Below are 115,343 nucleotides of genomic sequence, written 5' to 3' on the forward strand. Positions count from 1 at the left end.
ATTCCGTAGAACTCATCCATCCTTTGAACAGGAATCAATCAATATTAGTGCAATGGCCGCAGCTATGAATATACCAAGCTATAGAGTCAATGAATTACAAGATATCAATCAAGATGTTATAAACAACTTAATGAATGTAAATGGGCCAGCAATTCTAGAGGTTGCCTTAGTCGATAATAATACTCCTCCTATGGGAGATAGAGTTAAATTTTTATCGTCTTTTGGAAAATAAGGTTGTTTTATTCACTAATAAAAAAATCATATAGGGATTTCCTATATGATTTTTTTATAAAGATTGATATGAATTGTGAATTACCTTAAGAATTGCTCCGATGACTTGCCCTTTAAATTCGTCTGGAATTGCTTCTCCAGATGGATTTGAGTAATAGTAACATCCCGCACTTTCATCGCAAGAGAATCCAAAGTTTGTTAATGATTGCTTTAGGTCCTTCGGCAATTCTTCTAATCCAGTTTGTTCAGTGAAATAGTCAGTAGGAAAAACCTTTACATCGACATCACCTAATCCAGTATGAACAACAAATAAGTCTTGTTCATCCCTAATAACCCATTGATCTTTAGAAAATAAAGAAATTCTTGCCCCTTCTAAAGAGGAGATTGCATCTAAGTTAATACCAAAAATTTGATTGATAAGTTGGCGGATTTCTTTTCCTGTGGCCTTTCTTCCGTGATGGGTGAGGGTAGAATCTATGGCCATTATAGCAATGTTCTCAGTCGAAGAACCAGCTCCTGCCATTATCCATTCTTTTGATAGGACAGGTTTAGTTGTTAAATCAAATTTGAAAATGGACATGACAATGTTACAAATCTCGGTACTAGTTATTTTTCCTTGGTGAGAATCAAGATGTTTGTCCATTAATTCTACTTTTTTCACTCGGTCTGCACCTTTTTCTAACATTTACCAAAAACTCCAATCATAAAAGTAAAGTATGTTTTTTATCAATAACATAGAAAGAGCTGAAAAAATTCTTGCCCTTCCGTTAAAAATATAGACTGGATATTCTCCACTTAACTGAAAGCCCTTAAAACGCTGTTATTCTATTATACTAATTAATACCTGTATGTTGTTATAAAAAAATAAGATATATTTTATAGAAAAAAGGGAATTAAAAAGCATTCGAATCTCTGTCTAGATTTAATCCTAACAAGCATGAATCCACCTAAGACTACAAAACCTCCCTTTAAAATGTTAAAGTAGTAACTTGACGACATTCATTTACACATGCTAAAGGCATTATTATATTTAACATTTCAGGAGGAAAAACAATGGCAATGAGCAACAACGATATATTAAAAAGAGTAAGATATGCTTTAGATATAAGAGATATAGATATGGTAGAAATCTTTAAACTTGGCGGTATGGAAGTAACGAAAGAAGACGTAGTTGATATGCTTACAAAAATAAAGAGAGCGCCTCAGCACGAACCTGAAAACCCTGATGTGGAAGAAGATGAGTACGTAAAAACATGCGATATGATGATGTTAGAAGCATTTTTCAATGGATTTATTACTTTAAAAAGAGGGAAGCAAGATCCGAAACCAGGGCAACCGGCACCTGTACAAAGCAAAGAGAGTGCTAACAACCTTCTTCTAAAGAAAATGAAAATCGCACTATCTTTAACGAGTGAAGATGTACTTGATATACTAGATAGCGTAGGCGTTACAGTGACTAAGGGAGAACTAGGCGCTCTATTAAGAAAAAAAGGCCATAAAAATTACAAAGAGTGCGGCGATAGATACGCAAGGAATTTCATTAAGGGATTAGCTGTAAAGTATAGAGGATAATGAGTTCGTCAAAGCGGTAAATGATATAATAGGTAGAGTAGGACATTCGTATCCTACTCTTTTTTATATGTAAAATAATACGTTAGGTGATGAAATGGTACATACATATTTAGGTGAGACGATTCATTTTCATAGAGGACAGACAATTTTAAAGTTTCTCATGATTCTTTGTATCTTTTTACGACTAAAAATTAGGTCCAATCGTTCTCTTGCTTCTCGGCCAGTGGATGATTGTAGGTAGTTATAATATCCAGAATGGGAAACCTCTAAAAGATCACAAAAATACTTAGTCATTTACTTAAATTGATTGTGTTCAATAGTCATATAAATCAACTGATATACTTTATTCGGTTTTAGATTTTCGCTTGCGTTTAGCAGCCTCTTTTCTGTCTCTTCTAGTTTTTTAATAGTCCCACCTGCCCTTCAAGTAACTTGATTTTTGCCCTCTTGCCTTTTTATTACTTCGAATGGTGTAAGCTTTCGTTTTAATGGTCTACCAGACTGAGTTCTACACGAATCAGTTAATCCGATTAAACCATTCTTTTCATAAGTTTTTTTCCATCTGTAGGCGGATTGTTCAATTCGCTTCATTCCTATCACGTTCATACCGAAGCCATTCTCTATAAAAATTTGTCGAGGAAGTTTACCAGCTAAATACTCATCAATAAATCTATTTTTAAAGGATTCAGTATAGGTAATAGCTCGCTCGTTGTATATTTGAATTGTTTTGAAGTCTTTTTATCTCTTTAGTTGACAATATTATTTTACTCATGATGTCTCCTAATCTCCATACCTTGAAATTCAAGTGTTCTAACTATCGGTACCAGTTTAAATTGGAAGAACTCTTTTTTTTTATTAAAGAAATGGTTGTTAATCTTATGAGGAAGAGAATGTATTAGAAGATCGTATCGTTTTTTGTAGCATAAGAGTCTCTGTATAAGTAAGTTTTTGTATAGAAATTTTCTGGCGAACTTAATTTTAGGATGAGAAGTTAAGTTCTCATAGAAATGAACCTTGTAGATAGGACTTGAAATTTATGTAAGTGAATACTTTGAAATTCTGAGAGTGTAAAGAAATTTGATTAAAATAGGTATTTGATAGAACTGACAGTTAAATATATAGTTTAAAACCTATTGTAGTTACAATTTTTATAATTTATTTCTCAATTCAAAACAAAAAAAACAAAAAAAACTGGAAATATAAATTAATTTTAACAATATGAATAATTAGAAAAATGAATTAACATGTAATTAATGGATATTCATATTTTGGACAGAGGAGCTTAATTATGAACACAATGATAATTAATAAGGAGAAAAAATGGTACGAGGAGGGGATGAATAGAATAGATCCTGATTTATATAAAAGGTACATGATTTATTTATATGATTTAGAAAAGTATTCAATTGAGAATCACCCATTTCTAGATGAACTTTCAAAATCATTAAGTTTCACTCCTTTTTCTCCAGAAAAGGCTTTATTTGTTAAAGGAAAACTGGAATTAGGTGAAAATGTTAGGAGGCTAGAGATTGATATTACAGATGTTTGTAATTTTAAATGTCCAGGATGCACCTTTCAATTTAGTCAAATGGATAAACAACTTCCGTTTGAAAAGTTAGATAGCTTTATACAGGAATTAAAGGAAGCAGGGTATACATCTATTACATTAGCGGGTGGAGGAGAACCGAGTATTTATAACTATAACGGGAAGCGGCTCCCTGATGTTACAGAAAGGTTTTTAGAAAATGGAATTGATACGTTTGTTATTACAAATGCCTTTGCTTTAGGAAGTCAAGATGATGTTAGAAGGCTCTTGCTTTCAACAAAAGGGATAAGAATTTCTTATTATAATTTTGTTGCACCGGGAGAACCTGAAAACAAAAATGATATTGTATCTGATAATGTCCGTTTATTATTAAGAACGAAAGAGTTAATGAATATAGATACAGAAATCATCGTTGGGAATTTAGTATCTTGGAATAGCAAAAGGGATTATGAATTTACAATCGAGCTAGCTAAAAGATATAGAACTATTATCACACCTCGACCGATGATTTCAATTAATCGAGATGCTAAAAAAGCTGTGAAAGGTGAAAATCTCAATAAGGTATTAAATAGAGTATTAGAGAATTACATGGGGATAAAGGAACAGATTGATAGTTTGTACAGCCCAGTAGCTGCCAGAGAATTTTTAGAAAGAATTTTGGCTTTTCATTTACCACTACCAAAGCGATGCATTGTTACAGAGTTAGGGCTAGTTGGAAAAATGAGAGCTAATGGTGATTTATACAGATGTGGTCAACTTTCGGCGAGATCCGGCGAGATTGAAAAAAAATATCCTAATGTAGATAAAACAACTTTTTACAATTCGATAGATGATAGTACTGATTATTTGAAAAGTCATATAGATGGTAAAAAGGGATTGGTGTCTTATAATATGTGCCCTGTTTGTAGGGAAACGATTAATAATATTAGATTTAGCAAGTTTCATGAAATCCCTAGTGAATTAAGAAATCCAATTTTACAAGAAGTTAATCAAGCTTTTAGTCATAATAAAAATTTAGCTGGTTTCTGGTAGGAGGAAAAAATGATTAAAGATAGTGCTTTAATAAAGGAAACAAAAGAATGGTTAAATACGGCAGCTTTCCAAATGGAAAACACTGAAAATTCAGATTTAATAACTTTTGTATTTCAAGATGATATGTATGCTGAATTAAATTTAAAGCTATCCAAGTTTATTTATCATTGTCCGGATTTAGGGGGCAAAGTGAATTATGGAATTCATCCAAACTTTAAGAGGGTAGCAAATTATACTGATCAAATTAACATTTACACTTTTTCTAAAACTGAGTGGGAAAGTGGAGAGTTTTTTCTTGAAAATCGGGCTGTAGAAAATGTTTTGTTTTCTAATTTTGAAATAGAAATTACTATCCCATCGAAAGTAACAATAGAAGAAAAATACTTTATTTATAATCAGTATCGTGGATTCTTACATCGATTACCATTTTGTTTTGCCAGTGAAATGTATGATCAGGAATTTAGAGGTATATTAAATTCCTTTGAACTAACTAATGCAGATATATCTGTATTAGATAGATATGAAAATATTTTTTTAAACGCAGATAAAGATTTTGACATAGTCTTTAAAAATAATAGTCATTACAAAAAAGTAGACTGGGTTTAATGAGGGGGAAGAAAAGTATTGGATCGCAAAATATTGGATAGCTTTGTTGCGGCATTTAGAGAGAAAGTTATTTATAGGTTACAAAATGAAATTGACTTAGCATTTATTACAGGAAGTTATGTTAGAAAAAAACAGTTTGATGATGAACCTAACATTAACATTTATCTTGTGTCAAAAGAGGATAATTTTTATAGAGCAAATTATTTGTATGGAAAATTACTTTCTGAATTAATCGCTGCGTGGTCAAATGAAACTTTAGAAGTGTTTGTAGATTTACATCCGTATGCTTTCGGGAAAAGAAATACTACACATATGGTAAAAAATAGAATTAGTATCACAACTAATATGTTCAATGGAAAAGACAAGAAAAATCGTTTGAACCTAACACAAAATATCGGTAATGGTTGGAATACTAGTTTTAAACTCTTATATGGTAATGAGGAAATTTTAAGAGAGCTGAAGAATGAAGTTACCAAGAGTGAATCATGGTGGCTTGAGCGAAAATATGCATTACATTTATATAAAAGCCAAGTTCAAGCCCTGCCATTCATCTATCCTGTTAAAGAGAGCCCATTAATCTTGTTTAGAGAATCACTTCACTATGCAGAGGAAGGTATTCGTGATGGTGTAAGTATTCAATTAGATTCTGAAAGCTTGGCTACAGGGGGGGATTTGCAAATTATTCATGATTGGAGAAACAAATTGGTTCCATTTTATCGAGAGAATTATAATGAGAAAATTTCTAGTATAGTAAGTAAATTCTCGGAACTTAAGTATTCAAAATTTGAAGAGCAGTGCGATTTAGAAAAAGCTGAAGAGTGCTATAAGTGGACTGTGGAATTATTACAAGAACTAATAAAAGTCTGTGAATCTAAATATAAAAATAGAAAGAAGGTTTACTCAGTTGAATAAGAGATATAATGTAGCAATAATAGGCATGGGTATTTTTGGTAAAAACCACCTTGAAGTATTAAAAAAACTAGAAGCAGTAAATATTGTTGGTGTTTACGATAATAACCCAGCACGAAAAGCTCAAATTTCTATTCTTTATCCTGATATTCACTTTTTTGATCATTTTGAAGAAATTTTGAATCATGCGGATATAAATGTTGTTCACGTTACAACAGACGAAAGAACTCATTTTGAAATTGGTAGGGCTGTTTTAGAAGCAAATAAACATTTGTTTATGGAAAAGCCAATTACAGCTAATTATGAAGAAGCAGTGGCACTATGGGGGTTATCACAGGCACGTTCAAAAAAAATAGGGACAGGTCATTTGTTACGACATGAAAAGAAGCATAAAAAATTAAAAGAGAAAATCTTAAATGGTGATATAGGAAAAGTAAAAGCTATCACATTAAAGCGTAATTTTAGCCATGAAATGTTAGATCATTATGGAAGAATTAATGCGTATATTACAGCAATGGTACATGATATTGATTTAGTTCAATTTTTCACAGGAAGTTCCATAGAAAAAGTTGCGGGGATACAAAGTGATCCTACAAAACAATCATATTCGTTTAACACTGCTTATTTAGAGACTCAAAGTGGGGTGTCAGCTCATATAGAAAATATTTGGTTGCTACCAGATTCTTATCCATACGGTATGGATTATGAGGTAACTATTTACGGTCAAAAAGGAGTTCTTCGAACAAAAATTAACCATGATATAGAGATATATAATGAAAAGACTACTTATGAAGAATTGTTCTTAGATGAAGCTCTAAAAGAGGAATTAGAATTTTTTATCGATACTATTACCAATAATAAAGAAGTGACAGAACCAACTATTGAAGAGGCTATTCATAATATTGAAGTTGCTGAGGAATTAATAAAAGTGGCTAATAGAGGAGTAATTCCAATAAGCAGTAATACAACAAAGGATGAGCCCATTTATGGTTAAAGTTAAATTAATGAATGAATTATCAATTCAAGAATTTTTAGATGAAAATGCTTATGAGTATGAAACAGACATATCTAAATTAGAGATTTATAATTATGATGCTTATGTAACGAAAGGTGATGCAAGGTTTATCATTTTTCCTAGCAGTCAGGAACAGTTTTCAAATCTTGTCCAACGTTTAAATAGACATCAAATTCCGTATCTTATTAGAGCTTCAGGGACGAATTATTGCGGATCTGTACAAGCAAGAGAAGAGGATATTATTATCTCTACAATTAAAATACCTTTACATGTAACTAGTGAAACAGAAAGATTATTTACGGTACCTGCAAGTATCCGTTTAAAAGAAATTAATGAACGGATTAGCGGGAATCAAAAATTTTATCCTCCAGATCCCTCTTCTCATAATATCTGTACTATGGGTGGAACGATAGCCATGAATGCTGGTGGTGCAAAATGTTACATGTATGGTGTTACTTCAAATTATATTAGAACATTAAAAATGCTCACGCCTAAATTTGGGGAGGTATTATTAGGGTCAAAATACTTATACGCATTGTCAAATCAGGCCCTAAAGCACATGGTAATCGGTTCTGAAGGAACGTTAGGAGCGTTTACCGAGTCAGTGATAGAAACTCAAAACCAACTTGAGTACCATAAAGATTTAGTTTTGAATTTTTTGGATTATCAGCAAGCAATTGAATTTGTGTTTTATATTATTGAGAATAAACTATTAACTAATTCTATTGATATGTCTACAAATCCATATATCCCAAATAAGTCAAAAGGTGTAGGGGCAAAATTAATTATTGGAATTGAGCATGATGATGAAGAAACAGTTAATCAAAAAATTACCTACTTAAAAGAGGCTGTTAGTAAGTTTAATGGAAGGGTAACTGCTGAGGGAAACTTACATGAATTAAGAATAAAAGTTGTTCAAAATAATGTGAAACACATATTAGAAAATACAAATAAAAAGAAGTATTTTTTATTTGATACAGTAGTACCAAGAAGTAGGTTAAAAGAAATTATTGACTATTTCTTTAGTTTATCACTCAGTTTTGATTTTCCTCTATTAAATACGTATCATGCAGGAGATGGAAATATACATCCCACAGTTTTTTATGATCCTGAGTCTGAAGAAGAAATGGAAAAATTAGAGTTGTTTCTATTTCTTATTATAAAAAAGGCGAAAGAATTGGGAGGAGCTATAAGTGGAGAACATGGTATAGGAATTGAGAAAAAACATTTGCAATATATTTTGTCAGCGAAATATCAAAATAAAATGTATGAAATGATAAAAGATTATTTTGATCCTAATCATCTTATGAATAAAGGGAAAATGTTTAGTAACTTTAATGATAGTCAAAAGTATGTACATCGAATTTCACAGTTAAAAAATACATATCACATAACAGAATGTACTAGTTTAGATTATGTTAAATACGAACCAGTTAAAGAGGATGGTTTGAAGGATGTAAGTGTGAAAGAGCCATTTGAAGAAGTTAATGAAAGGCTCAATAAATCAGAATTAACTATTCCATATTACCCCGTTATAAACTTAAAATACTCTTTGGAAGAGTTAGTTAGATTAAATATCCCGAGTTTTATGGATAACTTTTATAATTTGGACTCCTTAATTAGAGCAGTTGAGTTTGAAGATTCTAAAACTATAGGTGCGAAGACATTAAAAAATGTAGAAGGATATAATCTTGTACCTTTATGTGCATTATTTGATGGGATAAAAGAATATACAATTAAAAATGTATTTTTGGAAGAGTTATATACAAGATTTTATTTTTATAAGATAGATGTAAATTTAGAAGAGCCATTTGAAATTCTAGAGAATGAAAAGGTGAAAAAATATTTAATTGATTATTATGTATGTTCTAACGGTACATTAATATTAATGTTTTCAAAAGCTATTGAACACGAGCAATTCCTCTTATTTGATGTTTTTAAGGGTGAGAATTTAGGTGAGTATAATACATTTACTATTATTTCATTAAAAGAATCCCTGCCATTTTCAATTATTAAATTTAAAAATTGGTTATATATGAATAACGAAAGATGTTTAATTGTATTTGATAAAGAAATAGATGAAATAGAGTTAAATAGTTTGAAACCTTTATCACTTTCTATAAGGAGAATAGAAGATAGAAAAAGCCATTATATCTTTTTGGACGAAAAATTAAGGCAACAAATAAATATACAATCACAAGTTGAAGAGGGGCTTAAAAATGAATTATTTAAACTGTGTTAGGTGCGGTCTATGTTTAAGTAATTGTCCACAGTATATTAATAATAGGAACGAACGTGTGACACCAAGATCGATTATGATTCATCTATCAAATGGAGATAAAGAAGAAGTCAATAATATAGCTCTTACTTGTAAAGACTTTTGTGAAAGTGATTGTGAAGGTTTAGTGATGTGTCCGATGGGAATTGAATTGAAAAAATTTGTTGGTTAGTGAGGAGAGAATAAATGGTAATAGATATTCTAAAGGATATAGTGAAAATTAATACAGCTAATCCCGGTGGGAATACAAAAGACTTAATAAATTATATTATAAAAAAAATAAATAAGTATGATTTTGAATATGAAATATTTAAGACCAGTGAGTCAAAAGTCAATTTAATTATAAAAGTAAGAGGTAAAGTTAATAAAACAGTTGTGTTGAATGGTCATCTTGATACAAAGCCTTATGGAAATATGAATGAATGGAAGTACGATCCATATGCTGCTACTGAAGAGAACAAGCGTATCTATGGTTTAGGTGCATGTGATATGAAGGCAGGAGTAGCTTCTATGATTACTCTTTTATGTACAATAGGGGAAGAAAAATTAATTCCAAGGTGGAATTTAGAATTTCATTTTGTAGATGATGAGGAAAATAATAGTACATATGGAATGAAGAGTTTGTTAAATTCGAATATTTTACAGAGAGATTTGTATGATTTAGCAGTTGTGTGTGAACCTACTGAAAATAGTCTAGTATTAGAATCTTTGGGGAATTCTTGGAAGATAATTAAAGTAAAGGGGAAGAAAGCCCATGCTGGCCATTATGAAGAAGGGGTAAACGCTAACGAAGTATTGGCAAATGTATTAATAAAGGCTCAGAAGAAAATCAGCAAAATGAAAGGAGAAAATCCATCTTTTCCAATGTTCCCTAATATTAATATAGGAATTTTCAAAGGTGGAGATCATCCAGGATCTGTAACGGATTATTCTGAAGCTGTTATAGACATTAGGGTAAGTAAAGAGTTTGAAAAAAAGATGATATTGGAAGAAATAGAAAATGTTCTTGAAGAGTATGATGTGCATTATCAAATCAATGATTACCTTCCAGAGATGTATTCATGGGATTATAAAAATTTATCAACTGAATTTTCAAGTGAGTGTTTAAACATATTAATGGATAAATTTAAAGATACTTTTAAGCAAGTTATAGCAAAAAATAAATTTTATGGTGGCTCCGATGCTGGCTATTATGCCGAAAAATTAGGGGTTCCTACTATTATTTTTGGTCCAGGTAGTTTACAACAGGCTCATCAACCAAATGAATGGGTCAATATTAAAGGTGTTATGGATCATTTTAAGATTTTACAGAAATGGATGATTGATATTGATTGATATTGTTGGGAAGGGAAACATGGCTGCGCATTATCGGGAAATTATATCCGGATATTCGAAATTTAAAAAGTCACCTAATAAGAATATGATTATTGCCATACCATTTTTTTTACACGAGACCTATTTAAGTAGCGCCGAAACCAACAGATTATTAATAGAAAAACCGGCTGTAACTACTAGGAAGGGAATCGAAATTCTAAAAAACAAATGTGTATATGTGGGACATATATTAAGATTTTTTGAGACAACTGAATTTGTAAGGGATTTATTGAATGAAACTCAGGCGGTTGTATATGAAATTGATATTAAACGCTATACCAATAAGAAGAAAAAAGATTGGTGGTATAAATGTAATAATTTTTTGTTTTGGTATGAAGTTATTCATAGTATAGATTTAATAGATTATGTATTCCCTATAAAAAATTTTGAGTGGCGAGAGAAAAGGTTAAATATTAATAATGGGTTATTAATAGGAGTGAAAAGTGGTTTTGTAGTAAATGGTGTAAAGGGTAGATTAAATCATTTTATGGAAAGTAGTTATGAAGAAAACAAATTTACACTAAAGACTTCGATAGGGAATATCGAGATTATTAATTATGAAAGAGTGTACGTTAATGGGAAACTAGAAGTGAATTTAAATTTTGAAGAAGAATTTAATAAAGCTTTAAGAGAACAGGTAAAATCTTTTGTATTTAAAACTCCTAAATTAGAGAGAATAAGTTGGGAAAATCTCGAACATATCTATGAAATAATGCTTGAATTTCAATAAGAGATTTTAAATAAAGGAATTCCTCTTAAGGATAAAGTGAATTCTATATAATAAAAAGGATATAGGTGAAGGGTATGAAAATGAAATTTAGATATATAGTATTTGTTTGCATGAGTATAGCATTAGTAGCGGGAACTAGCTTCTCGATGGAATTAAAAGAAAAAAATATAGTAGAAGAACATCCGCCATACAATAGTCCAAGTAAATTATTAGTAGAAGAACATCCGCCATACAATAGTCCAAGTAAATTATCGAGAGAAAAATATCAATTGTATAATAATCAAAATAATGTATTGATATAAAAAAATATTTTAAGTTCATGGATATAATAAAGAATAAAACACAAAAAAAGTACTTGTTTTTTACAAAACAAGTACTTTTTTTTGTGAGTTTAAATCTGATTATTTAAGTATTCAGTAAAATGTTTTTCAAAAAAATGGAATTGTGGTAAAATTTCTTGAGGGGGGGGTTCCATGCAAGAGAAAACATTGGAGAATTTAGGATCATTTATTCGTTTTAAAAGAATAAAAAAAGATTTTACTCAAGAGGGGTTAGCTCATGGAATATGTTCAGTTACATATTTAAGTAAAATAGAAAATGAAAAAATAATACCTAATCAAGAAATAATAAAGTTATTACTAAAAAGATTAGGTATTGAAATAAATGATAGTTTGAAAATACATGATATGATAAATCGTGTAAATTCGCTAATAGATGAAGGGATTCAATTATTAGAAGAAAAGAAATTTAAAGAGGTTGAGGCAATATTTAAAGAAATTCAGAAAGATAAAGAGATGATTTTAAATACTCCTAATATTATTTATGACTATTACATTTTTAAATTAAGATACCTTGTTGTAATTGATGATCTTGATCAAGCAAAAGTAGTTATTGAACAATTAAATGGTATAAAAGATTTATTAAAGCCTGAGTTGTACTGTTCATTTCTTCACTATGCGGGTATGTATAAATGTAAAAAAGATAAGTATAAAGAAGGATTGCAATTACTACAAGAAGCAGAAATTGTTATGAATCAAATTGGTAAACCTATACCTAGTCTTTTGTACCATATGGCTTTAACTTTTAGTCATTTACAGAATAGCGTTTTAGCAATATATTATACAAATGAAAGCTTAAAAGTTTATTCTAATCAAATGAATTATCAGCGGATAATAGATTGCAAGATGATAATCGGTATTAATTATATAAGAGTAAAGAGATGGGAAGAAGCAGAAAAGGAATTTAATAATATAATGAAAGTAGCATCTGCTATAAATAATAAAGTAGTTATGGCGACAGTGTATCATAATTTAGGTTATTTATATTCCAAAAAAGGAAATCATGATGCAGCGATGCGCAATTTTCAATTAAGCTTAGATTTAAAGGGGACAAAAGATTCCTCGTATTTTACTACAATCTTGTATTTGGTAACATATCTTTATGCCATAAAAAGATTAGAAGAGTGCCAAGCTATATTAGAAAAGGTTTTAAAAGAAAAAAATCTTAAATCCTATGCAATGCTTGAAGTTCAATTGAGAAGTATATGGTTTGAAGTTGTTTTCGAAATAGGGAAAAAAGAAATAAGTGATGTGATTTCTTTTTTTGAAGATGTAGCACTACCATATTTCTTGGGGATAAACAATCAAAAGCATTTAGGCACTTGCTATTATAAATTAGGTAAGTATTATTCTAAAAATCGAAAGTACAAACTTGCTAGTGAATATTTTGAAAAAAGTTGTATATTAAAAGAATCATAATAATTAATGCTACTAAATTTAGATTTAGTAGCATTAATTATTATGATTAACGTGATTCGATGTATTCTTGATTATTTAAGTATTTTCTTAATGCTCTAGGTATATAGATGGATCCATCTTCTTGTTGATGAACTTCAAGTAAGGGGATTAATATTCTTGGTGTCGCGATAGCTGTATTATTTAAAGTATGACAGTATTTTATTTCGCCATTATTATCTTTATATCTAATTTTAGATCTTCGAGATTGAAAGTCCAATAAATTGGATGCAGATTGTGTTTCGCCATAACTGTTTCTGCTAGGCATCCAAGTTTCAATATCATATTTTTTAAAAACACCCTGTCCAATATCCCCTGTACAAACAGAAACAACACGATAAGGAAGCTCGAGCAGCTGTAGAATTTATTCCGCATTTTGAGTGATTTCTTCTAAAATAAGGTTAGACTTTTCAACATTATTTTCACATAGAATAACTTGTTCAACTTTACTAAATTGATGAACTCTATATAATCCTTTTACATCCCTTCCAGCGGCACCTACTTCACTTCTAAAGCAATTTGATATTCCAGCTAATTTGATAGGTTTTTCTATATTAACGAATTCATTTGAATAATAGGAGACGATAGGTACCTCAGAAGTTCCTATTAAATATTTATTACTGTTTGCTAGTTTATAGGTTTGGTCTTGTCCAATTGGAAAAAATCCAGTATTAATAAACATTTCTTCATTAACCATTGCAGGAACTTCTAAAAGAGTGAAGCCTTTTTGAATTAAATGATCAATGGCTAGTTGCTGAACTGCTCTATGTAGAGAAGCTCCCATATTTTTTAAGTAATAATTCCTTGTACCAGCTACTTTCACGCCTCTTTTTATATCAATGATGTCTAATGAATGTCCAAGTTCAATGTGATCTTTGATACTGAAAGTAAACGTAGGTTTTCTTCCGCATTCTTTGACAACAACATTATCTTTGTCAGAAAGACCGATAGGTGTATCGCTTGAAATAATATTAGGTACTAAAAGCATTAGTGTATTGTATTCATTTAATATAGACTCTAAATTTTGTTGATTAGCTTTTAATGACTTATTAATTTCATCTATCTGTAATTTTATACTTTTTATTAGGTGCTGATTATCGCCTTTTAACACAAAATCTTTCATATCATTAGATAATTTCTTTTTTGTGAATCTAGCTAATTCGATATCATGAATTAGCTTTCTCCTTTCAAAATCTAGTTGAATAATTCTCTCGATTGAAATATTAATCCCCTTTTGGTTAGCAATTAAACTTAGATCTTGTTGGTGATTTCTAATAAAATTAATGTCTAACATAATTAAAAACCTCACTTTTTTTACATTGAATTGATCGAATCATTTATGATTTAGGCATTTAAAATTAATAAGTAATATTTAATCAAAACTATAGATGAAAGGTTGTATGGTGTAAAGGATTCTTAATGTATATTTTATACTCAAAAATTGCGAAAAAATTGCGATTTAAGTGCCGATTTTATCAATACCCTCTTCTATTATTAATTTGTATTATAGAACTATACATAATTATTAAGGAGGAAATGTTTTGCCAAATAATAAAAATAAAGAGGTTGAAAATACATTAATAGAACAAGACGGAGATACATTTAGTGTATTATCAACGTTTAAGGAGAAATTATTAACTTTTAAAGGAAAGAATATTATCCTTTACTTTTATCCAAGAAACTTTACGAGTGGTTGCACTAAGTTAGCTTGTAATTTTCGAGATTATAGTTCGGAATTTGTAGATTTAGATACAATTATTATTGGTATTAGCCCTGATTCAGCATTATCACATCAAGAGTTTATTCAATCTTATAAGCTACCTTATATTTTAATAGAAGATGAAAGTATGAAGATCGCAGATATGTATGGGGCGGTTGTTGAAGCAGATGATCGCAAGAAGATTATAAGAAAAACGATTTTTATCAATCGTGATGGAGAAATAGTACAAGAGTGGATTTATGATGATGTCGATGGACATGTTGAAGAAATTCTTCACTTAATAAAAAATTATAAATAGTATGGACTTTTTAAGAGTTGTAAGGTGAAACAATGGAGGGATTAAAATGAATAGGGAGTATTTAATAAAGAAATTAGAAGAACATGCGAATGTAAATCCTATGAAAATAGCAGTAAAATGTAAAGATAAGGAGTTAACATATCAGCAGTTTAATCAAATGACTAATTATGTTGCAAAGAATTTACTTAGAAAAACCGGTGGAGAAAATGTAATTATTCCATTGCGGACAAGGAATAATTTGAATACTTTAATTAGTATATTTGGAATTCTTAAAGCTGGGGCAGCTTGGTTACCTATGGCGAAGGAGATTACGCATGCTAAGTGTCAGGCTATTTTAAGTGAAATTGAGACATCCTTTTTTATTACAGATTTTGAAACTGAAAATTTTGGGAAGAAAATTATTCAAGCTAGTACTTTAATGTCTCAAAATAATTCTAACCTAGAATATGAAAGAGCCCAAGATAATTATAGGGATCAAAATATTTCATATGTACTATATACTTCTGGTACAACGGGCAAACCAAAAGGGTGTTTATTGGAAGACAAAAGTTTAATTCAAAAACTTATAACCCTTGATAATACGTTTCCTTTTAAAGAAAATGATAATTATTTATTTTCGACAAATTACTCTTTTGATGTATCTATCACAGAAATATTTGGTTGGGTATTTGGGGGAGGGGCGATTACTTTATACGATTCTACTATTCCTTCAACTGAATTACCTAAATATATTTTTGAAAAAGAAGTAACCCATGTAGCTTTTTCACCTTCATTTATCAAATTATTCTTTAAAAATCAAGAACATTATTTCCGTAATATCAAATATATGTTTATTGCAGGGGAAAAATTCCCATCTGATTTAGCTCAGAAGTTTAATGAGGCGGCTTTAGATATGCAAGTATACAATTTATATGGGCCGACTGAAACGTCTATATATGCAACTTATTTTAATATTAATCAATTATCAGATGAGGATTTAAATGTTCCAATCGGTTATGCTTTAGATGGCGTGGACATTAAAATTTATAAAAATAATCAATTATTATCCGATGGGGGGATTGGTGAAATCTTAATTGGCGGAGAAGGCTTAGCAAGAGAATATTATAAAAGAAGTGAATTAACTGAAGAGAAATTCTTTTTAATTGATAATAATAGGTACTATAAAAGTGGCGATTTAGGGTATATTCAGGATGGGAAAATTTTTTATTTGGGGCGTGAAGATTCACAAATAAAAATTAATGGAATTAGGGTAGAAGCTGAAGAGATTGAAAGTACATTAAAAAAAATAATGCCTATCGAAGATGCTATTGTTCGCTTAGAAGAATATGAAGGGAAAAAATTCTTAACAGCATATATTAAAACAGATTATTACCTGGATTTTATGGCTTATGAACCTAAACTAAAAGAACAAATTGAGTCATATTTTATCCCTAAAATGTATGTAAGTATAAAGGAATATCCTTTAAATAAAAATAATAAAGTGGACTTTGACAAATTACGTTTTGAATTTATTAATAAATTAGAGCACACTAATATAGACAGTTTTGAGTTTAGTGATGCAGTACAAAATAGCTTAGCAAATATATGGAAAACAATTTTGAAGAGTGAGATTAATGTTAAAGATAATTTCTTTTCCATTGGTGGAGATTCTTTAGATTCAGTAGCGCTTATGATGGAAATTGAGGAAAAATTTGATGTTATTTTATCAAATGAAGAAATTATTAAGAATTCTACATTTTCAAAGATGGCCGGGGTAATTTCGGATAAAATAAATAAGGTTAATATAGAGGCATTTAAAAGATATTGGGGAAAAGTGGAGTTAGGTTTCGAATTTGATATAAAAGAAGAAAATGAAGAAAATCTTTTAATCGTAAATCAAGAAAAAGAGAAATTAGTTTTACAAAAGTATTGTGAAAATCTTGATATAAGTGTGCAACCTGATCGAATTCTTTGCCTAGGGGGTATAAAACAGGAATATAAGTATAAGGAAAACGTAGTTATTCCGGTTTCAGCGCAAGGGACACCAAATGTCTCTACTTTTCCATTATTCAGTAGACAAGAATTTTATTTAAGACGAAATTTTAATTCTATTTTACTTAAGGAATTAGTGGTAATGAGTAAAGACGTTTCAAGAGTACTTGAGACGATTAAACATCTAGTTAATACGCAACTATTGTTAAGGGTAGTAATTGCGGAAAATAAACAATTTGTTGAGAAGAAAACAAATCCAAATATATTTAACGCAATCAATTATTATGATTTGTCAAATTTACCGTATGAGGAATCTATAGAGAGATTAACAGAGATTAAAAAGGATACACTTGAATCTTTGAGTAACCTGGATATCTATAATCACTTTTTATATGAAATTATACTTGTGAGAGAAAATAGTAAAAAACTTAAGGTTATTTTCTTTATGAATCACCATATCGCAGATGCATTTGCGTTAAATGTATTGCAAAGAGAATTTTTTGATTTTTATGATAATGAATCTTTAAATGTAGCAAGTCAGTTGTTTGATTATCGTGATTTTACAGAGGATGTATTAGCTTTATGTAATGAAAAAACTATTTTAGATGTACAAAATAGTGAGTATTATAGAGAACTTAAAAACAATTTTGATGAATTAAAACAAAATTTAGTTATAAATTCTGAGGCGCCTATTTATGAAATTGTGGTAAATAATCAATATAAGGATAGAAATCAAAGAGCGGATTTAGTATTTAATAAAATTGCGAGTATTGTTGAAGAAAACTATGGTAGTACAAAACAATGCTATCAAATTTTAAAAAATTTAAACACATATAATGGTAAAAACTATGAAAATCAATTAGGGGATTATCATGTAAGTATTTTTGTACCATTTGATTCTCAAAATGAAGAAAACCTATTTTCTAAGAGTGAATTATTATTGAAAGATATATATATTGATAAGAAGTGGCATTTAGATTACTTATGTTCTTCAGAAAAATACAAAGATAATGAACAAATGCGGATCTTTCCAGAAATAAATTTAAGTATTAATTATCTAGGGGAGTTTACCTTAGAAGACTTAAATGATTGGAGAAATAAACTAGCAGCATCAAGGGAAATGACAGCTAAATTAAATACAAAAATAAGAATTACGTGTTTTAATTACAAGAATCAGTCATACATTTATATTTTAAACAATGCGGCATTGAATACTAATTATGATACGTGTATTTTCAATGCTAAAAAAGTTATTCTAAATTAAATTGTAAGATAATTCTTTCTTCTTCCTATCGATTTTCCTATCCTTTTAATTTAGGATAGGAAAATCTTATATGAAATAAAAATTTAAAAATAGAATATGCAATTTTAAAGTTAAGGAAGGATATGTATGCAGGAGAAATTATGGTTACATAAAAATTTTTTACTTTTGACATTTGGAAATGTGACATCAAAATTGGGAAGTAAAATTTATGAAGTTATGTTAGCGTGGTGGCTGGTTGAAAAAACAGGCAGTGCTAAATTATTTGGGATGGTAACAGCTGCTGGTTTAATTTCAGTTGTTGTATGCAATATATTTAGTGGTGTTATAGCAGATAGATTTAATAAAAAACATATATTAATTATATCCGATTTAATTAGTGCGATTGTTTGTATCATTGTAGGGCTGTTCGTAATGAATGATGTTTTGCATGTACCGATACTAGTGTTAGCAGCAATTTTGTTAGGGATAACTAATAGCTTATTTACGCCAACATTGAAAGCGATTTTACCCTCTTTAATTGAAAAAGAAATGATAGTTAGTGCTAATTCTATAACTACTGTAATTAGTCAAGTTGTAACGGTGTCAGCTCCCTTGATAGCTGGTATGATGATTAAAGGTTTTTCATTTGGGCTAGGAGTTGCATTTCTTGTTAACGGTATAACTTATTTTGTTTCTGCAATAAGTGAATTGTGTATTAAATATTGTCATAAAGTTGAAAAAACATCGAAAAACATAAAATTTCTTACAGACATAAAAGAGGGTTATTCTTATGTGAAAAATCAAAAGTGGTTATTACATTTAATCTATGTATCTGCTGTAGTGAATCTTTTTATTGCAGCTTATAATACAATTTTGCCCATGTATTTTTTGCATAGTTATTCAGACGATGGCTCACTTTATAGTTATGCACTCGGCGCAGAGGCTGTATTTGCAATTATTGCGGGAATTGTAATATCTAAGAAGAAAAATGATAATCCTACTCCAGCTTCGTTGAAAAAAGAGCTGATCTTTTGTGGAGTACCGATTATTCTACTTCAACTTATTCAAGTAAGTTATATTTCAATCCTACTCGTAGGGTTCTTTGGTTATTATCTTACTAAATTTAATATTTATTTCTTTTCTATTGTTCAAAGAGAAGTCTCTAAGGATAAATTAGGTAGAGTTTTTTCGATTATATTTATGGTTGCTTTATCTATAATGCCATTGGGAAATCTGATTTTTGGATTATTTAGTAATCAAATCATAAGTTTTGTGTTTATTATTACAGGAGCCGGGATAATTATTTCTACATTGTTAATTAAGGTGAATGATTTAGAGGATATTAGTATAGAAAATGATAAGGGCATTGTAATCAACGATTGTAAAATACCCAATAACAACGGTTTTAAATTCCCCAAAAATAACAGATAATCGTTTCGAAACAAACATCAAAGATGGAGTGAAGAAACGGTGCTGAAGATTGGGGAGTTTTTTATGATTAGAGAGTTATTTCAGAAAGGGTGGACGAAAACAGCCATTGCAGAAGCAACAGGCTTCGATCGTAAAACGATCAGCAAATATCTAAAAAGCAATCAGTTGCCGGAACGTAAGGCAAGCGAGCAGCAGAAAGAGAGTAAGCTCGAACCCTATAAGTCCTACATCCTTCAACGAGTCAAAGAAGGAACAACCAACTGTGTCGTACTGTTAGAGGAAATTCAAACGATGGGTTACGAGGGGAAGATGACAATTTTAAGAGACTTTGTTCGTCCTCTTCGTCAACAGCCAAAGAAACAGGCAACCTTACGGTTTGAAACACCACCAGGGAAACAAGCCCAAATGGATTGGGCGTACGTGGGAAAATACTTAGTGAATGGCAATCTGCAAGACATTTATGCATTTGTGATGATATTAGGTTATTCCCGAATGAAGTACGTAGAGTTTACAACCAACATGAATCTCGAAACCCTCATGAAGTGTCATATGAATGCTTTTTCTTACTTTAATGGGGTACCAGAACAAATTCTCTATGATAATATGAAAACCGTTGTAATCAAGCATAGTCCTGTAGAGATTCGTTTCAATCGCAAGTTTGAGGATTTCTTAGCCTACTATGGGATTGTGCCAAAAGCCTGTCGTCCTAAACGTCCGCAAACAAAGGGGAAAGTAGAAAGAACCATTAAGTATTTGAAAGATAACTTCTTTCAGCGAAAACACGAACCAACTTTACATGCATTAAATGAAGCCGTACGTACATGGTTGGATCAGATAGCTAACAAGAAAACCAATCAGACTACTAATGAGTCACCATTTCAACGATTTGAGCAGGAACAGAAGTTCCTGCAGATATGGGGAGTGAAGCCTCTGTTTCCCACTTCACATTGGGAAACCAGAGAAGTCAGTCGGGACTGTGTGGTGTCGTACCGCGGAAAAAGGTATTCAGTTCCTTACCGTTACGCTGGACAAATGGTTAAGATTAAAGAAACACTCGATCATCATTTAGAGATTTACGATGAACGTGAATGTATCGCAAAACATCCGGTTCTTACAGGAAAAGCAACTACTCATATCCGAATGGAACACTATGATGGGCTACATACAAAAGAAAAAGGGCAGAAAGCGAAGAACGTTGAAGATTTGGCGACCGACGGTCTTCACTCTCATACCCCATCTCCAAATGTGGAAAAACGCCCTCTCGCTGCTTACGCAGCACTGGAAGAAGGTGAGTCTGTATGATGAACGAACTCTTATTGGAGCGTTTAAAGAAGCTCGGCTGGCATCATACAGCCAACCAACTTGATAGTTTACTAGAAGACGCTTCTAAGGATAATGTATCATATTCTGAGTTTCTTCACACTATCGTTTTGCATGAAACGGAGCAACAAGATTCTGATCAACTAGAAAAGCGAATGAAACGGGCAAAGCTGCCTTACACCAAAACGATTCATGATTTTGACTTTACATTTCAACCAAGTCTGAGCGAGAAAAGGGTCAAGGAAACCTTAACATGTCGCTTTATTGCCAATGGGGAAAATCGCATATTACTGGGTCCTCCGGGTGTAGGAAAAACTCATTTAGCCGTCTCCTTTGCGATTGAAGCGATTACCCAAGGATATACAGCCCTATTTTTGTCGGCCGACGACTTAGTGGCTCAGTGCCGCAAGGCCAATGATAAAGGGACACTCCAGCGACTCGTAAATCGTTGGAGTCGTCCAGACGTGTTAATTGTAGATGAAGTAGGTTATTTTCCTTTTGATGAACTAACCGCCAATGTTTTCTTCCAGGTTGTTTCAAAGCGATACGAACAAGGAGCAATGATTTTAACATCTAATAAATCGTACCTTGAATGGGGAAAAGTTTTTGGTGACGATGTATTGGCAACGGCTATCTTGGATCGCCTCTTACATCATGCGATTACATTTAACATCAAGGGTGACTCCTACCGTTTGCGAGAAAAGAAAAAAGCAGGAATTTATCCTGCCCAAACAACGATTTAGCCGTTCATAATGGGGAATTTCATTTCGTTGAAATTGGGGAAATTTGAATCGTTGTTGACAGGCATCTTAGTTGTAAAAGAGTAGATTGTTATATTAATTAAAAAAAGATGCTATGAAAGTTCTTATAAGAACTTTCATAGCATCTTTTATCTTATTTTAAATTAGTAATTAGAGTATGATAAATGGTATGTCAACACGAAACTAGACAATTTTTTTAAGGTGTTCCTGCCTGTACTGAACAGGACTCAAATAGTCTAGTGTTCCATGGATTCTAACATTGTTAAACCAGTTTACGTAGTCGTTCAATTCTAAGGTCAATTCTTCTAAACTTGCGAAATGACGACCGCGGACGAACTCTGTTTTAAAGATTTTGTAGGTTGCTTCCGCTACCGCATTATCGTATGGACAGCCTTTTGCACTTAATGAACGCTTGATTTGGAAGGTCTCTAACGTTTCATGAATCAGCTTGTTTTTGAACTCATTTCCTCGGTCTGTATGAAATAAGGTAATCCGATTCAAGTTTGCTTTCACCGTTGCGAAAGCTTGCGAAACAAGCGCGGCATCTTTCTTTTGGCCTGCGCTATGTCCTATGATTTCTCGATTAAAGAGATCAACTAATAAACATACGTAATTCCACTTTTTGTTCACACGGACGTATGTTAAATCACTTACGACTACAGCCAGTTCTTCTTTCTGGTTAAACTGACGATCAAGTTCGTTTGAAATTTTTTCTTCATTACAGCTAACTCTCTGTGGCTTAAATTGTGCAATCGTATAGTTAGATACTAAACCTTGGTTTTGCATGATTCGTCCAATACGACGACGTGAAATCACATATCCTAATTTCTTCAATTCCACTTTTATTTTTCGTGTTCCATAGTTCTGACGGCTCTCTCGGAAGATTTCTTTCACGAGTGGTGACAATTCATCGCCTGTATGTTGTGCTTGTTTTGCCTCATAGTAATACGTTGCTCTTGATAATTGTAGGACATTGCACATTGCTGATATCGAGTATTTATGTATGTTATTCTTCACTACTTTTACTTTCGTCCTAGTATCAGCGCCGCTTGCTTTAAAATGTCATTTTCCATAAGAAGCTGTTTGTTTTGTTTTGTTTTCTCAAAGCTTCCAATTCTAGTTGTTCAGCGGTCTTATTATCTTTCTCTTTAAACGAGCCAGACGTATGATTTTGATTGATCCACCGATCCAATGATGATGGTGTTAATCTGTATTCTTTAATGATGTCTTTCCCTGGTTTACCATTTTGATACAGTTGAACCATTTGGTGTTTAAATTCTGTTGTAAATGTTCTTCTTTCTCTTTTATTTTTCGTCATAGTAGATTCTCCTCAAATATATTAGTTGTAGTCTACTTGACCTTAATTTTTTTGTCTAGTTTAGTGTAGCCTATCCAAAATAACTAGATAAATTTTAAGGCTTGTTATTATTGAGTTCACTCTATTTATAGAAAACATTAAAGATTTGAAGAGATACGCTGGTTAAGTTTATATATTTTGCTTTGATTTTTTTATGTTTAATAATATTTATCAGCTTGTTTTCGTCAGCTTTCTCTATATGCCTCTATAAGTAATAGCTGTTGGTCGTGAATATTACTCACGGGTACAGTGTTAATACTTGTCCCACTATTTTTAGTGTTAGCAACTCCTGCACAAAACATGCTGTATATTCTTACTATAATTCTCCTTCAGCACTTTTATCTTTTGAACAAATTTCAGGTGTACTAAATATGAACTGAATTTACATGCACATTGAAAGAGACGAAAATGAATCGGAAAAATTGGATTCGTCTCTTGAAATTAAGTCTTCTTGTGTTTTTGGTATAGTCTTAAAAAATATTAATTAGAGAAGACTATACAATAAGCCCAATGATACTAAACATGTTAATTTAGAAACTAAAGTATGTCAGAGAATGCACTTCGACTGCCGTATAAATATTCAACATTTCAGGAGGCAAAACAATGGCAATGAGCAACAACGATATATTAAAAAGAGTAAGATATGCTTTAGATATAAGAGATATAGATATGGTAGAAATCTTTAAACTTGGCGGTATGGAAGTAACGAAAGAAGACGTAGTTGATATGCTTACAAAAATAAAGAGAGCGCCTCAGCACGAACCTGAAAACCCTGATGTGGAAGAAGATGAGTACGTAAAAACATGCGATATGATGATGTTAGAAGCATTTTTCAATGGATTTATTACTTTAAAAAGAGGGAAGCAAGATCCGAAACCAGGGCAACCGGCACCTGTACAAAGCAAAGAGAGTGCTAACAACCTTCTTCTAAAGAAAATGAAAATCGCACTATCTTTAACGAGTGAGGATGTACTTGATATATTAGATAGTGTAGGCGTTACAGTGACTAAGGGAGAACTAGGCGCTCTATTAAGAAAAAAAGGTCATAAAAATTACAAAGAGTGCGGCGATAGATACGCAAGGAACTTCATTAAGGGATTAGCTGTAAAGTATAGAGGATAATGATTCCGTTAAAGCGGTAAATGATATAATAGGTAGAGTAGGACGTTCGTATCCTACTCTTTTTATATGTAAAATAATACGTTAGGTGATGAAATGGTACATACTTATTTAGGTGAGACAATTAATTTTCATATAACTTATAAGAAGAAAAAATCAGTGCGTCTTTTTGTAGATTCTTACGGAAATGTAGAAGTACAAGCTCCAAAAGGGACACCTGTTGAATATTTAGTCCAGTTGCTAGAGGAGAAGTGGGATTGGATTCAGACAACACGTAAGGAAATGGCGGAGCGAGCGCGTGGACCACAGGAAAAGGATTATGATCAAGGAGAAGGCTTTTTGTATTTAGGAAGTACGTATCCGATACAAATTTCTCAAGATGCAAATATTACGCAAGACAATGCAGTGTTTGAAGGAGATAAGCTACATATTTATGTGAAAGATCTTAAAGATGAGAAAATACAGCAAGCGTTAAAACGATTTTATTATAAGCAGTGTAAAACCTTAGTAGAGAAGAGCATTAAATTGCATCAAAGTAATTTCAAAACAAAACCACGTTCTATTCGTATTACAGATAGTAGTCGTACTTGGGGTACTTGCGATTCGAATTTACAACTAACATTCAACTGGAAGCTAGCAATGGCACCACAGCGAGTAATTGACTATGTAGTTGTTCATGAAATGTGTCATATGGTTCATTTAAATCACGATCGCTCTTTTTGGCGTCTTGTCGGGAAGATCATGCCCGATTATAAGGAAATGGAGAATTGGTTAGCATTATCTAGTTGGAAGATGACGGTTTAGTGGTGGGCTTTATATAGGTTGCAATTATTGTCAATACTTGACGGTAAGCCGATATATTTCAAAAATCGTTGATATATTTGGAGTTGCAATCGATATGTTCAATAAAGAAAAAGGAGATCAGCAGACATCTCCTTTTTCTTACCTAGCAATTATCGTCCAAATTTCACAACAAAATCTTCGTCTATTTTCTCCAATCCATACCCACGATACCCCTCTGAAAGCAACGTCTGTTGTCCACCAGCATCGCTCATCAGAACGTTCTCAATCTCCGTCCAATCTCTCTCCTTGTCCCCACGCAATTCCTTCACAAAAACATACCGCATACTTCCGCCATACTTCTCCTTCAGTGCAGCAATCTCCATCCCTTGCGCGAACTTATCCTTTAAACTCGGAATGTTAAAAGGGGCAACGGTGCAGCAAACATAGTCGTATTTGCTATCGTCTTTTTGTAATTCGTTCATAATAACTGTCGCTAATATTTTTTGCATCCCATTTCCTCGGCAGTTTGGATGAACATTTGAGATTTCTTGATAGATGACGCGGTGTAGTTTGCTTTCTGCTATACCAATATCAAGTCCTAAATGTTCATCGTCGATAGGAGGGACGAGTAGGGCACGAAATGCGATAAGTTTGTTGTCGATAAAAGCACCGATCATCATGCCATTTCCTTCTAGAATGTATTGAAATTCTTCTAGCGAGAGTGGTTGTAAACGGCTTTTATCTTCTAGTGCTTCAACTACAACGTTCTGTAGTAATAAAATTTGTTCGATGTGCTCTTTGGATAGTAATGTAACATGAAATGGATCGTTATTTTGTTTTAATAATCCTTTGTATAGAACTGTCATGCGTTAGTCCTCCTTTAGCGTACAACGTCTTGAAATACGGTTAGTTCTTGTAGTGTATCTTCGTTTATTTCAATGCCGAGTCCTGGCTTTTCGTTTAAGCGAATAAATGGTACGTCATAGTGTAAGTTTCCGATGTCTTTCGTGAACTTTAATGGACCTGTAAGTTCAACGCTCGTAATGATTTTTTTCGAGAAAGCGACATGGAATCCTGCGGAAGAGGCAACGGATGATTCGACCATGGATCCAACTTGGCATTCAATGCCGGCCATTTCTGCTTGGTGAGCGAGTTTTATAGCGGGATATATGCCGCCGCATTTCATTAGTTTTATATTTACTTTATCAGCCGCGTCTAATTTAATGATTTGGCGCATTTCACGAGAACCTTTTAATCCTTCATCAATCATAAGCGGAAGGTCTGTTTTCGAACGAATGTGAGCCATTGCGTCAATATCGTCCGCGATAACAGGCTGTTCAATCCAGTCGATGTTTACATGACCTAATGAACGAAGTGCTGTTAATGTGTTGGCGCTATTTTTCCACCCTTGGTTTACATCAACGCGAATCGCAATATCATTTCCTACACGTTCACGTACCGCTTCAATTCTTTTTACATCTTCTTTTACATTTGTACCGACTTTCATTTTGAAAGATTGGTAACCTTTCTGAATCATAGAGGCAGCTTCTTCAGCCATTTCTTCTGGATCTGCGATACTTAAGACGTGAGTGACAGGAAATTCTTCATGGTAGCGTCCGCCAATTAATTGATATATAGGTTGATTTAGTTTTTTGCCCATTATATCAAAACAAGCAATATCTATTGCAGCTTTTGCAGTAGGAACACCGTAAATTGTATTGTCCATCATATCGTGTATTTTCTCGATATTCATTGGATTTTGCCCGATAAGAGCAGGAGCAAGTGTATGTTTTAAAGTATGGAAAGTACTTTCCCACGATTCGCCTGTAACGTGATCATCAGCAACGCCTTCACCGTAACCGATAATGCCTTCATCTGTTTCCATTTTGACGATAATAGAAGGCATATGAGAATAAGAACCGTAACTAATAACAAACGGATCGCGAAGCGGTAAACGAATTGCGTAAAGGTGAATAGCTGTAATTTTCATTGAATAAAGACCCCTTCCTGTTTACAATGGTTTTGTACATTTGATATAGTTGACGTTAAATAGTCGTTAATTAATGATAAGGAGTTAGAGAAATGATGATAAAAATTGCGGTTGTCGGTTCAAAAGAGTTTATGGAGACAATTTTACCTATTGCTCATAAACTAGAAGAAATAGAGATTGATCCATATATTTACCTTCATCCGGCGGAATCTTCTGAACTATTAAAGCGTTTAAAGCCTTGTGATGTCATCTTTTTCTCAGGTGCTTTACCTTATTATATGGCAAAAGAAATAAGAGAACAATTACGAATTCCAAGTACGTACTTACAGCAAGACGAGACAACTGTCGCATCTTCAATTCTTTCTATCATGTATCATCAAAGTATTCAACCACATAACATTTCTATCGATTTAGTAGACCGCTCGTTTATTACAAATGTGTTCCATGATATCGGTATAAAAGAAAGTCCACAAGTGTTTGATTATGAGAATATGCTGTGGAGTAAAGATGAAATAAATAGAGTTATCGATTTTCATGTAGCTAAATATCAATCTGGAGAGGCTCATTTAGCTTTAACTAGTATTCATGCTGTTTACGACGAGCTTCAAAAACTAGGTGTTCCTTCAGAGCGAATGATTGATCCAACACAGTCCATTATACATGGGTTAAAAGATGCAAAAATAAAAGCTGAGTTAGCAAAAAGCTATTCAGCTACTGTTGGTGCTTGTATTATTTCTTCTTTAGAATTACGAGATGGTTTGCTTGAGCAATTAGATGTTATTTCAAAAGAACTACGTGGTTCATTTAAAACAATTGATGAAATGACGTTCATTTTATATACGACTCGTGGTGATATTGAATCCATTATAAAAACAAATACGATGAATAATTTATTTGCGAGTATAGAAGGAACGATAGCTATTGGATTTGGTTACGGAAAAACTGTGAAAGAAGCGGAGCAAAATGCTAAAATCGCCCAAGGTTTCGCGAAGAATAATCCAATAGACCACTGTTTTTATATACTAACAAGTGATAAAGAACTATTTGGTCCGTTCCCGAAAGAACAGAGAGTACAAAGTTTGAAAAATGATAATCCGGAACTAATGAAAATAGCGAAGGAAACGAAACTTAGCCCAGCAAATTTATCAAAAATTATTCAATTTAGTCAATCGCATCCGTCATTAAAGTTTACAGCAGCAGATCTTTCTGAATACTTACAAGTGACTCGACGATCAACTGAAAGGTTATTAAAGAAACTAGTTGATTATGGATATGTTCATATTTGCGGCGAGGAAATGCCTTATCAACAAGGGCGTCCTCGCGCAATATATGAACTGAATTTACCGTTATCTTTAAGCTTCTAATTGAGCTTTTTGTTTCTTTAGTAGTTCCGCTTTTTCAATGTCAGATAGTTTCGTAATTGTGAGACCAGTTATACCGTAAATAATCGAGATAATAGGTACGATGAAATTCAATATAGCATAAGGAGCATATTCGAAAGCACCTACGCCGAGTGTTGCGAGTATAAATACACCGCATGTATTCCAAGGTACAAAAACAGAAGTTAATGTTCCTCCATCTTCTAATGCTCTGGATAAATTTTTAGAATGTAGTCCTTTTTCTGTGTATGCATTCGCGTACATTCTTGAAGGAACAACAATCGAAATATATTGTTCAGAGCAAGTAAGATTTGTTGCAAAGCAAGATGCGATAGTTGAAGCGATAAGTCCTTTTGCTGATGTCGCTAATTTTAAAATTTGATTTACAATGGAGCGAAGAATACCTGTATGTTCTAATACTCCTCCGAAAGTCATAGCGACAATTGTCATAGAGACGGTATTCATCATAGAGCTTAAACCACCACGATTAAATAGCTCGTCTACTAGCTTGTTGCCAGTGTCTATGACAAATCCACTTTGGAGTGCAGCGACAGCTGATGAGACAGAACCACCTTGAATAAAGACTTGTGATAAAAATCCTAAAATAATACCTACGAGAATAGCTGGTATAGCAGGAACTTTTTTAGCGACCAATACCATAACAACTACAGGTATGATTAATAGGAAAGGTGAGATAACAAAGTTTTGTTGCAATACTTGTAATGTTTGCTCGATGCTTTTTGCATCGATATTGTTAGCACCGAAGCTTCTTCCTAAGAACGCGTAAACGATAAGAGTAATAATTAAACCTGGAATTGTAGTAAATAACATATGACGAATATGTGTGAATAAATCTGTATTTGTTAATCCTGCGGCTAAGTTTGTTGTGTCTGAAAGCGGTGACATTTTATCGCCGAAATAAGAACCGGAAATGATAGCACCGGCAACCATTGGAGCTGGGATTCCCATACTTAGGCCAATACCCATTCCTGCAACACCAATTGTTCCCATTGTAGACCAAGAGCTACCAATAGCTAATGCAACAATAGAACAAATAATTGTAATTGAAACTAAAAATAGTGATGGTGTTAATAGATTTAAACCGTAATAAATCATTGTTGCGACGATTCCACCACCAATCCAAGCACCGATCGTTAAACCTACTAGAATAATGATAACGATAGCGGGTAATGCGAGGCGAATTCCTTTATACATTGCTTCTTCAATGTCGTTCCATTTGTAACCGTAACGCCAAGCGACGATGGAAGCAACGGTTGTACCGATAATAAGTGGGACGTGAGGGCTTTGTTTTAATACAACAATTGTAACCATCATAACTGCAACTGTAATGATAATAGGGATCATGGCTACACCAAAAGGTATTTCTTTTTTCATAAATGTCCTCCTTGTTATGTATGTATGTTTGTTTGTATTTTTAGAATTGTCGTAAAATAGACGTTTATTAGGTTATGATAACTAAAAATATATGTAAGCGTCAACATAAAAGACAGAAAATAAGTAATATTCTAGTTGTTTGTTTAGTTTGTAATATAGATGTAGAGTAAGCTTTTTTAGTGTTTAAAAATAAATAATTGACTTTTTTCTTAAAATTCAATATGTTCATAAAAACATCTGTTTTTCATAAGTATAATTAACCTGAATGGTTTGGAATTTGGGAAGGAGAATGTAGCTTTGAAAACATTAGAACTACAAGAGCGTTTAACTGAAATTTTTCAGCATTTACATGAAAACCCTGAAGTGAGTTGGAAAGAGTATGAAACGACAGCGTATATTACTAACTTTTTAAAAGAAGAAGGAATTTCATATAAAATATTTGATGATTGCCCAGGGGTGATTGCTGAAATTGGAAGCGGAAATCCAGTTATTGCGATTCGTGCTGATATGGATGCACTTTGGCAAGAAGTGAATGGAGAGTTTAAGGCGAATCATTCGTGTGGTCATGATGCGCATATGACGATTGTAATGGGACTTGTGTTACAATTAAAGAATATGAGGTGGAAAAGTGGCACAGTTAGATTTATTTTTCAGCCGGCAGAAGAAAAAGGGAATGGAGCTTTAAAAATGGTAGAGAAAGGTGCTGTGGATGATGCGGATTTCCTATTCGGTGTTCATTTGCGCCCAATTGAAGAACTATCTTTGAAACAAGCTGCCCCATCAATTCGTCACGGAGCAGCAGGATTTTTAGAGGGTACGATTCACGGAGAAGATGCACATGGAGCACGCCCGCATCAAGGGATAAATGCGATTGATGTTATTTCCATGATTAATATCGGTTTGAAAAACATATGGCTACCACCGCAAAGTTCCTATTCAGTAAAGATGACGAGGTGCCAAGCTGGTGGTGATAATTTAAATATTATTCCGGGTAACGGGCATTTTAGTTTAGATGTCAGAGCGGAGAGTAATACATTATTAGAAGAATTGAAGAAAAAAATAGAGCATGTCATAGAATCAGCTGCATCGATGGGATCGAAAACTTCATATGAGTGGATTGATCTCGCGCCAGGAGCTGAAGTTTCAGAAGAAGCTGAGCGATTTATGCGTAAAGGCATTCTTGAAGTGTATGGGGAAGATAAATGTACGGGACCACTTTATACGACAGGAAGCGATGATTTCCATTATTACACAGTGAAGAGACCACATTTAAAAGCTGTCATGCTTGGATTAGGAGCAGACCTACAACCTGGATTACACCATCCATATATGAAGTTCGATCATAGTTGCATTATGGATGGGGTAGAAATATTAAAACAAACTGTATTGAAAGTGTTAGAAGACAGGGGCTAGGGAGCTTCTGTTTTTTTTTTTTTTTTGTAGAAATTTGTCGTTAAGTCGATATCCTTTGTCGAAACGTCGATATATTGAAAAAATCGTTGATATATTTGAAATTACGATAGATATATTGAGAAAATCGTCGATATAATTTCACGTACCTATTAATTTGATAAAAAATGAGCATCCAGTACATGGTGTATAATAATAAGTACCATTTTTTAATAGGAGAAAACGAATGAACGAACAATATTACGATGCAGTTTTACATATAAAAACAGTCGGTGAGCAAAAAGGGTTTAACAAGTCTATGCATTATCATCGCTATGAACCGACGCCGTATAGCGGATTAGATGAGTTATTGAATCAATATGAAATACGAAGTAGCGACCGAATTGTAGACTTTGGATGCGGAAAAGGGCGATTAAACTTTTATATGCATCATAAATGTGGTGCTTCAGCAGTTGGAATTGAAATGAATGAAGAGTTTTATAAAGAAGCGATGGATAATCGAGATCGTTATGCACGAAAGGTAAGAAACAGCAAAGATAAAATTAGGTTTGAATGCTGTTTAGCGCAGGAATATGAAATTGATTCACGTGATAACCGGTTTTATTTCTTCAACCCATTTTCTGTACAAGTATTTATGAACGTAGTAAATAACATTTTACTTTCTGTAGAAGAAACGGGGAGAGAAGTGGATATTATTTTGTATTATCCTTCTGAGGACTATATTTTCTTCTTAGAAAATCAGACTGCGTTTGAGCTGAAGAAAGAAGTTAGATTGCCAGGTGCTTATGAGAAGAATGGGAATGAGAGATTTTTAATTTATACATTAAGATTATAAAAAAGCAGGTGCCAAGGCACCCGCTTTTTTTACTCACGTTTATATAATTAGTTACGGATTAAGTAATCAAATGCACCTAAAGCTGCGTTTGCACCTGAACCCATAGAGATGATGATTTGTTTGTACGGATTATTTGTACAGTCACCTGCAGCAAACACTCCTGGTACGTTTGTAGCGCCGTGCTTGTCTGTTACGATTTCACCGCGAACGCGCTCAACTGTTTCGCCTAACCAGTCTGTGTTTGGAACAAGACCGATTTGTACGAATACACCTTGTAATTCAACGTGATGAACTTCTTCAGTTTCACGATCGATGTAAGAAATACCGTTTACTTTATCAGTACCAGTAATTTCTTTCGTTTGAACGTTTTTCAGAACAGTTACGTTTGGTAAGCTGTTAAGACGCTCTTGTAATACAGCATCAGCTTTTAATTCCGGCATGAATTCAAGAACAGTTACGTGCTTAACAATACCTGCTAAGTCGATAGCTGCTTCAATACCAGAGTTACCGCCGCCGATAACTGCTACGTCTTTTCCAGTGAATAATGGACCGTCACAGTGTGGGCAGTATGCTACACCTTTATTTTTGAACTCAGCTTCACCTGGTACGCCAACATTACGCCAGCGAGCACCTGTTGAAACGATTACGCTCTTACTTTTCAGAATAGCGCCGTTTTCAAGTTCCACTTCAATAAGTTCTTTTTTCTCTAAACGTTTTGCACGTTGTAGATTCATTACATCGATGTCGTATTCTTTTACGTGCTCTTCAAGGCTTGCTACTAGCTTAGGACCCTCAGTGCGTTTTACGCTGATGAAGTTCTCAATGCCCATAGTATCCATTACTTGACCACCGAAGCGCTCAGCAACGATACCAGTGCGGATGCCTTTACGTGCTGCATAAATTGCTGCACTTGCGCCAGCAGGGCCGCCACCAACAACAAGAACATCGTATGGATCTTTATCAGAAAGCTCTGATGCATCTGGACCGTTACCCATTTTAGCTAAAATTTCTTCAAGTGTCATACGACCGCTTCCGAAAGATTCGCCGTTTAGGTAAACAGTTGGTACTGCCATGATGTCTTTGCTTTCTACTTCCTCTTTGAATGCAGCGCCATCAATCATAGTATGTGTAATACCAGAATTAAGAACGCTCATTACGTTAAGAGCTTGTACAACATCAGGACAGTTATGACAACTTAGGCTGATATAAGATTCAAAATGATATTCGCCTTGAATGTTTTTAATTTGATCGATTAATTTTTGTTCAACTTTTGGAGCGCGTCCACTTACTTGTAGTAAAGCTAACACTAATGAAGTAAATTCGTGTCCTAATGGAATACCAGCGAATACGACACCAGTGTCTTCACCAGGGCGGTTTACGCTAAAGCTTGGTGTTCTCTCTAGTTCAACTTTTTCTACTGTAATCTTAGATGACATAGTAGCTAATTCGTCTACTAAAGCTAACATATCTTTAGATACGTCGTCGTCTCCTGCGCTTACTTTAAGTAAAATATCGTTCTCCATTAACTGAAGGTATTGGGATAGTTGTGTTTTTATATCTGCATCTAGTATCATTTTGATCGAACTCCTTAGATTTTGCCTACAAGGTCAAGGCTTGGTTTAAGTGTTGCAGAACCCTCTTGCCATTTAGCTGGGCAAACTTCACCTGGGTTGTTACGTACGTATTGAGCTGCTTTAATTTTGTTAACAAGAATGCTTGCGTCACGGCCGATACCGTCAGCATTGATTTCCATAGATTGGATAACGCCGTCTGGATCGATGATGAATGTACCACGAGCAGCAAGACCTTCTTCTTCCATTAAAACGTTGAAGTTGCTAGTGATTGTACGAGTTGGGTCACCAATCATGATGTACTCGATTTTGCCGATAGTTTCTGAGCTATCATGCCATGCTTTGTGAGTGAAGTGAGTGTCTGTAGATACAGAGTATACTTCAACGCCTAACTCTTTAAGAGTTGCATATTGGTTTTGTAAGTCTTCAAGTTCAGTTGGGCAAACGAATGTGAAGTCAGCTGGGTAGAAACAAACTACACTCCATTTTCCTTTTAAACTTTCGTCAGTAACTTGGATAAATTCTCCATTATGGTAAGCATTAGCTTTAAACGGTTTTACTTCTGTGCCGATTAATAACATATTAAAATTCCTCCTAAATGTTGGTTTTGAGCATCAAAAAATAGTGTGCTCATAAAATATATTTTTTAATTAACTATAATAATTCTAATTCGATATTAATTATCATATAGAAGTGGTTATTTTGTCAAGCGAATAAACGAACTTTATATCAATTTAATTAATATTTATTCTCAATTAAGGATAACAGGGAATGGAAAGGTAATTTTAAGTTTATAAATTTTCAATGAGTGCTTGAAAGAGTAGTGTGTATGTTAGAGATATGATGTAAGTATCAATTCTTAGGAAGGAAATATTTCTTAGAAGTTGTCTTTTTGAAAAGGAACTGCGTATTTCTATTTTACAAAGAATTGTGTGATAAATAAAATAAAATGAACTAGAATCTTTTTGAACAATTTTTGTCCTCTCAAATATATAATTAGGAAGCATATTGCAATGATATAGAAACATTGACTCAAGATATTAACAAGATATAATAAAACCTAGATATACATTTCAAAAAGAAGAACATATATTATAGGATGAAAGATTTAATCCTATTATTTTTTATAGCTTTTAGAAAACGCTTACAATTAGTGTGGAGGGGAAACCATGTCTAAGTTCACGAAGTATTTTTTAATGGAAGCTAGCGATGTGATTGTATATGTGAAAGAGAAATTATGTAAGTTTGAACATGCAAAGGGGTTACAGTGTAAAGAAATAGGCGATGGTAATTTAAATTATGTATTCCGTGTTTGGGATGAACAGAAGAACATTTCTGTCATTGTAAAGCAAGCTGGGGATACAGCACGTATTTCAGATGAGTTTAAGTTGTCGACGAATCGTATTCGTATAGAATCGGATGTTTTGCAGTTAGAGGAAGAGTTAGCACCTGGACTTGTTCCGAAGGTGTATTTGTTTGATAGTGTGATGAATTGTTGCATAATGGAAGACTTATCGGATCACACAATATTACGTACAGCACTTATACATCATGAAATATTTCCGAGGCTTGCGGATGATTTAACGACCTTTTTGGTAAATACGCTCTTATTAACATCGGACGTTGTAATGAATCATAAAGAGAAGAAGGAACTTGTGAAGAATTATATAAATCCTGAGTTATGTGAGATTACAGAAGAACTCGTATACGCTGAGCCATTTACAAATCATAATAAGCGTAATGAGTTATTTCTGTTAAATGAAGGGTGGATTAGAGAACATATTTATAGTGATAAAGAGCTTCGTATAGAAGTAGCAAAACTTAAGTTTTCTTTTATGACGAATGCACAGGCGCTTATTCACGGTGATTTGCATACTGGTTCTGTTTTTGTAAAAAATGATTCCACAAAGGTAATTGATCCTGAGTTTGCTTTTTATGGACCAATGGGCTATGACATTGGGAATGTAATGGCGAATTTAATGTTTGCTTGGGTAAATGCAGATGCGACAATGTCAACTGGAGCCGAGAAAGATACGTATATGGATTGGTTACAATCGACAATGGTAGAGGTAATTGATCTATTTAAGAAGAAGTTTTTAAATGCTTGGAATATTCATGTGACAGAAATCATGGCGAAGGAGGAAGGCTTTAACGAAGTATATTTACAATCTGTATTAGAGGATACAGCTGCAGTGACAGGTCTTGAGTTAATTCGTCGTATTGTTGGGCTTGCGAAAGTAAAAGATATTACTTGTATTGAGAATGAGGAAGCACGTGCTAGAGCAGAACGCATTTGTCTTCAAGTAGCAAAGAAATTTATTTTACGAGCGAATCAATATAAAACAGGTACAAGCTTTGTAGAAACGTTAAAAGAACAGTCAATGCACTACGCGAAGTAAGGGGAGAAGATGATGGAAGAGCAATTAATACCAATCCAGTGGAAAGATGATGCTTTAGTTTTATTAGATCAAACATTATTACCGAATGAGGTTGTTTATGAATCTTTCAAGACAGCTGAAGGTGTGTGGGATGCCATTCAAGTAATGAAAGTAAGAGGTGCGCCAGCGATTGGTGTTTCAGCAGCTTACGGTGTGTATTTAGGAGCCAAGGAAGTTACTCAAAATACGGTGGAAGAATTGATAGAGGAAGTAAAAAAGGTATGTGCATACTTAGCAACATCAAGACCGACAGCAGTAAACTTATTTTGGGCACTTGAAAGAATGGAGGCAGTCGCGACAGAGAACGCACACTTATCAATCGCCCAGTTGAAAGATAGATTATTAGAAGAGGCAAAAGAGATTCATAGAGAAGATGAAGAAATTAACCGTCACATTGGAGAACATGCACTAACATTATTCCATGATGGAATGGGAGTATTAACACATTGTAATGCAGGTGCGTTAGCGACGACTAAGTATGGTACTGCGACAGCTCCAATGTACTTAGCGAAAGAAAAAGGATGGGACTTGAAAATCTATTCAGATGAGACACGTCCTAGATTACAAGGTTCAACGTTAACAGCATTAGAATTGCAGCGAGCGGGAATTGACGTCACTGTCATTACAGATAATATGGCAGCTATGGTTATGTCACAAGGGAAGATTGATGCGGTAATCGTTGGATGCGACCGTGTGGCAGCAAATGGTGATATAGCAAATAAAATTGGAACATTAGGCGTATCTATTTTAGCGAAATACTACAACATTCCGTTTTATGTAGCGGCACCAACGCCGACAATTGACTTAAAAACACGGACAGGAAAAGAAATTCCGATTGAGGAAAGAGATGCTTCTGAAGTAATTAATCGCTTCGGACAATATTCTGCTCCGAAAGAAAGTAAAGTATATAATCCAGCATTTGATGTCACGCCACATGAAAATGTAACAGCGATTATTACGGAAAAAGGCATTGTAAAAGCACCGTTTACGGAAAACTTAAAAAAGCTATTTCAATAAGTGGATAGATTTAAAAAGTCAGTCATCATAAGCTTCATACTTAGGGGGATGTATATGTTATTACAAAAAGAGAGAGAAGAAATTGTAGCGTATGGAAAGAAAATGATTTCTAGCGGTTTAACAAAGGGGACAGGCGGTAATATTAGTATTTTCAATCGGGAGCAAGGTCTTGTTGCCATTAGCCCAAGTGGTTTAGATTATTATGAAACGAAGCCTGAAGATGTAGTTATATTAAACTTAGATGGCGATGTAGTAGAGGGAGAGAGAAAACCATCAAGCGAACTTGATATGCATCTTATTTATTATAGAAAGCGTGAAGATATAAATGCGCTTGTGCATACACATTCTCCTTATGCAAAGACGATTGCATCATTAGGATGGGAACTGCCCGCAGTATCGTATTTAATTGCTTTCGCAGGCCCAAATGTTCGTTGTGCACCGTATGAAACATTTGGTACGAAGCAATTAGCAGAGGCGGCTTTCGAAGGGATGATTGATCGTCGTGCCGTTTTACTTGCGAACCACGGTTTAATTGCAGGTGCAAATCATATAAAAATGGCATTTACCGTTGCAGAAGAAATTGAGTTTTGTGCGCAAATTTATTATCAAACGAAAAGCATTGGGGAACCGAAGCTATTGCCAGAAGACGAGATGGAGAATTTGGCGAAGAAGTTTGAAGGGTATGGACAGCAGTAGTTAGCTATGGAGTGTTTTGTCTATTGCGATAGATTCGGAAAAGGATCTATTGCAGTAGATTTTTTTATAAATATTAAATCCTTTTAAGGGAATAATTTAATTTAATGATATAATGAGGTAAATATTGTAACTTTTATTAAGGATAGATAAGCATAAAATATAAGTAGTTTAGAAAAGTATATACATATTTTGGGGAGAATAACTGATAAAGTGAAGAGAATGAAGGGATGGATAAGGTTTGGGGAATAGTGAAATGTTAATGAATCAATTATTTCAGGGAATACAGTCTACTAATGATAGTTTGGAAGAAAAGATTATTTTACCGAATTTGACTGGCGGATATGATTTGAAAAGCAGAAGCGGAGAAGTGGTCGCGGAGTATCAGCCGTCTCCTGTTGAAGGTGGTGGCGTTATAATGGATGGTCATGGAGAAACAATTGCTCGTGTTCAAGAGAATGCGTATGATGGAACGACCTTTGATTTTGGAGGTGGACATACCGTTTCTTCTAGCCAAAATATGTATGGTGGGGAAACTTTTCATGATAATGTTGAAGGGATAATAGGGTACTCACAGCCTAATAGTTCGGGTGGCTTAACAATGAATACAGCTACAGGAGAAAAATTATATGATATGAACTCGAATCCACTAGGGGAAGGGATGACAATTGATACAAGTCCAGAATTCATATCCCCGAATATAGATATAGATGTGATTGATACTACTCATTTGGACGCTTTAGATGTAGTGAATAGTGTTGTGGATATAACGGATGCGGGTTCTATTTTGTCTACGTCTGTAGATGGATTAGATATTTTAGATTTGTTGGGGAATCTGTTTTGAGTTATATAAAAGAAAAAGAGCAAGCTGATAATCCAGTAGAGCTGTATTTAGAAACCAAAAAACAATTATATGAGCAACTTACTCATAATGTAGCAGAAGAAATTGAATCTTTTGTCGAGAGAGTAGGAGAGGCACTTTTCCAAAAAATTCATGAAAGTATTGAAAAACGGAATAAAATGCTAGAAGAAGAAGTCTTTAAGCCCTTACAAAATCCAGATAATAAAGAAATGTATTCACAATATATTACCCGTTTTTTTCAATTAACTCAGGTGGGCGAAATTAGAGATGAGCTGAAGAGGATACTGAGTTTTCCATATTTAGGGAAAGTGTATTATGAATTTCTTGAAGAAATATCAAAAAATCAACATGGACATTTATTTAAAAAATTATATTTTACAGGTAATGTTTTTGAGGGGTTAAAGAAAAGAATGAACCTTTCAATGGATACCACGATTAAAAACTTTCAAAATTACTATGAGGCATATGGTCAATATACAGAATTATTAAGAGATATACAAAGTAGGCTTCCAGGGAAAAAATTTGTGCAGCTTGTATCACAAATAATGGCATCGTTAATTATGGGGTTTGGAGGCTCCTTCTTAGTTAAAGGACTTGCAAAATTATTAGACCCAGATGCTTTAAAAATAGTAAACGCGCAAGAGAATGTACGACAAATGTGGGATAAATATAATGAACAGTTGAAGGTGGATCTGGAACAATTAAAAACCCATTATAAGTATGTTCAATTGAGTTTATATGGTGGCGCATTTGTAACTGTTAATAAGCAGCTGAAAAAGAGTGGCATAGAATTTCAAAAGTTATATTTGCAAGATAACGTTTATAAATTGCAATTAATTAAAGGTGAGCAAGGACAGGTAGTAACATGGGCAATAGAAACGATTTCTCATATACAATCTTTATTACAGAAAAAAGAAATTGACAAAGCAGTCCAAGTATCTAACCAGTTTTATCAACACGTTAGCAAGTATCCAATTATGGAACGAACAATTATAAAGAATGGGAAAAGTATTAAATATTATGCGAACTTATTAAAATTTGCAGCGCTTATGTGCAAATCGTTAGAACTATACGAAAAAGAAAAGGATACTTTTATCACCTTTACTGCAGAGTTATTTAAACAATTACCGATGGTAGTTCATGATCATGATCTTAGGAATTTAGGTTTGATGACAAAGATTGAGTTTACAATGAAATTTTTGCATCATGGTTTGAAAGAGAATCAAAAATTAAATCTGATTTTGGACTATGAAATGCGTATGGTTAAACGAAAAGATGAGCATGATTTATATCCTGGTGAAGAATTAAAAGAGTTTAGCTCTTCTCAATACCTTGCTATTTTACTTGCTCGATTTATGAAATCGAAGCGTCAGAAAGTAAATTCTTTTTACCGAATATCACAAAATGAAGAGGTACCATTCGCTGTTATGATTAGTTTGAAAAGATTGTATAAAAAGACACAGGGATGGGATTCTTTCTATAAATATTTACTCGCTTGTACAACTAATGAAAGACTTTCAAAGACCTTCAATAAGGTGAAAGGTGTACTACAGGTTATAAAAAAAGATAAAAGAATCTATATTCCACTTGGCATGGGTATATTGATGCTATTTGGTATAAGTGGAATGTACTTGATGAAAGAGGACAGTAACAGTGCTTGGCATGGAGAGAAAATAGTATGGCGTAGTAATGGAGAGAAGAGTTCTTCTCAAGAAAATACTACTCTTGCAAAAGAATCGGATGCAGATAAGTCAATTCCATCAATATCGGTGAATGATAGCGCTGGTTCTTCTTATAATTTTAAAGTTAAAACAAAGCAAGAACTAAAACAGGTTCTAGAAACAGCTTTAATTGACGGGAATTTGGGACCATTTGGATTGAATGTGATTGGACAAGAACAATCTGCAGTGAAACAAGAATTTGGTACACCTGATGCTTTACAGGAAGCAAAGTGTACAGCTTGTGATGCAGCTAATACTGTTACTTATGGTGATTATAACCTGGATATGTTTCCTTCAAAAGTTAAAAAAATTTGGTTACATATGAATATTCCTGTAAATGAGTTAAAGAGTTGGTTAGGTGAGCCGTATGGAATAGAAGAAGGGATAGATAGTGATGCCCTTGTATACCGCAAGGAGGGCTACGCTATCTATTTCAGTGTCGCTGATGATTTTGTAAAACGCGTTGATATGTATAAAAGTGAATAAAATGCTGGAGATAAAAATACCCTCAAGATTTCATTCTTGAGGGTGTTTTTTACGCCTTCTTAAGCAACAAATACATAAAGTAAGGAGCACCAATTAAAGCGACAACAATACCTGCTGGGATACCGTTAGGTTCAACGATATTTCGTCCAATTGTGTCTGCTAATAGTAATAGCCATCCGCCGATTAAAAGGGCGATAGGCATGAAGATTTGATGCCTTGGACCTACTAAAGATTTCGCGATATGAGGAGCCATCAGTCCGATAAAGCTAATTCCTCCTGTTACGGAAACTGCAGCAGCTGCAAGCGCAACGGCTGCCACTAATAAGTATCTGCGTTCTTTTTCAATTTCAATTCCAACGCCAATTGCGACCGGTTCGTTTAATGCTAGAATGTTTAATCGGTTTGCTTTATAGAAAACGAACGGAATGAATACGATTAACCATGGAAGCATTGCTAAAACGAAGATCCAGTCATCTCCCCAAATGTTACCGGCAATCCATTTGGCGATAAAGTCCACTTTCATACGATCTGCGGATGAAATAAAGACGATCATCATTCCAGATAGTGCAAATGCAAAACCGATACCGGTTAATGTTAATCGCACCGGCTGAAGTCCAGTTGATTTACTATATGAAAACAAGTAGATTAGAACAGCTGTTAGAAATGCTCCAATAAATCCAACGACAGGTAGTAAGTAAAGAAATGAGCCTACATCTATTGGAAAGTATAAAAAGAAAATAGCAACAGCAACACCGGCCCCAGAGTTGATTCCGAGAATACCAGGTTCAGCTAAATCATTTCGGGTAATTCCTTGCAGAATAGCTCCTGATAAAGCGAGAGCCATACCAGCTAATAATGTAATGATAATTCTAGGTAGCCTTAAAGAGTATAAAACAAATTCCTCTTTAAAAGTTCCTTGTCCCATTAGTGTTGGGAGTAGTCGCTCATAAGATAAAGATGCTGAACCGAGCCCCATTCCAATTACAATAGTTGTAATGGTTAGTATAAGTAAAGCGAGTATAATAAGACGTTGTTTTCTTAGAATAGATGGGATCATGAGAACATTTTTCCTCCTTTACGTACAATGAATAGGAAGAATGGTAATCCTACAATTGCGACAATAGCAGCAACTGGTGTTTCGTACGGAGCGTTAATGGTACGTCCAATTGTATCTGCAAGTAGCATAAAGGAAGCACCAGCAATTGCTGACATCGGTATAACAAATCGGTAATCTGGCCCGACAATTGGGCGTACCATGTGAGGTACCATTAAACCGATAAATGCCATATTTCCGACAAGTGCTACAGACGCACCTGCAAGTAAGATGATAATGATAAATAGAATGGTTTTAATAACAATAATTTTTTGACCTAGTCCAATAGCCACTTCTTCACTGAAACTAAGAACTGTCAATTTTTTTGCTAGTAAGATAGCGATAAAGATACTAATTGAAATGACTGGAATAATAACTTTCAATTGGCTCCAAGTAGTTCCAATTACACCTCCAGCAGTCCAAAGTGATACATCTTGTGAAATTTTGAAGTAAATGCCGACTCCTTCTGAAATTGCGAGTAGAAATGCTGAAACGGCAGCACCAGCTAATACAATTCGAAGAGGGGAGAGCCCTCCTTTTTTCACCATACCAATTCCAAATACCATAATTGCACCAACTGCAGCACCGATAAAGCAAGCTAATGTTAAGTAAAGATAGCTGATGGAAGGGTTGAAAGCAAGGGTTAGTGCAAGCGCAGCATTTGCTCCACCAGATAGCCCGAGTAATCCAGGATCTGCAAGTGGATTTCGTGTTAATCCTTGCATAATTGCTCCAGAAACAGCAAGTCCAGCTCCTACAAAAATAGCGGCAACTTCACGGGGCAAACGTATTTCGCGAATAATAGATATTTTATCCCCTTTAGCGGAGGAAGTGAGTGCTGACCATACGTCTTTTATTGAAGTATCTGCAGCACCTAATACCATTGCTACCATAAAAATAAGAAAGAATGCAATTATGCTTAAAATTAATTTGTATGTAAAAGCTATAGAACGTGTATTGTCATGTTCTTTTGTCATTCGTTTCACATCTTTTCTTTTCATAGAATAAAGGAAGAGGAATTCTTAATTTAAGAATTCCTCATGTTTGTATTATTTACCAAGAAAGCTTTTCTTGAAGAAGTCTAGTTGGAAGTCTAATGTAAGTGGATCGTTGAAATAGAATTCCATCATGTTTGCTTCGTATACACGATTATTTTTTACTGCTGGGATGTTTTTATATGATTCTGTCTCTTGGAATGAGTTATCAGTATCTTTGTTTTTACTTACGATTAAGTAATCACCAGCAAACTCAGGTAATACCTCAGTAGATAATGCGTAGTAACCTTCTTTTAATGCTTTTTCTTTTACTTTTTCAGGCATTTTTAATTTCATTTCTTGGTACAGAATTTCTGTTCCGCGGCCCCAGTTCTCGCCGTATACATAAAGCTGTTTGTTGAAGTTTTCTACAACAGAAACTGTAGCATCTTCACCGATTTTTGCTTTAATTTCTTTACCAGCTTCTTGTGCACGTTTCTTGAAGTCATCAACCCAAGTTTTTGCTTCTTTTTCTTTGTTTAATAACTTACCGATTTCTAAATGTTGTGTTAAGTAATCAACTTTTCCGTAAGTGTATGTTACAGTAGGAGCGATTTTCTTTAACTTATCGACATTTTTAATATTTGATAAACCGATGATTAAATCTGGATTTAGTTCAGCGATTTTTTCAACATTTTCATCTGATACTTCAGCAACGTCTTTAAGTTTGCTATCAAAACGTGGGTTTTGTTTAGACCATGAATCTACCCCAACAAGATTTACACCTAATGACATTACGTTACCAGCGAATGATGATAAAACAACAACGCGTTTTGGATTTGCAGGAACTTCTACTTTACCATTTTCAGATTGGTATGTAATGGTTTCTGATTTACTACCTTTTGCATCGTTCTTTTTGTCTGTAGAGCCATTGCTACAAGCGCTCATAACAAGAACGAAAAGAACTGTTAGCGAAATAAATAACTTTTTCATCGTCTGTCTCCTTTAAATAGATGATATGTGTATACGATAATTTGTTTAACTGCAATCTTTTTGAAAGAGTAGTGGTAATACAAAATATTTATTAAAAATTTTGAATGTGAGATGTCACAATATAGTATTAACCATACTAATAAAAGAAGATGTAACCTCAAATTTTCTAATTATTAACAAATTGATAATGATTATCACTATTGATTCATTAAATAATATAATTTTATCTAGTTGTATTGTCAATAGTAATTTTAATTGTAAATTTTGCGGAAACAGGTTATATTTTATTGAGAATGATAATCAATTATTAGTAGCTGAGGAGTGAGCACGAATGAATCGAGAAGAATTGTTTGATGTAACTGTGATAGGCGGAGGACCTGCAGGGCTTTATTCAGCTTTTTATAGTGGACTCAGAGAAATGAAAACGAAAATAATAGAATTTCAACCACAGCTAGGTGGAAAAATACATGTTTATCCAGAGAAGATGATTTGGGATGTAGGTGGACTATTACCAGTTACAGGTGATAAATTAATTGAGCAACTTGTACAACAAGGGTTAACATTTCAGCCGGAAGTTGTATTAAATACAAAAGTAGAATCGATTATTCGTAATAAAGATGGCACTTTTACGTTAAAAGCAAACGATGGAAAAGAACACTTTTCAAAAACAGTTATTGTGGCAACTGGAAGTGGTATATTGAAACCACAAAAGTTATCAATTGAAGGTGCTGAGCGATTTGAAGTATCGAATTTAAATTATACAGTGAAGTCTTTAAAGCGTTTCAAAGATAAAACGATCATTATTTCCGGCGGAGGAAATTCTGCCGTTGATTGGGCAAATGAATTAGAACCAATCGCGAAAAAAGTATATGTAACATATAGAAAAGAAGAATTATCTGGTCATGAAGCACAAGTGAAGCAACTGCTGAACAGCTCAGCTGAGTGTTTCTTTCATACATCGATTACAAAATTAATTGCTGGTGATAGTCATGAAGCGATTGAATATGTAGAATTAACGAATCATGAGACAGGTGAAGTTTCTCATTTACCTATTGATGAAGTTATTATTAATCATGGATATGAACGTGACATTACATTATTAGAAAATAGTGAGTTAGACGTTGCGATTATAGATAATTTTTATATTGCAGGGAATGCAAATAGTGAGTCTTCAGTAGACGGATTATATGCTGCTGGGGATATTTTAAAGCATGAAGGAAAATTACACTTAATTGCGGGAGCATTCCAAGATGCTGGAAATGCTGTGAATAAAGCGAAACAATTTATTCAGCCAGATGCAAGTGAGTATGGAATGGTTTCTTCGCATAATGAGGTATTTAAGAAGAGAAATCGAGAATTGATTAAGCAGATGATGAAATAGTAAAGGAACAAGTATCCCCCCATTTACTTCTCTATTCGAATGATGAGAGAGGTAAATGGGGGTTTTCCTGTTTACTATATTTTCAATCATTATAATGACACCGGTTTCATCAGTTCATGTGACATGAACATTTTATTTGTGAATCTTCCTAGAAAATAATGAATCTATGTTTTGCTGACGCAGAACTGTATTACATTATGCTGTTCCTTTAGCTCGTTCGTTAGGAAATGGCATGTTTAATATAGAAGCAATGTACTGTTTTCCATGCATTCGAGCTAATGATTCTAATATTTGGCGAACACGTTTTGTAAGATGACCTTGTTTTTTTATTTCCTCACAATATGCGTCATAGAAAACGTATTTAGCCCAAAGGAAATCATCTTGTTGGAATAAGAAATGATTTTTGTACCATTCTCCAATTGTATGGTAACAATTGTTTTCCTGTATTGCTACGCTTTGAGAAAGAATACGATCAGATAAAGATGCAGTTAAATGAGAAATTGTGTTTTCTGTTTCAATTTGTAATGTTTTTTCTAACATTGTAATGATGTGACGAGTAGCCATATGTTAACTCTCCTTTGTGTAAATGGGTAATACCATTCTATATTTAAAAAATTCTTACTATATACTATTATACAATATATGGAATGCATCTACCTGCTTTTTAGGTTGCATTTACAAAATCTTTTTTATTTGTTTACAAAAATAAAGTAAGATACAGTATATAGGAAAAAATAATAAAGGAATGAACGAGTTGTATATAACAGTAGAAGAAGCTGCGGAGTATTTAAATTTACCAAAGTCGTATATTGAAGAGTTAATTCAGCAAAAGAAAATTCGTGCACTATTTGATGGAGAGCAATATTTATTAAATAAAGAACAATTCAATACACATTTAGAACAAATGGAGAAATATAAGCAATTAGTGGAAGAAATATTGAACGAACCAATTCCAGAAGATATGGATGTTAAAGACGAAGATTAAACTATGGGAAATCCCTTATGAAGATATGCAGAAATGTATCTTCATAAGGGATTTTTTTGTTTAAAGATATTAAAAGCATAAGGAGTTCTTAGCCTTTCCTCAAATTTTGATAGGTAGTAGTCTACCATGTTAAAAGCATATTTTTTTCTAGCTAGGACAAACATAGAGAACGTAACCTGTACAGATACATATACTATCAGTGCAAAAGCTTATAAATTAATGGAAGGGGTTTTCTCGTGAGTTTATTTCATTGTGATTTTTTGAAAGACTTAATTGGATCTTTTGTGAGAGTAAACAGGGGTGGTCCAGAATCTCAAAAAGGAACAATAATATCAGTATGTCCGGACTACTTCGTATTGCAGAATGAAAAAGGTGAGCTTTATTACTATCAACTTAAACATCTAAAGAGTATCACAAAAAATGCGAAAGAATGTGGATCAAGTGATTGCGAGTGGGAAGATTGCGCCTGTGCAGAAGACTTTGAAGAACTGCTTGAAAGTTTCAAATATTGCTGGGTGAAAATTAATCGCGGTGGTCCAGAGAAAGTGGAAGGCATTTTACAAGATGTTTCTTGTGACTTCGTAACATTAATCGTAAAAGAAGAAATTATCTTAATTGCAATAAAGCATATTAAAAGTGTTAACTATAATGCTTTAGCTTGTGGAGAGAGCGATGAGAGCGACGATAGTAAGGAAAGTAGCAATAATTCAGGTCGTGCTCGTGCACAAAGACAATCAAGTAGAGGAAGATAATAAGAAAGGGGGATACGAAATTGGAGAATGTATTATGTTGTGACCAAATTAAATGTTTAGTTGGTGAGACTGTCAAAGTAAACCTTCGCGGACCAGAAAGTCGAGTTGGTGAGCTTGTATCGTTAGGCAAAGATTATCTAACGTTACAATTACCACATGGTGAATTAGTATATTATCACTTGAAGCATGTGAAGAGTCTAGTTAAGAAAGTAAAAGAAAGTAAATGTGGTGATTGCTATAGTTCATGTTTCTGCTCTGATGAGGATACTTTTCTAGATATATTAAAAGACTTGAAGTATAAGTGGGTAAAAATTAATCGTGGTGGTCCAGAATGTGTGGAAGGTTTGTTAAGTGAGGTACACCATGGCTGCATTACACTAGTAAACTGCGATGAAGTGATTTATGTAGTTAAGTCTCATATTAAGAGTGTGAGTCAAGTAGTTAAATGTAAAAAGAATGAAGATGAATAATGTTTAATAAATAAGAGGGGCATTATGAGGGAAAGAGAAGAACAATTTCTTATTTCAATAGTATGAAAAGGAATTACTTACTATTAAAACAGAACTTTGCCCTGATTATTTTTTTAGAAATGAAAGACAGGAAAGAAGAAATTCATAGGAAGGAGGATATAGATGAATGAGTTAAACAAAAGTATTGGAGAAAATATATATGTTAAATTAATTGGTGAAAAAAGGTTTAAAGGTGTATTAATAGACGTAGGAAATGATATCGTTGTTCTTTACAATGGACAAGACTACGTATATATATCTTTATACCATGTACAATATTATAAATTTTTACGACCACATGATGAAGAAATCTTAAAACCAGATGTGGATTCTGTAATTAAGAGAGAGTCACCTTCAATTTCTTTGAGGAAAGTATTAAGTACTTCTAAAGGGATTTTTACAGAAATTTATGTAGCTGGAAATGCTCCAATACATGGATATGTTACAAGTGTAATGAACGATTATATCGTTTTTTATAGCCCGGTTTATAAAACAGTGTATATATCTTTAAAGCATTTGAAATGGTTAATTCCGTATAAAGAAAATCAAGTGCCTTATGCCCTCAATAAAAATGAACTCCCCGTGAATCCATTAAATATTACGTTAGCTCGAACTTTTGAAGAACAGCTTATTAAAATGGCTGGCAAAATCATGGTGTTCGATTTAGGTGAGGAATCTAATAAAATCGGAAAGATGGCAAAAATTGATGAAGGTCATATTGAAATATTAAAGGCGCGTGATGCGAAAATGTATGTAAATATTCAACATGTAAAATCTGTCCATTGTCCGTAAGTTAATTGAAAGGGCTGGCTTTTTCTTTTATATGTAGAAGAAAAGGTCGAGCCTATTTGTTTAGGTCGATTTGAATATGAGGGAAAAAATGAATTGAATATAAATATGTTAGTATGACTGTTGAAGAGGAAATTTTGTGCGAAATTATAAAAAATATGTACGAGCTATCTTTTGATGTATTCAATTTATTTTTTTGAGGGAGAACTGCTTAACTAATATATTAAAGGGGTTTTGTTGGTGGAGCAGTTTCCAAATTCGTTATCGATTACATTACTTGGCAGTGCTGGTGGAGCAGCAAAAGCAGTTTTAGCGATTTTAAATCAAGCGATAGTAAATGAAAAAGACCCGATTTATGAAGTGATAAAGAATGTTACATTTTATTTGGTTGATATAAAACAAAAAGATAGGACGTATTATGACGAGTTGTTTCCAAATTTGAAAGATCAATTGTTTTTATCCGAAATAGACCTCCAAGATGTAGTGACATTTAAAAAGCATTTAAAAGAAAGTAGTACGAGCGTTGTTATTGATGTTTCGGGGGCAGATACGATCAGAGTATTAAGCTGTTGTAATGAACTTGGAATTTGTTATATTAATTCAGCTTTGGAAAACGAGGCAGTAGATCAGGATGATAGTTTAATCGGCTTTCAGCTTACGGAAAGATATACGAGATTTGAGAAGGAAAAAGATAAATTTACAAATACAAAAGCAATTATAGGCTCAGGTATGAATCCAGGTGTCGTTCAATGGATGGTTGTTGAACTTATGAAGGAACGCCCGAATGAAAAGCCAAGAGCATGCTATATAGTAGAACATGATACGTCATTTTTGAATGATACAGCACTTATAAAGCCTCATACACTGTATGCTTCATGGGCAGTAGAGCGATTTCTAGATGAAGCGATATGGAGTTATCCGATGTATATGAGTCATCATCGTCCTCTTTACTTTTATGAAGATGTATATGCTTCAGAGTATAAAGTAAAGTTGGGAGAGAAAGAGTTTTATGGTTGTTTGATGCCGCATGAGGAAGTTTTAATTTTAGGGAAAAACTTTAACATGGAAGTAGGGTTTCTTTATCGAATTAACGAGTATACAACAAATATAATTAGACAGAATTTAGATAAGGTAGAAGATCTATGGAATTGGAATCGTAAAGTATTTAATCCAGCTGAAGAAGAGATTGCGGGCGAGGATCTAGTCGGTGTATTACTCGTTTATGAAAATAGCGAGACCTATATGTATAACGTGATGAATAGCAGTCAAGTTTTTCATAAATATAAAACGAATGCGACATACTTCCAAGTAGGATGTGGCATTTATGCTGGCTTGTGTAGTTTACTGTTCGATAACTTTAAACAAGGTGCCTATTATGTAGAGGAATTATTACTAAATACAGAAAGTAAGTACGGAGAATATTTGAATTTATATATGAATGATTTTGTAGTTGGTGGAAATGACTTTACGGATGGATTGCTACATGATCGAGTAAGGTGGATATAAATTGTGATGAAAAGGAAGGGGAAATCTCCTTCCTTTTCGCGTTATAAACGTACATATTGTCCTGAAAGTAATTTCCTTATCATTTAATGAGATAATATGTAGAGTTTTTGTATTGATCATGAGGAGTAGCAAGGAAGTATTGCGATTCAAAGTAGCGGAGAGCTAGGAATGAAAGTGGAGATTTTTTTACCGATAGCATAATGCGCTAGAAGAAAATATTTTTCAGAAAAGTGTTCTTGTTGCGTAAATATAAACATTTTATAAAATGTTTCGAGAAGGGTTTTTTTTATAAAATACTTCGTTTATAATGGAGGAAAATATCGACATGAGATTTGTTATTCATGTAACGGTTCGGTAGTGTTAGAAAAAGAAGGGGTGCACGCGCATCCTTTTTTCTATGCAGATATTATGAAAGAGGTGGTATGATGGAATTAACATTAAATTCGACTGTATGCTTGCACACGATTCAATTTCGAAAAGAGCAAAAGAATTATATTGTAAAAGATACAATTACAGGAGAAAAATATGAAATGCCGCCACTTTGGATTGATGCATTGGCAATGATGCGTGACGGTTTTTTATTAGGGGAAATTGAGGAGAAATTAAAAGAAGAGTATCCGGAAGAAGAAATAAATATGCTAGCATTTACGAGGCAACTGTTAGAGCTAGAGCTTGTCGGAATGGTCGATGGGGAAGAAATAGCTTGTACAAAGAAGAAAGAGAAAGATTATTTAGCTTGGTTACGTCCTCGCGTTGAGCAATTCTTTCTTAGTTTAAATAAAAGAAATAGAAGCAAAGGTCAATGATGATCTTTGCTTTTTTGTATAGTTTGCTTAAAAAATTACAGCGAATGCTCTTGCGAAAGCACCATCGCTATTTTTAATTTTTAAAGGAGCTGCTGAGAAAAAGAAACGTTTCGCATTAATGGAATCTAAGTTTGTTAAGTTTTCGATTAAATAAATATTATTCCCAAGTAGTATGTGATGAATCGGTGATGTTTCTGTCGTTACCTCGTCAGGAGAAATGAAATCTAAACCGACAGATTTTACTTTTAATTGAACTAATTCTTCAGCTAATTCTTCGGAAAGATAAAAGGCTTCTTGTTCATACGCTTCTGTATTCCATTTATTAGATAGGTTGGAATGGAAAATGACAATATCACCTTCTTTTATGTCAGCATTGTGTAATACTTCTTTAGGTAGTTTTCGTTCTTGTACATGAGTTACATCAATAAGAACAGCTTCACCTACAAATTGATCTAGGGGCAATTGATCAATAGTCGTTGCGCCTGAAATGAAATGAGCAGGAGCATCACAATGTGTACCAACATGAACGACAGAATGAAAATCTGTAACTTGATATCCTGTCTCTTCAACACTTGTAATGGCTTCTAAATTGATTTTTGGTGTTCCAGGAAATTGAGACATATTGTTTTCAAATGTTTGGGATAGGTCAATTACTTTCACTTTAAATACCTCCAAGTATATATTTTGAAATATAAAAAACTCACCTTTCATAATCAAGAAAGATGAGTTTTGCACACAATAGTTACGTTTTATCTTTCAAAATGCAATGCATTTTGCAGGAATTAGCACCTATTCAGTTTGTATAAACTGAGGTTGCTGGGCTTCAAAGGGCCGGTCCCTCTGCCTCTCTTGATAAAGGTATATTCAATTTAAAGTTCGGAATTTTCGTGATAATAAAATTGTAATTCATTTCCTTTTTCTGTGCAACACAAAATAGGTATTCACCCAAATAAAGTTGCTCGCATATTGTAGCTTATGTAAATAGAATGCTGCGAAGGAGTGAGTGCAGTGACAGGGAATGTATTGAATTATTATGCTGGTGGAAATACAGCTAGAGGATTTCATAATTTATATGAAGAGAATTTAAAAGGACTAAACAGATTATTTATTTTAAAGGGTGGACCTGGAACGGGAAAATCTTCTTTAATTAAGGTAATAGGTCGTGAATGGGTTGAAAAGGGATATGATATTGAATTTTTACATTGTTCTTCTGATAATAAATCGGTTGATGGTGTCATTATCCCGAAGTTAAAAGTAGGAATTGTTGATGGAACATCACCGCATGTTATTGAGCCAAAAATGCCAGGAGTTGTCGAGGAGTATATTAATTTAGGAATTGCTTGGGATTCAGATAAGTTAAGAAAGCAGAAAGTGGAAATTGAACGATTTGTTTCAGAAGCAAGCAAAGCTTTTCAAGCTGCTTACGCTCGTTTTAACGAGGCATTAGTTATACATGATGAGTGGGAGAAAATATATATTAGTAATATTGATTTTAATAAAGCGAACGAACTAACCGAGCAGCTCATTCAGAAATTATTTACAGATAAAGTTGGGAAACAATCGCTTGTGAAACATCGGTTTTTAGGAGCAGCTACACCGAAAGGAGCAGTTGATTTTGTTCCTAATTTAACAGAAGGATTACCACATCGTTATTTTATAAAAGGACGCCCAGGTTCTGGGAAATCAACAATGCTCAAAAAATTAGCTAAGGCAGCAGAAGAAAAAGGATTTGAAGTTGAAGTATATCATTGCGGGTTTGATCCAAATAGTCTTGATATGGTGATCGTAAGAGAATTAGGGTTTGCGATTTTCGATAGCACCGCACCACATGAATATTTTCCAAGCCGCGAAGGTGATGAAATTATAGATATGTATGCCCTTATTGTAACACCAGGGACGGATGAGAAGTATGCGGAGGAAATTCGTGACGTCTCTATTCAATATAAAGCAAAAATGAATGAGGCGATGTCTTTTTTAGCGAAAGCGAAATCAGTTCGTGATAAATTAGAACGAATTTATATTGCTGCTATGGACTTTTCAAAAGTAGATGCATACAAAGAGGAGATTCAAAAAGAGTTTGAACGAATTGCGGTTAGTGTAACTGAAAAGAACAAGTAAAAAATAACGAATTTTGACAGGCTGTCGGAAATTTTCTGACAGCTATTTTAGTATGTAGTAAACTTAGTAATATATTTGTCGAATTTCCAAGGAAATAATCAAAAAATGGAGAGGGTATGAAATGAGAGAGAAAATTAAGTTGGAGTTAGAACGAATTGAGAAAGAAAATGATGTAAAAATTTTATTCGCTGTGGAGTCAGGGAGTCGTGCATGGGGATTTCCATCAAAAGATAGTGATTATGATGTTAGATTCGTTTATATGCACCCGGTAGAATGGTATTTATCCATTCATGATAAACGAGATGTAATTGAGTATCCGATTAGTGATGATTTAGATATAAGCGGATGGGATATTAAAAAAGCGTTACAACTATTTGCAAAGTCAAACCCAGCTTTACTCGAATGAATTCGATCACCCATTTTTTATTCGAAAAACTCTAATTTTCCAGAAAAGCTTCAGCAAATGAGTGAAAAGAATTTTGATCCAAAAGCAACGATATACCATTACCTACATATGGCTTCAAAAAATTATCGTGAATTTTTGCAAGGTGAGAATGTAAAATTGAAAAAGTACTTTTATGTATTGCGTCCTATTTTGGCTTGTAAGTGGCTAGAGGAGAAAATAACTTTGCCTCCTGTAGAATTCGATCGATTAATTACAGAATTATCAATAGAGCGTAGCGTATTAGATGAAATTGAACGGTTGTTAATAAAGAAAAAGGCAGGTACTGAATTAGATGTTGGATTGAAAATTGAGGTGTTGAATCAATTTTTAGAAGAACAAATTCATTACTATCAGCAATACGTAAAAGGAATTGAAAAGGGATTAGGGATCGATATTGAGAGTTTAAATACATTGTTTCGAGATATGTTGTTTGCGGTATACGAAAAAGAGCACAAGTAAGTTTGTGCTCTTTTTATTTTGTAGGAATAAAGAAAACAGATATAGCTGCAAGAAGACCTGCAAATGAGAATAAGTAAAAATTCCATGCTAAGTCATATTGCATTGTCATAATAATACCGACAAGAATAGGACCAGTAATTGCGCCAACTCGGCCAAGTCCAAGTCCCCAGCCTAAGGAAGTAGCTCGGATATGTGATGGGAAGTATTGTGTTACATATGCATTTAATATTTGAGTAATGCCAACTGATCCAATTCCAGCAAGACCAATTAAAAGATAGATGATTGTAACAGATGGTTTAATTGTTAATAGTCCAATACATATAGCTGCCATAAGATAGGAGATGCTAATAACAATTTTAGCTCCTATACGATCGGCGATTGCTCCAGCAAATAATGCACCGATAGCGGCAGTAATATTTAGCATAAGTAGGAATGATAAACTAGATCCAAGAGGGTATCCTGCCTGTCGCATCATCTGAGGTAACCAAGTATTTAAACCGTATATTAAAAACATACCCATTATATAAGTGATCCAAAAGAGCAGCGTTGCTTTTCTGTATTCTTTTGAGAATAAAGTAAGAAATCCATTTCTCTTTCGCATATTAGATGAGGGTTGATGCGTTTCATCTTTCACATAGAATTCAATTTGAAAACGATTAAGGATTTGGTCAACTTCTTTTTGGCGATTACGTGATAATAAAAATTGAATGGATTCAGGTAAATAACGAATAATGAAAGGAATAAGGAGTAGTGGAATCATTCCGATGCCAAACATAGTTCTCCATCCGAAACCTTCTAACATAAACATCGACAAAATAGCGCCTAACACGATCCCTAAAGGATAGCCAGTAAACATAAGAGCATAAATAAAAGATTGTCGCTTTTTTGGTGAATATTCAACAGTAAGTGCTGAAGCTGTTGGAATAACACCACCTAATCCGATTCCTCCGATAAACCGAGATAAACCAAATAATTCGGGAGAAGGAGCAAGTGCAGCTAGGCCCATTGTGATAGAAAAAAGTGCTAAGCAGCATATAAGCGTCCATTTCCGTCCAATTAGATCTGTAATGGTTCCAACTAGAATAGCGCCAATAAACATACCAAATAAAGCATAGCTAGCAATTGTACCAGCATGTGCCGGCGAAAGTGCCCAGCTTTTGTCTTCTAGGAGCTTTGGCAGAACGGCACCGTAAATACCTAAATCATATCCATCAGCTAGAATAGCTAGCCAACAAATAAAAACAACAAGTTTTGTAATAGAGCTCGAAAAGATAGTTTCTGTAGACTCTAGATGAGGTGGAGCTGAAGGTTGCATAGTAATCACCCCTTTTAATTTGTAGATGAGTATATTATTTTATTTGGTGTTAATATTTTCCTTCTTGTATCGGGATTTATATGAAAAGGTTTTATAACAAATAAAGAAGTTCAACAGGATTCCTGTTGAACTTCTTTATTTGTTTACTCATTATCAACTCGTTTTAACGGTTGATCTGCCGGACCTTCAATAACATCTCCCTCAATTGAAAAGCGTGAACCGTGGCAAGGACAGTCCCAAGTACAATCACCATTATTCCATTCAACTTCGCAGCCGAGATGTGTACAAGTTGTATCGACAATATGTAATTTTCCATCTTTGTCCTTATAAGCACCTGCTCGTTTCCCGTTAACATGTACGACAGATCCTTCACCAACTTCGAGATCTTCTGGTTTACGTAATGCAGTTTCAATCTTTCCTTCAATTAAATGTTTCGCAACATCAAGATTTTGGGAGAAGAACGTTTTTATATCTGGATTTGCATGGAAGCCTGATGGTGCATACAGTTCTTTATATGGACTGTCTACTTTTAGAATGGAATCCTTCAGTAAATGAGCGGCAGCAGTTCCAGTTGTCATTCCCCATTTACGATATCCAGTTGCAACAAATATATTTGGATTGCTCTCGTTAATATGTCCAATATAAGGGAGCTTATCTAGCGTAATTAAATCTTGTGCTGACCATCTATAAGGAACTTCATCTATTCCAAACGTTGCTTCCGCAAAAGAATAAAGTACTTCGTAATGAAGCATCGTGTTTATTCCTTGTCCTGTTTTATGACTTTCTCCGCCAATTAAAATTAATTTTTCCCCATTGCTTGTAGTGTAGCGTAAGGAGCGTTTTGGGTCATCAATACTTAAATACATGCCACCTGAATAATCTGTTTTTGTTTTAATAGCAAGAGCATAAGAGCGTTCTGCGTACATTCGCGTAAAGAAAAAGCTATTGGCATCATAAAAAGGAAAGTGTGAACAAGAGACAACATATTCACAAGTAATGCGATGTCCGCCCTTTGTAATGACTTGTGGAGAATCTCCTTTTTCTACATCCATAGCAGTCGTTTGTTCGTAAACTTTTCCGCCCATCTCCACAAACTTTTCTAAAAATGTTTTCAAATAAAGAAGGGGATGAAACTGGGCTTGATTTTTCATGACAAGTGCAGATTGTACTGGAATTGGAATCGGTAGAGATTGAACATAGTCACAAGGTATATTTAATTTTTGATAGGCTTCATATTCTTTCGATAAACTTCTTAATCCCTTATCGGTAGTTGTATATAAATATGAATCTTCATTTGAGAAATTACAGTCGATTTTATATGTTTGCACAGTTTCATTAATAAATTGTAGAGCATGATTATTTGATTCATAGTAAAGCCCGGCTTTTTCCATACCGAAATGATTGATTAATTCATCATAAATAAGATCATGTTGCGCTGTTATCTTTGCTGTTGTATGCCCAGTCGTCCCGTTTAAAATAAGACCAGAATCAAGTAATACAACATCGATGCCTTCTTTTGCAAGTAAATAGGCAGTAGTAATACCTGTAATACCAGCACCGATAACAGCAACTTTTGTCTTTATATTTTCAGATAAAGGGGGAAAAGTCGGGATTTGAGTAGATTCAATCCAATAAGATGATGGGAATTGTGGAAATGTATCGCTTGTCATTAAGGAAACCTCCTGATTTAGAACAATTTTCCTTTTAATATTTCCATATGATATGAAATTCATGTGTGCTGTTTGAGAGGGAGGCTATTTTTATTTAAAAGAAAGATGAAATTATCTTAATATAATTATCAGATGTTGTCGGTATGAAGAGGTAGAAGTTGTGTAAAACTAGATTTAGATGAGTGTATTTGTTGTTTACATAGAGAGTTCTTGAATAAGATAGAGTCTATAGCATGGCAAAGTACGTATATGCATAATGGATGAAACCTTATAAAATCTATGTTTTTTCTTTAGTGAAATAAAGTATAATTATAAAAATATAACCAACTTTTATTACTAGGTCATAAAAGTTATTGACAATGTGGAAATTCTATTGATATGATTTATCATGTGGAAAGGTTGATAGAGAGTAAAAAGAGAAATGTTTTTCATTGATAATAAAAGCGAAAAGTAAGTGACGATAGAGTGAGTATATTTTCCTTATAATAGAGGCTTTTTTAATCACCTAGTAAAATCAATCTGGAAGCAAGAATTGATATATGTAAGTTGCGCAAGGCGCGGCATAAGAAAGGGGCAAAAGGATGAAGGAGCTTCATACGTTTGGGTGGTATGCAGCACGTGTATCACCACATTTGCCGAAAAAGGCATTTAAACCAGTTCCTACTCGTCTGTTTGGTGGACTGGCTTATTTGCTTGTGGCATTGGCGGGGTTAATATCGATTGGTGTATTTGAATTGAATGTGTGGGCTAATCTAGGAATTGCGATCGTTCTTGGATTATGTTTTGCTTCACTTGGGTTTTTAGGGCATGAGATTTTACATGGAACTGTTGTAAGAAAGGCATGGCTTCGTGATTTCTTAGGAGCGATTGCATTTATGCCATTATCAACAGGTCCTAAACTTTGGCGAAAGTGGCATAATGCAACGCATCACGTTCATACACAACATGAAGAGAATGATCCAGATGCATGGCCTACACTTGAGAAGCTTAAAAAGAGTAAGTTTTTGAGCTGGGTATATCGCATGCCTCTTCATGTACGTTCATTCTTTAGTTTTCTGTCACTAACAATTCAATTTACATTGCATTCGACTCGAATGTTCTTTCATTTTATAAAAGAGTTTAAGTCATCCAATCAAAAATCTGTATGGCTTCAACTTCTTTTGCCTTGGACTGTTTGGATTAGTTTATTGTTTATTATGGGACCTGGAAAATGGTTATTTGCATATGTGATTCCATTGTTAATTGCTAACTTTATTGTAATGGCATATATCGCAACAAATCACCGCTTAAATCCAATTGTTCCAGTAAATGATCCGTTAGCAAACTGTTTATCAGTAACAGTGCCGCGTTGGATAGACGTTTTACATTTCAATTTCTCATATCATACAGAACATCATTTGTTCCCTGCTATGAGCTCTAAATACTACCCGTTAGTAAAAGAGAAAATTAAAGAAATGTGGCCGGAACGTTATCATGAGATGCCGATGACAAAAGCTTTGGCAGCGCTATGGAATACACCACGTGTGTATTATCAAGGAAGGGAATTAGTGGATCCGCATAGAGAGCATTTCTATGGTTCTTTAGGAAATGGGCTAGATCCTCATAATATTTCATATCGTGAGGAACATATAGAGGAAGAAGAGAGTATTAAAAAAGTAAATCAGTAAATATATATACAAAATAACAAAAAGCAAGCTACTAAAAGGTAGCTTGCTTTTTGTTATTTTGTAGCTTGATATACTTTTTGCATGTAGTAGTAACTCTTCTTGAGTCGTGATGTGTATTCGACAACATCACCCCATTTTGAATAGTTATACATAGCATATTCGCCATCTTATGCAGTTGTAATGTTTTCAGCTCCAATTTGAACTGTAAATCCAATTGCGTTAATAATTTGTTTCGTAGTTAAACCATCTATTTCTTCGTTTGCATAAATATCACCAATAAATTCTTTTATGTTTGGTGCTTTTGCATTTAATACCATCCAAGGAATTCGAAGCTCAATGGTTTCTTTTGCAGGAGTAGAAAAATCTGCAAGTGAGTTGTAATCAGCACTAGCCGGATTGCTATTTCCCATAGTTAATGCTCCGACATTAAATTTTTCAAATGGCAATTGCTCCTGAGTAAGTGGTAATGTAATTGGCAAACTTAATGCTGTATAAATAGGGGAGAATTGCCCGCTATTTTTTTCAGGTTTTGTATAAGGAACTAGATTTCGTTGGAAACCAAATTCATAAGAGAATACATCATAGTAAGAATCAACAAGTACTTGATTAGATTGTCCGCCGTGCAGATCAATTTTAAAATCAGCGCCTTCTTTCATAGAAAGGCCGTTAAATTCTTTATTTCCTTGTTCAGGTAATATGTTTACTCCAATTGTAATAGGTTCCTCTTCAAGAGGTCTAGCTTTTGGACGATGAATGGATAAGTATAAATAGGACTCATCGTGTGTTACGAAAGTCGTGTAACCATTCTTATCTCCAATTTTTGTTTTTGTTTTCCAATCACTCGTATCACCATCGACATTAATAGTATGGGATTCAAATGATAGCAAACCGAAATGTTGTTCAGGAACTTGTACGTTGTTCCAATGTGGTCGTTCTTCCGTATTATCATATTTAGTTGTATTCCAAGAGAATTTAAACCATTCATCTTGCCAAATGAATACAATACCGCCGGCCAATTTCGCCTGAATAATATCTTCGAAGAGCTCTGCATTACGTTTCCCTTGTTCATCTTCATTCATATGCCCTTGGTCTTTTCCATGTATATTTTTATGAGAAATACCTCGGGATCCTGGGATACCAAATTCTGAAATAACAACAGGCATTTCATGTGAATCATGCAAGTCTTTTAAATAAGCAGCGTAACTATTGGATTGCCCGCGATGGTCTTTGAAATTTGTTTTATCTGGATCGAAATTCAAGAAGTCAGGGTAATAAGGATACACGTGATAAGAGGCAAACGCCCCGCTTGGGTAATTCTTATTAGCAAAGATATGATTTGGATTTATAGATACAGCATCTTCACCGATGAACGGTTCGGCAGGGTGATCTAGTAAATCTGTTGTAACCCAGTTGGAAAAAGCGATAGGCTGAGCGGTCTCATATTTGCTAATAGAATATTGAGCGATATGATTCATTCCTTCAGCTAGCCAAATTTCAAACGGACTGGCGTTCTTCGCTTCGAAATATTTCCCCTTAAATGAAGTTTTATCAGCATGTTTTTTATTTGTTTCGATGACCATGTCAGGATCCCACTCAATCCCCAGAATCCAACCAGCTAAATATTGTGACACATCATAATTATATTCGCCGTAAGCATGTCCTTTTTCAGCAGCGATTGTTGTATTACCATGAATTACATCGGCTGTTCTTTCAATATTTTTAAAGAGTTCATTTTTTGATTTGTAAGCATCTTTTGTTTCTAACAGTTGTTCTTCTTCAACCCATACACCATGGAAGAAATATAAAGGTTGTTTTGCTTGTTGGTTAAATTCAAATAAAGCCTCGTAAAAAGCAGGAGGGTGAATGGTATAAATACGAATCGTATTTGCACCCATTTCGCTAATTTGTTTCAACCATTTTTTATATTCTGCTTTTGTAATTGCAGCATCACCTGGAAATGCCCCTGGTTTTGCCATACCTAGGTTCACACCTTTAATTGTCCAATCTTCCCATTTGCCTCCTGTATAATGCTGAAGGGTTTGCTTATTTCGCTCTGCTTTAAAACCATATGAAATATTATCTGCAGTGCTTTTTAGGAGCGTTGGTTGCAATCGGTGTTTTGTTGCATCTATCCCGAAAATAACTGCTAAAATAATTAGGATGAAGGCAATTCTTCGTAGCCACCAAAAACGTTCTGAAGATTGGTTTTCAAGAGATTTACGTTTCATTTTCCCCCAACCTTTAATTCGGAAAAGACTTTGAAATAGTCCTAAAAATCGGTACCAAACAGTCAGCGGACGATACCAAAATGATTCAGTTAACGACCAGAGAAGTAAGAGTGTGAAATCTTTAATACTATTTTGCTTTTTCATACTCCATTCTTCTAATAAAACAACTCCTACGGATAGGAATGATCCGTATAGTACGGTAGCAGCTAACAGTAAAAATACATATTCTGTGAAAATTTCATCGAATAGTAAATGATATAGTAGTAGTAAATAGCCAAGTATTTCAATAATAGGACCGAGCCATTCTAGTAATAAATAAAACGGCATTGCAATCATACCGAAAGCTTTATATTTTGGACGGAATAAAATATCCTTATGGCGCCATAAGGTTTCACCTAAACCACGGTGCCAACGACTCCGTTGTTTGCGGAAGGTTGTTAAATCATCGGGAGCCTGTGTCCAACAAATTGCGTTTGGATTATAAATGATTTTCTTCTCTTCTCCATCTTGTAAAGCTTTTTTATGGAGGTGAACGACAAGTTCCATATCTTCTCCGACAGTTTTTCGTTGATACCCTCCAACACGAATAACTTCTCCTTTATCGAAAATACCGAATGCACCAGAAATGATAGGAAGAATATTATACTTGCTCCATGCTAAGCGCCCAAATAAGAATCCACGCAAATACTCAATAATTTGCATGAGAGCAAGAGGTTGTTTTGGAAGACGATTTTCGATCATTTGACCATTTTGTATGTAAGAACCATTCACAATACGAACACTTCCGCCAGTTACCATAACTTTCTCTGGAGATTCATAAATTGGTTTCATAGCTTTCATAAGTGCATCACGTTCTAAGAGAGAATCAGCATCTAATGAACAAACATACGGATAGTTTGAAATGTTGATACCTGCATTTAAAGCATCCGCTTTGCCGCCGTTTTCTTTATCGACAACAATAATTTGTTTATTAACAGATGAGCGATATGTTTTTCGAATGGTCTCTGTTTCTAATTGTAATCTAACCACGTTCTGGATTTCATATAGTTGGAAATGATCTTTTAATTGTTCTAACGTATCATCACTTGATCCATCGTTTACAACGATTACCTCAAACTCAGGATATTCTAACGTTAAGAGTGATTGGACACTTGATACGATAGTGACTCCTTCGTTATACGCAGGAACAATAATAGAAACAGGTCGAGTAATACTAGACTGCAAATAATGAAGTAATTCTCTATTTTCATCACGTTCCCGTTTTTTTCTCAAGGTGAATGCAGAAATAAGAAATATAGCGGTATAGAATAAGATAGCAACGCCCATGTAGAGTAAGAAGAGCCATTGTGAAATTTTTAAAAATATATCAAGATAATGCATGTGTTGTCACATCCTTTCGTGCTAGAGCCTCTAATGCACTTTCACGTGCGAAACGATCAGGGTGATGTAAGGCAATTTCAATATATTTTTCTTGCCAGTTTGAATAATATTGAATTGCATATTGGACTTCACGACGTACCCACCAAGATTGATGCCCTGCTTGTTCTAGTAAATAAGGGAAATACATTTCATCTTTAAAGGGGCTTATTACACGAATAAGCATGAGGTGAATTTGCCAACTGTCCTTTTTAAATAAATGTTTAACATGCTCTTTTGTTTCTGCTTTCGGCATTAACTTTGAAATAGCATGTAACGAGCGAATAATAATTTCTTCATCTTCATTCGTTAAGTTTTGAATGAGGAAAAGATAGCAGCTATTCTCTTCCCGTGTACCGATTGCATTTAAAATTTCGTATTGAAATTGTTTAGGTAATGTATGGAAAAACTCAACCCAAACAGAAAAATTTTCAGTTTGAGAAATACTTAAAGCGATCATAGTGATGGGAATAGAGTCATGGACTCTTGTAGCAAGTAAAATTGCTTGCCTTGTGTTTAATGTACTTAATGTAGTAAATGCTTGATGCTGGATAGATCCAGATGTTTGAGTGCAGATAGCTTTTACCTCATTTTCAAACTCTTTTATTTTGAAGAAAGAAATAATATCTAATATATTTTGTTTTTCTATATGAGTGCCGTGAACTAATTTTTCTTTATAATGGGGAAACAAATAGACTTGTAATAAATGATGAATGCGTTGTTTTTCATCAATCCCGGATACGAGCTGTGTAGCTTTAATGCAGAGAGATTCTAGTGCGTGAATATCTGCTGTATGTTCAATTTTGAAATCATGGCATTTATTATGCATGATAAATTCATATAGAAATTTTCTATTTTCTTCTTTCCATTTATGATTTTTTCTTTTGAAATTTCTACTACGTAATTTTAGTGAAATTAAATATATATAAGCTATAAGAATAGCAACTATTAAAAAGATAACTATGGATTGTACAATTGAAACTATAATCAATAGCCTTCATTCCTTCCTTCTAATAAGTGCGCCAAACGAACCTTAAATTCTAAAGGTGAAAACGGCTTTTCAATAAAATCATCAGCACCGGCTTTAAATGCTTCCTCCAGGTGGTGGGCTGTTGATTTAGTAGAGGTCATAAAAATTCGGAAATGTCGACTAGGCAACAATCTCTTTAATCGATTAATAAGTTCTAAACCATCCATTTGTGGCATCATCCAATCCACAATTAGTATGAAGAATGGAAACTGTTCATAGATTTTTTCTGTGAAAAAGTGCTTTCCGCTAGTGAAATGATATACGTTTAGTAAAGTTGTATATTCAGTTTTTATAAATTTTGTTAATAAGTCGTCAGCGGTTACTACTAATAGTGGAGGGGTTTGGCGAGATACTGACATATATTTTTGTAATCTCTTCTGGATTGTTTCAAAAGGTAATTTTGTATGTAACACCTCTTGTACTACGTGATGCATAATTTGTTCATCATCTACGTTCTCATAAAAATAAATGATAGGCTGTTGTATGAAATGAAGAGGAATAGTCTCTTTATATACAACAACACAATCAGCATTATTTATGTTTTCGACAAATTGAATGGAGGTATTATGAAGTACCTCAGGGATAGTGCCAATTATGTAAACTTTAAGTAGCTGCTCATCCTGTTTAAAAGAAAGCATCATTTCTGTGATATGCTCGACTACATCGTAAACAGAACTAGAGTCTTTTAGAGTTGTAGATAATTGTTGTAAATCTTTTTGTAATTGATAGAATCCTAATGTTTCAGCCAGGCTGGTTAGGTTATTTATGTAGCTTGTAAGTTGCTGAAGGTTATAAATTTGATATCTTTGTTTCAGCCAATCTTTATAAATTAAATCTAGCATAGCGACCTCCTTATACTATTTAAGATGTCTATACGTGTACACCCATCTTTACTATATTATGGATAATTTTATGCTGTGTAAAGAGGTAGACTGTGGAAATATGATAAATTTCTTATACATGGAAAAATATTATTGAAGTAAAAAGTATGGAGCAGAAACAAAAAAAGGTTAAGGAAATAGACCTCAACCTGCTAGTTTGCTCAAAGAGAAATTTCTTTTGTTTTCTTTTTGACAGTTTGTATAGAGCTAGTTTCTTTTCGTTGTAGTCGTTTTTCTAAAAGGTTAACAAGGTACGTGAATAGGAGAACAAGAACAAGATAATATAAACCAACAATTATGTATGTATCTAATTGTTGGAAGTTACCTGCAGCAATGGATAAACCTGATCCCCATAATTCGGACAATCCTACATATGCAACGAGGGAAGAGTCCTTTAATCCAATAATAAACTGATTTCCTAAAGGAGGAATAGATTGACGGAATGCTTGCGGTAATACAATACGGCGCATCGCTAAAGGATACGGCATACCTAGAGAGCGAGCAGCTTCCATTTGCCCACGATCGACAGATTGGATAGAGCCTCGGAAAATTTCAGTAATATATGCACCGTTATGGATTGCTAAAGCAATGGCTCCTGCCCAAAAAGGAGTAAAAACAACAACGGATGTAATCCCGAAATAGAGAATGGCGATTTGAACAATTAAAGGTGTACCACGAATAATGGCGATGTATACGTGAGCAATACTATTTAAAACTTTATTGTTAGAGATTCGAAAGAAAGCAAATAGTAATCCAATTAGTGAACCGAGTAATAGGGATGTTAGTGTTAATTGTAATGTGACAATAGTAGCTTTTAAGAGTGTGGGATAGGTAGAGATAAAAATTTCAAACATGCGTTTCACCTCATATTGTATAGATTTTAGTAGAGAATGAAATGCCCCACACAAAGTGGGGCATGATTTATGGAAACTTTGAAGGGCTAAATTACTTCGTTTTTTCCTCTTCACCAAGAATATTACGCCCAAACCATTTTTTACTGATTTTTTCATACGTACCATCTTTAATAATTTCATCTAAAGCTTTATTTACTTTCTCGACCATTTCTTTATCATCTTTACGAATAGCAATTCCCATTTCATCAAGGTTTAGTGGTTTTCCAGCTTCTTTTATATTTGATTTACCTTCTTTGATCATGCGTAAACCAACCATTTGATCTGTAATTACTGCGTCGATACGTCCAGGCTCTAAGTCCATAAGTGCAGTAATATCGCTATCGTATTCTGTAATTTGATCTGTATGTTTTGCAACAAGGTCTTTAAAGGTACTAGCTTTTACAACACCAATTTTCTTACCCTTTAAATCTTCTGGAGAAGAGATAGATGTATTCTTTTTAGCTACAAAAATTTGGGCACCAGAACGATAATAAGGATTTGAGAAATTAACAGCTTTTAAGCGTTCTTCTGTAATTGCCATACTGCCCAGTATTACATCATACTTTTTCGCTTTGAGACCTTGGATTAGCGTTTCCCATGGATTTGTAATAGGGGTTGGTTTCATATTCATTTTTTTCGCAAGTGCTTCACCTAGTTCTACATCAAAACCGACAAGTTTTCCGTCATTTTCTTTATAGTTAAAAGGCTTATATAAGCCACTCATCGCATAACGAAATTCTTTTTCACCATTTGAAGAAGTAGTAGCACTTTCCTTACTACAGGCTCCTAGTATAAAGGATGTGCATAATGTAATACTCGCAACAATGGTTAATAGTTTTCTTTTCATAAAACCCCTCCTATATATTGATCATACGGATGGTTTTAAGTATGTTATTGAAATATTTTATTTAGATGATTAGTTGTGCACCGTATGAATGTATTTCTTTTCGTTTGAAACAGAAGTTATATTATAAAACGTTACGTAAAAATTGTTTCGCTCGTTCATGTGATGGAGCTGAAAAGAATTGTGCTGGCGGAGCATCTTCTACAATTTTTCCATCATCCATAAAAATGACGCGATCAGCTACATCTCTTGCGAAATTCATTTCATGAGTAACAATAACCATGGTCATTCCTTCTTCAGCAAGTTCTTTCATAACTTGCAATACTTCTCCAACAAGTTCAGGGTCTAAAGCTGAGGTAGGTTCATCAAATAGCATAATTTTAGGATTCATAGCAAGAGCTCGTGCAATAGCAATACGCTGTTTTTGACCACCTGATAGGAGATGGGGCGTTACATCTGCTTTATCTTGTAGGCCGACTTTTTGCAGAAGCTGATTTCCGATTTCTTTTGCATTTGCTGCTTCTAATTTTTTTACATGAATAGGTGCTTCTATGATGTTTTCTAGTGAGGTCATATGAGGAAAGAGGTTAAAGTGCTGAAAAACCATACCGACATTTTCGCGGACTTTGTTTAAATTTGAATGCTTTGGATCAATTCGTTCACCTTGTAAGTGAATTTCACCTTCATCGTACATTTCTAAAAAGTTAAGACAGCGAAGTAATGTACTTTTACCGGAACCACTGGCACCAATTAAAACGACAACTTCTTTTTCTTGTACTTCTAAATCAATTCCTTTTAAAACGTCAAGTGAGCCAAATGATTTTACTAGATTTCGAACCTGAATCATACAAAACCCCCAGTCAAAAATATATTTTACAAATGTTGCCCCTTATTTCTGTTATTAGTCACAAATTGTCAGAATCCTTTATTTTTTTCGTGGATTTGATATTAAAGAAAATAATAATTTTTTGAAATCTCTATATCCTTCTATAATGAAAATATGGATAATAATATATAGGTAGTACTTATATTACTTATACAAAGGGGGAAAGAAGAGATGGAAAAAGAAAGGAAGACATTTTCCTTTGGCTTACGTACACAACTTATGCTATTCACTACAGTTTTAGCTTTAATTACATATTCAACAAGTATATTTTTTATTTATGTGATATATGATTATTTTCAAAGTTATGTAAGTCAAACTGCATATAATATTATCGTTATGTTATTAGGAGTAGTATGGTCTGGAATTTTAGCATATGGAGCAGCCATATTTTTAATTAAACCGCTTCGAAAGTTAGAGGAGGCGGCGAGAAAAGCGGCTGAAGGAGACATTCGTGAAGATGTTCCGTTACCGAAGACTGATGATGAAATTAAATCTTTAAGTGTTGCATTTAATATGATGCTTGGGAACTTAAGGGGCATGGTAAAAAATATTGATACAACATTTTCGTATACAAACAATCAAGTACAGCAAATTAGAAAACAAACAGGCGAAGCAACGAAACAAGCACAAGGTGTTTCTGAAACTCTTGCAGAGATTTCTTCTGGCGCTGAGCAATCAGCGGCATCAATTCAAGCGATTGTTTCCGCTGTTGATACAACAACTTCTATTGCAAGTGAAGTAGAAGAGAAAGCTAAACAGTCTGATGAGTTGTCTTCAGAAATGGTTCAAGCTTTAGGGCATAGTACTCGTGTCTTTACGTCTTTAATTAAAGGTATTCAAACATTGGCGAAAGAAAATGAAGATTCAATGCAAAATGTACAGAAGTTAGAGGAAAGAATGAAACAAGTAGAACATATTGTATCTGTTGTGAGTGAGATTGCTAGCCAAACGAATTTATTAGCACTTAATGCTTCTATTGAGGCTGCTCGTGCTGGAGAGCATGGACGGGGCTTTGCCGTTGTAGCTGAAGAAGTACGTAAACTTGCAGATGAAAGTGACCACTCTGCAAGAAATATATCGCAGTTATTACGAAATATGCAAGAGGAAGTACAACAAGTTGCAATGAAAATGACAGAACAAGTGAAAATAGCTAAAGAAGAGGCGAAACGTGGGGAGGCTACGGAATTAATTTTAAAAGAAATGTCATCAAGTGTTATGGAAGTAGCGGATGCAACGAAGCAAATTAGTGGTTATATGAATGAACAAGTGAACCACATTCATCAAACAGGAGCACAAACAAAGGCCGTAGCAGCAATTGCTGAAGAAACGTCAGCTGGTTCACAAGAAGTAGCACGTGTGACGTTGCAACAATCTAAAAATATGATAGCAATCGATCAATTATTAAAGGATCTAGAGAAACAAGCAACAGAATTGAAACAGACAATTGAAAGATTTTCAATGTGAAAAGGAAGAACAGCATTTTTGTTCTTCCTTTTTTATATATGAATAAGGTTTGTAATAAGCGTGGACAAGGAGATGAGAAGAATGAGATTTGCCTTTGTGAGAAATAAATAAAGCATAAGAATAAAGAAACTACATAGAGTTCAATGAAAACAGTTGCAAACTATTCATATTTTGTTATGATAGTGTTACGAAAACGTTTGCATAAAATTCCGATGGGATGCAAAAGGAGAGAATGACTATGAATAAGACATGGTGGAAAGAAGCGGTTGCTTATCAAATTTATCCACGTAGCTTTATGGATTCAAATGGCGATGGTATTGGAGATTTACAAGGTATTATTGCGAAACTGGATTATTTAAAAGATTTAGGAATAGATGTAATTTGGATTTGTCCAATGTATAAGTCACCTAATGATGATAATGGTTATGACATTAGTGATTATCAAGATATTATGGATGAGTTTGGGACGATGGAAGACTTTGATGCTTTACTAGATGAAGTTCATAAACGTGATATGAAGCTTATTATTGATTTAGTTATTAATCATACAAGTGATGAACATCCATGGTTTATTGAGTCTCGTTCATCTAAAGACAATCCGAAGCGTGATTGGTATATTTGGCATGATGGTAAAGATGGTGCAGAACCAAACAACTGGGAAAGTATTTTTAATGGTTCGGCATGGGAGTATGATGAAGTAACAGGACAATATTATTTACACTTATTCTCGCGTAAACAACCAGATTTAAACTGGGAGAATAAAGAAGTTCGAGAAGTGCTATACGATACAGTTAATTGGTGGCTTGATAAAGGAATTGATGGTTTCCGAGTAGATGCAATCAGCCATATTAAAAAAGAAGACGGCTTTAAAGATATGCCAAATCCAAGAGGACTAAAGTATGTTCCATCTTTTGATAAACATATGAATGTGGATGGTATTCAACCTTTATTAGAAGAATTAAAAGAAAATACGTTTTCTAAGTACGATATTATGACTGTTGGTGAAGCGAATGGCGTTAAGATTGAAGATGCTGAGCTTTGGGTTGGAGAAGAGCAAGGTAAGTTCAATATGGTATTCCAATTCGAACATTTAAGTTTATGGGATGCAGAAAAGAAGAAAGATCTTGATGTTGTAGGGCTGAAAAAGGTATTAACGAAATGGCAAAAAGGGTTAGAAAATAAAGGATGGAATGCTTTATATATTGAGAATCACGATAAGCCGCGTATCGTTTCAACTTGGGGAGATGATAAACAATATTGGCGTGAAAGTGCAACGGCTCTAGGCGCAATGTACTTCTTTATGCACGGTACACCGTTTATTTATCAGGGACAAGAAATTGGGATGACAAATGTCCAATTACCAAATGTTGAAGATTACGATGATGTTGCAACTAAAAATTTATATCGTGAGAAAATTGCAGAGGGCGTATCCCATCAAGATATGATGGAAATTATATGGGCTTCTTGCCGCGATAATTCACGTACACCTATGCAGTGGAACGATGAGATGAATGCTGGCTTCACAACAGGTGCACCTTGGTTTAGTATGAATCAAAACTACAAAGAGATTAATGTTGAAAAGCAGAAAAATGAAGAAAACTCTATTTTCAATTTCTATAAGAAAATGATTGCCTTGAAAAAAGAGCACGATGTACTGAATTACGGTACGTACGATTTACTTTTAGAAGATGATCCGCAAATTTATGCATATACTCGTACATTAAACGATGAAAAAATAGTCGTAATTAGTAATATCTCAAAAGAGGAAGCTGTGTATAATGAGGATTTATTTGCACTAGAACGCAAACGTTTGCTTTTAAATAACTATGAAGTTGCGGAACATGAACAAGTAACTTCAATCACGTTAAAGCCTTATGAAACAAGGGTTTATCGTATTTCATAATAAAAAAGGATGCTCTTAGAGCATCTTTTTTTATGAAAAATAATAAATTTCTATTGCAAAGTGAAAACGCTTTTATTAAAATAGATTTATGAAAACGGTTGCGTAAAGATAAAAATGAAGTAACATAAGGAATCGTTTTCACAATAGAAACGGAAATTATAATTTAAATCATTATGTTGTTATAAATAAAGGGGAGGAAGAACAGATGAAAATTACGTCTTTTGATTTTTGGCAAAAGTTCGGGAAAGCGTTATTAGTTGTTGTAGCTGTAATGCCAGCAGCTGGTTTAATGATTTCTATCGGTAAGTTAATTGGAATGTCTGCTGGGGATATTAACGCAGTTCATACAATCGCTCGCGTAATGGAAGACATCGGTTGGGCAATTATTACTAATCTACACATCTTATTCGCAGTAGCAATTGGGGGATCTTGGGCGAAAGATCGCGCAGGTGGCGCATTTGCAGCGCTATTAGCATTCGTCTTAACAAACAGAATTACAGGAGCTATATTTGGCGTAAACGCTGAAATGTTAGCGGATTCAAAAGCGAAAGTTTCTTCAGTATTAGCAGGGAACTTAATTGTAAAAGATTACTTTACTTCTGTACTTGGTGCACCAGCATTAAACATGGGGGTTTTCGTAGGGATTATCACAGGTTTCTTAGGAGCTACTTTATATAACAAATATTATAACTATAACAAACTACCACAAGCATTAGCATTCTTTAACGGAAAACGATTCGTACCATTCGTTGTAATTGTTTGGTCTACAGTAACTGCAATTGTATTATCACTTTTATGGCCATTCATCCAAAGTGGATTAAATGAATTTGGTCGCTGGATTGCAGCTTCAAAAGATAGTGCACCAATTGTTGCACCATTTGTATATGGAACGTTAGAGCGTTTACTATTACCATTCGGTTTACACCATATGTTAACAATTCCGATGAACTATACTGAGCTAGGTGGAACATATACGATGTTAACTGGCTCAAAAATTGGACAAGTTGTAGCAGGACAAGATCCTTTATGGCTTGCATGGATTACAGATTTAAATAACTTATTAGCAAATGGAGATACAAAAGCATATAACGATCTATTAAATAATGTTGTACCAGCTCGTTTCAAAGCTGGACAAGTTATCGGTTCAACAGCAGCATTAATGGGTATTGCTTTCGCGATGTTCCGTAATGTTGATAAAGAAAAACGTGCAAAATATAAACCAATGTTCTTATCAGCAGCATTAGCAGTATTCTTAACAGGTGTAACAGAACCAATTGAATTCATGTTCATGTTTATTGCTCCAGTATTATATGTTGTATATGCAATTACAACAGGACTTGCATTCGCATTAGCAGATTTAATTAACTTACGTGTTCACGCATTCGGATTCATTGAGTTAATTACTCGTACACCGATGATGGTTAATGCAGGATTAACTAGAGATTTAATCAATTTCGTTATCGTTTCATTAGTATTCTTCGGTCTGAACTTTACATTATTCAATTTCTTAATTAAAAAGTTCAACTTACCAACACCAGGACGTGCAGGTAACTATATTGATAATGAAGATGAGGCATCAGAAGGAACAGGAAATGTACAAGATGGTTCATTAGCAACAAAGGTTATTGATTTATTAGGTGGAAAAGAAAATATTGCTGACGTAGATGCTTGTATGACACGTTTACGTGTAACAGTAAAAGATTTAGATGTTGTTGCACCAGAAGCGCAGTGGAAACAAAATGGTGCTTTAGGACTTATCGTAAAAGATAAAGGTGTACAAGCGGTATATGGCCCGAAAGCTGACGTATTAAAGTCAGACATTCAAGATATGTTAGGTGCGTAATAATATGAAATTGCTAACTTTAAACTGTCACTCTTGGCAAGAAGAAAATCAAATAGAAAAGATAAAATATCTTGCTAAAGTCATTCAAGAAGAAGAGTACGATGTTATCGCATTGCAAGAAGTAAGTCAGTCGATAGGAGCTAAAAATGTATGCGGTAACAAGAAAGAAGATAATTTTGGACTTTTACTATTAGAAGAGTTAAAAGCGTTACATGTAAAAGATTACAATATTACTTGGGATTTCTCTCATATTGGTTATGATGTGTATGAAGAAGGATTAGCGATTATAACGAAGCATAATGTTGTAAAAGAAGATACGTTCTTTATTTCAGAAAATAAGGATACAGCGTATTGGAAAACACGCAAAATTGTAAGTGCAACAATTGCTTATAATGGTAAGAACATCACGTTTTACTCTTGCCACCTCGGTTGGTGGAATGATGAAGAAGAATCATTTAAAGATCAAGTGAATCGTTTGATGGAGCGTGTAGATAGCAATGAACTTTCCTTCTTAATGGGTGATTTTAATAATAACGCTCGTTTGCAAGGGGAGGGTTATGAATATATGATGCAAAAAGGTTTGTACGACACATATGGACTAGCAATAGAGAAGGATGAAGGAACAACTGTCCAAGGTGAAATTGCTGGTTGGGATGAAAATAAACATAATTTACGAATCGATCTAATATTGTGTAACCGAAGTGAAAAAGTTTGTTCTTCAAAAGTTATTTTTAATGGTACAAACCGAAATATAATTTCAGATCATTTCGGTGTAGAAGTGCAAGTAGATATATAATAGAAGAAATCCTCACAGATAATAAAAAGCTGTGAGGATTTTTTTAGGAATACAAGTATTTCCAAGAGAAAATACTTGTATTTTTTATGACATTTCCTATATATTTGTTATTATTGAATGTAAAACCGATTTGGTCATTTTGTATTCATACTTTGACTTACTTCGTTATATAATGTAGTAAGTTAAAGTTAATGGGAAAAAATAGTTCGTTTTTGGTTAATCCACGATGTAGAAAGTGATATAATTGCAAAATGTATGTATCATTTTCTAAAGAAGGAAAAATATATAATTAGGTGATAACTTCTATGAAACAAATTTGGCGTATTTATAAGACTGATTTACGGAATGTAGCTAAACATTGGGCTGCAATTGTTATTGTTGTAGGGTTAATGATTTTACCATCGTTATATGCATGGTTTAACATTAAAGCTTCTTGGGATCCATATGGAAATACAAAAGAAGTTCCCATTGCAGTTTCTAACCAAGATGCAGGCTCTAATTTAAGAGGGAAAGATATCAATATCGGGGACGAGATTGTAGATTCTCTTAAGAAAAACAAAAATCTTGGTTGGAAATTTGTAGATGAAAAACAAGCAATTTATGGAGTGGAACGCGGGGATTACTATGCAAGCATTACAATTCCAAAAGACTTCTCTGAAAAAATTGCAACTGTTCTGGATGAAAATCCACAGAAACCAGAACTTGATTACTATGTAAATGAAAAGGTAAATGCGATTGCACCGAAGATTACAGCAAAAGGTGCATCAGGTATTACAGAAGAAATTAGTAAAAACTTTGTTAAAACAGCGAACGGTGAGATTTTTAAAATCTTCAATGACCTTGGAATCGATTTAGAAACAAACTTACCAAGTATTGAGAAAGTAAAAGATCTTGTATTTAAGTTAGAAGCGCAGTTCCCAGAAATGAATACACTTATGGATAAGGCGTTAGATGATGCGACTCGAGCAGAGGATGTCGTGAAAGTAGCGCAGAAAGAATTGCCGGTTGTAGAGAGTGTTATTAATGATGGTCAGGATACACTTAAGAGCTTAGATGCATTCTTTGCGAGAAATGATGAAACATTGAATCGTGCCCCGGGAACTATTAAGAATAATTTAATTGCAATGCAAACAGGTTTGAATGGTGCGGCGGCAATTACGGATTTCTTAAAAAATCCATCTGTTGATTTCAATCTGGCACTTCCAGATCCATCTAAACTTCCAGAGTTACCAAATGTAACTATCCCGCAAATACCAGCGCTTCCAGAATTACCGCAAGTGAATGGTGAGGGATATAAAAACATTGCTAAAAATATTAATCAAACTGTAAATAATGTTTTTAGCTCAATACGTGTTGGAACAACTTATGCACAAGGTGTTATAAACGGGTTGCAAAATGGTAATTTCGACCCGGAAAAAGCGAAACAAGATCTTAATAAGGTTTCTGAGAATCTTCAAGATCGTGCGGATAGTGTTTCATATGTAATTGATGTCTTTACTAAATTTAAAGAGTCGGCATCAACTGATTTTGGAAAAGAATTCTTCCAAAAGAGAATAGAAAGATTAACAAGCCTTAAATCAGCTATCGAAAATGCAAATGGGGGCGTTAAAGATATTGCCAATATTATTGGTACAGGGCAAGAAGTGAAACAAGACGTAAGAGATGCTGCTAATAAAAAGTTAGACGCAATAAATAACTTGGTAAATCAAGCAGAAACAGATTATAATGCAACGTTCGTAGCGGATTTTGAAAAAGCAGTAAGCACAGCTGAACAATTAAAAAACAAGGCTGAAGGTGTAAAAGAAGATGCTCAGCAACTGAGAGGAAATTTAAATCAAGATATAAACAAAGCTAATGAGATTTTAAACAATGGTAGAGAAGCTTATGATAAGGCTGTAAATGATTATAGCAGATTAAAAACGGAGCTTGGCAAAGCAAGAGAAGACTTGAATAATAAAGGGATTAACGGATTAGATTCTACAAAAGTAGCTTTAAATGATATAAGAGGAGAGTTACAAGCTGGAAAGAATTTAGTTAATGATATGATTCCTGTTATGGAAAATACGAATAAAGTTTTAGCGGATGTAAATAGTGATAAGAACACGAATAACATGATTTCTAAATTGAATAAATTAAAAGATGATTTACAAAAAGCAATCGATTTAACTGATAAAGGAATTGACGCTATTAATAAAGGTCAAAAGCCAGCAGCAGATGTTATTGAAAGTATTAACGCAGTATCTAAAAGTACTTCGGCCCAAATAAGTGACATCTTAGCTAAATACGATTCAGAAATCGTTCCAAACTTTAATGAAGCAATTGCTCGTACAAAAGAGATGTCTAAAAACACATCTCAAATTTTAAAAGAAGCAGACAAAAAGCTTCCAGATGTTAAAAAAATACTAGAAGATTCATCAAAAGGCTTAGTAGATGGTAAAAAGAAATTAACAGACATTAAAGCTGAAATGCCAGCTACTGAGAAAAAGATTAAAGAATTGGCAGATAAAATTCGTGATTTTGAATCTGAAGAGGATTTAAAAGACATCATACGCTTATTGAAAAACGATGTTGAGAAGCAAAGTGACTACTTTGCGAATCCAGTAAATTTAAAAGAGAATAAATTATTTGCGATGCCGAACTACGGTTCAGCGATGTCACCATTCTATACAGTGCTTGCATTATGGGTAGGCGCATTATTAATGGTTTCATTATTAACAGTAGAAGTACATGAAGAGGGCGCGAATTATAAGAGCCATGAAATTTACTTCGGACGTTTATTAACATTCTTAACGATAGGTCTTTCACAAGCGTTTATCGTATCGATGGGAGATATATTCTTACTCGGTACGTACGTAGTCGATAAGTTCTGGTTTGTATTATTTAGTTTATTTATTGGTGGGGTCTTCGTTTGTATCGTATACTCACTCGTTTCTATTTTTGGAAACGTTGGGAAATCGATGGCGATCATTTTACTTGTACTGCAAGTAGCAGGATCGGGCGGAACATTCCCAATTCAAATGACACCGAAATTCTTCCAAGCAATTTATCCGTTCTTACCGTTCACATATGCAATTAGTGCAATTCGTGAAACAGTAGGCGGAATGCTGTGGGATATTGTAACGCGAGATTTACTTGTATTAAGTGCTTTCGTAGTAGTTATGATTGTAGCTGCGTTATTATTGAAAACACCAATTAACAAATCGAGCGAAAAATTCGTTGAGAACGCAAAAGGAAGTAAAATCATTCACTAACATAAAAGGTTCCTACCGATAGAGGTAGGAACCTTTTTGTTTAATCAAATTTTAATTTCTTTAATGCTTCTGTTTAGTGATTCTTAAACGAGTCATGTCAATTATGACTGATATATAAGGTGCTTCTTACTGCTCTTCTTGAAAACTGTGGTATATTAAACGGTATATAGTTAGTAAAGGAGTTTGAATAAATGGCAAAGAGTGTAGTAATTGCTGAGAAACCATCAGTTGCACGTGATATAGCAAAAGTATTAAAGTGTACAAAAAAAGGTAATGGATTTTTAGAAGGTGACAAATACATCGTGACTTGGGCTCTTGGGCATTTAGTGACGCTTGCAGATCCTGAGACTTATGATAATAAGTATAAAACATGGACTCTTGAAGATCTTCCAATGCTTCCAGAACGTATGAAATTAGTTGTTATAAAACAAACGGGAAAACAGTTTAATGCTGTGAAACATCAACTTACTCGAAATGATGTTAATGAGCTGATTGTGGCTACCGATGCAGGAAGAGAGGGCGAATTAGTCGCACGTTGGATAATTGAAAAAGCAAAAGTAAATAAACCAATTAAGCGTTTATGGATTTCTTCTGTAACAGACAAAGCAATTAAAGATGGTTTTAATAATTTAAAACCAGGTAAAGCTTATGACAATTTATATGCCTCAGCCGTTGCCCGCTCTGAAGCAGATTGGTATATTGGCTTAAATGCTACCCGTGCATTAACAACAAAATTCAATGCTCAATTAAACTGTGGGCGTGTACAAACTCCAACTGTAGCTATTATTGCTGGTCGTGAGGATGAAATTAAAAACTTTAAGGCTCAAACATACTACGGTATCGAAGCGCAAACAAACGATAGGTTAAAACTAACTTGGCAAGATGCAAATGGTAATAGCCGTAGTTTTAATAAAGAAAAAATCGATGATATTGTAAAAAATCTAGATAAACAAAATGCCACTGTTGTGGAAATTGATAAAAAGCAGAAGAAGTCATTCTCTCCTGGTCTTTACGATTTAACTGAATTGCAACGTGATGCCAATAAAAAGTTTGGTTACTCTGCGAAAGAAACATTAAACATTATGCAGAAATTATATGAACAACATAAAGTGCTAACGTATCCTCGTACAGATTCACGCTACATTTCATCTGATATCGTTGGAACACTTCCAGAGCGTCTAAAAGCATGTGGTGTTGGAGAATACCGTCCTTTAGCACATAAAGTATTACAAAAGCCTATCAAACCTAATAAATCATTTGTTGATGATAGTAAAGTGAGCGATCATCATGCGATTATTCCAACAGAAGGATACGTTAACTTTTCAGCATTCACAGATAAAGAACGCAAAATTTATGATTTAGTTGTAAAACGTTTCTTAGCTGTTTTATTCCCAGCATTCGAATACGAGCAACTAACATTACGTACCAAAGTTGGTAACGAAACGTTCATTGCACGCGGAAAAACGATTTTACATGCTGGTTGGAAGGAAGTATATGAAAATCGATTTGAGGATGATGATGTAACTGATGACGTAAAAGAGCAGCTTTTACCTCGTATCGAAAAAGGCGATACATTAACTGTAAAGTTAATTATGCAAACATCAGGCCAAACGAAAGCACCTGCACGTTTTAACGAAGCGACTTTACTTTCAGCAATGGAAAATCCTACGAAATATATGGATACGCAAAATAAACAACTTGCTGATACGTTAAAATCAACTGGTGGATTAGGTACTGTAGCAACGCGTGCTGATATTATCGACAAGCTATTCAATTCATTTTTAATTGAAAAACGTGGTAAAGATATTCACATTACTTCAAAAGGTCGTCAATTACTTGATTTAGTACCAGAAGAGTTAAAATCACCTACACTAACTGGTGAGTGGGAACAAAAGCTAGAGGCAATTGCAAAGGGGAAACTGAAAAAAGAAGTATTCATTTCCGAAATGAAGAACTATACGAAAGAAATTGTTTCTGAAATTAAATCGAGTGATAAAAAATATAAACATGACAACATTTCAACGAAGTCTTGCCCGGACTGCGGTAAACCAATGTTAGAAGTAAACGGCAAAAAAGGAAAAATGCTCGTATGCCAAGACCGTGAATGCGGTCATCGTAAAAATGTATCTCGTACAACAAACGCTCGTTGCCCACAATGTAAGAAGAAACTAGAATTACGTGGTGAAGGTGCAGGTCAAATCTTTGCATGTAAATGTGGCTATCGCGAGAAGTTATCGACATTCCAAGAGCGACGTAAAAAAGAATCTGGAAACAAAGCGGATAAACGCGACGTTCAAAAGTATATGAAACAACAGAAAAAAGAAGAAGAACCATTAAATAATGCATTCGCAGAAGCATTAAAGAAATTAAAATTTGATTAAAATGAGATCATAAAATTTAATTTAGCAGTTAGTTTAAAAACTCCATTTGGAATAAAGGTTATTCCAAATGGAGTTAATTCTTTAAATTATTTTTTTGATCTTATAAAGGAGTTTAATGTTTTCGGTGATTGTTATATAAGAAATTAATAAAAGTAATATTTAATTCTTCAGAACAAGAGTTATCAAGAGTTAATGAAATTTTTGAAAAATTAGATTTAAGGGATGCTCATAATATTATTCTGGTGGGCGCAAGAAAGAATAATAAATGATCTGCATGAATTGCTTAAGTTAATTTAGAACCAAGACCACATTAAAGTGGTCTTTTTCTTTATCAGCTGAAGTACTCTGTTCTATAAAGAGCGGCCATATAAGAACAAACGAAGGAATGGTATTTCTCCGATTAAGGGAAAAGAATACTTGTAGAAGCTACTTGAGGAGACAACTTAGAGGAATTGTCCACCTTTGTAAAATTAATAAATTACCTAAAATGGAAAAGTTAAAATAATCAATGATTCATGTGCATTTTTAGGAGGAAATATTTAGGTTTTTTCCAGCAGGAATCTCAATTGATGAAAGGTTAATATAATAAATTTAAGAAAATTAATACAAAAATAAGTTAACAAAGGTATTTGCTATTAACAAACATATATCTAATAAATACTATAAAAATCGTTCTGTTTTTATGAATGGAAATTTAAAAGTTACGTTCATTATACCTTGCATTACAAGTTATCGTATGTTATTTTTATGTTTATGTTTAAAGCACTTGTATTAAAAGTTAACAGAAGAGAGGGGAATGAAATGAAAAAATCAACACAAATGTTAAAAGGTGTTTTAGATGGATGTATTTTATCCATTATTCAAGAAGGGGAAATATACGGTTACGAATTAAAGGAAAAATTACATAACTATGGCTTTCACTCTTTTAGTGAAGGGACGATATATCCATTATTATTACGTATGCAAAAAGAAGGATTAGTTACGAGTGTATTAAGGGAATCTACGACTGGTCCAAAAAGAAAGTACTATGCGTTATCAAAAATGGGGGAAAAGGAATTGGATAAATTCAAAGAGCGTTGGGACGATTTAAAATTATTTGTTGAAAATGTAATTAATAAGGAGGGGAAGTAGAATTATATGCAAGAAGTCTGCTCAATTTTTAATCGAACTTAGAATGCTGTTATTGTAACAAAGAGTCACCATATCAAAAAAGAAAATTATACGTTTCGAAACAAATTAATCGGTTACTAATGTGACAAATTGTATACTGTCATGAAGATAATCTTATCTATGTCGGCGTATCCGGTAAAAACTTTGTTATTAATACAACAAGTGCAAATGAAAACGTAGTTTTGAATATAAAGAAGATGAGAATTGGAATAGCAAATTTTAATTTACTTAATCCAATTTATAACCCTAAACAAAAAACAGTTAAATTTGATACATAGGATGTTTAAATTGTACTACTAATTCTATATGCAAATGTACCTTTAGTAAATAATGAGCCTAAACTCGTTTATTTAGTTGTTCTGCCAAATGAAGTTAAACTTAAAATAGCCTTAATAAGACCACTAATGATAATAATAGTTGTATAAGGAGTATTATTTCGAAAAAACATCATAAAAACTTAATAATGACCTAATGATTTTTAATCTTAACAATCGCTGTTGATGTATACATAATATTACGCACTGCAACTACCAAAAAGAACTTGTAGCAGTGCTAATAAGAAGAACATGTCTCAAATTTTTTCTCATTCGAATTGTACTCCAGGATCTGTAATCATTTTAAGTAAAGGCGGTTTTTCTTCGCCAACTTTCTGTTTATTTAAACTCACTTCCTTTATAATACATTTTTATATTAATATAAATGGTTATAAGGGGGAGTTTCACATCCTCTTTATTCTCGAGGATGTGAAATGCCTACTAAAACAATGGGTATGTGTAATAGAGAATAACATTCCTACTACACTAGTAATTTATTCATAACGAAGTGCTTCAATTGGATCTAATTTTGCAGCTTTGTTCGCTGGAATTAATCCGAAAATAACGCCGAGTGTTATTGAGAACAATACGCCGCCTATGACAACTTCCCATGAAACAAGTGGTGGCCACTTTGCAAACGTGGAAACAATATATGCACCACCATAACCAAGCCCAATTCCTATCAGCCCACCAAGAAGCGTTAACATAACTGCTTCAATTAAGAACTGTAATAAAATTTTGCTGCGCGTTGCACCAAGTGCTTTACGTATACCAATTTCACGTGTACGCTCCGTTACAGATACGAGCATGATGTTCATAACACCGATACCACCAACAATTAGTGAAATACCAGCGATACCACCGATGATCATTGTCATAATCCCTGTCATCTTTGAAATGCCTTCTTGAAGTTCTTTTAAATTTAGAACCTCGTATTTACCAGTTGCGTCACTTGGTTTGCGGCTGTTTAAGACATCGGCAGCTTTTTTACCTGCTTTCTCTAAATCATTTACATTTTTGGCTTGAACAGAAATATTTTGAATTTCATCTTTCCCATATAGTATTGGCCATAATGAAATTGGAATTAATATTTCTGATGTTCCCATTCCCATAAACTCACTATCTGATTTGTAGATACCAATAATTTGCATTGGTTGTCCCTTTATTTCAATAATTTTACCTACTGGATTGGCATCCTTAAATACCTTTTCTTCCATTTGTTTACTAATCATGACAACGTTATTACCTTGGTCCACATCTGATTCTTGTAAAGAACGTCCCTTTAACAACTTTACTTTATTTACTGCAAAGTACTCACTATCTAATCCAGTAATACTTACCATTTCTTTTTTATCTTCAATATCAAGTGGTTCCATGCTTGAGTTTGTTGTCACAACATGTGTGATCTCTGAGATTTTTTTTATTTCAAAAATATCTTCTTCAGTTATTTTCGGTGCTTCTACCATTTCCATACCAAAAGGATCATTCATATCTGCACTATAATGAATTTGAACAGTTTGATTACCTGAACCAGCAAATTGAGATTTCAGCATCGATTCCCCGCCCTGTCCGATTGCAACGACAGTAATAATCGAACCTACTCCGATAATAATACCGAGCATCGTAAGAGCAGAACGTAGTTTATGAGCTAAAATAGAAGACAGGGCAATTTTTATACTATCTAGTAAACTCATACCGCACACCTTCTATCTTCTGTAACTTTCCCGTCCCGCAGTACAATGCGGCGGGACGAATACGCTGCTACTTCCTCTTCATGCGTAACCATAACAATCGTCGTGCCTTCTGCATTAAGCTTCGTGAAAATATTCATGACCTGCTCACCAGACTTCGTATCAAGTGCACCAGTCGGTTCATCGGCCATAATGAACGTTGGATTATTTGCAATCGCTCTTGCAATCGCTACACGCTGCTTCTGTCCACCTGATAACTCATTTGGTAAATGATGCACACGATCTGCCAATCCAACTTTACCTAACGCCTCCAAAGCACGCTTGCGACGCTCCGCTTTCTTCACGCCACCATATACGAGCGGAAGCTCAACATTTTCCACTGCTGAAAGACGCGGCAGCAAATTAAAATGCTGAAACACAAAACCAATATATTCATTACGAATTAAAGCAAGTTTTGACTCATCTGCTGTTAGGATATTCACGTCGTTCAGCATATATTCGCCTTCTGTTGGACGATCTAAACAACCGATAATATTCATAAGCGTCGACTTACCAGAACCAGACGGCCCCATAATCGAAACAAATTCACCACTCTGAATCGTTAAACTAATACCGTGCAAAATCGGCACTGCCAATTTTCCTTGATAATACGTTTTAGCAATATGATTTAACGTAATCATTTCTCTTTCACTTCCATTCCGTCATACACATCTTCGGAAGGATTTTTAACCACCTTTTGCCCCACTGTTACGCCTTCTACAATCTCTGTCCAGTCTCCATCAGTAGATCCTTTTTTCACATTTTGTTTACGAAGCTTTCCTTTATCCTCAACATAAACAAATGCATCATCGCCCTTTTCTACAATGCTCTTAGTTGGAACAGCAACCATCTTCTTATTCCCTAAATTTACTTGTAGAGAAACGTGATAACCTGGAGATAAACCATCTTGACTATCAAGACTTGCTTTATATGTATATTGAGACATATTTTGAGTTGCCTCACCTACACCACCGGCTTGAGCCATCTCTGCACTTGTTGGAAACTCACTTACCTCTGTAATCTTACCTGTCCATTTCTTCTTATTATTTGCTTTCGCCGTTACAGTAAATGTTTGATCTTTTTGAATTTGTGACTTCTGAAGCTCAGTTAACGTCCCTTGAATTTGGAACGGATCTTTAGAAGCAATTTGTAAGAATGCTTTCCCCTGACCACCTACCGCTTGAGATGAGCTTTGTGCAGCATCTTTATCTAACTTTTGAACAACACCAGCAAAATTACTATAAATCGTAAGTTCTTTCTGTTGCTTTTTTAATTCTTCTGCTTGCAACTTTCCTTTTTCTTTCTCAAGCTCAGTTGTCTTTTGCTGCATTTCTAGTTCATTTAGTTGCTCTTCCAGTGGATTTATGATTTCTGTAGTAGCACCGCTATCTTTTGTCTTCTTAATTTCTTGCTTCAATGAATCTATTTTCTTCTTGCTTTGATTGTATCGCATATCTGCCATCTTTTGATCAAGCTCAGCTTGTTTCATCTTTAAATTAATTTCCTCATTATCATAAGAGAATAACTTCGTACCTTTTTCTACCTCTTGTCCTTCTTTTACCGTAATATCCTTCACTTTTCCTTTAGTCGAATCTGTGTAGAATCCTTCAATATTTCCTGGTTTCACTTGTCCGGAAATTAACTTCGTATTATTAAGTTTACGTTCTGATACCTTTTCGAAACTTACAGTACCTGTCTTAACCTCGCCTTTCTTCGTACTTTGCATGACAAAAATGTTAATAGCTGCAACAATAGTAATTAAAATAATAACACTAACAATAATCCTTTTCTTCTTATTTGAAGTATGGACTTGATTTTGTAACATAACGTATCTCCTTTACAATAATTTATTTTTAATTTGTATAGTAATTAAATACTATAACAAAATTTGTAAAATAACATAATAAGATAACCATTCCTAATTTCTTACTTATCGTATTAATAATGCGGTTGAAAAGAAATTTCATTCAACTAGAATAGGAAATTTATATTATTTTCTTTCAAACTGATCTAGCGTAATTAAATTGCTTTCTCAGTAAATTAAATAACCAAATATATTTTAATATGAACTTTTTAACTTCGTAAAACTAATTTTATAAATATGCAAATTTACATATTTATAAAATGTTTTTTTATGGTATTATTTTCTAGTACCCGGGGAACAACATAAAAAATAGAATTTGGGATATTTAATTCTTGTATTGTTTTATATAATTAAAAGGATGTAAGGGTTAAATGGATATTTAGGGAGGAAATTTAAATGAAAACAGTAATGATTAGATCACTTATCGGTTGTAGCGCAGCTACTGCATCAACTATTATTGATTATATGGATTGGATTTCTTATGCTTCATTATTAATGTCTCTAACTGGAATTGGTGCTTCTGCATCAGCTGCTGTTTGGGCATATCGTGCTACAATTTTAGGAATGACTAGAATGGGTAAGAGAGCTGCAGCAAACGCACTTTAAAAAGATATTAAGGTGGGGTTGTTTAGCCCCACCCCTAATAAATTTGGACTCCTTTCTTAACAAATAATAAACTTTTAGTTAGGAGAGGAGTCCAAGATGATTAGGAAAATATGAATAATAGAGAAAGTAACAAACGATATGGTATTGCGTCATAAGAAGAATCAATAAATGTTTTTTATAAGAGTGGGGCGTTATTCTTCAAATAGAGTAATAAATATCGTATTACGGCGGAGTAGAAATGTCTAAGAAAAGTATATTCCTTTATATAAAATTAAAATGAACCAATGAATGGAATTTAGATTTAATACAATTAGGCAATGAAATTACTAGATTTGTACCACCAAAATAAAATAATGATAAACTATTAAAAATAAGAAGTAGTGTTCAATTTTAGGGGATGGTCAGTTAACTTTGTTTATTATAAAGGGGATTAAAAATGATCAAATTAAAAAATAAAAGAATAATTAATTTACTATCTTTTTGCCTTCTGGCTTTGGTGATTTTTGCAAACACATTTTTTTCAATTAAAAACTTTGGCGTGATTGAACAATTTGATATAATCCAAAAAAAATTACCTCTATTTACCAATTCGTTTGTTATTGTCTTTTTAACTTCGATACAAGTGATTGTGGGTATTACTGTGGTAATAATAGAAACACTATTTGTTACTTTTATTACAAACTTTATTGCTAATAAAAAATTAAACTTTAGCAACTTTTTATCAGTAATAATTTTTTCAAATATATCTTCTATATTATTAAATATGACGGTTATTTGGATTGTTGGGTTGAATAATTTACAAGACCTTGAATGGCTAGGCTGGTCTCCAGGTTCTCAAATGTTATTATCTGGTTTCGTTTATCTATATTTATCAAATTTAAATGATTCTATCTCAAATAGATTAAAAGTTAAAATAAGTGTAATTATATTCTCAATAACTTATGGTTTGACTTTTATCATTCAAATGCTGATGACTTTTGTGTAATTTAAATAACTTTAGGAAGGTGAGTTAAATGGAAAAAAAATTTAAAACTACAATGAAGATAATATTAGTAATAGCGGTTCTGTCTGGTTTGGTAGCAAGCTTTAGCCTAATAAAAAATATTGTGAAAATATTAGGAAATTGAAGAAGATGAAGTACTTCAAATACAAACGATTAATGAAAAAAAGAAAAGCATTTGCCAATATAGAGCTTTTATTGGGGGATTTTCTAAATAAGTTTGCTGATGGCGATAAAAAGTTATTGCTAACTTTTTTGTATAACGTAAATGTAGTCATTACTTTCGTTTCGATATTAGCACCAATTTTTGTTTACGAGCTAATTTATTATTTTCGTTCATTTATAAACCCTTTTTATATTGCTACTACTTATTTTTTTGTGACAATGTTAATCACAGATATTAATAATGATGATTATGACCCAGAAGAGATGGAGAATGTTTCTCAGTGGATGTATAGTGCTCAAGAAAATAATTTTAAATTACTTATCATAAAAAAACTATTGTTAACATTTGGATTTAAAATTCTTTTTTATTGTTCTTTTATTATCATTTTTATGAGGGAACTCTATTTTAGTTACACAACAATATTTTTATATGAGTTTTTAGTATTAATAACTGTTTTAATTACTATTATTTTGAAATTCTTATGGAGTAATCATCAGATTGTCTTTTTATTTATAAACGGACCAAATAATACGAAAAAGAAAGAACATATAATAAAAGATCGAAATGATTCACAATTTGATAAGTATCAAATTGCTTTATCTAGATCTTGCCAAAATAGAACTTATTATTTACATATCCTATATACTTATATATTTACAATAGCTTCTCTATGTATAATAGGGATTTTAAATTTTTATTTTAATATTAATAAATTCATTATTATTTCTGTTTATTTAGCTTCTGAAAGCGCTATTATAAGTTTTATATCCCAAGGAATCATAAATAGCTCAAAAATGTTACAGGGATCTAATTTAAGTGATTTTTATTATATAAAGAAGTTTGATCAAAAAAATTATTATAATAATTTACTTTCTAAGTTTCTTTCAAGAAAGCTCATAGCAATCCTGATTGGTTATTATCTTGGTGTAATCATTCTTTACGGATTGTCATTATTTACAGCTATCATTATTGTATGTTCAACAATTATCTACTTCTACTCAATAAAAATCATTACAAAAAGAGTCTATCGCTTTAAAAAATTATCAATAGAAGATATAAAAAACAATTTCTTTTTGTATTTCTTTAATCCTATTGAAGATCTTTTAATTTTAGGCTTGCCTTTTATTACCTGCAGTGTTGTAGCTGTTTATTCAATGAGATTAGGAAATATATATCCTATAATGGTTTTCTTCATTGTATATTCTAGTTATTTATTGTTATATAATTTCCTTACAAAAGAGAGGTAAGACATGCTTGAATTGATAAACATAAAAAAAAAATATGGTGAATCAACTTACATTTTTGATGGAATAAACTTGAAAGTAGACAATATGAGTATTGTAGAATTAGTGGGTAAAAATGGTATAGGTAAATCAACGTTATTGAATATAATTGGTGGAATGACGAAATTTGATGGGGAACTCATACTAAATAAATTTTCAGTAAAGGAAAATTTTAAAGAGTATATTGCAGGTGTCTCATTAATTGGTAATACACCTTTCTTATACGATTATTTAACACCCTCTGAAACAATAGATATGGTACTATCTTTCCTAAATAGAGAAAGATTAGATTCATCTTTAGAACATCTCATTCAAGAGATTGGACTCGATAAATATCAAAATACTTATACACGTGAATTATCATTAGGAACTAGACAAAAACTATCATTAATACTAGCTCTTCTAACTTCGCCTAATTTAATTCTCCTTGATGAACCTTTTGTTAATTTTGACATTAGGTCGAGGAAAGTTACTCTAGATTATCTGAAGGATTATATAATTCAACATAAAGCAATTTTAATTTATGCAACTCATTCAACAGATACTGATGTAGCGAATTTTTCAGATAAAAAAATAATTTTAAAAAGAGATGAGCAACTCGATAAAGTAGTTCTGGAGAGTGATAATTGTGAAACCTAAATTATTTAGTATTTGTTTTATTGCTTGTTCAGTTATAGGAAGCTCATTTTTCTTTTTGGGTTTTTTACTACTTCCTAATGAACAGTTTAGTCCCAATTTACAGCCTTCTTTCATTACTATTTTTAGTACTAACTTTGAAATCCATTTTACTACAATCATATTTTCCATTATTAGTTTCGGATTTTTTTCTTTGATTTTTCTGTTCCAACAGTTTTTTTCTTTAGGATTTGCTTTTCATAGTTTGGTAGAAAAAACTTCCTTAAAAACAGCATATTCTTATTTTGCAGGTCATGGAATAGTTGAAATCATAAATATGTTTTTCACTGCAGCAATAGGTTTATTTGTAGCAGTATGCATTGTTAACATGATTAGAAAGAAAGAACTTAATAAGAATTCATTTATCTTATTAGGAAAAAATCTTTTAGTGCTATTAATTATAGATTTACTACTTTTATTAGTTGCCGCATTATTAGAAACATATTTATCTCCGTCATTAGTCGACAAAAGTTATATAATTTAATTACTCAGCCACCCTTTGGTGGCTTTTTTATTTTACTAGCTTCGTATGTTGTTTTTTGTAAATATTGATGGTATCGAATCAGGAAGGTGGTAATATCATTAAAAGAAAAGTTATTTTAAATGCGTATAAAAAAAGCCATAAGGCTGTTATTGCTTTATTTTAATAAATTTTTTACAAATCAGAAATTACACAAAAATACAGAATACCCCAAATTTGTGGAGAGGCTTATCTTAATTAATTGCACTTTATCGTTGATTTCCCTAAGTCTAAATTGTCTCATATAACTTATTTCAAATGCTAAAATGAAGAGTGGCCTCAAAAGTAGTAATCCTTGCATTGATCCTATGTGTAACACACCAAGGAGTATATTATCTTTTGGCGGTCGTAAAAATGAAGCAAACTCTAATAATTAAACGTATCGGCAAAGGATTTTGACGGGATCACTTGCTTGTAGAATAGATAAATTCATTTAAATAGTTTTAAAGTATATACGAATTAATATTTCTTTAATTATATATTGAATCAAATTAGCTATATCACTTGGATTAAATTAGAATATAAAGTGCTTTATATTATCTTCCTTTTTCTTAGTACTATGTACAATTATAAAAAAGTAAATAGCCTTTATTAAACAAAGGATTAGGTATGTTCTAGGATTTTTGTACAGGCATATTTTATAGAGATAACCCAGCGTCTGTCGCTACAATAATTTCATTTACATCTTTTCTAAGTAGCTGACTTTTTACAGCATTAAATTGTTTCCCTGTTTGTTTAATAACTGTTAATTTCAAACGCTCAGGTAGCATCGGTAAATCTTCTAAATTCCACTTTTTATATTTCACATCGTAGCTTTCTGGATCTGCTAATGTAACGAGATGACCTAAAGCCCAAGTTACAATATATTTACTACCTTCAAGGTAGCCGTTTCCCTTTTTATCGCACTTCAGTACACGTGCAATATCTCGTGCAACGGAAGGCTTTTCAGCGATTACAACGCTTTTTGACATATTTAAAACATCCTTTCAAATTTCCATACGTTAACTATAGCATACATCTTCTTGAGATTCAGTTTCGCTCCAGATTTGAACGTTTTTTAATGGGATAACATCTGTTTGAAAGTGAATGATCGTGACAGAACATAATATGCACCATGATGAGACTGTGAGAAATAGATAGTTATTATGCGTATTGTTTTATTAGTTGCTTCTATATTAAATAGAAAAGTAAAGAACTTGTTATTTTACTAGAATAAGAGTAGACTTTGAAGTAGAAGAATACTAAACACATGGGAGTTTGTGGATACAAACTGAGAGTATGACTAGTCCGTCATTGACCATTTGAACCTGTTGGATAATGCCAGCGTAGGGAGAGTGTAAAAGCACATGTTCAGGCACTTTGCGTACGCGCAAAGTGCCTTTTTGTGTATCTCCCATAACTATAGTTAGGAGATGAGAAGGATGAATAGGAAAGAAATTAGTAAAGTAGTGGATTTGGTGAGAGAATCTAATCCGCTCGTTCATAATATTACAAATGTTGTTGTAACAAATTTTACAGCTAACGGTTTGTTAGCGTTAGGGGCATCGCCTGTAATGGCGTATGCAAAAGAAGAAGTGGCAGAAATGGCTAGCATTGCTGGAGCGTTAGTATTAAATATGGGAACACTTCGTCCGGAAGAAGTAGAAGCAATGTTACTTGCCGGTAAATCAGCAAATGTGAACAATGTACCAGTACTGTTTGATCCAGTTGGTGCAGGAGCAACATCGTATCGAACAGAAGTTGCGAGACATATTCCGGCTGAAATTGAATTAGCGATTATTCGCGGAAATGCAGCTGAAATAGCGAACGTTATTAATGAGAGATGGGAAATTAAAGGGGTAGACGCTGGTGCTGGAAATGGTAATGTCGTAAGTATTGCAAAGCAGGCAGCGGATGAATTGAATACAGTTGCGGTAATTACTGGGAAAGAAGATGTTGTTACAGATGGGCAGCGAACGATTGTTATTCGAAATGGCCATCCTATTTTAACGAAAGTTACGGGAACTGGTTGTTTACTAACTTCTGTAATAGGAGCATTTGTAGCGGTAGAAAAGGATTATGTAAAGGCAGCGGTAGCGGCATTAACGTTTTATGGGGTAGCGGCAGAACTGGCAGCCGCTAAGACAGTGGAAAAAGGACCTGGTAGTTTTCAAATTGAATTTTTGAATCAGTTAGCGAATACGACTTCAGGTGATATAGAGAAGTATGGGGAAATTGAGGTTATATAGTAAGGAGGGAAAATAAATGTCACGTATTTCAAAGTCAGAAATGTCTAGGTTGTTATCCGTATATTTTATTATGGGAAGTAACAATTGTACGAAGGATCCACTGCAAGTATTGAGAGAGGCACTTGAAGGTGGTATAACAATTTTTCAATTTCGTGAAAAGGGGGAAGGCGCTTTAACGGAAGAGAAACGCATTTGTTTTGCAAAAGAACTACAAGCAATTTGTAAGGAGTACGGTGTACCGTTCATTGTAAATGATGATGTGGAACTAGCTCTCGAGTTAGATGCAGATGGCGTGCATGTTGGGCAAGATGATGAAGGAATTACCTCTGTTCGTGAAAAAATGGGTGATAAGATTGTTGGTGTATCTACACATACAATTGAAGAAGCACGCTGGGCAATTGAAAATGGGGCTGACTATTTAGGTGTAGGACCTATTTTTCCAACGAGTACGAAAAAAGATACGAAAGCAGTGCAAGGAACGAAAGGTTTAGCTCATTTTAGAGAACAAGGAATTACAATACCGATTGTCGGAATTGGGGGCATTTCAATTGAAAATACCGCTTCGGTTATAGAAGCAGGTGCGGATGGTGTTTCAGTTATTTCAGCGATTAGTTTAGCTGAATCTGCGTATGAAAGTACGAAGAGGCTAGTAGAGGAAGTGAGTAACAGTTTGTAGAAGAAGGCTATGTAGTATTAAAACGCTACATAGCTTTTTATGTTTTGATATCGATAGTTAGAAAAAGGGGGAGGATTGTTTGAAAAGGAAACGGTTTATAGAGTTGCAAAATGAGTTGTTTCGTTTATTCGAAAAAAGAGAATTCGAAGCGATTTATAGATGCATAGATAAAGCAAAAAGGGAGTTTCCTGAAAGAATAGAAAAAACTAGTTTTTGGGAAGTGTGTGCACTTTCGGCAGAAGGTAAGTATGAGGAAGCGATTGTTAGTTTAAACGAAGCTTTAGAAAAGGGGATTTGGTGGAATCCACCTACACTTATGGGGGATGAAGATTTAAAGGGATTACGAGAGAATGCAGCTTTTAAAATGATAGTGAAAAAGTGTGAAGAAATCTTTAAGAAACAGCAGCTAACAGCCGAACCGAAATTATTTACTTATGGAAATAAAGAGGCGAAGATAGGGTTATTTTCTTTGCATTGGAGAGGATCAAATATAAATGATTTTGCACCATATTGGTGTGAAGAAGAAATACTAAATGAGTATATATTAGGTTTTCCCCGGTCCTCACAAATACATGGAATGAAGTCGTATAGCTGGGATAATCATGAAATAGCTATAAAAGACGTTATGAAAACTTTTAATGATTTTGTAAATAAATATAACTTGGAGGACATCATCATCGCGGGAGCTTCTCAAGGGGGAAATATAGCGATAGAGTTAGCGTTAAAGAATATGTCAGCGACTCAAAAATTTATTGCAGTTATACCTGCTATTCGAGATGTTAAGGAAATTGAAAGTATAGTTGTATCAAATGATATAACGAATGTAGAAGGATATATTGTTACGGGAGACAAAGATCCATTTTATGAAAACACACTTCAATTAATGTCTATGTTTGAGGAATATAATGTGGACTGTAAATTAATTGTGAGAGAAGGTTTGGGGCATCTTTTCCCAGCGGATTTTACACAAATATTAAAGAACATAATGGAAGAATGGACAGCTAAAAATATTTAAACAAACGTTTGATTAAAAAAGCACAAACCCTGTAAATTTGTAGGTTTGTGCTTTTTCTTTAAAACATAATTGATATTAAGAGCATTCCAATTCCGATAGAAGTGAATGTTGCGATTAGTCCTGGAATCATAAAGCTATGATTTAAAACATATTTACCAATGCCAGTTGTGCCAGTACGATCAAAGTTAATGGCAGCAACGATTGTTCCGTAGTTTGGAATGAAGAAATATCCATTTACTGCAGGGAACATCGCGATTAGTAGTGCTGGTGGAATACCGAGTGATAATCCAAGTGGCATTAAAGCACGTACTGTTGCGGCTTGGCTATATAGTAAAATAGATAGAATGAATAATGCGATGGCAAATAGCCATGGCGCACTTGTTACTAGATGCTGAATTGATCCTTGAATCATATTTAAGTTTCCGTTAAAGAAAGTATCTCCCATCCAAGCGATACCGAAAATAGCAACAACTGCTGTTGCCCCCGCTTTAAAGACGTTACCAGACACGATGCTTTCTACATTTGGTTTACAGAAAATAATAATAAGAGCTGCAATCGTTAACATAACCATTTCAATTGTGTTTGGCATGGAAAGACGGGCTAACTTCCCATCAACTATCCATCCTGGACGAAGTACTTCAAATGAACCAAGAAGTACGACAAGAAAAGTTCCTACTAGGAAAAGGATAACTGATAATTTAGCGCCTTTTACACCAACAAATTCTTTTTTCTCTTCAATCTTAGGAATCATTCCTTCTTTTAATCGTTTTAAGTATTCAGGGTCTTCATTTAATTCTTTCCCCATTTTGCTAGCAACAAATGCAGCTACCATACAAGCGATAAAAGTAGAAGGGATACTTACTTTTAAAATATCTAATAAAGTGATTTTATAGTCAGCTAACATTGCTAAAAGTGCAACTGTTGCAGCTGATATAGGACTAGCTGTAATTGCTTGTTGGGAAGCAATTACGGCAATTGACATTGGTCGTTCTGGTCTAATTCCAGATTCGCGAGAGACTTCTGCGATAACAGGAAGTACAGAATAAGCAACGTGACCAGTTCCCGCACAAAGTGTGAATAAATAAGTAACAATTGGAGCAAAGAATGTAATGCGTTTTGGATTTTTTCGTAATGCTTTCTCAGCCAGATGAACAAGGTATTCCATTCCTCCAGCGGCTTGGAGTGCACCAGCAGCTGTAATTACTGCTAAAATCATAAGCATGACATCAATAGGAGGAGCTGTAGGTTGTAAGTGGAAGACGAAAACAAGTATTGCCATACCAACGCCACCCATTACCCCTAGACCAACTCCGCCTAGACGTGCGCCAATAAAGATGCAGAGTAGTAACGTAAGAAATTGTAGCCAAAACATGATAAACTACCTCCGAAATTCATTAGTTAAGATATATTCGAATAATTTAATTTAAATGAAAATTAAAATAAATACTCAAAACAATCCCTGTGTTATATACATTTTTTATTATATAACACAAGAAATGTAACATTCACGTACTTTGTTAAATTATTTCGAAAAAATAATACATTAAAACTTTGCATTTGTATCTCTAAATAGGTAGACATTTTAATTTTTATGTTGTAATCTTTGATAGAGAATAATGTAATTCTCATAGAACTCCCATATCGTTCAACTCGTTCAGCGAGAAAGGCAAACTGGTGGAAACATTAGGACGCAAAACTACAGGAGCTAAGGCCGAAAGGCTACGCTAGCCAGTTACCGGACGGATAGGGTTGGTCTTGACCAATGCTTTTTCATTGGTCTTTTTTTATTTGCAAACAAATGAGAAACCTTATCAGTTGTTGATAAGGTTTCTATTTTAATAGTTTTCCTTTATATTAAGTTAATTAAGAAAGGTGATGTGAATGAAAAAATATTGGCACAAGCTATCATTTCTTCAAAAGAATGTATTGTTAACTGTGTTAGTTATTTTGACGCTTGTTGGTACTATGGGAGCGTTAAGTTTTAACATGTTTCAAAATAGCATGATGTCTATATTTGAAAGGCATTCTTTTGAAACAGGAGATACGGTATTACATAAATTAGACGAAGAAATAGTGAGAGATGTTACAAAGGATCCAGTGGCACAAAGAGAAAAGAGAGAGAAGTTAACAGAGAAATTAGATGAAGCAACGGAAGAATTGAATAGCGTTGGACAAATCTATATTGTTGGAGCAAAAGAAAATGAAAAAGGTGAGTTATTAATCGTCGATTTGTCTACAGAGTTAGCAAATGTTGTTGAAGTAAGGCCGGGAGAATATTATAAACAACCAGATCTTTGGATGAAAGCATACGATAAGGTAATGAGCACGAAAAAAGCAAACATGACAGTAGTATATGAAGATCTATTAGGATCATGGGTAACGATATTAGAGCCAATTAAAGATGGAGACGGAAATATTGTGGCAATTGTTGCAGCCGATGTAGATGCTTCTATTGTTCCTATTACAAAGGAAAAATTCATTATACAAGGTTTAATGTTTATTTGTATTTCTGTTTTAATTGCAACTGTTATTCAATTCTTAATCGTACGTAACGCACTTGCTCCATTGCGGGATTTACGTGAAGGATTACGCAGAGTTGGTGAAGGTGATTTAAGTATTAAATTAGAGGAAAGACCAGATGATATTGGTATTATTAATGCGTATTTTAATAATACCATCGAGAAGTTTAAAGGAATTATAGATAAAGTGAAGCAGACAGCAGAACAGGTTTCCTCATCTTCACAAGAATTGTCAGTGAGTACGAAAGAAAATAGCATGGCAGTCCAAGGAATCGTAAGTTCTATAGTTGAGTTAAGGGCTGGCGTTCAATTGCAAGAAACGTCAGTACCAAAGTATTTAGATATTGTATATGAAATGGAAGATAGGATGGAAGAGATAACTAATATTGCAAAACAAATGACGAAAGAGTCTGAAGGTACGAAGCATCATTCAGAAAAAGGAAATGGTATTATTGAACAGACGATGAATCAAATGAACATAATACAAAATGCAGTACAAGATTTATCTTCTATCATTTATTCTTTGGAAGTAAGATCAAAAGAAATTAGTGATATTGTAACTGTAATTACAAGTATTTCAAATCAAGCGAATTCGCTAGCTTTACATGCTACTATTGAAGCTTCACGTGCTGAGGAAACTGGAGAGGGATTTGCCGTTGTTGCTGATGAAGTGCGTAAATTAGCAGAGCAGACGGAAGCATCAGCAAAAGATATAGCAAAATTAATAGGGGAAACACAAGCAGGAACGGAAGAAGCTGTTGTTTCAATGCAAAAAACCTCAAAAGAAGTAGAGTCTGGAATGAAACTTGTTGAAAGTAGTGGTGCTTTCTTTGAAAAAATTTCGAAATCAGCACAAACTGTTACTAATCAAGTTGGAGTTGTTTCTAGCAATTCAAATAATATATTGCAAAATAGCCAAAATATTGTTCGTGTTGTAAATGAACTATCACTTATTGCAAATAAGTATGCGAATAGTAGTAGTAATGTTGAAGAAATCATGAAAGAACAGGAAATGTCTGTACAGGATATTGCTGAATTAGCCAGTTCTTTAAGCTGGCTCTCACAGGAGTTACAAGAGTTAATTGGGGAATTCAAAAGTTAAATGAAATGATTATACATGCTTTTGTTTGTTCAATAAAATAAATCATGCTACAATGAAAACGAATTAAGGACCGGGGAGCCAATTGGCTGAGAGGATGTGAGCAAACATCGACCCTCAACCTGATCTGGATAATGCCAGCGTAGGGAGTTACTTAAAGTGATGTAGCATATGTTATTCTATAATAACTTGCATACAAGGCTTTCCTACGCAGTAGGAAAGCCTTTTCTTGTTTTAAAATTTAATTTCATAAGGGGGATTTTATTATGTCACAACAAGTTACAATTTCGTTTTCAGTAGTACCACAAGCAAAGAACAAAGATGTGTATTCTGTTGTTGATAAAGCGATTGAGGTTGTACAACAATCGGGAGTTCGTTATGAAGTAGGGGCAATGGAAACGACGCTGGAAGGAGAATTAGATGTACTTCTTGATATCATTAAACGTGCACAACAAGCTTGTGTGGACGCTGGAGCAGAAGAAGTGATTACTTCTATTAAAATCCATTATCGTCCAAGCACTGGTGTAACGATAGATGAAAAAGTTTGGAAGTACCGTGATGAATATGCAAAACCAGAAGCAATCTAAAATAATTACAGCAATTTGGCTTATCCTTCTCATTGCGATATGGGAAGGATCTGTTTCAGTATTTAAAATTGAACCGTGGATTTTACCGAAGCCTTCTGCCATTGTTCAAGAATTAATTGGAATGAAAGATTTACTATTACCGAATACGATGCAGACGCTGCAAGAGGTTATAATTGGACTGTTCTTTGCGATTTTAATTGGGACAAGCATTGCAATTCTTATGGACGTTATCCCTTTATTTCGTATTTTAATAAATCCGTTGCTTGTTATTTCGCAAACGATTCCAATCGTTGTACTTGCACCGTTATTTATTATTTGGTTTGGATATGGAATGCTACCGAAAGTAATGGTAGTCATACTCGTTTGTTTCTTCCCGATTGCGCTTAGCATTTTAGAAGGTTTTCAAACGGTAGATAAAAATATGTTGAAGTTGTTGCAAACGATGAAGGCAACGAAATGGCAAGTTTACCAGAAAGTAAAGTTTCCAGCAGTGCTTCCATACTTTTTCTCCGGTTTAAAAATTGCAGTTACATATAGCGTAATGGGAGCGATTATTGGAGAATGGCTCGGTGCCAGTGAAGGATTAGGAGTTATGCTTACAAGGGCTACGAAATCCTTTTTAACAGCCCGAGTATTTGGTGTTGCAGCAATTATTGTAATGGTGACATTATGTCTGTATTTTATCGTGGAGTTTATGGCAAGAATAACAGCACCATGGATATATAGAAAGGACGGCAGAAAATGAAAAAAGGTTTAAAAGTTATGTTGGCTGCCTTATTAGCAGTAGGTGTAGCTGGATGTAATCCGGCGAAGAAAGAAGAAAGTGCAAGTAAAGATCAAAAAGTAAAAGTCGTATTAGATTGGTTTCCGAATACGAATCATACTGGCTTATATGTAGCACAAGCGAAAGATTATTATAAAAAACAAGGCTTAGATGTAGAAATCATTCAGCCTGGTGATAATGTGACGGCGGAGCAAATGATAGCTTCGGGAAAAGCTGACTTCGCAATAAGCGCACAAGAAAATGTAACGTTGGCTCGTGTGGAAGGTATTCCTGTTGTATCTGTAGGTGCGATTATTCAGCATAACACTTCAGCTTTTGCATCGCTTAAGAAAGATAATATGACGTCACCGAAAGATTTTGAAGGGAAACGTTACGGTGGCTGGGGAGGACCAGCGGAAGAAGCGACATTAAAGACAATTATGGATAAGCACCAAGCCGATTTTAATAAAGTTGAAAAAATCATTTTAGGACAAACAGATTTCTTTAAATCAATTGGTCGTGATGCAGACTTTGAATGGATTTATTACGGATGGGATGGAATTGAAGCGAAGCGCCAAGGAAAAGAGTTAAATACGATTATGGTGAAAGACTTAGATCCAGCACTTGATTTCTATAGTCCTGTTATGATTACGAGTGAAAAACATACGAAGCAAGATAAAGACTTTGTGAAAAAGTTTATGAGTGCAACGACAGAGGGTTATAATTTTGCAATTAAAGAACCGAAAGAAGCTGCCGATATTTTAATTAAAGCTGTTCCAGATGTAAATAAAGATTTAGTACAAGAAAGTCAAAAATGGCTAAGTACGAAGTATCAAGATGATGCAAAAGCGTGGGGAGTACAGAAGGAAGAAGTTTGGACGAATTACATGAATTTCTTATATGATAACAAAGTTATTAAGAAGAAAATTGATGTGAAAGATGCCTTTACAAATGAGTTCCTTCCAAGTGAAAAATGAGTGGATTACAAATAAAAGATATTGTGAAATCTTTCGATGGCAAGAATGTATTAGCAAATATTAGTGCTTCTATACGAGAGGGAGAATTTGTTTCTTTTGTAGGACCGAGTGGTTGCGGGAAAAGTACACTATTAAATATGATCGCAAATGTTGAAAATCCAACAAGTGGAAGTGTAACGTATAACGATAAACAAATACAAGAGCAAGATATTGTAAGTTATATGCCGCAACAGGATTTATTACTACCGTGGCGATCAGCTTTACAAAATATCGTTCTTCCGTTAGAAATTGAAGGGAAGCCGAAAAAACAAAGGCTGACAGAAGGAATGGAAGCATTAAAGCAGTTTGAACTAGATGAATATGCAGACCATTATCCAGATGAATTGTCTGGAGGGATGCGTCAAAGAATTAGTTTTCTGCGCACATATTTATGTGAAAAGCCAATTATGCTACTTGATGAGCCTTTTGGTAAATTAGATGCTTTTACAAAAATGGAAGTACATAGCTGGCTTTTACACTCTTGGCACCAAGAGAAGCAAACAATCGTTATGGTTACACACGACTTAGATGAGGCAATCTTGCTTTCGGATCGCGTATTTATTTTATCTCAAAGACCAGCATCAATAGTTGGTGAGGTACAAGTGAAATTACCTAGGCCGAGAACGATGGATATGTTAACATCACTTGAGTTAAAGAAAGATAAGGAAGAAATTTTGAGAGTATTAGCTCCTTATATGAAAAAATAGAAAAAGCCTTTTAACAGTTTTTGGTATGATTACTGTTAAGAGGCTTTTTTATATAGGGGGAGAAAGATGAAAACTATAGAGAAAATAGTAGATGAATTAACGGCAGATAATCTTGAAGAAAGAAAAGCTTTATTAAAAAATCATATTTTATTAATGAAGTATGGTATGGAACATCATGAATTAAAAGAAGAAGAAATGACAGAAATTTTAAAGTGGGTTCAAGGTCGAGATCAATTGAAAAAAGATGTTCCGGAGTTACGTGATTTACATTTAATTAAAAAGTTTCAAGCGGTATTAGATGAATTTATTCATTCCATAATTTCAAATGGTTATGTAGAAGACGCGGTAGAAATTCTAGAGAGTGTATTAAAAAGTATGGGGGCAGTCGCTCATATTGTAAAAATTATGTTTGTCGGCAAAATGAAAGTTAATAGAAATTCCTTGGAAATGGTAGAGGTGTTAAAACGAGAGTGTTACACCTTAATGGAACAGCGTGCTGTTGTCGGTTTACATGCTCAAATTTTTCACGTTTTAGGTTTTGTTCATTCAATTCAGTTTGATTTAGAAGAAAGATCACAGGAACACGGACGAGTTGTGATAGGTCTTTTAACAGATTTTAAAACGGGTGAATTGAAGTCTGTACAACAATTTCAAGCTGAAGACCATATTTCAGAAGTGAAAAGTATGGTGAGTAAAGGATACGGAATAGAATTACAGAGAAGAATTTATATGTGGAAATCGTTAACGCTCATCTTTACAAGTCCATATGCATTAGAAAAGATGTATAAAGAAATTTATGTAGAAAACGATAACATGGGGAAGGAACAAAAAGAAAAGTAGAGAATAGAATATAACAGAGTAGTTTATACTCTTAATATAACAAATGTTAAAGGAGTGAAAGGATAAAATGACTTTATCAACTGTTCTTCAAATGGTTTTAGCTTGATATGGGAGAAGTCTGCCCATTTTTATCGATTAAGCTAAATTGAAGACAGCAGGTAAAGAACCTTAATCCTTTCTTACGATAATATGTAATGGGTAAGGTGTATTCACCTTACCCATTTTTTATATGCACAATTAAATAAGGCTTTATACTGTTGCTCTCTCTATTTAGCTTATGAATCATAAGTAAAGGAGAGAAAATAATGAGTATATTAACGGTAGAAAATTTAAGTCATTCGTATGGTGAGAAAACCATTTTATATAATGCATGTTTTCGAATATTGAAGGGTGAGCATGTTGGGGTAGTAGGGCAAAATGGAATTGGAAAATCAACATTGCTAAGGATTTTAACAGGAGAACTTATACATGATGATGGGAACATTGAATGGTTTCCACATGTGAAGGTAGGTTTCTTGCAGCAGCATATGGATTTAAAAGAAGGGATGACAATTGAGGGATACTTGCAAAGTGCATTTGCTGATTTGTATGCGATTGAATACGAAATGTTAAAAATTGCTGAAGAAATGAATGGAGCAGGAGAAGTAGAAAAACTGTTAGTAAAGTATGGAGAATTACAAACTATATTGGAAAGCTCTAATTTCTATCACATTCATACAGAAGTTGAAGAAGTAGCAATCGGTTTAGGTTTATTTGAAATAGGTTTGAAAAAGGATGTATCGAAGTTAAGTGGGGGACAGCGAACAAAGTTATTACTTGGGAAGCTTCTTTTAGAAAAAGCTGATGTTTTATTACTAGATGAGCCAACAAATTATTTAGATACAGCTCATATAGAATGGTTGCAATCATATTTGAGACTATATGAAAAAGCTTATGTAATCATTTCGCATGACGAATTATTTTTGAACAGTATTACAAATGTTATTTTTCATCTAGAAGGAGGAAAAGTGAAGCGATACGTAGGAAACTATGAAAAGTTTGTGCAAAGTTACCAAGTGCAAAAGAAACAATTACAATCGGCGTATGCGAAACAACAAAAAGAAATCTCTCAGTTAGAAATATTTATTCAAAAAAATAAAATTCAAAAAGCGAAACAGGCTAAAAGTCGAGAGAAAGTATTAGAGAAAATGCAAAGGATTGAAAAGATTCATTCTGTAACTCGATCCCGTTTTGATTTCAGTGTTTATGAGGAACCGGTGAGTCGTATATTGCAAGCTGAGAAACTAAGGATAGGTTATAGTGATCCTTTATGTCCAGAGTTGAATTTACAAGTGAAAAAAGGAGAAAAGATAGCGATTATTGGTCATAATGGAATTGGAAAAACGACGATGTTAAAAACATTATTAGGTCAAATTAAGCCGCTAAGCGGTTCAATTTCTGTTGGAGAACGAGTAAATCCTGCGTACTTTGCCCAGGAAGAGTTTGCTTCAGAAACAACACCCTTAGAGAAAGTTTGGGCAGAGCGACCAGATATGACAAAGAAAGAAGTGCGCCAAGCATTAGCAAAGTGTGGATTGCGAGAAGAACATGTATTAAAACCTATTCGTTTATTAAGCGGCGGAGAACAAACGAAAGTACGTTTATGTGAACTGATCGTAACGAAAAGTAATGTTTTAATTTTAGATGAACCAACTAATCATTTGGATATAGAAACAAAGAAGGCGTTGCAGGAAGCGCTACAACGATATAAAGGAACCGTTTTACTTGTATCACATGAGCCTTCTTTCTATGAAGCATGGATAACAAAAGTGTGGAATATAGAAGAATGGAACGCTGAACAATATGAATAAAGAAAAGGCATTAGCTTGTATAAGCTAATGCCTTTTCTTTGTGATTAACATGATTTTCGAGAACTCTTACATGAGAATTGTATGAAGAAGCACTCTTATGGTGCGCTTATAAGCGTGCTTTTTCTTTTGTTATGTTTATATTTATAATAATACTAGATGCCTTTCCCTAATAGGCGACTATCTTCTTTTATATATATAGATAGTTTGAAATGGAATAAAAATAATTCCTATATGTAAAGGATAATGTGATTACTATAGGAAGACAATAGCACTGAAAGGAAATTCATGTAAAATTCAGATGAACTTCACATGAACTTCATATTAGAAACTAAATATAATTATAATAAGTTATTGTAATTTAATTTGTGATTTTTCATGAAATTAAAAGTTTGAATTTAGGAAAGAGTGCTTAAACCTAAATTCAAACTTTAGTGAAATAATTAAGGGATGTTACCTTTAGTTTTCGCTAATGGATGCATTTACAAGTTCGGCGGGATTACCTGTTCCTGCCCCTCCGATTGTAACCGATCCACCGGGAGGAATTTCACCATTCCATCCTGCATTCGTAATTACGTAATGACTATTTATTTTACTACTAATTTTAGAATCCCAAACTTGCGTTAAATTGCCGTTATAATCAAATTCTAATTTCCAGTTTTTAATAGAGGTCGTTCCACTATTTTTAATTACAATCGAGAAGTTGTAACCACTTCCCCAATTTGAAGTGACTGAAAAGGTAGCATTGCTATTTCCACCAGGAGGTGTTGTGTTAGCATCATCTGTTTTTACAATAATAGAAGTAGGCTGTGATTTATTCCCAGCAGCATCTTTTGCTAGTATTGAAAATTTGTATTCTGTATTAGATTTTAAGTTTTTAATTGTAATGCTATTTGTTGTTGTACTCCACTTCTCTTCTCCAGCAGTAATTTCATATTCCGTAACTCCTACGTTATCAGTAGATGCCGTCCAGTTTAATTGAACTGAGTTTGAATTTTTATTTGTTACAGCAATATTTTTTACGTTTGTTGGTGGCTCAATATCTTTTTGAGTAATAGGTCCACCTAGTAATTCTTTTACTAACGTATCAAGTAATTTTGGTCCACTACAACTATATTTTGGACTTGTGCGACAGTCACCACTAAGCTCCCAAAACATTGCACCACTTAAACCTTTTGTCTTTATATAGCCTGTTTTATATTTCATAGATTCGTTGTCATCATAGCTAATAAATGTACCTGTAGTTGCATTATATAAATAAGGTACTTTCGCCACATCGTTCCATCCGCGAACAAAGCCATTTTTATTAACATAATTAGCTGCTAAATCACCATAATCGTACACACCTGTATCACCGGTAGAATAGTCATCCCAAGTACCTTTAGAAGCGAGCTTTCCATCACTACCTGGTTTACAAGGTTGGTATTGTCCGTTATTTTCTTTTCCACAACTTTTCCACCCGCGTCCGTAAAATGGTACACCTAATACGAGTTTATCTGCTGGAACCCCTTCATTTGTATAAATGTTTATCGCACCATCTACGTAAAAATTCGTATCCGCTGCTGGGTCATTTGGATCTTTGTATAGAGCTGCATTATGGTTAGAAGTAGCTTCCCATCCACCGTGGAAATCATATGTCATAATATTAATCCAATCCAGTATTTGAGAGATTTTCTTTAGCTCTGTATGATCAGCGTAACGTTGGCTTGCACCTGATGCAATTGTTAGTAAATATTGTTTACCATCTTCTGCACCAGCTTTCGTTAATGCATTTCGAACTTCTTGAAGGAGTAGGGTGAAGTTTTGCTTATCTTCAGGACGATAACTACCACCAGGAATCGTTTCTACGCCCGGATATTCCCAATCTAAATCAACGCCGTCAAATCCATATTCGCGTAGGAAATCGACTGTAGATTCAGCGAATACTTTTCTTGTTTTTTCATCAGCGGCCATGTCAGAAAAGCGGTTAGACCAAGTCCAGCCACCAACGGAAATAATTGTTTTTAAGTGAGGATACTTAGCTTTTAATCGTTTTAGTTCGCCGAAATTTCCGCAGCGTGCGTATTTATCACAATCTTCCCAAGTTGTACCTGAGCCAGGATAAGATTTTGTGACATCGGCCCATGGTTCACCGAGTACGAGAGTACCATTAGGGACTTCTTTATTTTGCAGTGGTACACCAGATTCTTTACAGTTCCACGTTTGTTTATTTGGATTATCGGGGTGAGTAGAAGGGTTTCCATGTTTTCCATTCCAGCAAATATCAGCGAAAGCATAGTTTAAATGAGTTAGCTTTGATGCATCAATATCCGCAACTTGATAATTACGTCCGTAAATGCCCCATGAAGGAAAATACCCAACAATTTTTTGACCTTGCTTTTGTGAATCTGCTAATGCGACATTGGGAGTAATAAAGTTTGTGAGAAAAAGAGGTAAGAAGAGTAGTAGGGATAGTAATAGCAGTGTAAATTTTTTTGATTTCATAGTCATTTCTCCTTTCAAAGTAAAAGATATATTTAAAGGCATGCGCCAATAAATCACAATGAATCTAGATAAAAATGATCAGACATCACGAAGTCTATACAAGGAGATGAAGCTGATTAAATCGTAGCAAATGTAAGATTTGGTGTAAACGCTTTATTGAATTCGAAAAGACTTTCTCAATATGAAATGGCTCTAATACAGATTACACATGAAAATAAAATATCGATTAGAGAGGAAAGGGCTTCTTGGAGTTAAATTTGAGAAAAAATTGTATGAGGTCAATTTGTAATAGCGTAGCAAGATAATGAAATTTCATGTAAAATAATAGTAAAAATATGTAAGGGAGGGAGTAATGTGGATGTGTTTTTGAATATTGCCGAAGAAAAAATTCGACAAGCAATACGGAATGGAGACCTTGATCATATTCCGGGAAAAGGAAAACCACTACAATTAGAAGACCTTTCAATGGTACCTCCAGAACTTAGAATGAGTTATAAAATTTTAAAAAACGCGGGCATGATTCCACCAGAAATGGAACTACAAAAAGATATATTAAAAATAGAGGATTTAATTGCTTGCTGTTATGATGAAGAAGAGAGAAAAAAATTAAAAGAAGAGTTAACGGCAAAAACGCTACGTTTTCAGCAAGTAATGGAAAAAAGAAAGATTAAAGATAGTTCAGCATTTCGTATGTATCAAGATAAAGTATTTCATAAACTACGTTAAGAGGGATAAGATGAAAAACTTTGAAACAATAGAAGAATTAGTAACATATATTGAAGAACAACAATTAGTACTTCTGTTTATTAAAACGGAAAATTGTGGTGTTTGTGATGTCATGTTAAGGAAAGTAAATTACGTATTAGAGAATTATGATTACGTAGAGAAAATAGAGATATTACTGCAAGACATGCAAGAGGTTGCAGGGCGATATGCAGTATTTACTGGACCGACAATTTTATTATTTCATAATGGAAAAGAGATTCTTCGTGAATCGCGCTTCATTTCACTTGAAAATCTAGAGAGAACCATTCAATTATTCGAGGAATAGGGGAGGCTTTTATATGGAATTTATTATTGTCATACTATTATTTGTTGTAGTTGGAACAATCTTAACAGCAGTTCGATCAAACAAAAAGAAGGTAAATCTTACAAAACAAAATAACATTCATAATTCATCTAACAACTCATCACCGCTATTTTTCTTTGCTGGATCTGATAATGATAGCTCGCATGATGGAGGTTCACATGATTGTGGAGGGTCTTTTGGTGGAGATAGTGGGGGAAGCTGCGGTGGTGGCGGTGATTGATGAAAATGCGCCTTATATAGGCGTATTTCTTTTTAAACAAACGTTTGATTAGTTGGCTTACATATGCATAAAAACAGTTAAACAAACGTTTGATTAAATACTTTTAACATATTAAGGGGAATGGAAATGAAAAGGGAGCCGAAAGTGAAAAACAAGGGGAAAGTAATGTTATTTTTATTAGCTGCGGGAGGCGTATTTCTTGTTAAATTAGGAGTTAAAATAGGAATTATACACATGATTCGAACGTGGTTTGAGAGTACGTTTTCTTAAATAAGGAATATAGCCTCTTGTAATAGAGGTTTTTAATTTGTTATCATTAGACTGAACGGTCGGTTTAAAGAGGTGTGAATATGAGAAGAAGTGCAGAAGAGATAAAGAAAGAAATTGCATATAAAGCAGAAAGTCTGTTTTCACAGAAGGGCTATGCAGCTACATCTATGGAAGAGATTTGTGAAATTACAGAACGAAGTAAAGGAAGTATTTATTATCACTTTAAAAGTAAAGAAGAATTATTTTTATTTGTGGTAAAACAGCATACGTATGATTGGCTTGAAAAATGGAATGAAAAAGAGAAGTCGTATAGTACGAATACTGAAAAATTATATGGTCTCGCGGAATATCATGTAGAGGACATACAGCAACCAATTTCAAATGCAATAGAGGAATTCTCTATGAGCCAAGTTGTAAGTAAAGAGATTTTGGATGAACTATTAGCTTTAACTAGAGAATCATATGTTATGTTTGAGAAACTAATTGAAGCAGGCATACAGTCTGGAGAGTTTCGTGAAGATAATACGCGCGATCTTATGTATATTGTGCATGGATTATTATCAGGGCTTGGAGTACTTTACTACGAGTTAGATTATAAAGAGTTGAAACGTATTTATAAAAAGGCAATAGATGTATTGTTAAAAGGAATGGCAGCTGAATAATAAGTCAGTTGCTTTTCTATAAAATAAATTAGACCGAACGGTCGGTTTATGAAAGGGGAATGAAAATGAACGCTTTATTTAAAAACCGAGCATTTATGCTCGTTATGGCGTCTGATATTTTACAACAATTTGCAATTTGGATCAGAAATATGGCCCTTCTATATTTCATAATGGAGCGAACGAATAATGATCCAGTTTCCGTTTCATTGTTATCGGTTATGGAATATGCACCTATTTTTATTTTCTCGTTTATCGGTGGTGCGCTAGCTGATCGCTGGAATCCGAAAAGAACAATGGTCGCTGGAGATGTATTAAGTGTAATGTCTATTATAGGAATTGTCCTGTTGTTAAAACTGGATTATTGGCAGGCTATATTTTTTGCAACACTCACTTCCGCGATTGTAGGCCAGTTCTCTCAGCCATCATCTTCGCGTATATTTAAGCGCTACGTAAAGGAAGAACAGGTAGCGAATGCGATTGCATTTAACCAAACATTACAGTCATTATTTATGATTTTTGGACCAGTGGTAGGATCACTTGTGTATACACAACTTGGTTTATTTACGTCACTATATAGCTTAATCATTTTATTTTTGTTATCTGCTATCGCTCTTTCATTTTTACCGAAATGGGTTGAACAAGAGCAAGTGGCGAGAGATTCATTAAAAAATGATATAAAAGAAGGGTGGAAATACGTTCTTCATACGAAAAATTTACGTATGATTACAATTACTTTCACCATTATAGGCTTAGCTGTTGGATTAACAACGCCATTAGAAGTGTTTCTTGTAATAGAACGCCTTGGAATGGAAAAGGAAGCAGTTCAATATTTAGCTGCAGCTGATGGAATAGGTATGTTAATTGGTGGTATTGTTGCTGCGATTTTCGCTTCAAAAGTGAACCCGAAAAAAATGTTCGTATTCGGTATGGGCATATTAGCGATGTCATTTTTAGTAGAAGGGCTATCTACATCATTTTGGATTACTAGTTTCATGAGATTTGGAACAGGTATTTGTTTAGCCTGTGTTAATATCGTTGTCGGTACGCTTATGATTCAACTTGTACCAGAAAATATGGTTGGAAGAGTAAATGGGACGATTTTACCGCTGTTTATGGGAGCTATGCTAATTGGTACTGCTTTAGCTGGAGGATTAAAGGAAATGACATCACTAGTTATTGTGTTTTGTATAGCAATGGCACTTATTTTATTAGCAATAGGGCCAGTTCTACGCATGCAAATAAAGAAAGAAGATGTCACTAATAAAGAGGAACTAACAAATTCGTTAGCGTCGCAATAACTATTGTAAGGGAGCAGAAGTGCTCCCTTTTTCTTTGGCGAACTTTTGACAACTATATGAGCCAATTATATACTGATGATGTAAAAACGATTTTACAGGTTAGGAGAAATGGTGTGAAAAATCAAATCTATGAATTACGCACTGAAAATAATATTTCACAAGGCGCATTAGCTGATAAATGTAAGGTTTCTAGACAAACGATAAATGCAATTGAGAATAATAAATATGATCCAAGCTTAGCGTTAGCTTTTCGTTTAGCGGAAGTATTAGGAACAACTGTTGATAAACTATTTTTGTACAAGCAGTAGGGGGAGTAGTTGTTGGGGAAAGAAAAGATAAGCCTTTTCGTTACTATATTAGTTGCTATAGGTACGTTAGTGTATGCACTTTACTATTGGTTAACTGAACTTCAAGTAAACTGGTATGCACTATTTATTTGTAGCATCGCGTTACATTATCTATTTAAAAGTTTGGCATCACATAGCGTCGAAGGGGATACTGAGGAGAAAGATGATTTAGAAAAACATGTATTAAAAACAAGTGCCAATGTTACATATTATGTACTCGTTGTATTCATTTTTGGCTTGTTTTTCGCATCGGTAGGGTTTAATAGATGGATTGATTTTCATAACATACCGTTATTGTTTGCGTTATGTGCTGCGATAGTTGTAAAGCCGGCTGTTGAGTTTTTAATTGTAAGACGTTATAGATAAAAAAGATCCTCTTCTTGCATGAAGAGGATCTTTTTCTTATAGCGTTTTAGTTTTCGGATTAGGTGGTGTAACGGATGTATTATTTTCAGGGACCTTAGTTAATAAAAATCCACCGATAATAAACAACACAATAATACTAAGAACACCAGCATTTGTTTTTCCTGTTAATTGCGTTGTAACACCGACTAATACTGGACCCATAATCGCGGCGAATTTGCCAAATATATTATAAAATCCAAAAAATTCATTTGCAGATTCTTTAGGTACTAGTTTTGCAAAATAGGAACGACTAAGTGCTTGAATCCCGCCCTGAGAAGTAGCAACTAACATTGCTAAAATCCAGAAATCGAGTGTCGTTTTTAAGAAATAAGCATATATGCAGATAATGATGTAAATAATAATACCGACATATAGCATTTTTTTACCGGTAAATGTCTCAGATAGTTTTCCGTACAATAAAGCGAATGGACAAGCTACAATTTGTGTGACGAATAATATGATTAATAGATTTGTTGCACTAATACCGAGGTCTGTTCCGTAAGCGGTGGACATAGTAATAATTGTATCGACCCCATCAATATAGAAAAAGTAAGCAATTAAGAACATAAAGACCGTTTTATATTCTTTAATATTTTTAAAAGTATCAGCAAGGCGTTTGAAGCTCATTGTAATTGGTCTTGGGTGACGTTCAATATAGTGCGTTTGTTCTACGTTTTTTAGCATTGGAATTGTAAATAATCCCCACCAAAGAGCTGTGATCGCAAATGAAATTTGACTAGCAATGCCGACTGATAAAGGGATAGTTCCTTTTTGAGCAAGAATGATAAGAGCGATACAACCGATAAATGGAATAGTACTCCCAATATAGCCTAAAGCGAAACCTCTTGTAGAAATTCGATCCATTCTATCTTCAGAAGTGACATCTACTAAAAATGCATCATAAAAAATGTTTGCTCCAGCAAAACCGACTAATGCGAGCATATAGCATCCTAGTAATAAGTACCACTGAGATGTTGGAACGACTGCTAGCATACTTGTAAATACGATACCGAGTCCAAAGAAGAATGTGAAAAATCGTTTTTTAAATCCTTTATAATCAGCAACTGTGCCGAGAATAGGAGCAAGTATAGAAATTAAAAGTGTTGCGAACGAGTTTGCATATCCCCAATATGCTGTTGAAGTTGCACCAGATAACCCGGCTTCTTTTGCAGCTGCTTTAAAGTAAATTGGGAATAATGCGGTTGTAATGACGAGCGAATATACGGAGTTCGCCCAATCGTATAATATCCAGCTTTTTTCTTGTCTGGACATTTTTTTCATATAATGTTCCCCCTCAAATTTGTTCTACTAACAGTGTACAAAAATAAAAATTATAAAAAGAGAAACAATGATGAATTTTACATAACTTTTACATATATACACAGTTCTTTACAATTGGAGTAAATCCTCTACAATTGATCCGTCTGTTTCACCTAAGTGTAAACCGAGTAGTCTAGCGATAGTTGGGCCTTCATCAATAAGTCTCATATACGGTATGGTAATGCCGCTTTTTATTCCTTTCCCAGCAGCTATAAAAATTGTTTCATAGTTAGGTTTTGTTGGAGAGTATCCATGCGTACCAAATGTATATTTTTTACTAGGCGTAACATCTTTTTCAGTAATTTCTTTTATAAAATCTCCTGTATAGTTTTCAGTGAAATAATATCCTTCTCGTGCTTCCAACATAAATAAACAATTACCATCTGCACCGCATTCCTTCGCATCCTCATCATGAAGTATAAATTCAATACCGTTTTGTTTATTTTGAAGCAGTTCTTCAAGGAGTAGTTGTACTTCTCGAATTGTATCGGTATCGTTTTTGTCTTTCACATATACATAGGCGGACCCATCGCAACTTTGGCAATAAGCATTCCAGTCTACTAATTTTCCTTTTGAATTTATAGAGATAAGCCCTTTTTGATGAAATAGTACATTTAATTGAATGGCTTTGTTTTCACTTAAAGCGCTATGATCACCAAGAGCGATAATAGTGCTCTCTTCGTATAGTCCACTGTCTTTTAAAGCTTGAATAATTTTCCCTAGTCGCTCATCATGTCTATGAATTGCGGCTATTGTTTCTTTTGATTCAAAGCCGTGATAGTGTCTTTGGGTGTCTAAATCGGTGAAATGTACAAACATGACATTAGGCTTTTTCGTCTGGATTGTATGCACAGCAGAAGCAAGTACGAAATCATCGAGTTCAGGTTGTGACACTCCATTTCGTATATGGCCGAAACGACGATTTAAATCTAATTGATATAGCGGGCTACCGCTAAATAATGAAACTAAAACTTGATTTTGCCACGGTCTATTTGGAAAGATTTCTGGTAAATTGTAATCAATATTTGCTCTGCCGGTAACAGGCCATAGAAGGGCAGCTGTCGTTAAATTTGCTTTATGTGCTTCATCATATAACGTTGTTCCTTGTATTGATTTTCGGTACCAATGCCAATCGGGTGATTCACGTCCAGGTTGAAGTAACGTATTGCTAACAACACCATGTTTATTAGGGTAATTACCAGTTACGATTGTTGAGTGACTTGGGTATGTTACAGAAGGATAAATTGGTTCTACTTTTTCGACAACCGTACCCTTTTTGATTAGAGATTGGAAGTGAGGTAATTTTTGTAGTATAGGAAAATCTAAAGCTGATAAACAGTCGAATGATAAAATGATGACACGATTCGTTAATGCTTTATCCATAAAGTAATCCTCCTAATTATATAAAACCTATTACTATATACTACTATTAATACCTAGTAATAAAAATATGTTTTTAAATAAAATTCATTATTTATTTTCAGAAAAGTTGAACATATAATAAGTATAAGGGAATCTATGGAAGGAGGGAATGGTATGGACTGGTTAGATGGATTTGGTATATTTTACATCATTGGCGGAATCACGATTATCCTTGTATTTGCTATTTCGTATTTACTAAAGAAACGGTTTCCAGACAAGCAGTTCGATATTATATTTGCACTTAGTCTAATACTTCTTTGTTTAGCATCCTTTCCTGTTACAATGATGGTTATTGGTGGATGGGAAGGAATGGGGTATGGGTTTATTGGTTTCTTCGTCCTACTTGGTACACTTATTGGTATGATTGCACATCAACTTTTAAAAATATCACGAAAAAGCTACGTATAAAACTGTAAAAAATGAAAAGAATATATAAAAATAAGAAAATTCACTCTTGTTTTGAAGTGAAATTTATATTATGATATTCAACAAATTTATTTTGTTATAACGATGAAAAAGGACTAGTATATGTTCAACCTTTTTAGCAGAGAGAGAATCCGTCAGGCTGAAAGATTCTTAAAAAGACAACATGGAACCTACCTTTGCGTTCTGCATATGCAGCGGGAATTTCCCGTTATCAAAAAGAGAGCATGCACAATTTTGTGCATGAATCAGGGTGGTAACGCCGGCAAAGCTCGGTCCCTATTTAGGGACGCGGGCTTTTTTGTATTTTCTAGAAGGAGGAAGACTGACTATGGCAAAAGAACAAGTACAAGCGATTACGAAGATGGAAGAGGACTTTGCACAGTGGTACACAGATATTGTAAAAAAAGCAGAACTTGTTGATTATTCAAGTGTAAAAGGATGTATGATTCTACGCCCGTACGGCTATGCCTTATGGGAAAATATGCAGAAAGTTATGGATGAGAAGTTAAAAGCAACCGGTCATGAAAATGTGTATATGCCAATGTTTATCCCAGAGAGCTTATTACAAAAAGAGAAGGATCATGTAGAAGGATTTGCTCCTGAAGTAGCATGGGTGACACATGGGGGGGATGAAAAATTAGCAGAAAGACTTTGTATACGCCCTACATCTGAAACTTTATTCTGTGAGCACTTTTCAAAAATTGTGCAATCCTATAATGATTTGCCAAAGTTATATAATCAGTGGTGTTCAGTAGTTCGTTGGGAAAAGACAACGAGGCCATTTCTTCGCACAACGGAATTCTTATGGCAAGAGGGACATACAATCCATGAAACAGCAGAAGAATCTCAAGCTGAAACGTTAAATATTTTAAATCTATATGCTTCTTTCTGTGAAGACTATTTAGCGATACCGGTAATTAAAGGACAAAAAACAGAAAAAGAAAAATTTGCGGGAGCAAAGGCAACTTATACGATTGAAAGCTTAATGCATGATGGGAAAGCACTTCAAACAGGAACATCCCATAACTTTGGAACGAATTTCTCTGAAGCATTTGATATTAAATTTTTAGATCGTAACGGTAAGTGGCAATATGTACACCAAACATCTTGGGGTGTATCAACGAGAATGATAGGTGGGCTTATTATGGTTCATAGTGATAATAATGGGCTTGTAATGCCTCCTAAAGTCGCACCAGTGCAAGTTGTTATTGTACCGATTGCTCAGCATAAAGAAGGAGTTTTAGCGAAAGCAACAGAGTTACAAGGACATATTCAAAAGGTTGCAAGAGTGAAAATAGATGCTAGTAATAAAACGCCAGGTTGGAAATTTAATGAGTATGAAATGAAGGGTATTCCAATTCGATTAGAAGTTGGCCCTAAAGATATTGAAAAGAATCAAGTTGTACTTGTAAGAAGAGATACGAAAGAAAAAGAATTTATAGCAATGGATCAATTAGAAGAACGCATTCCAGCACTACTTGAGGAAATTCATAACTCTTTATTTAATAAAGCAAAAGTATTTCGTGATGAAAATACGTATAGTGTGACGAAGTTTGAAGAGATGAAAAAAGTAGCTGATGAAAAGCAAGGATTTATTAAGGCGATGTGGTGCGGGGAACTAGCTTGTGAAGAGAAATTAAAAGAAGAAGTCGGAGTATCTTCTCGCTGTATGCCTTTTGAGCAAGAGCATTTAGCTGACGAATGTATTTGTTGTGGTAAAGAAGCGAAACAAATGGTGTATTGGGGAAAAGCGTATTAATGCTCTTTTGGATAGGAAGGATGAAAAGGACTTTAGGCTGCATAATAAAATGCAATCCAAAGTCCTTTTTAGTTTTACAATTTGTTTCATGTATTTTTAAGATGGAAGGATATGTTTTTATTTTGCGTTTTTACGGCGAATGAATAGTAACATACCAATTAGGAATGTTGAAAGTCCCATTAAAATAGATGCAGGATAATGTGTTGCAGTATTCGGTAACTTATCGCCTTGTTTTTTCGCGTTATCTTTTACGTTACCACCTTTGGAACTATTGCCACCTTGAGGGCCATTTCCTCCTTGAGAACTGCTATCGCCTTTAACACGGTTACCTCCATGAGAGTCATTTCCCCCTTGAGAACTGCTATCGCCTTTACCACGATTGCCGCCCGAGCCATTGCCACCCGAGCCATTGCCGCCCGAGCCGTTGTCGCCAGAGCCACTGCCGCCCGAGCCGTTGCCACCAGAACCATTACCGCCGGAACCACTGCCACCCGAGCTGTTGCCACCAGAACCACTGCCATCAGAACCGCTACCGCCGGAACCATTGCCACCAGAACCACTGCCATCAGAACCGCTAGAGCCATTGCCACCCGAGCCGTTGCCACCAGAACCACTGCCATCAGAACTACTGCCACCCGAGCTGTTGCCACCAGAACCACTGCCATCAGAACCGCTAGAGCCATTGCCACCCGAGCCGTTGCCATCAGAACCATTGCCACCAGAACCACTGCCATCAGAACCGCTAGAGCCATTGCCACCCGAGCCGTTGCCATCAGAACCATTGCCACCAGAACCACTGCCATCAGAACCGCTAGAGCCATTGCCACCCGAGCCGTTGCCACCAGAACCACTGCCATCAGAACCGCTACCGCTAGAGCCATTGCCACCAGAACCATTGCCATCAGAGCCGTTGCCGCCAGAACCGTTGCCACCAGAACCACTATCGTCCTGAGAACCACCGTTTCCTGGTGGTTTATTATTATCTTTTGAGTTACCTTCTGCGAAATGATCGTTATTTTGTATAATCGCATTTGTTACTGGAGAGAAGTTTTCTGTTGCTGCATTACCAATATTTAAACCACTAAAAAAAGATAAAGAAAGAGTTGATGCTAAAATAAAAATTTTCTTCATTGATTTCCTCCTGAAAAATTAATATTCCATCTAAAATACATCCCTTTGTAATATTTCATAGGAAAAAGAGTTTTATACAAAAAAATCTATATATAGAAAAAGGTGGTGTATTTCTAAAGAGAGAAAAGAGTTAGTGTAAATTCTTTATAATAGTAGAGTAGTGGGAATTTCACATACATTACAGTAGAGGAAGTGACAGCAGATGAAAGAGTATATTGCATTTGATATTGGTGGTACACACATTAAATATGGAATTGTTTCAGAAACAGGAACAGTACTAAAGCATAAAACAGTTCCAACAGAAATTCATTTGGGCGGAGAACAAATCATTCAAAAACTCATTCTTTTATCAAAAAAATTAATGGGGGAACATAAGGTTTGGGGAATTGGTATTAGTACGGCAGGAATTGTTGACGTTAATAAAGGGATTGTGACGGGAGGTGTGGATCATATTCCGGGCTATAGTATGATTCCTATTATGAATAGATTGCAAGCGGTATTAAAAGTTCCTGTATCCATTGATAATGATGTGAATTGTGCAGCGTTTGGAGAAAAGTGGAATGGTAGTGGAAGAGAGAAAGGAAACTTTATTATGCTCACCCTTGGAACTGGTATTGGAGGAGCAATTTTTATAGATGGAGAGTTATATAGAGGACATTCGTTTAGTGCTGGTGAATGGGGAAATATGTTAATAGAAGGAAAAGCGTTTGAAGAGGTCGCTTCCGTTTCAGGGTTAATTCATCTTGTCCGAAAATATAAAGGAGAAGGTGATTGGAATGGGAAAAGGATTTTCGAACTGTATGATAAAGGAGATAGGGAAGTTACGCAAGTAGTTGAGGTGTTCTTTAAACATTTAGCGATTGGAATTAGTAATCTTGCTTATATTTTTAATCCAGAAACAATTATTATTGGTGGAGGAATTACCGCTAGAGGAAATGAGTTTTTAAAAGAAGTAAAAGAAGAGATCAGTAAATACTTAAATAAGGAGATTTATAGTAATTGTGAGATTGAACTTGCACAAAACGGTAATTGTGCAGGAATGATTGGTTCTATTTACCACTTCTTACATCATCATAAGTAAATTATATGAATGTTTTCATATAACTGAGAATTTATCCTTTTTATCACTAGGTAAATAATGCTACAATATAAGGGAAGAATACAATATTTTCCGATTTGGAAAATGCTTTGTAGAAAGGGAGAAACTGCATGCCTATTATTTTAGAAAAAGGTCAAAAGATCGATTTAACGAAAGGACAACCAAAAGTAGCAAAACTACAGGTTGGCTTAGGCTGGGATCCAATTGGGCAATCAGGTGGGTTTCTGTCTTCATTATTTGGAAGTAAACCAAATGTAGATTGTGATGCATCTGTTGTTATGTTAGAAGGGGATCGTTTTTTAAATAAAAACGATTTAGTTTACTTCGGAAACAAGCTTTCTACTTGTGGTAGTATTATTCATTCAGGAGATAATTTAACAGGTGAAGGCGCTGGTGATGACGAAACAATTTTCGTAGAATTACATAAAGTTCCAAGCCGTATTAATCGTTTAGTATTCGTTGTAAATATTTATGACTGTGTAAATCGTCGTCAAGATTTCGGGATGATTCGTAATGCATATATTCGTATTCAAAACCCGCAAACTGGTGAAGAATTCGCACGCTATAATTTATCGGATAATTATGCTGGCAAAACGACTCTAATTGCAGGTGAAATGTATC

The 115,343-nt window shown here is 34.1% G+C and carries 98 protein-coding genes, 5 pseudogenes, 4 riboswitches and 1 other annotated feature (2 of these 108 cut by a window edge); of the genes and pseudogenes, 72 read left to right on the forward strand and 31 right to left on the reverse strand.

Features of this window, described 5'->3' with window-relative positions; translation table 11 throughout:
- Nucleotides 1-232, forward strand: the 3' end of a protein-coding gene (locus EGX95_RS28270) for a thiamine pyrophosphate-binding protein (protein ID WP_000642323.1). It extends 1,421 nt beyond the left edge of the window; 232 of the gene's 1,653 nt are visible here — the last part of the coding sequence; the start codon falls outside the window, past its left edge; its stop codon occupies nucleotides 230-232.
- Between the two features lie 54 nt (nucleotides 233-286).
- Here EGX95_RS28270 and EGX95_RS28275 read toward each other — a convergent pair whose 3' ends face one another.
- Nucleotides 287-916 (reverse strand): hypothetical protein, encoded by a 630-nt coding sequence (locus EGX95_RS28275; protein ID WP_000890291.1) that lies wholly within the window; start codon nucleotides 914-916, stop codon nucleotides 287-289.
- A 368-nt stretch (nucleotides 917-1,284) separates the two neighbouring features.
- On the opposite strand from EGX95_RS28275, the gene EGX95_RS28280 reads away from it, so the two are divergent.
- Complete coding sequence (locus EGX95_RS28280) at nucleotides 1,285-1,803, forward strand: YehS family protein (protein WP_001251737.1); 519 nt, start codon at nucleotides 1,285-1,287, stop codon at nucleotides 1,801-1,803.
- A gap of 423 nt (nucleotides 1,804-2,226) precedes the next feature.
- Here the strand turns inward: EGX95_RS28280 and EGX95_RS28285 are convergent, their stop codons facing one another.
- On the reverse strand, nucleotides 2,227-2,409 hold the full coding sequence (locus EGX95_RS28285) for a helix-turn-helix domain-containing protein (RefSeq protein ID WP_014297621.1): 183 nt from the start codon (nucleotides 2,407-2,409) through the stop codon (nucleotides 2,227-2,229).
- Between the two features lie 682 nt (nucleotides 2,410-3,091).
- Between EGX95_RS28285 and EGX95_RS28290 the strand changes: the two genes are divergently transcribed.
- The 10 genes from EGX95_RS28290 to EGX95_RS28335 all read left to right on the forward strand — a co-directional run bounded on the left by EGX95_RS28290 (nucleotide 3,092) and on the right by EGX95_RS28335 (nucleotide 13,050).
- A complete protein-coding gene (locus tag EGX95_RS28290) occupies nucleotides 3,092-4,381 on the forward strand; it encodes a radical SAM protein (RefSeq protein ID WP_001094977.1) in 1,290 nt (429 codons plus the stop codon).
- A gap of 9 nt (nucleotides 4,382-4,390) precedes the next feature.
- Complete coding sequence (locus EGX95_RS28295; protein WP_000588632.1) at nucleotides 4,391-4,987, forward strand: hypothetical protein; 597 nt, start codon at nucleotides 4,391-4,393, stop codon at nucleotides 4,985-4,987.
- A gap of 18 nt (nucleotides 4,988-5,005) precedes the next feature.
- On the forward strand, nucleotides 5,006-5,899 hold the full coding sequence (locus EGX95_RS28300) for a hypothetical protein (protein ID WP_000375183.1): 894 nt from the start codon (nucleotides 5,006-5,008) through the stop codon (nucleotides 5,897-5,899).
- On the forward strand, nucleotides 5,892-6,890 hold the full coding sequence (locus EGX95_RS28305) for a Gfo/Idh/MocA family protein (RefSeq protein WP_001042907.1): 999 nt from the start codon (nucleotides 5,892-5,894) through the stop codon (nucleotides 6,888-6,890). Before EGX95_RS28300 ends, EGX95_RS28305 begins: the two co-directional genes overlap by 8 nt.
- Nucleotides 6,883-9,153 carry an FAD-binding oxidoreductase gene (locus tag EGX95_RS28310; RefSeq protein WP_000241461.1) on the forward strand — a complete coding sequence of 757 codons (2,271 nt, stop codon included), beginning with the start codon at nucleotides 6,883-6,885 and terminating at the stop codon, nucleotides 9,151-9,153. Before EGX95_RS28305 ends, EGX95_RS28310 begins: the two co-directional genes overlap by 8 nt.
- Nucleotides 9,131-9,361 (forward strand): 4Fe-4S dicluster domain-containing protein, encoded by a 231-nt coding sequence (locus EGX95_RS28315; RefSeq protein ID WP_001108475.1) that lies wholly within the window; start codon nucleotides 9,131-9,133, stop codon nucleotides 9,359-9,361. Before EGX95_RS28310 ends, EGX95_RS28315 begins: the two co-directional genes overlap by 23 nt.
- A gap of 14 nt (nucleotides 9,362-9,375) precedes the next feature.
- Complete coding sequence (locus tag EGX95_RS28320) at nucleotides 9,376-10,524, forward strand: M20 family metallopeptidase (RefSeq protein WP_000234087.1); 1,149 nt, start codon at nucleotides 9,376-9,378, stop codon at nucleotides 10,522-10,524.
- Complete coding sequence (locus EGX95_RS28325; protein WP_000565588.1) at nucleotides 10,517-11,293, forward strand: hypothetical protein; 777 nt, start codon at nucleotides 10,517-10,519, stop codon at nucleotides 11,291-11,293. The genes EGX95_RS28320 and EGX95_RS28325 overlap by 8 nt, the downstream gene beginning before the upstream one ends.
- An 80-nt stretch (nucleotides 11,294-11,373) precedes the next feature.
- Nucleotides 11,374-11,595: a hypothetical protein gene (locus EGX95_RS28330; RefSeq protein WP_226812331.1), complete on the forward strand. Its 222-nt coding sequence runs from the start codon at nucleotides 11,374-11,376 to the stop codon at nucleotides 11,593-11,595.
- A gap of 171 nt (nucleotides 11,596-11,766) precedes the next feature.
- Entirely contained in the window at nucleotides 11,767-13,050 is a 1,284-nt protein-coding gene (locus EGX95_RS28335) for a tetratricopeptide repeat protein (protein WP_001156760.1), read from the forward strand.
- Nucleotides 13,051-13,096: 46 nt separating this feature from the next.
- On the opposite strand, the pseudogene serS reads toward EGX95_RS28335, so the two are convergent.
- Nucleotides 13,097-14,380, reverse strand: a pseudogene (gene serS, locus EGX95_RS28340) (serine--tRNA ligase).
- A 247-nt stretch (nucleotides 14,381-14,627) separates the two neighbouring features.
- Between serS and EGX95_RS28345 the strand changes: the two are divergent.
- From EGX95_RS28345 to istB, 5 genes are all read left to right on the forward strand, one after another.
- Nucleotides 14,628-15,104: a peroxiredoxin gene (locus tag EGX95_RS28345; RefSeq protein WP_001133472.1), complete on the forward strand. Its 477-nt coding sequence runs from the start codon at nucleotides 14,628-14,630 to the stop codon at nucleotides 15,102-15,104.
- A 46-nt stretch (nucleotides 15,105-15,150) separates the two neighbouring features.
- Entirely contained in the window at nucleotides 15,151-18,339 is a 3,189-nt protein-coding gene (locus tag EGX95_RS28350) for a non-ribosomal peptide synthetase (RefSeq protein ID WP_001078569.1), read from the forward strand.
- 126 nt (nucleotides 18,340-18,465) lie between these two features.
- Nucleotides 18,466-19,749: an MFS transporter gene (locus EGX95_RS28355; RefSeq protein WP_123805797.1), complete on the forward strand. Its 1,284-nt coding sequence runs from the start codon at nucleotides 18,466-18,468 to the stop codon at nucleotides 19,747-19,749.
- Nucleotides 19,750-19,788: 39 nt separating this feature from the next.
- Nucleotides 19,789-21,051, forward strand: coding sequence for an IS21 family transposase (gene istA / locus EGX95_RS28360; RefSeq protein WP_002073783.1), 1,263 nt, complete (start codon nucleotides 19,789-19,791; stop codon nucleotides 21,049-21,051).
- Nucleotides 21,048-21,812, forward strand: a complete 765-nt coding sequence (gene istB / locus EGX95_RS28365) for an IS21-like element helper ATPase IstB (protein ID WP_000980839.1) — start codon at nucleotides 21,048-21,050, stop codon at nucleotides 21,810-21,812. The genes istA and istB overlap by 4 nt, the downstream gene beginning before the upstream one ends.
- Nucleotides 21,813-22,013: 201 nt before the next feature.
- Here istB and EGX95_RS28370 read toward each other — a convergent pair.
- Nucleotides 22,014-23,148 (reverse strand): annotated as a pseudogene (locus EGX95_RS28370) (IS3 family transposase).
- 642 nt (nucleotides 23,149-23,790) lie between these two features.
- On the opposite strand from EGX95_RS28370, the gene EGX95_RS28375 reads away from it, so the two are divergent.
- Nucleotides 23,791-24,309 carry a YehS family protein gene (locus EGX95_RS28375; RefSeq protein ID WP_001251737.1) on the forward strand — a complete coding sequence of 173 codons (519 nt, stop codon included), beginning with the start codon at nucleotides 23,791-23,793 and terminating at the stop codon, nucleotides 24,307-24,309.
- A gap of 93 nt (nucleotides 24,310-24,402) precedes the next feature.
- On the forward strand, nucleotides 24,403-25,110 hold the full coding sequence (locus EGX95_RS28380) for a M48 family metallopeptidase (protein ID WP_000233766.1): 708 nt from the start codon (nucleotides 24,403-24,405) through the stop codon (nucleotides 25,108-25,110).
- A gap of 149 nt (nucleotides 25,111-25,259) precedes the next feature.
- Here EGX95_RS28380 and EGX95_RS28385 read toward each other — a convergent pair whose 3' ends face one another.
- Nucleotides 25,260-25,955, reverse strand: a complete 696-nt coding sequence (locus EGX95_RS28385; protein WP_000217565.1) for a hypothetical protein — start codon at nucleotides 25,953-25,955, stop codon at nucleotides 25,260-25,262.
- Between the two features lie 14 nt (nucleotides 25,956-25,969).
- Complete coding sequence (locus EGX95_RS28390; protein ID WP_000704471.1) at nucleotides 25,970-27,079, reverse strand: mandelate racemase/muconate lactonizing enzyme family protein; 1,110 nt, start codon at nucleotides 27,077-27,079, stop codon at nucleotides 25,970-25,972.
- A gap of 92 nt (nucleotides 27,080-27,171) precedes the next feature.
- Here EGX95_RS28390 and EGX95_RS28395 point away from each other — a divergent pair, with 92 nt between their 5' ends.
- Complete coding sequence (locus EGX95_RS28395; protein WP_000972827.1) at nucleotides 27,172-28,443, forward strand: hypothetical protein; 1,272 nt, start codon at nucleotides 27,172-27,174, stop codon at nucleotides 28,441-28,443.
- Here the strand turns inward: EGX95_RS28395 and nhaC are convergent.
- Nucleotides 28,432-29,853 (reverse strand): Na+/H+ antiporter NhaC, encoded by a 1,422-nt coding sequence (gene nhaC, locus EGX95_RS28400; RefSeq protein WP_000711544.1) that lies wholly within the window; start codon nucleotides 29,851-29,853, stop codon nucleotides 28,432-28,434. The genes EGX95_RS28395 and nhaC overlap by 12 nt on opposite strands.
- Nucleotides 29,854-30,150: 297 nt before the next feature.
- Here nhaC and EGX95_RS28405 point away from each other — a divergent pair, with 297 nt between their 5' ends.
- Together EGX95_RS28405 and EGX95_RS28410 are read left to right on the forward strand one after the other, a co-directional pair.
- Nucleotides 30,151-31,266, forward strand: coding sequence for a M20 peptidase aminoacylase family protein (locus EGX95_RS28405; protein ID WP_000853531.1), 1,116 nt, complete (start codon nucleotides 30,151-30,153; stop codon nucleotides 31,264-31,266).
- A gap of 223 nt (nucleotides 31,267-31,489) precedes the next feature.
- Nucleotides 31,490-32,098: an SAM-dependent methyltransferase gene (locus EGX95_RS28410; RefSeq protein ID WP_001005638.1), complete on the forward strand. Its 609-nt coding sequence runs from the start codon at nucleotides 31,490-31,492 to the stop codon at nucleotides 32,096-32,098.
- A gap of 47 nt (nucleotides 32,099-32,145) precedes the next feature.
- Here the strand turns inward: EGX95_RS28410 and ahpF are convergent, their stop codons facing one another.
- Complete coding sequence (gene ahpF / locus EGX95_RS28415; RefSeq protein WP_000599494.1) at nucleotides 32,146-33,672, reverse strand: alkyl hydroperoxide reductase subunit F; 1,527 nt, start codon at nucleotides 33,670-33,672, stop codon at nucleotides 32,146-32,148.
- A gap of 14 nt (nucleotides 33,673-33,686) precedes the next feature.
- A complete protein-coding gene (gene ahpC, locus EGX95_RS28420; RefSeq protein WP_000924421.1) occupies nucleotides 33,687-34,250 on the reverse strand; it encodes an alkyl hydroperoxide reductase subunit C in 564 nt (187 codons plus the stop codon).
- A 588-nt stretch (nucleotides 34,251-34,838) separates the two neighbouring features.
- Here ahpC and mtnK point away from each other — a divergent pair.
- From mtnK to EGX95_RS28445, 5 genes are all read left to right on the forward strand, one after another.
- Entirely contained in the window at nucleotides 34,839-36,068 is a 1,230-nt protein-coding gene (gene mtnK / locus EGX95_RS28425; protein WP_000033257.1) for an S-methyl-5-thioribose kinase, read from the forward strand.
- 12 nt (nucleotides 36,069-36,080) lie between these two features.
- Nucleotides 36,081-37,124, forward strand: coding sequence for an S-methyl-5-thioribose-1-phosphate isomerase (gene mtnA / locus EGX95_RS28430; protein WP_000392484.1), 1,044 nt, complete (start codon nucleotides 36,081-36,083; stop codon nucleotides 37,122-37,124).
- Between the two features lie 54 nt (nucleotides 37,125-37,178).
- Entirely contained in the window at nucleotides 37,179-37,820 is a 642-nt protein-coding gene (locus EGX95_RS28435; RefSeq protein WP_000926545.1) for an L-fuculose-phosphate aldolase, read from the forward strand.
- A 238-nt stretch (nucleotides 37,821-38,058) separates the two neighbouring features.
- Nucleotides 38,059-38,661 carry a hypothetical protein gene (locus EGX95_RS28440; RefSeq protein WP_014297624.1) on the forward strand — a complete coding sequence of 201 codons (603 nt, stop codon included), beginning with the start codon at nucleotides 38,059-38,061 and terminating at the stop codon, nucleotides 38,659-38,661.
- On the forward strand, nucleotides 38,658-40,886 hold the full coding sequence (locus EGX95_RS28445) for a hypothetical protein (RefSeq protein WP_000120380.1): 2,229 nt from the start codon (nucleotides 38,658-38,660) through the stop codon (nucleotides 40,884-40,886). The genes EGX95_RS28440 and EGX95_RS28445 overlap by 4 nt, the downstream gene beginning before the upstream one ends.
- Nucleotides 40,887-40,935: 49 nt before the next feature.
- On the opposite strand, the gene EGX95_RS28450 is transcribed toward EGX95_RS28445, so the two are convergent.
- From EGX95_RS28450 to EGX95_RS28460, 3 genes are read right to left on the reverse strand one after another with little or no spacing between them, the layout of a single operon-like run.
- Nucleotides 40,936-41,943 carry a FecCD family ABC transporter permease gene (locus EGX95_RS28450; RefSeq protein ID WP_063246612.1) on the reverse strand — a complete coding sequence of 336 codons (1,008 nt, stop codon included), beginning with the start codon at nucleotides 41,941-41,943 and terminating at the stop codon, nucleotides 40,936-40,938.
- The gene (locus tag EGX95_RS28455) at nucleotides 41,940-42,980 is read right to left on the reverse strand and encodes a FecCD family ABC transporter permease (protein ID WP_000823048.1); all 1,041 of its coding nucleotides are present in this window, start codon (nucleotides 42,978-42,980) and stop codon (nucleotides 41,940-41,942) included. The genes EGX95_RS28450 and EGX95_RS28455 overlap by 4 nt, the downstream gene beginning before the upstream one ends.
- Nucleotides 42,981-43,028: 48 nt before the next feature.
- The gene (locus EGX95_RS28460) at nucleotides 43,029-43,946 is read right to left on the reverse strand and encodes an iron-hydroxamate ABC transporter substrate-binding protein (RefSeq protein WP_000732578.1); all 918 of its coding nucleotides are present in this window, start codon (nucleotides 43,944-43,946) and stop codon (nucleotides 43,029-43,031) included.
- Nucleotides 43,947-44,277: 331 nt separating this feature from the next.
- Between EGX95_RS28460 and EGX95_RS28465 the strand changes: the two genes are divergently transcribed.
- Nucleotides 44,278-45,327, forward strand: a complete 1,050-nt coding sequence (locus tag EGX95_RS28465; protein ID WP_001078293.1) for an NAD(P)/FAD-dependent oxidoreductase — start codon at nucleotides 44,278-44,280, stop codon at nucleotides 45,325-45,327.
- Nucleotides 45,328-45,522: 195 nt separating this feature from the next.
- On the opposite strand, the gene EGX95_RS28475 is transcribed toward EGX95_RS28465, so the two are convergent.
- A complete protein-coding gene (locus tag EGX95_RS28475) occupies nucleotides 45,523-45,891 on the reverse strand; it encodes a hypothetical protein (RefSeq protein WP_000235473.1) in 369 nt (122 codons plus the stop codon).
- 181 nt (nucleotides 45,892-46,072) lie between these two features.
- Between EGX95_RS28475 and EGX95_RS28480 the strand changes: the two genes are divergently transcribed.
- The 6 genes from EGX95_RS28480 to EGX95_RS28505 all read left to right on the forward strand — a co-directional run bounded on the left by EGX95_RS28480 (nucleotide 46,073) and on the right by EGX95_RS28505 (nucleotide 50,674).
- Nucleotides 46,073-46,312 carry a helix-turn-helix domain-containing protein gene (locus EGX95_RS28480; RefSeq protein WP_001004507.1) on the forward strand — a complete coding sequence of 80 codons (240 nt, stop codon included), beginning with the start codon at nucleotides 46,073-46,075 and terminating at the stop codon, nucleotides 46,310-46,312.
- A gap of 236 nt (nucleotides 46,313-46,548) precedes the next feature.
- A complete protein-coding gene (locus EGX95_RS28485) occupies nucleotides 46,549-47,064 on the forward strand; it encodes a hypothetical protein (protein ID WP_000051521.1) in 516 nt (171 codons plus the stop codon).
- Nucleotides 47,065-47,084: 20 nt separating this feature from the next.
- Nucleotides 47,085-47,534, forward strand: a complete 450-nt coding sequence (locus EGX95_RS28490; RefSeq protein ID WP_000432501.1) for a spore coat protein — start codon at nucleotides 47,085-47,087, stop codon at nucleotides 47,532-47,534.
- A gap of 162 nt (nucleotides 47,535-47,696) precedes the next feature.
- Nucleotides 47,697-48,365: an LSm family protein gene (locus EGX95_RS28495; protein WP_001004270.1), complete on the forward strand. Its 669-nt coding sequence runs from the start codon at nucleotides 47,697-47,699 to the stop codon at nucleotides 48,363-48,365.
- Between the two features lie 237 nt (nucleotides 48,366-48,602).
- Nucleotides 48,603-49,868, forward strand: coding sequence for a hypothetical protein (locus EGX95_RS28500; RefSeq protein ID WP_000434744.1), 1,266 nt, complete (start codon nucleotides 48,603-48,605; stop codon nucleotides 49,866-49,868).
- Nucleotides 49,869-50,293: 425 nt separating this feature from the next.
- Nucleotides 50,294-50,674 (forward strand): hypothetical protein, encoded by a 381-nt coding sequence (locus EGX95_RS28505; protein WP_000424113.1) that lies wholly within the window; start codon nucleotides 50,294-50,296, stop codon nucleotides 50,672-50,674.
- Between the two features lie 27 nt (nucleotides 50,675-50,701).
- Here EGX95_RS28505 and EGX95_RS28510 read toward each other — a convergent pair whose 3' ends face one another.
- On the reverse strand, nucleotides 50,702-51,334 hold the full coding sequence (locus tag EGX95_RS28510) for a cyclase family protein (RefSeq protein ID WP_000862962.1): 633 nt from the start codon (nucleotides 51,332-51,334) through the stop codon (nucleotides 50,702-50,704).
- Between the two features lie 86 nt (nucleotides 51,335-51,420).
- A riboswitch (SAM riboswitch) is annotated at nucleotides 51,421-51,533 on the reverse strand.
- A 149-nt stretch (nucleotides 51,534-51,682) separates the two neighbouring features.
- On the opposite strand from EGX95_RS28510, the gene EGX95_RS28515 reads away from it, so the two are divergent.
- Nucleotides 51,683-52,792 carry a PRK06851 family protein gene (locus EGX95_RS28515; RefSeq protein ID WP_000147495.1) on the forward strand — a complete coding sequence of 370 codons (1,110 nt, stop codon included), beginning with the start codon at nucleotides 51,683-51,685 and terminating at the stop codon, nucleotides 52,790-52,792.
- 121 nt (nucleotides 52,793-52,913) lie between these two features.
- Nucleotides 52,914-53,696: pseudogene (locus EGX95_RS28520) on the forward strand (nucleotidyltransferase domain-containing protein).
- 13 nt (nucleotides 53,697-53,709) lie between these two features.
- Here the strand turns inward: EGX95_RS28520 and EGX95_RS28525 are convergent.
- Together EGX95_RS28525 and EGX95_RS28530 are read right to left on the reverse strand one after the other, a co-directional pair.
- Nucleotides 53,710-55,011, reverse strand: coding sequence for an MFS transporter (locus EGX95_RS28525; RefSeq protein WP_001183095.1), 1,302 nt, complete (start codon nucleotides 55,009-55,011; stop codon nucleotides 53,710-53,712).
- 143 nt (nucleotides 55,012-55,154) lie between these two features.
- A complete protein-coding gene (locus EGX95_RS28530; RefSeq protein ID WP_063263810.1) occupies nucleotides 55,155-56,681 on the reverse strand; it encodes an FAD-dependent oxidoreductase in 1,527 nt (508 codons plus the stop codon).
- Nucleotides 56,682-57,262: 581 nt separating this feature from the next.
- Between EGX95_RS28530 and EGX95_RS28535 the strand changes: the two genes are divergently transcribed.
- Nucleotides 57,263-58,348, forward strand: a complete 1,086-nt coding sequence (locus EGX95_RS28535; RefSeq protein WP_123805799.1) for a Delta(10) desaturase DesB — start codon at nucleotides 57,263-57,265, stop codon at nucleotides 58,346-58,348.
- A gap of 167 nt (nucleotides 58,349-58,515) precedes the next feature.
- Here EGX95_RS28535 and EGX95_RS28540 read toward each other — a convergent pair whose 3' ends face one another.
- From EGX95_RS28540 to EGX95_RS28565, 6 genes are all read right to left on the reverse strand, one after another.
- On the reverse strand, nucleotides 58,516-61,956 hold the full coding sequence (locus EGX95_RS28540; protein WP_226812332.1) for a glycosyltransferase family 2 protein: 3,441 nt from the start codon (nucleotides 61,954-61,956) through the stop codon (nucleotides 58,516-58,518).
- Nucleotides 61,943-62,821 (reverse strand): HEAT repeat domain-containing protein, encoded by an 879-nt coding sequence (locus EGX95_RS28545; RefSeq protein ID WP_001992506.1) that lies wholly within the window; start codon nucleotides 62,819-62,821, stop codon nucleotides 61,943-61,945. Before EGX95_RS28545 ends, EGX95_RS28540 begins: the two co-directional genes overlap by 14 nt.
- Nucleotides 62,822-62,979: 158 nt before the next feature.
- Nucleotides 62,980-63,864 (reverse strand): response regulator, encoded by an 885-nt coding sequence (locus EGX95_RS28550; RefSeq protein ID WP_001992429.1) that lies wholly within the window; start codon nucleotides 63,862-63,864, stop codon nucleotides 62,980-62,982.
- 200 nt (nucleotides 63,865-64,064) lie between these two features.
- Nucleotides 64,065-64,757, reverse strand: coding sequence for an amino acid ABC transporter permease (locus EGX95_RS28555; protein ID WP_000461542.1), 693 nt, complete (start codon nucleotides 64,755-64,757; stop codon nucleotides 64,065-64,067).
- A 91-nt stretch (nucleotides 64,758-64,848) separates the two neighbouring features.
- Complete coding sequence (locus EGX95_RS28560) at nucleotides 64,849-65,643, reverse strand: ABC transporter substrate-binding protein (RefSeq protein WP_000823737.1); 795 nt, start codon at nucleotides 65,641-65,643, stop codon at nucleotides 64,849-64,851.
- A 121-nt stretch (nucleotides 65,644-65,764) separates the two neighbouring features.
- Entirely contained in the window at nucleotides 65,765-66,487 is a 723-nt protein-coding gene (locus EGX95_RS28565) for an amino acid ABC transporter ATP-binding protein (protein WP_000616944.1), read from the reverse strand.
- A gap of 375 nt (nucleotides 66,488-66,862) precedes the next feature.
- Between EGX95_RS28565 and EGX95_RS31195 the strand changes: the two are divergent.
- The 8 genes and pseudogenes from EGX95_RS31195 to EGX95_RS28600 form a co-directional block, all read left to right on the forward strand.
- A pseudogene (locus EGX95_RS31195) lies at nucleotides 66,863-67,048 on the forward strand (HAMP domain-containing protein); the annotation flags it as partial.
- Nucleotides 67,049-67,063: 15 nt separating this feature from the next.
- Nucleotides 67,064-67,990 carry a methyl-accepting chemotaxis protein gene (locus EGX95_RS28570; RefSeq protein ID WP_407707409.1) on the forward strand — a complete coding sequence of 309 codons (927 nt, stop codon included), beginning with the start codon at nucleotides 67,064-67,066 and terminating at the stop codon, nucleotides 67,988-67,990.
- A gap of 238 nt (nucleotides 67,991-68,228) precedes the next feature.
- Nucleotides 68,229-69,893: a glycoside hydrolase family 13 protein gene (locus EGX95_RS28575; RefSeq protein ID WP_001044744.1), complete on the forward strand. Its 1,665-nt coding sequence runs from the start codon at nucleotides 68,229-68,231 to the stop codon at nucleotides 69,891-69,893.
- Nucleotides 69,894-70,098: 205 nt separating this feature from the next.
- Entirely contained in the window at nucleotides 70,099-71,736 is a 1,638-nt protein-coding gene (locus tag EGX95_RS28580; RefSeq protein WP_000705546.1) for a PTS transporter subunit IIBC, read from the forward strand.
- 4 nt (nucleotides 71,737-71,740) lie between these two features.
- A complete protein-coding gene (locus tag EGX95_RS28585; RefSeq protein WP_000771959.1) occupies nucleotides 71,741-72,532 on the forward strand; it encodes an endonuclease/exonuclease/phosphatase family protein in 792 nt (263 codons plus the stop codon).
- Nucleotides 72,533-72,837: 305 nt separating this feature from the next.
- Nucleotides 72,838-75,783 carry a YhgE/Pip domain-containing protein gene (locus EGX95_RS28590; protein WP_123805801.1) on the forward strand — a complete coding sequence of 982 codons (2,946 nt, stop codon included), beginning with the start codon at nucleotides 72,838-72,840 and terminating at the stop codon, nucleotides 75,781-75,783.
- Between the two features lie 191 nt (nucleotides 75,784-75,974).
- A complete protein-coding gene (gene topB, locus EGX95_RS28595; RefSeq protein ID WP_001140202.1) occupies nucleotides 75,975-78,164 on the forward strand; it encodes a DNA topoisomerase III in 2,190 nt (729 codons plus the stop codon).
- A gap of 801 nt (nucleotides 78,165-78,965) precedes the next feature.
- Complete coding sequence (locus EGX95_RS28600) at nucleotides 78,966-79,295, forward strand: PadR family transcriptional regulator (RefSeq protein WP_000749965.1); 330 nt, start codon at nucleotides 78,966-78,968, stop codon at nucleotides 79,293-79,295.
- Between the two features lie 847 nt (nucleotides 79,296-80,142).
- On the opposite strand, the gene EGX95_RS28610 is transcribed toward EGX95_RS28600, so the two are convergent.
- Genes EGX95_RS28610 through EGX95_RS28620 form a run of 3 tightly spaced genes read right to left on the reverse strand, consistent with a single transcriptional unit; the run spans nucleotide 80,143 to nucleotide 83,203 of the window.
- The gene (locus EGX95_RS28610; RefSeq protein WP_000054389.1) at nucleotides 80,143-81,342 is read right to left on the reverse strand and encodes an ABC transporter permease; all 1,200 of its coding nucleotides are present in this window, start codon (nucleotides 81,340-81,342) and stop codon (nucleotides 80,143-80,145) included.
- Nucleotides 81,339-82,019 (reverse strand): ABC transporter ATP-binding protein, encoded by a 681-nt coding sequence (locus EGX95_RS28615; RefSeq protein ID WP_000631604.1) that lies wholly within the window; start codon nucleotides 82,017-82,019, stop codon nucleotides 81,339-81,341. The genes EGX95_RS28610 and EGX95_RS28615 overlap by 4 nt, the downstream gene beginning before the upstream one ends.
- The gene (locus tag EGX95_RS28620; protein ID WP_000941146.1) at nucleotides 82,016-83,203 is read right to left on the reverse strand and encodes an efflux RND transporter periplasmic adaptor subunit; all 1,188 of its coding nucleotides are present in this window, start codon (nucleotides 83,201-83,203) and stop codon (nucleotides 82,016-82,018) included. Before EGX95_RS28620 ends, EGX95_RS28615 begins: the two co-directional genes overlap by 4 nt.
- Before the next feature lie 435 nt (nucleotides 83,204-83,638).
- Here EGX95_RS28620 and EGX95_RS28625 point away from each other — a divergent pair, with 435 nt between their 5' ends.
- The 5 genes from EGX95_RS28625 to EGX95_RS28645 all read left to right on the forward strand — a co-directional run bounded on the left by EGX95_RS28625 (nucleotide 83,639) and on the right by EGX95_RS28645 (nucleotide 87,456).
- The gene (locus tag EGX95_RS28625; protein WP_000859781.1) at nucleotides 83,639-83,848 is read left to right on the forward strand and encodes a hypothetical protein; all 210 of its coding nucleotides are present in this window, start codon (nucleotides 83,639-83,641) and stop codon (nucleotides 83,846-83,848) included.
- A 436-nt stretch (nucleotides 83,849-84,284) separates the two neighbouring features.
- A complete protein-coding gene (locus EGX95_RS28630; protein WP_000593545.1) occupies nucleotides 84,285-84,833 on the forward strand; it encodes a hypothetical protein in 549 nt (182 codons plus the stop codon).
- Nucleotides 84,834-85,007: 174 nt separating this feature from the next.
- On the forward strand, nucleotides 85,008-86,261 hold the full coding sequence (locus EGX95_RS28635; RefSeq protein WP_226809490.1) for a sugar transporter: 1,254 nt from the start codon (nucleotides 85,008-85,010) through the stop codon (nucleotides 86,259-86,261).
- 3 nt (nucleotides 86,262-86,264) lie between these two features.
- Nucleotides 86,265-86,936: an ABC transporter ATP-binding protein gene (locus tag EGX95_RS28640; protein ID WP_000891224.1), complete on the forward strand. Its 672-nt coding sequence runs from the start codon at nucleotides 86,265-86,267 to the stop codon at nucleotides 86,934-86,936.
- Nucleotides 86,926-87,456, forward strand: coding sequence for a stage II sporulation protein M (locus tag EGX95_RS28645; protein WP_000802882.1), 531 nt, complete (start codon nucleotides 86,926-86,928; stop codon nucleotides 87,454-87,456). Before EGX95_RS28640 ends, EGX95_RS28645 begins: the two co-directional genes overlap by 11 nt.
- 686 nt (nucleotides 87,457-88,142) lie before the next feature.
- On the opposite strand, the pseudogene EGX95_RS28650 reads toward EGX95_RS28645, so the two are convergent.
- Nucleotides 88,143-88,463 (reverse strand): annotated as a pseudogene (locus EGX95_RS28650) (toprim domain-containing protein); the annotation flags it as partial.
- A 268-nt stretch (nucleotides 88,464-88,731) separates the two neighbouring features.
- A riboswitch (TPP riboswitch) is annotated at nucleotides 88,732-88,841 on the forward strand.
- A 72-nt stretch (nucleotides 88,842-88,913) separates the two neighbouring features.
- On the opposite strand from EGX95_RS28650, the gene thiM reads away from it, so the two are divergent.
- The 3 genes from thiM (at nucleotide 88,914) to EGX95_RS28670 (ending at nucleotide 91,411) form a co-directional block, all read left to right on the forward strand.
- The gene (gene thiM, locus EGX95_RS28660; protein ID WP_001080178.1) at nucleotides 88,914-89,720 is read left to right on the forward strand and encodes a hydroxyethylthiazole kinase; all 807 of its coding nucleotides are present in this window, start codon (nucleotides 88,914-88,916) and stop codon (nucleotides 89,718-89,720) included.
- Nucleotides 89,721-89,736: 16 nt separating this feature from the next.
- Complete coding sequence (gene thiE, locus EGX95_RS28665; protein ID WP_000086996.1) at nucleotides 89,737-90,396, forward strand: thiamine phosphate synthase; 660 nt, start codon at nucleotides 89,737-89,739, stop codon at nucleotides 90,394-90,396.
- 79 nt (nucleotides 90,397-90,475) lie between these two features.
- Entirely contained in the window at nucleotides 90,476-91,411 is a 936-nt protein-coding gene (locus tag EGX95_RS28670; RefSeq protein ID WP_000824016.1) for an alpha/beta hydrolase, read from the forward strand.
- A 58-nt stretch (nucleotides 91,412-91,469) separates the two neighbouring features.
- Here EGX95_RS28670 and EGX95_RS28675 read toward each other — a convergent pair whose 3' ends face one another.
- The gene (locus tag EGX95_RS28675) at nucleotides 91,470-92,783 is read right to left on the reverse strand and encodes an anaerobic C4-dicarboxylate transporter family protein (protein ID WP_000498726.1); all 1,314 of its coding nucleotides are present in this window, start codon (nucleotides 92,781-92,783) and stop codon (nucleotides 91,470-91,472) included.
- A 283-nt stretch (nucleotides 92,784-93,066) separates the two neighbouring features.
- Nucleotides 93,067-93,151: riboswitch (cyclic di-GMP riboswitch) on the forward strand.
- Between the two features lie 141 nt (nucleotides 93,152-93,292).
- Here EGX95_RS28675 and EGX95_RS28680 point away from each other — a divergent pair.
- The 7 genes from EGX95_RS28680 (at nucleotide 93,293) to EGX95_RS28710 (ending at nucleotide 100,792) form a co-directional block, all read left to right on the forward strand.
- Nucleotides 93,293-95,032: a methyl-accepting chemotaxis protein gene (locus EGX95_RS28680; protein ID WP_000761091.1), complete on the forward strand. Its 1,740-nt coding sequence runs from the start codon at nucleotides 93,293-93,295 to the stop codon at nucleotides 95,030-95,032.
- A 61-nt stretch (nucleotides 95,033-95,093) separates the two neighbouring features.
- Nucleotides 95,094-95,195: riboswitch (TPP riboswitch) on the forward strand.
- 100 nt (nucleotides 95,196-95,295) lie between these two features.
- On the forward strand, nucleotides 95,296-95,616 hold the full coding sequence (locus EGX95_RS28685; protein ID WP_000082897.1) for an MTH1187 family thiamine-binding protein: 321 nt from the start codon (nucleotides 95,296-95,298) through the stop codon (nucleotides 95,614-95,616).
- Complete coding sequence (locus tag EGX95_RS28690; RefSeq protein WP_001057153.1) at nucleotides 95,588-96,361, forward strand: ABC transporter permease; 774 nt, start codon at nucleotides 95,588-95,590, stop codon at nucleotides 96,359-96,361. The genes EGX95_RS28685 and EGX95_RS28690 overlap by 29 nt, the downstream gene beginning before the upstream one ends.
- Nucleotides 96,358-97,356 carry an ABC transporter substrate-binding protein gene (locus EGX95_RS28695; protein ID WP_000715551.1) on the forward strand — a complete coding sequence of 333 codons (999 nt, stop codon included), beginning with the start codon at nucleotides 96,358-96,360 and terminating at the stop codon, nucleotides 97,354-97,356. The genes EGX95_RS28690 and EGX95_RS28695 overlap by 4 nt, the downstream gene beginning before the upstream one ends.
- The gene (locus tag EGX95_RS28700; RefSeq protein ID WP_000016064.1) at nucleotides 97,353-98,102 is read left to right on the forward strand and encodes an ABC transporter ATP-binding protein; all 750 of its coding nucleotides are present in this window, start codon (nucleotides 97,353-97,355) and stop codon (nucleotides 98,100-98,102) included. Before EGX95_RS28695 ends, EGX95_RS28700 begins: the two co-directional genes overlap by 4 nt.
- Nucleotides 98,103-98,168: 66 nt before the next feature.
- Nucleotides 98,169-98,942, forward strand: a complete 774-nt coding sequence (locus EGX95_RS28705) for a hypothetical protein (protein WP_000848338.1) — start codon at nucleotides 98,169-98,171, stop codon at nucleotides 98,940-98,942.
- Between the two features lie 305 nt (nucleotides 98,943-99,247).
- Entirely contained in the window at nucleotides 99,248-100,792 is a 1,545-nt protein-coding gene (locus EGX95_RS28710) for an ABC-F family ATP-binding cassette domain-containing protein (RefSeq protein ID WP_000025935.1), read from the forward strand.
- A gap of 456 nt (nucleotides 100,793-101,248) precedes the next feature.
- On the opposite strand, the gene EGX95_RS28715 is transcribed toward EGX95_RS28710, so the two are convergent.
- Nucleotides 101,249-103,273, reverse strand: a complete 2,025-nt coding sequence (locus EGX95_RS28715) for a glycosyl hydrolase family 18 protein (protein ID WP_000837171.1) — start codon at nucleotides 103,271-103,273, stop codon at nucleotides 101,249-101,251.
- Nucleotides 103,274-103,627: 354 nt separating this feature from the next.
- Between EGX95_RS28715 and EGX95_RS28720 the strand changes: the two genes are divergently transcribed.
- The 8 genes from EGX95_RS28720 (at nucleotide 103,628) to EGX95_RS28755 (ending at nucleotide 107,526) form a co-directional block, all read left to right on the forward strand.
- Entirely contained in the window at nucleotides 103,628-103,999 is a 372-nt protein-coding gene (locus EGX95_RS28720) for a DnaJ family domain-containing protein (RefSeq protein ID WP_000382354.1), read from the forward strand.
- Between the two features lie 10 nt (nucleotides 104,000-104,009).
- The gene (locus EGX95_RS28725) at nucleotides 104,010-104,324 is read left to right on the forward strand and encodes a thioredoxin family protein (RefSeq protein WP_000787596.1); all 315 of its coding nucleotides are present in this window, start codon (nucleotides 104,010-104,012) and stop codon (nucleotides 104,322-104,324) included.
- Nucleotides 104,325-104,337: 13 nt separating this feature from the next.
- Nucleotides 104,338-104,583 carry a hypothetical protein gene (locus EGX95_RS28730; protein ID WP_000394365.1) on the forward strand — a complete coding sequence of 82 codons (246 nt, stop codon included), beginning with the start codon at nucleotides 104,338-104,340 and terminating at the stop codon, nucleotides 104,581-104,583.
- Between the two features lie 126 nt (nucleotides 104,584-104,709).
- Nucleotides 104,710-104,853 (forward strand): hypothetical protein, encoded by a 144-nt coding sequence (locus tag EGX95_RS28735; protein WP_000817979.1) that lies wholly within the window; start codon nucleotides 104,710-104,712, stop codon nucleotides 104,851-104,853.
- Nucleotides 104,854-104,933: 80 nt separating this feature from the next.
- On the forward strand, nucleotides 104,934-105,515 hold the full coding sequence (locus EGX95_RS28740) for a TetR/AcrR family transcriptional regulator (protein WP_001254444.1): 582 nt from the start codon (nucleotides 104,934-104,936) through the stop codon (nucleotides 105,513-105,515).
- Between the two features lie 65 nt (nucleotides 105,516-105,580).
- Complete coding sequence (locus EGX95_RS28745) at nucleotides 105,581-106,813, forward strand: MFS transporter (protein WP_000992578.1); 1,233 nt, start codon at nucleotides 105,581-105,583, stop codon at nucleotides 106,811-106,813.
- A 56-nt stretch (nucleotides 106,814-106,869) separates the two neighbouring features.
- On the forward strand, nucleotides 106,870-107,121 hold the full coding sequence (locus EGX95_RS28750; protein WP_001996603.1) for a helix-turn-helix transcriptional regulator: 252 nt from the start codon (nucleotides 106,870-106,872) through the stop codon (nucleotides 107,119-107,121).
- A 12-nt stretch (nucleotides 107,122-107,133) separates the two neighbouring features.
- On the forward strand, nucleotides 107,134-107,526 hold the full coding sequence (locus tag EGX95_RS28755; protein WP_000514009.1) for a hypothetical protein: 393 nt from the start codon (nucleotides 107,134-107,136) through the stop codon (nucleotides 107,524-107,526).
- Nucleotides 107,527-107,562: 36 nt separating this feature from the next.
- On the opposite strand, the gene EGX95_RS28760 is transcribed toward EGX95_RS28755, so the two are convergent.
- Both EGX95_RS28760 and EGX95_RS28765 read right to left on the reverse strand, forming a co-directional pair.
- Nucleotides 107,563-108,846, reverse strand: a complete 1,284-nt coding sequence (locus EGX95_RS28760) for an MFS transporter (protein WP_000738822.1) — start codon at nucleotides 108,844-108,846, stop codon at nucleotides 107,563-107,565.
- 108 nt (nucleotides 108,847-108,954) lie between these two features.
- Entirely contained in the window at nucleotides 108,955-110,268 is a 1,314-nt protein-coding gene (locus EGX95_RS28765) for an alkaline phosphatase family protein (protein WP_000356448.1), read from the reverse strand.
- Between the two features lie 153 nt (nucleotides 110,269-110,421).
- Here EGX95_RS28765 and EGX95_RS28770 point away from each other — a divergent pair, with 153 nt between their 5' ends.
- The gene (locus EGX95_RS28770; RefSeq protein WP_000383851.1) at nucleotides 110,422-110,715 is read left to right on the forward strand and encodes a YesK-like family protein; all 294 of its coding nucleotides are present in this window, start codon (nucleotides 110,422-110,424) and stop codon (nucleotides 110,713-110,715) included.
- 93 nt (nucleotides 110,716-110,808) lie between these two features.
- Nucleotides 110,809-111,014 (forward strand) — a binding site (T-box leader).
- Nucleotides 111,015-111,061: 47 nt separating this feature from the next.
- Nucleotides 111,062-112,492, forward strand: a complete 1,431-nt coding sequence (gene proS, locus EGX95_RS28775; RefSeq protein ID WP_001040951.1) for a proline--tRNA ligase — start codon at nucleotides 111,062-111,064, stop codon at nucleotides 112,490-112,492.
- A gap of 117 nt (nucleotides 112,493-112,609) precedes the next feature.
- Here proS and EGX95_RS28780 read toward each other — a convergent pair whose 3' ends face one another.
- The gene (locus tag EGX95_RS28780) at nucleotides 112,610-113,623 is read right to left on the reverse strand and encodes an LPXTG cell wall anchor domain-containing protein (protein WP_123805803.1); all 1,014 of its coding nucleotides are present in this window, start codon (nucleotides 113,621-113,623) and stop codon (nucleotides 112,610-112,612) included.
- Between the two features lie 202 nt (nucleotides 113,624-113,825).
- On the opposite strand from EGX95_RS28780, the gene EGX95_RS28785 reads away from it, so the two are divergent.
- Nucleotides 113,826-114,704: an ROK family protein gene (locus tag EGX95_RS28785; protein ID WP_000666105.1), complete on the forward strand. Its 879-nt coding sequence runs from the start codon at nucleotides 113,826-113,828 to the stop codon at nucleotides 114,702-114,704.
- Between the two features lie 128 nt (nucleotides 114,705-114,832).
- Nucleotides 114,833-115,343, forward strand: partial view of a TerD family protein gene (locus EGX95_RS28790; RefSeq protein WP_001121583.1) — the 5' portion only. It continues 86 nt past the right edge of the window; 511 of the gene's 597 nt are visible here — the first part of the coding sequence; its start codon is at nucleotides 114,833-114,835; its stop codon lies beyond the right edge, outside the window.

Source organism: Bacillus sp. FDAARGOS_527 (assembly GCF_003812125.1).
In the GTDB taxonomy this organism is placed as follows: domain Bacteria; phylum Bacillota; class Bacilli; order Bacillales; family Bacillaceae_G; genus Bacillus_A; species Bacillus_A paranthracis.

Coding starts and splice junctions, on each gene's coding strand:
- EGX95_RS28635 (WP_226809490.1), top strand. CDS start 85,008: ATGAAAAAAAGAAAAGCATTTGCCAATATAGAGCTTTTATTGGGGGAT.
- ahpC (WP_000924421.1), bottom strand. CDS start 34,250: ATGTTATTAATCGGCACAGAAGTAAAACCGTTTAAAGCTAATGCTTAC.
- EGX95_RS28610 (WP_000054389.1), bottom strand. CDS start 81,342: ATGAGTTTACTAGATAGTATAAAAATTGCCCTGTCTTCTATTTTAGCT.
- EGX95_RS28330 (WP_226812331.1), top strand. CDS start 11,374: ATGAAATTTAGATATATAGTATTTGTTTGCATGAGTATAGCATTAGTA.
- EGX95_RS28770 (WP_000383851.1), top strand. CDS start 110,422: ATGGACTGGTTAGATGGATTTGGTATATTTTACATCATTGGCGGAATC.
- EGX95_RS28725 (WP_000787596.1), top strand. CDS start 104,010: ATGAAAAACTTTGAAACAATAGAAGAATTAGTAACATATATTGAAGAA.
- nhaC (WP_000711544.1), bottom strand. CDS start 29,853: ATGAAAAAAGAAATACCTTTTGGTGTAGCCATGATCCCTATTATCATT.
- EGX95_RS28310 (WP_000241461.1), top strand. CDS start 6,883: ATGGTTAAAGTTAAATTAATGAATGAATTATCAATTCAAGAATTTTTA.
- EGX95_RS28320 (WP_000234087.1), top strand. CDS start 9,376: ATGGTAATAGATATTCTAAAGGATATAGTGAAAATTAATACAGCTAAT.
- EGX95_RS28680 (WP_000761091.1), top strand. CDS start 93,293: ATGAAAAAATATTGGCACAAGCTATCATTTCTTCAAAAGAATGTATTG.
- EGX95_RS28550 (WP_001992429.1), bottom strand. CDS start 63,864: ATGCTAGATTTAATTTATAAAGATTGGCTGAAACAAAGATATCAAATT.
- EGX95_RS28375 (WP_001251737.1), top strand. CDS start 23,791: ATGGCAATGAGCAACAACGATATATTAAAAAGAGTAAGATATGCTTTA.
- EGX95_RS28700 (WP_000016064.1), top strand. CDS start 97,353: ATGAGTGGATTACAAATAAAAGATATTGTGAAATCTTTCGATGGCAAG.
- EGX95_RS28695 (WP_000715551.1), top strand. CDS start 96,358: ATGAAAAAAGGTTTAAAAGTTATGTTGGCTGCCTTATTAGCAGTAGGT.
- EGX95_RS28570 (WP_407707409.1), top strand. CDS start 67,064: ATGGTAAAAAATATTGATACAACATTTTCGTATACAAACAATCAAGTA.
- EGX95_RS28555 (WP_000461542.1), bottom strand. CDS start 64,757: ATGTTTGAAATTTTTATCTCTACCTATCCCACACTCTTAAAAGCTACT.
- topB (WP_001140202.1), top strand. CDS start 75,975: ATGGCAAAGAGTGTAGTAATTGCTGAGAAACCATCAGTTGCACGTGAT.
- EGX95_RS28395 (WP_000972827.1), top strand. CDS start 27,172: ATGATGATAAAAATTGCGGTTGTCGGTTCAAAAGAGTTTATGGAGACA.
- EGX95_RS28380 (WP_000233766.1), top strand. CDS start 24,403: ATGGTACATACTTATTTAGGTGAGACAATTAATTTTCATATAACTTAT.
- EGX95_RS28745 (WP_000992578.1), top strand. CDS start 105,581: ATGAACGCTTTATTTAAAAACCGAGCATTTATGCTCGTTATGGCGTCT.
- EGX95_RS28460 (WP_000732578.1), bottom strand. CDS start 43,946: ATGAAAAAGTTATTTATTTCGCTAACAGTTCTTTTCGTTCTTGTTATG.
- EGX95_RS28465 (WP_001078293.1), top strand. CDS start 44,278: ATGAATCGAGAAGAATTGTTTGATGTAACTGTGATAGGCGGAGGACCT.
- EGX95_RS28715 (WP_000837171.1), bottom strand. CDS start 103,273: ATGAAATCAAAAAAATTTACACTGCTATTACTATCCCTACTACTCTTC.
- EGX95_RS28585 (WP_000771959.1), top strand. CDS start 71,741: ATGAAATTGCTAACTTTAAACTGTCACTCTTGGCAAGAAGAAAATCAA.
- EGX95_RS28535 (WP_123805799.1), top strand. CDS start 57,263: ATGAAGGAGCTTCATACGTTTGGGTGGTATGCAGCACGTGTATCACCA.
- EGX95_RS28290 (WP_001094977.1), top strand. CDS start 3,092: ATGAACACAATGATAATTAATAAGGAGAAAAAATGGTACGAGGAGGGG.
- EGX95_RS28495 (WP_001004270.1), top strand. CDS start 47,697: ATGAATGAGTTAAACAAAAGTATTGGAGAAAATATATATGTTAAATTA.
- EGX95_RS28575 (WP_001044744.1), top strand. CDS start 68,229: ATGAATAAGACATGGTGGAAAGAAGCGGTTGCTTATCAAATTTATCCA.
- EGX95_RS28750 (WP_001996603.1), top strand. CDS start 106,870: ATGAGCCAATTATATACTGATGATGTAAAAACGATTTTACAGGTTAGG.
- EGX95_RS28620 (WP_000941146.1), bottom strand. CDS start 83,203: ATGTTACAAAATCAAGTCCATACTTCAAATAAGAAGAAAAGGATTATT.
- ahpF (WP_000599494.1), bottom strand. CDS start 33,672: ATGATACTAGATGCAGATATAAAAACACAACTATCCCAATACCTTCAG.
- thiM (WP_001080178.1), top strand. CDS start 88,914: ATGAATAGGAAAGAAATTAGTAAAGTAGTGGATTTGGTGAGAGAATCT.
- mtnK (WP_000033257.1), top strand. CDS start 34,839: ATGTCTAAGTTCACGAAGTATTTTTTAATGGAAGCTAGCGATGTGATT.
- EGX95_RS28600 (WP_000749965.1), top strand. CDS start 78,966: ATGAAAAAATCAACACAAATGTTAAAAGGTGTTTTAGATGGATGTATT.
- EGX95_RS28530 (WP_063263810.1), bottom strand. CDS start 56,681: ATGACAAGCGATACATTTCCACAATTCCCATCATCTTATTGGATTGAA.
- EGX95_RS28480 (WP_001004507.1), top strand. CDS start 46,073: ATGAACGAGTTGTATATAACAGTAGAAGAAGCTGCGGAGTATTTAAAT.
- EGX95_RS28540 (WP_226812332.1), bottom strand. CDS start 61,956: ATGCATTATCTTGATATATTTTTAAAAATTTCACAATGGCTCTTCTTA.
- EGX95_RS28315 (WP_001108475.1), top strand. CDS start 9,131: ATGAATTATTTAAACTGTGTTAGGTGCGGTCTATGTTTAAGTAATTGT.
- EGX95_RS28410 (WP_001005638.1), top strand. CDS start 31,490: ATGAACGAACAATATTACGATGCAGTTTTACATATAAAAACAGTCGGT.
- EGX95_RS28505 (WP_000424113.1), top strand. CDS start 50,294: ATGGAATTAACATTAAATTCGACTGTATGCTTGCACACGATTCAATTT.
- EGX95_RS28710 (WP_000025935.1), top strand. CDS start 99,248: ATGAGTATATTAACGGTAGAAAATTTAAGTCATTCGTATGGTGAGAAA.
- EGX95_RS28335 (WP_001156760.1), top strand. CDS start 11,767: ATGCAAGAGAAAACATTGGAGAATTTAGGATCATTTATTCGTTTTAAA.
- EGX95_RS28475 (WP_000235473.1), bottom strand. CDS start 45,891: ATGGCTACTCGTCACATCATTACAATGTTAGAAAAAACATTACAAATT.
- EGX95_RS28435 (WP_000926545.1), top strand. CDS start 37,179: ATGTTATTACAAAAAGAGAGAGAAGAAATTGTAGCGTATGGAAAGAAA.
- istB (WP_000980839.1), top strand. CDS start 21,048: ATGATGAACGAACTCTTATTGGAGCGTTTAAAGAAGCTCGGCTGGCAT.
- EGX95_RS28640 (WP_000891224.1), top strand. CDS start 86,265: ATGCTTGAATTGATAAACATAAAAAAAAAATATGGTGAATCAACTTAC.
- EGX95_RS28355 (WP_123805797.1), top strand. CDS start 18,466: ATGCAGGAGAAATTATGGTTACATAAAAATTTTTTACTTTTGACATTT.
- EGX95_RS28735 (WP_000817979.1), top strand. CDS start 104,710: ATGAAAAGGGAGCCGAAAGTGAAAAACAAGGGGAAAGTAATGTTATTT.
- EGX95_RS28350 (WP_001078569.1), top strand. CDS start 15,151: ATGAATAGGGAGTATTTAATAAAGAAATTAGAAGAACATGCGAATGTA.
- EGX95_RS28780 (WP_123805803.1), bottom strand. CDS start 113,623: ATGAAGAAAATTTTTATTTTAGCATCAACTCTTTCTTTATCTTTTTTT.
- EGX95_RS28390 (WP_000704471.1), bottom strand. CDS start 27,079: ATGAAAATTACAGCTATTCACCTTTACGCAATTCGTTTACCGCTTCGC.
- EGX95_RS28455 (WP_000823048.1), bottom strand. CDS start 42,980: ATGAAAAGAAAAGATGTGAAACGAATGACAAAAGAACATGACAATACA.
- EGX95_RS28740 (WP_001254444.1), top strand. CDS start 104,934: ATGAGAAGAAGTGCAGAAGAGATAAAGAAAGAAATTGCATATAAAGCA.
- EGX95_RS28690 (WP_001057153.1), top strand. CDS start 95,588: ATGAATATGCAAAACCAGAAGCAATCTAAAATAATTACAGCAATTTGG.
- EGX95_RS28565 (WP_000616944.1), bottom strand. CDS start 66,487: ATGATTCAGGTTCGAAATCTAGTAAAATCATTTGGCTCACTTGACGTT.
- EGX95_RS28765 (WP_000356448.1), bottom strand. CDS start 110,268: ATGGATAAAGCATTAACGAATCGTGTCATCATTTTATCATTCGACTGT.
- EGX95_RS28295 (WP_000588632.1), top strand. CDS start 4,391: ATGATTAAAGATAGTGCTTTAATAAAGGAAACAAAAGAATGGTTAAAT.
- EGX95_RS28785 (WP_000666105.1), top strand. CDS start 113,826: ATGAAAGAGTATATTGCATTTGATATTGGTGGTACACACATTAAATAT.
- mtnA (WP_000392484.1), top strand. CDS start 36,081: ATGGAAGAGCAATTAATACCAATCCAGTGGAAAGATGATGCTTTAGTT.
- EGX95_RS28615 (WP_000631604.1), bottom strand. CDS start 82,019: ATGATTACGTTAAATCATATTGCTAAAACGTATTATCAAGGAAAATTG.
- EGX95_RS28760 (WP_000738822.1), bottom strand. CDS start 108,846: ATGAAAAAAATGTCCAGACAAGAAAAAAGCTGGATATTATACGATTGG.
- EGX95_RS28675 (WP_000498726.1), bottom strand. CDS start 92,783: ATGTTTTGGCTACAATTTCTTACGTTACTACTCTGCATCTTTATTGGC.
- EGX95_RS28285 (WP_014297621.1), bottom strand. CDS start 2,409: ATGAACGTGATAGGAATGAAGCGAATTGAACAATCCGCCTACAGATGG.
- proS (WP_001040951.1), top strand. CDS start 111,062: ATGGCAAAAGAACAAGTACAAGCGATTACGAAGATGGAAGAGGACTTT.
- EGX95_RS28525 (WP_001183095.1), bottom strand. CDS start 55,011: ATGCAACCTTCAGCTCCACCTCATCTAGAGTCTACAGAAACTATCTTT.
- EGX95_RS28450 (WP_063246612.1), bottom strand. CDS start 41,943: ATGATCCCATCTATTCTAAGAAAACAACGTCTTATTATACTCGCTTTA.
- EGX95_RS28625 (WP_000859781.1), top strand. CDS start 83,639: ATGAAAACAGTAATGATTAGATCACTTATCGGTTGTAGCGCAGCTACT.
- EGX95_RS28630 (WP_000593545.1), top strand. CDS start 84,285: ATGATCAAATTAAAAAATAAAAGAATAATTAATTTACTATCTTTTTGC.
- EGX95_RS28545 (WP_001992506.1), bottom strand. CDS start 62,821: ATGCATAATAAATGCCATGATTTCAAAATTGAACATACAGCAGATATT.
- EGX95_RS28280 (WP_001251737.1), top strand. CDS start 1,285: ATGGCAATGAGCAACAACGATATATTAAAAAGAGTAAGATATGCTTTA.
- EGX95_RS28590 (WP_123805801.1), top strand. CDS start 72,838: ATGAAACAAATTTGGCGTATTTATAAGACTGATTTACGGAATGTAGCT.
- EGX95_RS28580 (WP_000705546.1), top strand. CDS start 70,099: ATGAAAATTACGTCTTTTGATTTTTGGCAAAAGTTCGGGAAAGCGTTA.
- thiE (WP_000086996.1), top strand. CDS start 89,737: ATGTCACGTATTTCAAAGTCAGAAATGTCTAGGTTGTTATCCGTATAT.
- EGX95_RS28275 (WP_000890291.1), bottom strand. CDS start 916: ATGTTAGAAAAAGGTGCAGACCGAGTGAAAAAAGTAGAATTAATGGAC.
- EGX95_RS28685 (WP_000082897.1), top strand. CDS start 95,296: ATGTCACAACAAGTTACAATTTCGTTTTCAGTAGTACCACAAGCAAAG.
- EGX95_RS28730 (WP_000394365.1), top strand. CDS start 104,338: ATGGAATTTATTATTGTCATACTATTATTTGTTGTAGTTGGAACAATC.
- EGX95_RS28560 (WP_000823737.1), bottom strand. CDS start 65,643: ATGAAAAGAAAACTATTAACCATTGTTGCGAGTATTACATTATGCACA.
- EGX95_RS28385 (WP_000217565.1), bottom strand. CDS start 25,955: ATGACAGTTCTATACAAAGGATTATTAAAACAAAATAACGATCCATTT.
- EGX95_RS28705 (WP_000848338.1), top strand. CDS start 98,169: ATGAAAACTATAGAGAAAATAGTAGATGAATTAACGGCAGATAATCTT.